The sequence below is a fragment of the Acinetobacter higginsii genome, from assembly GCF_000369845.1.
In the GTDB taxonomy this organism is placed as follows: domain Bacteria; phylum Pseudomonadota; class Gammaproteobacteria; order Pseudomonadales; family Moraxellaceae; genus Acinetobacter; species Acinetobacter higginsii.
In genome coordinates, this window is record NZ_KB850211.1 from 629,731 (window position 1) to 745,073 (window position 115,343).

The 115,343-nt window shown below is 40.3% G+C and carries 114 protein-coding genes, 2 pseudogenes and 2 CRISPR repeat arrays (1 of these 118 running past the window's edge); of the genes and pseudogenes, 79 read left to right on the forward strand and 37 right to left on the reverse strand.

Annotation, left to right across the window (positions count from 1 at the left end):
* Position 1 precedes the first annotated feature (1 nt).
* A CRISPR array of direct repeats spans positions 2 to 451; the repeat unit is 28 nt; unit sequence TTTCTAAATGACGTATGCCGTCATGAAC.
* Positions 452 to 528: 77 nt separating this feature from the next.
* Positions 529 to 1,156: direct repeats of the CRISPR family, unit length 28 nt; unit sequence TTTCTAAATGACGTATGCCGTCATGAAC.
* A 291-nt stretch (positions 1,157 to 1,447) separates the two neighbouring features.
* From F885_RS16985 to F885_RS16960, 6 genes are all read left to right on the forward strand, one after another.
* Positions 1,448 to 2,176 carry a HesA/MoeB/ThiF family protein gene (locus F885_RS16985; protein ID WP_277607221.1) on the forward strand — a complete coding sequence of 243 codons (729 nt, stop codon included), beginning with the start codon at positions 1,448 to 1,450 and terminating at the stop codon, positions 2,174 to 2,176.
* Positions 2,177 to 2,232: 56 nt separating this feature from the next.
* Positions 2,233 to 3,531: an ABC1 kinase family protein gene (locus F885_RS16980; protein WP_004806458.1), complete on the forward strand. Its 1,299-nt coding sequence runs from the start codon at positions 2,233 to 2,235 to the stop codon at positions 3,529 to 3,531.
* Positions 3,532 to 3,557: 26 nt separating this feature from the next.
* Positions 3,558 to 3,938, forward strand: coding sequence for a dihydroneopterin aldolase (gene folB / locus F885_RS16975; RefSeq protein ID WP_005313266.1), 381 nt, complete (start codon positions 3,558 to 3,560; stop codon positions 3,936 to 3,938).
* Complete coding sequence (locus F885_RS16970) at positions 3,895 to 4,329, forward strand: 2-amino-4-hydroxy-6-hydroxymethyldihydropteridine diphosphokinase (RefSeq protein ID WP_005313268.1); 435 nt, start codon at positions 3,895 to 3,897, stop codon at positions 4,327 to 4,329. Before folB ends, F885_RS16970 begins: the two co-directional genes overlap by 44 nt.
* A gap of 40 nt (positions 4,330 to 4,369) precedes the next feature.
* Positions 4,370 to 4,921, forward strand: coding sequence for a DUF2799 domain-containing protein (locus tag F885_RS16965; RefSeq protein ID WP_005313269.1), 552 nt, complete (start codon positions 4,370 to 4,372; stop codon positions 4,919 to 4,921).
* Positions 4,922 to 5,062: 141 nt separating this feature from the next.
* Complete coding sequence (locus F885_RS16960; protein WP_005313271.1) at positions 5,063 to 5,521, forward strand: hypothetical protein; 459 nt, start codon at positions 5,063 to 5,065, stop codon at positions 5,519 to 5,521.
* Positions 5,522 to 5,579: 58 nt separating this feature from the next.
* On the opposite strand, the gene coq7 is transcribed toward F885_RS16960, so the two are convergent.
* Together coq7 and F885_RS16950 are read right to left on the reverse strand one after the other, a co-directional pair.
* Positions 5,580 to 6,215, reverse strand: coding sequence for a 2-polyprenyl-3-methyl-6-methoxy-1,4-benzoquinone monooxygenase (gene coq7 / locus F885_RS16955; protein ID WP_005313273.1), 636 nt, complete (start codon positions 6,213 to 6,215; stop codon positions 5,580 to 5,582).
* A gap of 3 nt (positions 6,216 to 6,218) precedes the next feature.
* Positions 6,219 to 7,538: an MFS transporter gene (locus F885_RS16950; protein WP_032858926.1), complete on the reverse strand. Its 1,320-nt coding sequence runs from the start codon at positions 7,536 to 7,538 to the stop codon at positions 6,219 to 6,221.
* A 162-nt stretch (positions 7,539 to 7,700) separates the two neighbouring features.
* Here F885_RS16950 and F885_RS16945 point away from each other — a divergent pair, with 162 nt between their 5' ends.
* The 7 genes from F885_RS16945 (at position 7,701) to F885_RS16915 (ending at position 20,377) form a co-directional block, all read left to right on the forward strand.
* Positions 7,701 to 10,415, forward strand: coding sequence for an autotransporter assembly complex protein TamA (locus F885_RS16945; protein WP_005313277.1), 2,715 nt, complete (start codon positions 7,701 to 7,703; stop codon positions 10,413 to 10,415).
* 48 nt (positions 10,416 to 10,463) lie between these two features.
* The gene (locus F885_RS16940; protein WP_005313280.1) at positions 10,464 to 14,969 is read left to right on the forward strand and encodes a translocation/assembly module TamB domain-containing protein; all 4,506 of its coding nucleotides are present in this window, start codon (positions 10,464 to 10,466) and stop codon (positions 14,967 to 14,969) included.
* A gap of 255 nt (positions 14,970 to 15,224) precedes the next feature.
* On the forward strand, positions 15,225 to 15,710 hold the full coding sequence (locus F885_RS16935; RefSeq protein ID WP_005313283.1) for a DUF4124 domain-containing protein: 486 nt from the start codon (positions 15,225 to 15,227) through the stop codon (positions 15,708 to 15,710).
* Between the two features lie 102 nt (positions 15,711 to 15,812).
* Positions 15,813 to 16,172, forward strand: coding sequence for a hypothetical protein (locus F885_RS16930; protein ID WP_005204329.1), 360 nt, complete (start codon positions 15,813 to 15,815; stop codon positions 16,170 to 16,172).
* 259 nt (positions 16,173 to 16,431) lie between these two features.
* On the forward strand, positions 16,432 to 19,071 hold the full coding sequence (locus F885_RS16925) for a bifunctional aconitate hydratase 2/2-methylisocitrate dehydratase (protein ID WP_005187778.1): 2,640 nt from the start codon (positions 16,432 to 16,434) through the stop codon (positions 19,069 to 19,071).
* Positions 19,072 to 19,131: 60 nt separating this feature from the next.
* A complete protein-coding gene (locus tag F885_RS16920) occupies positions 19,132 to 20,154 on the forward strand; it encodes a hypothetical protein (RefSeq protein WP_005313286.1) in 1,023 nt (340 codons plus the stop codon).
* A 1-nt stretch (position 20,155) separates the two neighbouring features.
* Entirely contained in the window at positions 20,156 to 20,377 is a 222-nt protein-coding gene (locus tag F885_RS16915; protein WP_005313289.1) for a hypothetical protein, read from the forward strand.
* Between the two features lie 110 nt (positions 20,378 to 20,487).
* Here the strand turns inward: F885_RS16915 and F885_RS16910 are convergent.
* The 3 genes and pseudogenes from F885_RS16910 to F885_RS16895 form a co-directional block, all read right to left on the reverse strand.
* A pseudogene (locus F885_RS16910) lies at positions 20,488 to 21,186 on the reverse strand (anion permease); the annotation flags it as partial.
* A 60-nt stretch (positions 21,187 to 21,246) separates the two neighbouring features.
* A protein-coding gene (locus F885_RS20485; RefSeq protein WP_085944219.1) for an IS3 family transposase occupies positions 21,247 to 22,391 on the reverse strand; the annotation gives its coding sequence in 2 pieces (ribosomal slippage) (positions 21,247 to 22,127 and positions 22,127 to 22,391; 1,146 coding nt in all).
* A 77-nt stretch (positions 22,392 to 22,468) separates the two neighbouring features.
* Positions 22,469 to 23,230, reverse strand: a pseudogene (locus F885_RS16895) (DASS family sodium-coupled anion symporter); the annotation flags it as partial.
* Positions 23,231 to 23,500: 270 nt separating this feature from the next.
* Here F885_RS16895 and F885_RS16890 point away from each other — a divergent pair.
* The 6 genes from F885_RS16890 (at position 23,501) to F885_RS16865 (ending at position 29,101) form a co-directional block, all read left to right on the forward strand.
* Positions 23,501 to 24,484, forward strand: coding sequence for an ion transporter (locus F885_RS16890; RefSeq protein WP_005313300.1), 984 nt, complete (start codon positions 23,501 to 23,503; stop codon positions 24,482 to 24,484).
* 292 nt (positions 24,485 to 24,776) lie between these two features.
* Positions 24,777 to 25,733, forward strand: coding sequence for an ABC transporter permease (locus tag F885_RS16885; RefSeq protein ID WP_005313302.1), 957 nt, complete (start codon positions 24,777 to 24,779; stop codon positions 25,731 to 25,733).
* Complete coding sequence (locus tag F885_RS16880) at positions 25,723 to 26,679, forward strand: iron chelate uptake ABC transporter family permease subunit (protein WP_005313304.1); 957 nt, start codon at positions 25,723 to 25,725, stop codon at positions 26,677 to 26,679. The genes F885_RS16885 and F885_RS16880 overlap by 11 nt, the downstream gene beginning before the upstream one ends.
* Positions 26,670 to 27,434, forward strand: coding sequence for an iron ABC transporter ATP-binding protein (locus F885_RS16875; RefSeq protein ID WP_004806490.1), 765 nt, complete (start codon positions 26,670 to 26,672; stop codon positions 27,432 to 27,434). The genes F885_RS16880 and F885_RS16875 overlap by 10 nt, the downstream gene beginning before the upstream one ends.
* A 9-nt stretch (positions 27,435 to 27,443) precedes the next feature.
* Positions 27,444 to 28,397: a siderophore ABC transporter substrate-binding protein gene (locus tag F885_RS16870; protein WP_004806492.1), complete on the forward strand. Its 954-nt coding sequence runs from the start codon at positions 27,444 to 27,446 to the stop codon at positions 28,395 to 28,397.
* A 95-nt stretch (positions 28,398 to 28,492) separates the two neighbouring features.
* The gene (locus F885_RS16865) at positions 28,493 to 29,101 is read left to right on the forward strand and encodes a DUF2238 domain-containing protein (protein ID WP_005313311.1); all 609 of its coding nucleotides are present in this window, start codon (positions 28,493 to 28,495) and stop codon (positions 29,099 to 29,101) included.
* Between the two features lie 23 nt (positions 29,102 to 29,124).
* Here F885_RS16865 and F885_RS16860 read toward each other — a convergent pair whose 3' ends face one another.
* Positions 29,125 to 30,345, reverse strand: a complete 1,221-nt coding sequence (locus F885_RS16860) for an MFS transporter (protein WP_005313312.1) — start codon at positions 30,343 to 30,345, stop codon at positions 29,125 to 29,127.
* A gap of 197 nt (positions 30,346 to 30,542) precedes the next feature.
* Here F885_RS16860 and F885_RS16855 point away from each other — a divergent pair, with 197 nt between their 5' ends.
* On the forward strand, positions 30,543 to 31,334 hold the full coding sequence (locus F885_RS16855; RefSeq protein WP_005313315.1) for a DUF4198 domain-containing protein: 792 nt from the start codon (positions 30,543 to 30,545) through the stop codon (positions 31,332 to 31,334).
* Positions 31,335 to 31,385: 51 nt separating this feature from the next.
* On the opposite strand, the gene F885_RS16850 is transcribed toward F885_RS16855, so the two are convergent.
* Entirely contained in the window at positions 31,386 to 32,081 is a 696-nt protein-coding gene (locus F885_RS16850) for an epoxyqueuosine reductase QueH (RefSeq protein WP_005204312.1), read from the reverse strand.
* Positions 32,082 to 32,323: 242 nt separating this feature from the next.
* Between F885_RS16850 and F885_RS16845 the strand changes: the two genes are divergently transcribed.
* Entirely contained in the window at positions 32,324 to 33,244 is a 921-nt protein-coding gene (locus F885_RS16845; RefSeq protein ID WP_171068183.1) for a LysR family transcriptional regulator, read from the forward strand.
* 85 nt (positions 33,245 to 33,329) lie between these two features.
* Here the strand turns inward: F885_RS16845 and F885_RS16840 are convergent, their stop codons facing one another.
* Entirely contained in the window at positions 33,330 to 33,785 is a 456-nt protein-coding gene (locus F885_RS16840; protein WP_005204306.1) for a DUF441 domain-containing protein, read from the reverse strand.
* 181 nt (positions 33,786 to 33,966) lie between these two features.
* Entirely contained in the window at positions 33,967 to 34,821 is an 855-nt protein-coding gene (locus F885_RS16835; protein WP_005313320.1) for a hypothetical protein, read from the reverse strand.
* A gap of 449 nt (positions 34,822 to 35,270) precedes the next feature.
* On the opposite strand from F885_RS16835, the gene F885_RS16830 reads away from it, so the two are divergent.
* Positions 35,271 to 35,831 carry a TetR/AcrR family transcriptional regulator gene (locus F885_RS16830; RefSeq protein ID WP_004806520.1) on the forward strand — a complete coding sequence of 187 codons (561 nt, stop codon included), beginning with the start codon at positions 35,271 to 35,273 and terminating at the stop codon, positions 35,829 to 35,831.
* Between the two features lie 138 nt (positions 35,832 to 35,969).
* Here F885_RS16830 and F885_RS16825 read toward each other — a convergent pair whose 3' ends face one another.
* Positions 35,970 to 36,749, reverse strand: a complete 780-nt coding sequence (locus tag F885_RS16825; RefSeq protein ID WP_004806522.1) for a ferredoxin--NADP reductase — start codon at positions 36,747 to 36,749, stop codon at positions 35,970 to 35,972.
* A gap of 118 nt (positions 36,750 to 36,867) precedes the next feature.
* On the opposite strand from F885_RS16825, the gene tsaA reads away from it, so the two are divergent.
* The 5 genes from tsaA (at position 36,868) to F885_RS16800 (ending at position 41,960) form a co-directional block, all read left to right on the forward strand.
* On the forward strand, positions 36,868 to 37,581 hold the full coding sequence (tsaA, locus tag F885_RS16820) for a tRNA (N6-threonylcarbamoyladenosine(37)-N6)-methyltransferase TrmO (protein WP_005313323.1): 714 nt from the start codon (positions 36,868 to 36,870) through the stop codon (positions 37,579 to 37,581).
* A 47-nt stretch (positions 37,582 to 37,628) separates the two neighbouring features.
* Positions 37,629 to 39,407 carry a type IV pilus assembly ATPase TfpB gene (locus F885_RS16815; RefSeq protein ID WP_032858997.1) on the forward strand — a complete coding sequence of 593 codons (1,779 nt, stop codon included), beginning with the start codon at positions 37,629 to 37,631 and terminating at the stop codon, positions 39,405 to 39,407.
* A gap of 88 nt (positions 39,408 to 39,495) precedes the next feature.
* Positions 39,496 to 39,861 carry a NirD/YgiW/YdeI family stress tolerance protein gene (locus F885_RS16810; RefSeq protein WP_005313330.1) on the forward strand — a complete coding sequence of 122 codons (366 nt, stop codon included), beginning with the start codon at positions 39,496 to 39,498 and terminating at the stop codon, positions 39,859 to 39,861.
* 100 nt (positions 39,862 to 39,961) lie between these two features.
* On the forward strand, positions 39,962 to 40,621 hold the full coding sequence (locus tag F885_RS16805) for a response regulator transcription factor (protein WP_005313334.1): 660 nt from the start codon (positions 39,962 to 39,964) through the stop codon (positions 40,619 to 40,621).
* A 4-nt stretch (positions 40,622 to 40,625) separates the two neighbouring features.
* On the forward strand, positions 40,626 to 41,960 hold the full coding sequence (locus F885_RS16800; RefSeq protein ID WP_005313340.1) for a sensor histidine kinase: 1,335 nt from the start codon (positions 40,626 to 40,628) through the stop codon (positions 41,958 to 41,960).
* A gap of 96 nt (positions 41,961 to 42,056) precedes the next feature.
* Here the strand turns inward: F885_RS16800 and hemP are convergent, their stop codons facing one another.
* Positions 42,057 to 42,227 (reverse strand): hemin uptake protein HemP, encoded by a 171-nt coding sequence (gene hemP, locus F885_RS16795; protein ID WP_004653932.1) that lies wholly within the window; start codon positions 42,225 to 42,227, stop codon positions 42,057 to 42,059.
* A gap of 177 nt (positions 42,228 to 42,404) precedes the next feature.
* On the opposite strand from hemP, the gene F885_RS16790 reads away from it, so the two are divergent.
* The gene (locus F885_RS16790) at positions 42,405 to 43,316 is read left to right on the forward strand and encodes an NUDIX domain-containing protein (protein WP_005313343.1); all 912 of its coding nucleotides are present in this window, start codon (positions 42,405 to 42,407) and stop codon (positions 43,314 to 43,316) included.
* Between the two features lie 2 nt (positions 43,317 to 43,318).
* On the opposite strand, the gene F885_RS16785 is transcribed toward F885_RS16790, so the two are convergent.
* Both F885_RS16785 and mrcB read right to left on the reverse strand, forming a co-directional pair.
* Entirely contained in the window at positions 43,319 to 43,876 is a 558-nt protein-coding gene (locus F885_RS16785; protein WP_005204291.1) for a tetratricopeptide repeat protein, read from the reverse strand.
* 20 nt (positions 43,877 to 43,896) lie between these two features.
* A complete protein-coding gene (mrcB, locus tag F885_RS16780; protein ID WP_005204288.1) occupies positions 43,897 to 46,308 on the reverse strand; it encodes a penicillin-binding protein 1B in 2,412 nt (803 codons plus the stop codon).
* 234 nt (positions 46,309 to 46,542) lie between these two features.
* On the opposite strand from mrcB, the gene F885_RS16775 reads away from it, so the two are divergent.
* The 3 genes from F885_RS16775 (at position 46,543) to F885_RS0120035 (ending at position 48,189) form a co-directional block, all read left to right on the forward strand.
* Positions 46,543 to 47,451, forward strand: a complete 909-nt coding sequence (locus F885_RS16775) for an NAD(+) kinase (protein ID WP_032858932.1) — start codon at positions 46,543 to 46,545, stop codon at positions 47,449 to 47,451.
* Positions 47,448 to 47,720: a YeaC family protein gene (locus tag F885_RS16770; RefSeq protein WP_005313347.1), complete on the forward strand. Its 273-nt coding sequence runs from the start codon at positions 47,448 to 47,450 to the stop codon at positions 47,718 to 47,720. The genes F885_RS16775 and F885_RS16770 overlap by 4 nt, the downstream gene beginning before the upstream one ends.
* 61 nt (positions 47,721 to 47,781) lie before the next feature.
* On the forward strand, positions 47,782 to 48,189 hold the full coding sequence (locus F885_RS0120035) for a hypothetical protein (RefSeq protein ID WP_032859000.1): 408 nt from the start codon (positions 47,782 to 47,784) through the stop codon (positions 48,187 to 48,189).
* A gap of 38 nt (positions 48,190 to 48,227) precedes the next feature.
* On the opposite strand, the gene F885_RS16765 is transcribed toward F885_RS0120035, so the two are convergent.
* Positions 48,228 to 49,223 carry a glycosyl transferase family protein gene (locus F885_RS16765; RefSeq protein ID WP_005313353.1) on the reverse strand — a complete coding sequence of 332 codons (996 nt, stop codon included), beginning with the start codon at positions 49,221 to 49,223 and terminating at the stop codon, positions 48,228 to 48,230.
* Positions 49,224 to 49,470: 247 nt separating this feature from the next.
* Between F885_RS16765 and F885_RS16760 the strand changes: the two genes are divergently transcribed.
* Positions 49,471 to 50,616: an acyl-CoA dehydrogenase family protein gene (locus tag F885_RS16760; RefSeq protein WP_005313355.1), complete on the forward strand. Its 1,146-nt coding sequence runs from the start codon at positions 49,471 to 49,473 to the stop codon at positions 50,614 to 50,616.
* 54 nt (positions 50,617 to 50,670) lie between these two features.
* Here F885_RS16760 and F885_RS16755 read toward each other — a convergent pair whose 3' ends face one another.
* Positions 50,671 to 51,294 (reverse strand): hypothetical protein, encoded by a 624-nt coding sequence (locus tag F885_RS16755; protein WP_005313358.1) that lies wholly within the window; start codon positions 51,292 to 51,294, stop codon positions 50,671 to 50,673.
* Between the two features lie 116 nt (positions 51,295 to 51,410).
* A complete protein-coding gene (locus tag F885_RS16750; RefSeq protein WP_005313361.1) occupies positions 51,411 to 52,346 on the reverse strand; it encodes an alpha/beta hydrolase in 936 nt (311 codons plus the stop codon).
* A 191-nt stretch (positions 52,347 to 52,537) separates the two neighbouring features.
* On the opposite strand from F885_RS16750, the gene pheA reads away from it, so the two are divergent.
* The 4 genes from pheA to F885_RS16730 all read left to right on the forward strand — a co-directional run bounded on the left by pheA (position 52,538) and on the right by F885_RS16730 (position 58,211).
* The gene (gene pheA / locus F885_RS16745) at positions 52,538 to 53,647 is read left to right on the forward strand and encodes a prephenate dehydratase (protein WP_004653917.1); all 1,110 of its coding nucleotides are present in this window, start codon (positions 52,538 to 52,540) and stop codon (positions 53,645 to 53,647) included.
* A 75-nt stretch (positions 53,648 to 53,722) separates the two neighbouring features.
* A complete protein-coding gene (locus F885_RS16740; protein ID WP_005313363.1) occupies positions 53,723 to 55,972 on the forward strand; it encodes a bifunctional prephenate dehydrogenase/3-phosphoshikimate 1-carboxyvinyltransferase in 2,250 nt (749 codons plus the stop codon).
* Between the two features lie 291 nt (positions 55,973 to 56,263).
* Entirely contained in the window at positions 56,264 to 56,647 is a 384-nt protein-coding gene (locus tag F885_RS16735; protein ID WP_004653914.1) for a hypothetical protein, read from the forward strand.
* 103 nt (positions 56,648 to 56,750) lie between these two features.
* A complete protein-coding gene (locus F885_RS16730) occupies positions 56,751 to 58,211 on the forward strand; it encodes an aminoacyl-histidine dipeptidase (RefSeq protein ID WP_005313367.1) in 1,461 nt (486 codons plus the stop codon).
* A gap of 18 nt (positions 58,212 to 58,229) precedes the next feature.
* Here the strand turns inward: F885_RS16730 and rtcA are convergent, their stop codons facing one another.
* The 4 genes from rtcA to F885_RS16710 all read right to left on the reverse strand — a co-directional run bounded on the left by rtcA (position 58,230) and on the right by F885_RS16710 (position 62,065).
* Positions 58,230 to 59,291, reverse strand: coding sequence for an RNA 3'-terminal phosphate cyclase (gene rtcA, locus F885_RS16725; RefSeq protein WP_005313369.1), 1,062 nt, complete (start codon positions 59,289 to 59,291; stop codon positions 58,230 to 58,232).
* A 258-nt stretch (positions 59,292 to 59,549) separates the two neighbouring features.
* On the reverse strand, positions 59,550 to 60,008 hold the full coding sequence (locus F885_RS16720; RefSeq protein WP_005313373.1) for a DIP1984 family protein: 459 nt from the start codon (positions 60,006 to 60,008) through the stop codon (positions 59,550 to 59,552).
* Between the two features lie 27 nt (positions 60,009 to 60,035).
* Complete coding sequence (locus F885_RS16715; RefSeq protein WP_225761706.1) at positions 60,036 to 60,767, reverse strand: hypothetical protein; 732 nt, start codon at positions 60,765 to 60,767, stop codon at positions 60,036 to 60,038.
* Positions 60,768 to 60,796: 29 nt separating this feature from the next.
* The gene (locus F885_RS16710) at positions 60,797 to 62,065 is read right to left on the reverse strand and encodes an RtcB family protein (protein ID WP_005313378.1); all 1,269 of its coding nucleotides are present in this window, start codon (positions 62,063 to 62,065) and stop codon (positions 60,797 to 60,799) included.
* Positions 62,066 to 62,599: 534 nt separating this feature from the next.
* On the opposite strand from F885_RS16710, the gene F885_RS21150 reads away from it, so the two are divergent.
* A complete protein-coding gene (locus F885_RS21150) occupies positions 62,600 to 62,890 on the forward strand; it encodes a hypothetical protein (protein ID WP_005313381.1) in 291 nt (96 codons plus the stop codon).
* 905 nt (positions 62,891 to 63,795) lie between these two features.
* Here F885_RS21150 and F885_RS16700 read toward each other — a convergent pair.
* Together F885_RS16700 and F885_RS16695 are read right to left on the reverse strand one after the other, a co-directional pair.
* Positions 63,796 to 65,409: a TROVE domain-containing protein gene (locus F885_RS16700; RefSeq protein WP_005313384.1), complete on the reverse strand. Its 1,614-nt coding sequence runs from the start codon at positions 65,407 to 65,409 to the stop codon at positions 63,796 to 63,798.
* A 254-nt stretch (positions 65,410 to 65,663) separates the two neighbouring features.
* The gene (locus tag F885_RS16695) at positions 65,664 to 66,626 is read right to left on the reverse strand and encodes a ribonuclease Z (RefSeq protein ID WP_017401936.1); all 963 of its coding nucleotides are present in this window, start codon (positions 66,624 to 66,626) and stop codon (positions 65,664 to 65,666) included.
* A gap of 67 nt (positions 66,627 to 66,693) precedes the next feature.
* Between F885_RS16695 and rtcR the strand changes: the two genes are divergently transcribed.
* The gene (gene rtcR, locus F885_RS16690; protein WP_005313387.1) at positions 66,694 to 68,295 is read left to right on the forward strand and encodes an RNA repair transcriptional activator RtcR; all 1,602 of its coding nucleotides are present in this window, start codon (positions 66,694 to 66,696) and stop codon (positions 68,293 to 68,295) included.
* Here rtcR and F885_RS16685 read toward each other — a convergent pair whose 3' ends face one another.
* Both F885_RS16685 and F885_RS16680 read right to left on the reverse strand, forming a co-directional pair.
* Positions 68,296 to 69,366 (reverse strand): DUF2157 domain-containing protein, encoded by a 1,071-nt coding sequence (locus F885_RS16685; RefSeq protein WP_005313389.1) that lies wholly within the window; start codon positions 69,364 to 69,366, stop codon positions 68,296 to 68,298.
* 93 nt (positions 69,367 to 69,459) lie between these two features.
* Entirely contained in the window at positions 69,460 to 70,089 is a 630-nt protein-coding gene (locus F885_RS16680; RefSeq protein ID WP_005313391.1) for an alpha/beta hydrolase, read from the reverse strand.
* A 124-nt stretch (positions 70,090 to 70,213) separates the two neighbouring features.
* Between F885_RS16680 and yaaA the strand changes: the two genes are divergently transcribed.
* The 4 genes from yaaA to F885_RS16660 are packed head-to-tail and all read left to right on the forward strand — an operon-like array spanning position 70,214 to position 72,393.
* Entirely contained in the window at positions 70,214 to 70,996 is a 783-nt protein-coding gene (gene yaaA, locus F885_RS16675) for a peroxide stress protein YaaA (protein WP_005313394.1), read from the forward strand.
* 21 nt (positions 70,997 to 71,017) lie between these two features.
* Entirely contained in the window at positions 71,018 to 71,281 is a 264-nt protein-coding gene (locus F885_RS16670) for a hypothetical protein (RefSeq protein WP_005313397.1), read from the forward strand.
* A gap of 9 nt (positions 71,282 to 71,290) precedes the next feature.
* Entirely contained in the window at positions 71,291 to 71,908 is a 618-nt protein-coding gene (locus tag F885_RS16665) for an HD domain-containing protein (RefSeq protein WP_005313400.1), read from the forward strand.
* A 29-nt stretch (positions 71,909 to 71,937) separates the two neighbouring features.
* Positions 71,938 to 72,393 (forward strand): NUDIX domain-containing protein, encoded by a 456-nt coding sequence (locus tag F885_RS16660; RefSeq protein WP_005313403.1) that lies wholly within the window; start codon positions 71,938 to 71,940, stop codon positions 72,391 to 72,393.
* A 58-nt stretch (positions 72,394 to 72,451) separates the two neighbouring features.
* Here the strand turns inward: F885_RS16660 and F885_RS16655 are convergent, their stop codons facing one another.
* From F885_RS16655 to F885_RS16635, 5 genes are all read right to left on the reverse strand, one after another.
* On the reverse strand, positions 72,452 to 73,237 hold the full coding sequence (locus tag F885_RS16655) for a thiazole synthase (protein ID WP_004806589.1): 786 nt from the start codon (positions 73,235 to 73,237) through the stop codon (positions 72,452 to 72,454).
* Between the two features lie 23 nt (positions 73,238 to 73,260).
* Positions 73,261 to 73,458, reverse strand: a complete 198-nt coding sequence (gene thiS / locus F885_RS16650; RefSeq protein ID WP_005313406.1) for a sulfur carrier protein ThiS — start codon at positions 73,456 to 73,458, stop codon at positions 73,261 to 73,263.
* A 9-nt stretch (positions 73,459 to 73,467) separates the two neighbouring features.
* Complete coding sequence (locus F885_RS16645; RefSeq protein WP_004806592.1) at positions 73,468 to 73,833, reverse strand: DUF423 domain-containing protein; 366 nt, start codon at positions 73,831 to 73,833, stop codon at positions 73,468 to 73,470.
* Positions 73,834 to 73,940: 107 nt separating this feature from the next.
* Positions 73,941 to 74,810, reverse strand: a complete 870-nt coding sequence (rpoH, locus tag F885_RS16640) for an RNA polymerase sigma factor RpoH (RefSeq protein ID WP_004653896.1) — start codon at positions 74,808 to 74,810, stop codon at positions 73,941 to 73,943.
* 131 nt (positions 74,811 to 74,941) lie between these two features.
* Positions 74,942 to 75,181, reverse strand: coding sequence for a sulfurtransferase TusA family protein (locus F885_RS16635; protein WP_004806594.1), 240 nt, complete (start codon positions 75,179 to 75,181; stop codon positions 74,942 to 74,944).
* 357 nt (positions 75,182 to 75,538) lie between these two features.
* Between F885_RS16635 and F885_RS16630 the strand changes: the two genes are divergently transcribed.
* From F885_RS16630 to fba, 3 genes are all read left to right on the forward strand, one after another.
* Positions 75,539 to 75,751, forward strand: a complete 213-nt coding sequence (locus tag F885_RS16630; RefSeq protein WP_004653893.1) for a cold-shock protein — start codon at positions 75,539 to 75,541, stop codon at positions 75,749 to 75,751.
* Positions 75,752 to 75,860: 109 nt separating this feature from the next.
* Positions 75,861 to 77,012: an ATP-dependent RNA helicase RhlB gene (gene rhlB / locus F885_RS16625; RefSeq protein WP_005204238.1), complete on the forward strand. Its 1,152-nt coding sequence runs from the start codon at positions 75,861 to 75,863 to the stop codon at positions 77,010 to 77,012.
* Positions 77,013 to 77,222: 210 nt separating this feature from the next.
* Complete coding sequence (gene fba, locus F885_RS16620) at positions 77,223 to 78,260, forward strand: class II fructose-bisphosphate aldolase (protein WP_004653891.1); 1,038 nt, start codon at positions 77,223 to 77,225, stop codon at positions 78,258 to 78,260.
* A gap of 107 nt (positions 78,261 to 78,367) precedes the next feature.
* On the opposite strand, the gene F885_RS16615 is transcribed toward fba, so the two are convergent.
* Together F885_RS16615 and F885_RS16610 are read right to left on the reverse strand one after the other, a co-directional pair.
* The gene (locus F885_RS16615; protein ID WP_005204235.1) at positions 78,368 to 79,681 is read right to left on the reverse strand and encodes a peptidylprolyl isomerase; all 1,314 of its coding nucleotides are present in this window, start codon (positions 79,679 to 79,681) and stop codon (positions 78,368 to 78,370) included.
* Positions 79,681 to 82,155, reverse strand: coding sequence for an LPS-assembly protein LptD (locus F885_RS16610; protein ID WP_005313411.1), 2,475 nt, complete (start codon positions 82,153 to 82,155; stop codon positions 79,681 to 79,683). Before F885_RS16610 ends, F885_RS16615 begins: the two co-directional genes overlap by 1 nt.
* 118 nt (positions 82,156 to 82,273) lie before the next feature.
* Between F885_RS16610 and F885_RS16605 the strand changes: the two genes are divergently transcribed.
* From F885_RS16605 to F885_RS16545, 13 genes are all read left to right on the forward strand, one after another.
* Positions 82,274 to 83,287, forward strand: coding sequence for an aminoglycoside phosphotransferase family protein (locus tag F885_RS16605; protein ID WP_005313414.1), 1,014 nt, complete (start codon positions 82,274 to 82,276; stop codon positions 83,285 to 83,287).
* Positions 83,287 to 83,976: an N-acetylmuramate alpha-1-phosphate uridylyltransferase MurU gene (murU, locus tag F885_RS16600; RefSeq protein WP_004806607.1), complete on the forward strand. Its 690-nt coding sequence runs from the start codon at positions 83,287 to 83,289 to the stop codon at positions 83,974 to 83,976. The genes F885_RS16605 and murU overlap by 1 nt, the downstream gene beginning before the upstream one ends.
* Positions 83,977 to 84,150: 174 nt before the next feature.
* A complete protein-coding gene (rsmG, locus tag F885_RS16595) occupies positions 84,151 to 84,786 on the forward strand; it encodes a 16S rRNA (guanine(527)-N(7))-methyltransferase RsmG (protein WP_004806608.1) in 636 nt (211 codons plus the stop codon).
* 18 nt (positions 84,787 to 84,804) lie between these two features.
* Complete coding sequence (locus tag F885_RS16590; protein ID WP_005204229.1) at positions 84,805 to 85,587, forward strand: ParA family protein; 783 nt, start codon at positions 84,805 to 84,807, stop codon at positions 85,585 to 85,587.
* On the forward strand, positions 85,584 to 86,471 hold the full coding sequence (locus tag F885_RS16585; RefSeq protein ID WP_005204226.1) for a ParB/RepB/Spo0J family partition protein: 888 nt from the start codon (positions 85,584 to 85,586) through the stop codon (positions 86,469 to 86,471). The genes F885_RS16590 and F885_RS16585 overlap by 4 nt, the downstream gene beginning before the upstream one ends.
* Before the next feature lie 96 nt (positions 86,472 to 86,567).
* Complete coding sequence (locus tag F885_RS16580; protein ID WP_005204224.1) at positions 86,568 to 87,197, forward strand: MotA/TolQ/ExbB proton channel family protein; 630 nt, start codon at positions 86,568 to 86,570, stop codon at positions 87,195 to 87,197.
* Positions 87,198 to 87,211: 14 nt separating this feature from the next.
* Positions 87,212 to 87,640, forward strand: coding sequence for an ExbD/TolR family protein (locus F885_RS16575; protein WP_004806616.1), 429 nt, complete (start codon positions 87,212 to 87,214; stop codon positions 87,638 to 87,640).
* Complete coding sequence (msbA, locus tag F885_RS16570) at positions 87,637 to 89,364, forward strand: lipid A export permease/ATP-binding protein MsbA (RefSeq protein WP_005204222.1); 1,728 nt, start codon at positions 87,637 to 87,639, stop codon at positions 89,362 to 89,364. Before F885_RS16575 ends, msbA begins: the two co-directional genes overlap by 4 nt.
* Before the next feature lie 2 nt (positions 89,365 to 89,366).
* Positions 89,367 to 90,374: a tetraacyldisaccharide 4'-kinase gene (gene lpxK, locus F885_RS16565; protein ID WP_005313420.1), complete on the forward strand. Its 1,008-nt coding sequence runs from the start codon at positions 89,367 to 89,369 to the stop codon at positions 90,372 to 90,374.
* A gap of 9 nt (positions 90,375 to 90,383) precedes the next feature.
* Positions 90,384 to 91,145, forward strand: coding sequence for a 3-deoxy-manno-octulosonate cytidylyltransferase (gene kdsB / locus F885_RS16560; RefSeq protein WP_005313424.1), 762 nt, complete (start codon positions 90,384 to 90,386; stop codon positions 91,143 to 91,145).
* Between the two features lie 2 nt (positions 91,146 to 91,147).
* On the forward strand, positions 91,148 to 92,131 hold the full coding sequence (locus tag F885_RS16555) for a DNA polymerase III, delta' subunit (protein ID WP_005313427.1): 984 nt from the start codon (positions 91,148 to 91,150) through the stop codon (positions 92,129 to 92,131).
* A 184-nt stretch (positions 92,132 to 92,315) separates the two neighbouring features.
* Entirely contained in the window at positions 92,316 to 92,621 is a 306-nt protein-coding gene (locus tag F885_RS16550) for a hypothetical protein (RefSeq protein ID WP_005313430.1), read from the forward strand.
* A 159-nt stretch (positions 92,622 to 92,780) separates the two neighbouring features.
* A complete protein-coding gene (locus F885_RS16545) occupies positions 92,781 to 93,290 on the forward strand; it encodes a lipoprotein (RefSeq protein WP_032811637.1) in 510 nt (169 codons plus the stop codon).
* A gap of 53 nt (positions 93,291 to 93,343) precedes the next feature.
* Here the strand turns inward: F885_RS16545 and F885_RS21155 are convergent, their stop codons facing one another.
* Positions 93,344 to 93,598, reverse strand: a complete 255-nt coding sequence (locus tag F885_RS21155) for a hypothetical protein (protein ID WP_005313434.1) — start codon at positions 93,596 to 93,598, stop codon at positions 93,344 to 93,346.
* A 596-nt stretch (positions 93,599 to 94,194) separates the two neighbouring features.
* Here F885_RS21155 and F885_RS16540 point away from each other — a divergent pair.
* The 16 genes from F885_RS16540 (at position 94,195) to F885_RS16465 (ending at position 105,843) form a co-directional block, all read left to right on the forward strand.
* Complete coding sequence (locus tag F885_RS16540) at positions 94,195 to 94,539, forward strand: PilZ domain-containing protein (RefSeq protein ID WP_004806631.1); 345 nt, start codon at positions 94,195 to 94,197, stop codon at positions 94,537 to 94,539.
* A 24-nt stretch (positions 94,540 to 94,563) separates the two neighbouring features.
* Positions 94,564 to 95,337 carry a TatD family hydrolase gene (locus tag F885_RS16535; protein ID WP_005204211.1) on the forward strand — a complete coding sequence of 258 codons (774 nt, stop codon included), beginning with the start codon at positions 94,564 to 94,566 and terminating at the stop codon, positions 95,335 to 95,337.
* A gap of 41 nt (positions 95,338 to 95,378) precedes the next feature.
* Positions 95,379 to 95,987: a TetR/AcrR family transcriptional regulator gene (locus tag F885_RS16530; RefSeq protein WP_017401929.1), complete on the forward strand. Its 609-nt coding sequence runs from the start codon at positions 95,379 to 95,381 to the stop codon at positions 95,985 to 95,987.
* Between the two features lie 11 nt (positions 95,988 to 95,998).
* Complete coding sequence (locus F885_RS16525) at positions 95,999 to 96,547, forward strand: pilus assembly FimT family protein (RefSeq protein WP_005313438.1); 549 nt, start codon at positions 95,999 to 96,001, stop codon at positions 96,545 to 96,547.
* Positions 96,548 to 96,785: 238 nt separating this feature from the next.
* Complete coding sequence (gspI, locus tag F885_RS20495; RefSeq protein ID WP_032858939.1) at positions 96,786 to 97,190, forward strand: type II secretion system minor pseudopilin GspI; 405 nt, start codon at positions 96,786 to 96,788, stop codon at positions 97,188 to 97,190.
* The gene (gene gspJ / locus F885_RS16515) at positions 97,187 to 97,912 is read left to right on the forward strand and encodes a type II secretion system minor pseudopilin GspJ (RefSeq protein ID WP_005313441.1); all 726 of its coding nucleotides are present in this window, start codon (positions 97,187 to 97,189) and stop codon (positions 97,910 to 97,912) included. The genes gspI and gspJ overlap by 4 nt, the downstream gene beginning before the upstream one ends.
* A 23-nt stretch (positions 97,913 to 97,935) precedes the next feature.
* Positions 97,936 to 98,910 (forward strand): type II secretion system minor pseudopilin GspK, encoded by a 975-nt coding sequence (gene gspK / locus F885_RS16510; RefSeq protein ID WP_005313444.1) that lies wholly within the window; start codon positions 97,936 to 97,938, stop codon positions 98,908 to 98,910.
* Positions 98,911 to 99,018: 108 nt separating this feature from the next.
* Positions 99,019 to 99,615, forward strand: coding sequence for a 6-pyruvoyl trahydropterin synthase family protein (locus F885_RS16505; RefSeq protein ID WP_005313447.1), 597 nt, complete (start codon positions 99,019 to 99,021; stop codon positions 99,613 to 99,615).
* A 44-nt stretch (positions 99,616 to 99,659) separates the two neighbouring features.
* Complete coding sequence (gene ung, locus F885_RS16500; protein ID WP_005313449.1) at positions 99,660 to 100,373, forward strand: uracil-DNA glycosylase; 714 nt, start codon at positions 99,660 to 99,662, stop codon at positions 100,371 to 100,373.
* The gene (locus F885_RS16495) at positions 100,370 to 101,494 is read left to right on the forward strand and encodes an enoyl-CoA hydratase/isomerase family protein (protein WP_171061051.1); all 1,125 of its coding nucleotides are present in this window, start codon (positions 100,370 to 100,372) and stop codon (positions 101,492 to 101,494) included. Before ung ends, F885_RS16495 begins: the two co-directional genes overlap by 4 nt.
* A gap of 5 nt (positions 101,495 to 101,499) precedes the next feature.
* Positions 101,500 to 102,009: a tRNA adenosine(34) deaminase TadA gene (gene tadA, locus F885_RS16490; RefSeq protein ID WP_005313452.1), complete on the forward strand. Its 510-nt coding sequence runs from the start codon at positions 101,500 to 101,502 to the stop codon at positions 102,007 to 102,009.
* Positions 102,010 to 102,075: 66 nt separating this feature from the next.
* Positions 102,076 to 102,516, forward strand: a complete 441-nt coding sequence (locus tag F885_RS16485; protein ID WP_005204193.1) for an SRPBCC family protein — start codon at positions 102,076 to 102,078, stop codon at positions 102,514 to 102,516.
* Between the two features lie 9 nt (positions 102,517 to 102,525).
* Positions 102,526 to 103,206, forward strand: a complete 681-nt coding sequence (gene cmk, locus F885_RS16480) for a (d)CMP kinase (protein ID WP_005313455.1) — start codon at positions 102,526 to 102,528, stop codon at positions 103,204 to 103,206.
* A 114-nt stretch (positions 103,207 to 103,320) separates the two neighbouring features.
* Positions 103,321 to 105,003: a 30S ribosomal protein S1 gene (rpsA, locus tag F885_RS16475; RefSeq protein ID WP_004806660.1), complete on the forward strand. Its 1,683-nt coding sequence runs from the start codon at positions 103,321 to 103,323 to the stop codon at positions 105,001 to 105,003.
* Between the two features lie 157 nt (positions 105,004 to 105,160).
* A complete protein-coding gene (locus F885_RS16470) occupies positions 105,161 to 105,463 on the forward strand; it encodes an integration host factor subunit beta (protein WP_004806663.1) in 303 nt (100 codons plus the stop codon).
* Positions 105,464 to 105,477: 14 nt separating this feature from the next.
* Positions 105,478 to 105,843: a lipopolysaccharide assembly protein LapA domain-containing protein gene (locus tag F885_RS16465; protein WP_004806665.1), complete on the forward strand. Its 366-nt coding sequence runs from the start codon at positions 105,478 to 105,480 to the stop codon at positions 105,841 to 105,843.
* An 83-nt stretch (positions 105,844 to 105,926) separates the two neighbouring features.
* Here the strand turns inward: F885_RS16465 and F885_RS16460 are convergent, their stop codons facing one another.
* A complete protein-coding gene (locus F885_RS16460) occupies positions 105,927 to 106,253 on the reverse strand; it encodes an AzlD domain-containing protein (RefSeq protein ID WP_005313458.1) in 327 nt (108 codons plus the stop codon).
* On the reverse strand, positions 106,250 to 106,906 hold the full coding sequence (locus F885_RS16455; RefSeq protein ID WP_017401926.1) for an AzlC family ABC transporter permease: 657 nt from the start codon (positions 106,904 to 106,906) through the stop codon (positions 106,250 to 106,252). Before F885_RS16455 ends, F885_RS16460 begins: the two co-directional genes overlap by 4 nt.
* A gap of 89 nt (positions 106,907 to 106,995) precedes the next feature.
* Here F885_RS16455 and F885_RS16450 point away from each other — a divergent pair, with 89 nt between their 5' ends.
* Entirely contained in the window at positions 106,996 to 107,544 is a 549-nt protein-coding gene (locus tag F885_RS16450) for a helix-turn-helix domain-containing protein (RefSeq protein ID WP_005188020.1), read from the forward strand.
* A gap of 113 nt (positions 107,545 to 107,657) precedes the next feature.
* A complete protein-coding gene (pyrF, locus tag F885_RS16445) occupies positions 107,658 to 108,338 on the forward strand; it encodes an orotidine-5'-phosphate decarboxylase (RefSeq protein ID WP_005313462.1) in 681 nt (226 codons plus the stop codon).
* A 12-nt stretch (positions 108,339 to 108,350) separates the two neighbouring features.
* Here pyrF and F885_RS16440 read toward each other — a convergent pair whose 3' ends face one another.
* Positions 108,351 to 109,268 carry a LysO family transporter gene (locus F885_RS16440; protein ID WP_005313464.1) on the reverse strand — a complete coding sequence of 306 codons (918 nt, stop codon included), beginning with the start codon at positions 109,266 to 109,268 and terminating at the stop codon, positions 108,351 to 108,353.
* Positions 109,269 to 109,508: 240 nt separating this feature from the next.
* On the opposite strand from F885_RS16440, the gene F885_RS16435 reads away from it, so the two are divergent.
* A complete protein-coding gene (locus F885_RS16435; RefSeq protein WP_005313467.1) occupies positions 109,509 to 110,078 on the forward strand; it encodes a TetR/AcrR family transcriptional regulator in 570 nt (189 codons plus the stop codon).
* A 28-nt stretch (positions 110,079 to 110,106) separates the two neighbouring features.
* Here the strand turns inward: F885_RS16435 and F885_RS16430 are convergent, their stop codons facing one another.
* Together F885_RS16430 and F885_RS16425 are read right to left on the reverse strand one after the other, a co-directional pair.
* Positions 110,107 to 111,333: a multidrug effflux MFS transporter gene (locus F885_RS16430; RefSeq protein ID WP_005313470.1), complete on the reverse strand. Its 1,227-nt coding sequence runs from the start codon at positions 111,331 to 111,333 to the stop codon at positions 110,107 to 110,109.
* Between the two features lie 200 nt (positions 111,334 to 111,533).
* Positions 111,534 to 113,048 carry a flavin-containing monooxygenase gene (locus F885_RS16425; protein ID WP_005313472.1) on the reverse strand — a complete coding sequence of 505 codons (1,515 nt, stop codon included), beginning with the start codon at positions 113,046 to 113,048 and terminating at the stop codon, positions 111,534 to 111,536.
* 155 nt (positions 113,049 to 113,203) lie between these two features.
* On the opposite strand from F885_RS16425, the gene F885_RS16420 reads away from it, so the two are divergent.
* Positions 113,204 to 114,223, forward strand: a complete 1,020-nt coding sequence (locus tag F885_RS16420; RefSeq protein WP_004806683.1) for an AraC family transcriptional regulator — start codon at positions 113,204 to 113,206, stop codon at positions 114,221 to 114,223.
* Positions 114,224 to 114,341: 118 nt separating this feature from the next.
* Positions 114,342 to 115,343: the 5' portion of a cell division protein ZapE gene (gene zapE / locus F885_RS16415; protein WP_005313475.1), read on the forward strand. It continues 144 nt past the right edge of the window; the window shows 1,002 of its 1,146 coding nt (coding positions 1-1,002); it begins with the start codon at positions 114,342 to 114,344; its stop codon lies off the right edge, out of view.

Genomic DNA, 115,343 nt, shown 5'->3' on the forward strand with positions numbered 1-115,343 from the left:
ATTTCTAAATGACGTATGCCGTCATGAACGTTTATGTTTCGCTTGGCTTCAGCGATGGTTCTTTCTAAATGACGTATGCCGTCATGAACTTGCACTTTTTCACTTAAATCAATGAGTTCAATTTCTAAATGACGTATGCCGTCATGAACACCAATCTCGAAACCCAAGACGGGGAAATTGATTTCTAAATGACGTATGCCGTCATGAACTGAAAGTCCGCTTGAATAGCGGCTTCACCCAAATTTCTAAATGACGTATGCCGTCATGAACAGTTATTTGTTGATGCAAGACAGCGCAGATAATTTCTAAATGACGTATGCCGTCATGAACGCGCTGACACTGCGATGATTGTATGTCCCAAATTTCTAAATGACGTATGCCGTCATGAACTGTTGTCCCTGCTCTTTCCGCGAAAGCCTCAATTTCTAAATGACGTATGCCGTCATGAACAAGGCGCTGGTTTGCGATTTAAGCCCCGTGTATTGCCGTCATGAACAGCTATCTGCCTTTTCATCACTTAACTCCACTTTTCTAAATGACGTATGCCGTCATGAACGCTTCTCACCATAAGCTTCTGCAATACGGATTTTTCTAAATGACGTATGCCGTCATGAACAGAATATAGGGTTACAGCTTGGTACTATTAATTTTCTAAATGACGTATGCCGTCATGAACTTTGCCCATGCACGAGCAGCTTCGACTGGATTTTTCTAAATGACGTATGCCGTCATGAACTGTCAGTAGTCACCCATATATCAAAAAGGGATTTTCTAAATGACGTATGCCGTCATGAACCTTCCCAGCCTTCTTGATTAAGCCAAGTCGATTTTCTAAATGACGTATGCCGTCATGAACCACCAACTACAGAAACAACAATACCATGAGGATTTCTAAATGACGTATGCCGTCATGAACTGAACGATCCTGATTTATTGCCTTCAACTGTTTTTCTAAATGACGTATGCCGTCATGAACCATTGCAGTCAATAATGATTGCTTGTTTAATTTTTCTAAATGACGTATGCCGTCATGAACAATTAAGTCTATTCAGGGTTGTGGAATTGCTTTTTCTAAATGACGTATGCCGTCATGAACACCAACTTGGCAAGGAAGCATGTGTCGTCCAATTTCTAAATGACGTATGCCGTCATGAACTATAAAATAATGAAAATAATATAAGCTAAAACATCAAGTTATATCCAAAAAGGCAGAAATACCCAAAGTTTTTAACTGATATAGTAACTTATTGATTTTATTAAGCTGTTAAAGAGTAAGAAAAATATTGGGGTAAAAATAGCTTTTTGTCAAAAGAAAACAATGTTCGTTCCAATTTATTACTTTCCTCAAATCCTACATCGACTTAAAATCAGCATTACCCTTGATGATAAAGAAGCAAGTCACGTGTCAGACCATTTAGAAAACGAATTTGAGCTAAGTAATGAGGAAATGCATCTCTATAGTCGTCAGATTTTATTAGATGGTTGGGATATCGAAGCACAAGAAAAACTCAAACTCGCCAATGTACTGATCATCGGAGCAGGCGGGATTGGTTGTACCAGTGCTGAACTGTTGGCACGTGCAGGTGTGGGCAAGATTACTATTGTCGATGCCGATACGATTGAGATAAGTAATCTACAAAGACAAATCGCATTTACAGCAAATGATTTGGGTCGGTATAAAGCCGAAATATTGGCCAAACATCTAAAAGAAATTAATTCGCATATACAGCTCAGTTATCAAAATATACGATTCGATGAAATGAATGCTGATGAACTTGTACAGCATCAAGATGTAGTCTTAGATGGCTGTGATAATTTTACCACTCGTTATCTAGTCAATGCGGTGTGTAAAAAGCATCAAGTCCCACTCATCAGTGCTTCAGCGATTGGTTTTGAAGGGCAGATGTTTATGGTGGAATCGGATTCAGCCTGTTATGAATGTTTGTTTCCGAAAGAAGATCATGCCAATGAAGGGCTACGCTGTGCAGAGTCAGGCGTATTGGCAACCACACCTGTAATGATAGCGTCATTACAAGCACATCACACTTTGCTGTTTTTAGGGCTTGGTCTGACGCCACTCAAGCAAAAATTATTACTTTGGAATGGCTTAAATCTATCGCAACGCATTCTTAAATTTGAAAAAGATGTAAATTGTCCAGTTTGTCAGGCAACTTGATCGGTAAATTGAGCAAAATTTGCTAAACTAATGCCATCTGTGAGGCAAGAAAGATTATGAAAAGAAATATTTTATTCGATGGATTACGATCTGTTGCACGTATTGGTGAAACAGTGGTGGTTGCAGCACAAGCAGGTGTGAAATATGCAACTGAAAAACCAAGCAACGCCAAACTTATGCGTGAGACCTTTGAGTCGCTTGGTTCGACTTATATCAAACTGGGGCAATTTATTGCCAGTACGCCGTCTTTATTTCCCCGCGAATATGTTCAGGAATTCCAAGGCTGTTTAGATCAAACCCCGACTTTACCATTTAGCTATATTCAAAAAGTATTGGCAGAAGAGTTTGAAGGCCGCAATCTCAATGAAATTTTCAGTTTTATTGATGAAAAACCTTTGGCTTCAGCCTCAATTGCACAAGTCCATGCCGCTCGATTAGTCACGGGCGAAGATGTGGTATTAAAAGTTCAAAAACCTGGTGTCGAAACCATTTTATATACCGACTTAAATGTAGTGCATTGGGCGACAAAACTTTTAGAAAAAGCTGTGCCAAAAATCAAGTTTGCATCGCTTTCTGAAATCGTGGATGAGATCAAAACACGTATGGTCCGTGAAGTTGATTTTATTGAAGAGGCTCAGAACCTAGATGACTTCATTCAGTACTTGAATGTGTCTGGCAACCAAGCGGCAACTGCACCAAAAGTTTATCACCAGTTTTCGACTCGCCGTGTGCTGACTATGCAGCGTTTATATGGTGTGTCATTGACTGACTTTGATGTGGTGAAACAATATGCCAAAGACCCGACGCAAGTATTGATTACTGCGATGAATACTTGGTTTGGCAGCTTAATGTTATGTAAGAGCTTCCATGCGGATTTACATGCAGGCAACCTGATGCTGCTGGAAGATGGTCGTATTGGCTTTATTGATTTCGGTATTGTTGGCCAGCTAAACCCTGAGGTATGGACAGCATGTATGGCGTTTATGGATGCTTTACAGCATACCAATTACAACGCAATGGCTGAAAACATGCTGAAAATGGGCATGACCCATCAGAAAATTGATACCCAAGTCTTGGCTGATGATTTAGAGCGTTTGTTTAGTGGCGTGTTATTGGCAGATCCGCAAGAAATTCTCAGTTCCAATCCAGCAGATTTGAATGACATCATGATGGATATGGTGGCTGTCGGTGAGCGTCACGGCATCAAATTCCCGCGTGACTTCGCCTTGTTATTTAAGCAAATGCTATATTTTGATCGTTTCATGCGTGTTCTCGCACCATATACCGATATTTATGCTGACCAACGTTTAAAAATGGTTCACAATATTGAACCTGCTTCGTTTTTAAAGCATTAATTTATTTATCGGTTCATTAGGTCATTATGGATGCCATTATAATTGAAGGGTTGAAGGTTGATACTGTGGTTGGCTGTTTCAATTGGGAACGCCAGATTATTCAACCTTTAATGCTAGATCTCACCATTCATAATGATCTATCACACGCTGCCCATTCGGATGAGCTAGAAGATACGCTCAACTATGCGCAGCTTTGTGAGCTTGCAGCCCAAGTTATACAAGAGGCGAAACCGAAACTGATTGAGCACGCTGCACAATTGGTACTTGAATGTCTATTTAGGACTTTCCCCTCGATCGAATCGATCAGTATCACCATTCGCAAACCCGCCATCATTGCACAAGCCAATGCAGTAGGAATTCGCCTTGAACGCAACAGAAACAATTTTTGCGCTCGCACTGGCGAGTAATGTCCAGCAGCAACAAAATTTCACTTTTGCCTATGAGCAGCTCGCAAGTTTGGGTACAGTGGAATTTTCTCCGATTTATGAAATTCCATGTCGAGACGGGATCGGGGCTGATTATTGGAATTCTGCTTGCCTATTAAAGAGTCGCCTTTGTGTCGATGAAGTAACAGAAATCCTTAAACAATTAGAAATGCAGTCTGGTCGAGTTCGCCCGTCACATCATATTAGTTTGGATATTGATGTGATTGCGTGGGGTGAAACTTTAGATCATATGCAATTTAATCCAAAAAAGTTACCATTGGCTTTGGATGTAAAAATTCCTTTATATGATTTATGGCAGCATGCAGATTTAGCCTATCTTCAAAGCATGCATTATCCTGTCATTACAATGTAATACTTTAATCAAGTAACACTATAATAATAGGAAGTTTTTTATGAAACTTATTTTGATTTTATCGACTTTAACGGTTTTACTTTCGGGTTGTGCGGCCATGAGTGTCGAGCAATGCAAAACAGCAAATTGGTTTAATGTGGGCGAAAGAGATGGCTCCGATGGGCATGAATCCCGTTTAGATAAATACTATTCTTCCTGTCAAAAAGCCAATATTGTGCCCAATCAAAAGCTATATGAACAAGGCTATCAAAAAGGTCTAGGCTATTATTGCCGACCCGAAATTATCTTTAGTGAAGCGCTCGAAGGTCGTGGCGATATTCGTGTTTGTCCAATCGAAAAACGTGAATCCTTGCGCAGTTACTACCAAGTTGCCAATGAATATTATCAAGCAGATTCAGAGTTTAATCGCTCCCAAAATGATATGAACCGTTATTTGAAAGAGCTAGAACGAAAAGATCTCTCAAGCAAAGTTCGGGATGATTATCAAAAACGTTTATATGATCTACGTATCAATAGTAGTTGGGTACAGTCACGTTATCATCAGGCTGTCAGAGATCTAGAACGCTTTAAGGCCGAACATGGTTTGTATTAAGCAGTGATGTTTGAGTGATGATTTAAAAATCCATGGCTAAGCCCATGGATTTTTTGTTTGTGACGAAACACATTTGAGTTACATACGCATGTATACAGGGATGTTTAAATAGATAACAAGCGAATAATGAAGGAATTATTTATGCAAGCCAAGTTACTTATTGCTCTAGGGATTATCCTCTGTGGCAGCATGAACTCAGCCTATGCAATTGATGCCAAATATAGACAACAATTAGAACAATCGGGTTGTACCCAAGTCAGTGAAGCACAGGGTTGTGATATTAGCAAAAGCAAAGAAGAAAATAGCAAGGCGGGATTTGTCGAACAAACGGTAGATGTACCAAATCCAAGTATATCTTCACAACAACCACAGTGGATTGCTGAAAGATCAGATGGCACAGCTTTGGCTGTGATTAAAATTGATCAACAGCAGCGGGTTTGGGTCAATGACACGCGTGTTATTGCAGTAAAGAAGAATGATCAGTTGAGTTTTAGACAAGGTAAAATCGACTACACGATTTTTACCGATTTGGACAAGCAGTCGCAAAGCTTTTGGAATGATCGTTATTCGACTGATAAAGGCAAAATTGTATTTCGCTAAGCTTGATTGAGTGCTGCAAAACAAAGGGAATTACCTCACAATAATTCCCTTGGATAACTTAAAGATAATAACTGGTTTTAGTCATGAGTTTTGAAATGGCAGTCATGGTAATCCGCACAGGTGCAGGTAAGTCCACACCACCTGCTTCTAAGGCGGTATCCCGATGATGCAATTCATCTTCATTCATCTGGACTAAAATTTTACGTGAACGTTCATCATGTGCAGGAAGTTGTTGGATATGTTCCTGTAGGTGCTGACTAACTTGACGTTCCGTTTCTGCCACAAAACCTAAGCTATATTTGTCGCCTGCAATGCCTGCAATCGCGCCCATACCATAAGATAGACCATACCAAATTGGATTTAACACACTGGTGTGACTATCTAATTCTTTTAAGCGATCTTCGCACCAAGCCAAATGGTCTTGTTCTTCAATCGCGGCTTGCTGCATTTCTTCACGGACATGCGGTAGTTTTGCTGTTAATGCCTGGCCGTGATAAAGCGCTTGAGCACAGACTTCACCACTATGATTAACTCGCATCAAGCCTGCAACATGACGGGCATCACTGACACAAAGTTGTGATGGTTCATCACTGGCGGGATTCGTCCGTTGTGCACTGGTCGCGCCTGGTACCAAACTACGTAAGGCTTGATCAAAAGAATGAATTACTTTATCCAGACCTGTGTAATGACGCATAGATTAATCCTCTAAAGTATTGGGAGCATTTTCCAATAAAGGTTTTAGGCGTTTTAATAACCAAAATGAAAAAATTGCACTTAAAACAGCGGTAATGGTAAATAAGATTTTAATATCAATTTTTAAAATGCTTAAGATTAAAATTGAGAAAATTGCGGAAGAGACCATAAATACAGCATTTAAAATATTATTTGCTGCGACAACTCGTGCTCGATGTGAGCGTGGTGAATAGGCCTGCATCATGGCATAGAGTGGCACAATATAAAATCCACCACTAATGCCCAGTAAAGTCACTGCCAACATCACATGATAATAGACTGCACCGAGCGTAAACATATCTTTTAAGCTGAGTAAGTCACCTGTACGCTCAGGTACAAAGGCTAGACTTGCTGCCAGATATAGCGCGAAAACGGTTAAACCAATTGCGCCATAGGGCACCATCTTAATATTAATGTCTGACCCACCAATTTTTCGGCAAAGTAAAGAACCGACACCAATACCGACCGAGAAAAAGGTGAGTAATAGGCTCACCACATTTTCCGAAGCATGCAGGTTTTGTTGAGTTAGTTGCGGAATCTGGGTTAGGTAGGTTGCGCCATAGAACCAATACCAAGAGTTACCCAACAAAATTACAAATACGACAGGGATGCTTTTGGCATATTTAATGGTTTGAAAACTGGTACGAATAAAGTTCCAGTCAATTTTTAAATCAGGTGCGGCGACTTTCTGTGGGAGAATAAATCGACTGCATAAATAGCCTAAGCAAGCAATTGTAACGACGGTGAGACTAATCCAGAGTAAATTACCTTCAGACGTGGCAATCACGGCACCACCTAAAATCATCCCCAGTAAAATCGCAATCGATGTACCTGACTGAAACAAGGCATTGCCTGACATGAGTTCTTGTGGTTTTAGTATTTCAGGCAAAATCGCATATTTGATTGGGCCAAAACAGGTGGAATGAGTGCCCATTAAAAACAAGGCAAACAGCAGTAACCACAAGTTTCCAAGCAGGAAGCCAGCAGTACCAATTAACATGATCACGATTTCTAATATTTTAATGAAGCGAATTAGTTGCGAGCGTTCGTATTTATCTGCAATTTGACCAGCAGTCGCTGAAAAGAAAAAGTAGGGCAAAATAAATAATAAGGCAGCTAAATTATTGAGGGTACTGACAGGGGCACTTTGTTGTTGAATCCAGCCATAGGTAATAACTAACAGCAGCGCTTGCTTATAAACATTATCATTAAGTGCGCCAAAGAACTGAGTGAAAAACATCGGGGCGAACCGACGCGAAGTCATTAAGTGCTCGTCTTGTTTCATCGTGTGTTCACTTCATTGTGATTTATAAAAAAATGTGACGAACTGTAAAAATGTGATGAAATGCATGTATGATACCTATGTCTGATTGGATGAAAAATCAAAGATTTGAAGTTATTTCACCCATCAAAAACGATAAATTAAAAAACAAATTTAGAGTTTTACATGCCATCTAAAACGAAGTTTAAACAGTCGACACTGGTTCATTCTATGCATTTAATTTTTAAAATGCAGGGTTTTCCTAAACTTATTTGTAGTGGTTTTTTAATTAGTTCTTGTATATCAGTTACTTATGCTCAAGAACAAAATTCAACTGTGCCTGAAAATCAGGCAGCTGAACAGACGGAACAACCGGTCGAATTGGCCGTTGCAGCGGCCGCGCCGATGGTTCCAGCAATCAATCTTGCTGATCAAGGGGTATTGCCAGGGCAAGACAGTTTGGCTGCATTAAAAGAACAAGAACAATCCACTAACCAAATTAACGAATTGAAACCGATTCAGTTGGATGACAATTTAGAAAATTTGCCTGTGATTCCAGTGGATCAGGGGATGGCAAATGAAATCTTCCGTGTTGCTGAAGATGCGAAAAATGAAGCACAAGCATATCGCGAAAATACGGCAAGAAATCCTGAACCTATCATTGCTGATGCATCACAGACGGAACTGACGGAAATCAAGCAAGCACCGCTGAATATTGACCAGTTGATGGGTGAGATCCAAGCAGACAGTAAAATCGTGGTTGAGGCCAATGAAACAGGTAAAACATTAGCTGATTTGCAACCTAAGTCTGATCAACCACAGGAAAAAGTTGGATTCTTTAAGCGAATTGTGAATCGTTTCCGCCCAGATAATTTACTCAATACGGACAAAATTCCACGTATTTCTGCAGATGTGACGGGTGCACCTGCGATTTTGGCACTGAATATCAAAGCCAAGCTATCTAGCTTCACTCAAGAATCCTTTGAAGATTTTAATGTTGCCTTACCGCAACTGCGTGCTTTGACCAATCAGGCAGCACAGGCAGTAGGTTATTACAATGCCACTTATACCTTTGTGAAAGAGAGTGAGAGCAAAGTTAAGGTGATTGTGGTTCCAAATGAACCCGTTAAAATTAAAGAACAAAATATTGAATTTACTGGTGCAGGCGCCAATACACCACAATTCCAAGTGATTCGCTTAATTCCAGAGCAAGATGTAGGCGATATTTTTAATCATGGTTCATATGAAGCAACCAAAACTAAAATTACCACGGTGGCTTCGGACAATGGTTATTTCGATGCTTTTTGGCGATTGCATGATGTCAAAATTAGTCAGCCTGAAAAAACAGCTGAGATTAATTTAAATTATGAAACAGGTGAGCGTTATAAATTAAAGCAAGTTGAGTATCGGATGAGTGATCCAAGCAAGCCGTTGCCACTCACTCAGAAGGTTTTAGATAGTTTGGCACCATGGAAAGAAGGTGATGATTATGCCTTCTGGCGTGTCAATGCATTGGCGAACAACTTAACCAACTCGCGTTATTTTAACTATACCTTGGTTGATACGATCAAGCCGGATGCCATTCAACCGCCTCTTGATTTACCACCTGACTTGCAAGCTTTGGTTGATCAGCAACGTGTGCAAGAATCACAATTGATGAGCAGTCAACAAAAAGCAGATATTGCGCGTGCAAAAATTACCTCTGCGCAAGAAGTGACGCAGGATGTCGTGGATGAATCGCAATTTTCAGGTGCTGAACCTGCACAACCTGCTTTGGCTCGTTCAATGCCAATGCCGCCTGTACATGATGATGACGATGAAGAACGTCAAAAACTCGAAGAGCAAGCACGGGTAGAACGCAAAATTCCTGTCGTGGTGACGCTGAATGCCGATCGTTTAAATAGTCTTGAAACCGGTATTGGTTATGGTACAGATACGGGGGCACGTATTCGTACTCAGTATCGTCGTGCCATTGTGAATAAATATGGGCATTCTTTCGATGCCAACGTTGAGGTTTCAGAAATCCGTCAATCGATTGATGGTCGTTATAGCATTCCGTATAAACATCCATTAAATGACTACTTTAACCTTGTCGGCGGTTATGAACGTGAAACCCGTGACGATATTGGTCCAGATGTCAACTTATTGGTTGAATCAGCGGTACTGGGTGGTGAGCGTGTAATTAAGAATCCATTGGGTGATTGGCAACATACTTTTGGTTTACGTTATCGTTTAGACCGCCTCACCAAAAAAGGTGATGTCAATGTTGATGAATTACCTGATGCTTTTAAAGTTTCAGGAATTGATTCTGAGCAAGAATCTTTGCTATTGGGTTATGAAGCATCAAAAACCAATACCAATACCCGTTTAAATCCAACCCGTGGATTTAAACAGACTTATAAAGTCGAATTGGGGACTGAATCTTTACTCTCCGATGCCAATATGGCAATTGTAAGTGCAGGTTGGCGCTTCATCTATTCCTTGGGTGAAAATGACAATCATCAATTTGTCGGTCGTGGCGATGCAAGTTATATTTTCACCGATGACTTTAATAAAGTTCCTTATAACTTGCGCTTCTTTACTGGTGGTGATCAGTCTTTGCGTGGTTTCGACTATAAGAGCTTATCACCTGAAGAAAACGGCTATAAGATAGGTGGTCAAGCCTTAGGGGTTGGCTCTATAGAATATAATTATCAATTTAAAGATGGCTGGCGTGCTGCTGTGTTCTCGGACTTCGGTAACGCTTATGACAAACAATTTAGCAACCCAACAGAATATAGTGTGGGTGTAGGTATCCGCTGGAGATCACCAATTGGACCAATTCGATTAGATATCGCATCTGGTATTTCTAATGATAACAATCCAATTCGATTGCATTTCTTTATTGGTCCACAGCTTTAAAACTTTTTAGCCCTGTGTTTGATCAGGGCAAACAATCTCGGGTTGATTATGACGGAAGTAGAACAGCAACTTACCCCTCCAACAAAACCAAGACCACCGCGGCGCATTGCTCGAAATGTTGTGCTGATTGTGCTGATCATTCTTTTATTATTGGTCAGCTCTTTGGTTGTGATGATGTCAACGGATAAGGGGAGCCGTTTTCTATTAGACCGTGTACTTCAAAGCCAGAAAACCATTAAATACGAATATGAAAGCGGTAATCTGCTTTCAGGCATTATCTTAAAAAATGTGTTGGTACGACTGGAAGGAATTGACGTTTCTTTAGACCGTGCGGATGTGTCTTTAGGGTGGAGAGCGATTCTTAAGAAAGAAGTACACCTTAGCCATGCTGATGTACGTAATCTAAAAATTCTCGATAAGAAACCACCATCAGGTAAACCGTTTGGATTTGATCCAATCAAACTTCCTTTTGTATTGCGCGTTGATGAAGCCAGCCTAGACCATTTGCAACTTCAAACCACAACATCTAAAGTCGATTTTAGCGATATTTATTTAAAAGATGCTTTATGGTCAGAAACCAAATTAAAGTTCGAAGACTCTCGCATGAAGATGGAGTATTTGGCCGTCCAAAATGCAACGGGAGAAATGGACTTTAGTGGAAAATATCCAATCAATGCCAAAGCAGACCTGATTATTCCATCACTCAAAAGCCTAGATATTGATGTCATTAAAGTTGCTGCCAGAGGTTCTTTAGATACCTTAAAAGTAGGGGTTGCAACACGTACCCCAGACCTGCTCACAGGTTGGGCGGTCGTCCATCCAGTTCGTGATCATGTACCGATGAATGGTGAGTTGTTCTTTAAAAACTATCATTTGCCATTACTCAAAGATCAAAAGCTGTTTGCTAAGGACGGTATTGCGAAATTTAATGGGGATATCCAAAAACTGATTTTAAGGTTGGATACAGATCTAAAAGGCGAGCAAGTGCCGGAGGGTCAATATACAGCACAGATGGATACTGATTTAACTCACCAATTGAATATCCGTGAGTTTAATGGCCAGTTGATGGGTGGTGTGGTCAGCTTACTGGGTTTTGTAAACTGGCATGATCATGTGTCTTGGGATGTTAAAGGTCGCTTAGAGCGCTTAGACCCGAAAGACAAAACCGTACCGCAAATTGCACAAGATTTCTTGCCACCAAACTTGGATGCGAATTTAAGTTCTACAGGTTCAATGGAAAAAGGCTTGGTGCTGAACGCACAACTTGCATTTGATAAATTTGAAACTTGGGCGGTTAAGCTAGACCAAACGGAAGAAAAAGATAATAAAGCACAACCAATGTTGCTGGATGTTTCATGGAAAGGGATTGATCGTGCTATGCCATATATTGGCTGGCTCAGTAGTGAAGAAGGTCATACTAACCTGACCTTAAAAGAAGGCCAGCAAGACATCTATCTCACAACAACGATTCGTCCTCATGAACAAGCTTTGTTACCAACAGGAAAATATGATGCGCGTTTAGATGTAAAAGGCGATCTATTAGATGTGGAAAGCTTCCGTTATGAGGCGGAAAAAGGCAGCTTGTCGGGACAGGCCAAAGTTAAGTTGCCTACCGAAAAGCAACAGCTTTCATGGCAAGCTCAGCTTAAAGCTCAGGATTTTAATCCGCAAACAGTTGCCGCTGCTGCACCGATTAACTTATTAAATGGTGAAATAAAAGCAACGGGTTTTGCCAAACCGAATCAACAAATTATTCAGCTTGAACAGATTGATTTAACAGGGCAATTACCACAAGATAATAAAACAGAAACCATTGCCCTAAAAGGGAAAAGTACGGCTGCCTTGATTTTTAATGATGAAAAAGCAGGTGGCGGCTTTAAAAGTTTTGCCGTGGATTATAATGGCTCTTTAAATGCATTAAACCAAGGTAACGGCGTATTAAAAATCAAGGTTGCAGGGACACCTGATTACATCAAGATCAATGAACTTAATCATGATGGTGTGGCAGGCAAAATCTTTGCAACGGGTGCAGTCAATCTCAAAGATAAATTAGGTTGGGATATAGATGCCTCGCTAGTACGTTTTAAACCACAATATTTTGTATCAAGCGTCAAAGGTGAAGTTTCTGGGCGAGTTAAAACACTTGGTGTTTGGTCGGATAAACTGAAACGTATTGATATCCGTCAGCTCAATCTTGCAGGCTTCCTGAATAATAAACCGATTCGTGGTCGTGGTAATCTGAGTTTATTGCTTGATTCGAATCAACAAGGTTTCTTGCCACAACAATTCGAAGCCAATGACTTATTTTTTGCCTATGCACAGAACCAGTTGCAAGCCACAGGCAATGCGCAAAACTTACGCATTAAGTTGAATGCGCCTGCTTTATATGAGCTTTACCCGGGCTTACGTGGTCGCGCATACGGTAGCTTAAATGTACAGTCGCAGCCACGCTTAAAAGCAACGGCAAATATGATGGTTGATAACTTTGCTTTTAATGATCTGGTGACGATTCGTTCATTAAAAGTGCAAGGTGAATTACCGACTTCTGAAACCACACCTACTCAGCTGACTGCAACTTTAGACCGTTTGCGTAATGGTAATCGTGAAATCGAACATGCAACCGTGAATCTAGCGGGAACGCGCAAGGCACATGTGTTGAAGGTGGAGAGTAAAAACCGTCAATCGAATTTCTATTTACAACTGGCAGGTGGTTTCAATCCAAAGAACGACTGGTTAGGCCAATTGCAAAAAGGTAATTTTACTTCACGTAATATCAGTTTGGTACAAAACCAAAGTGCGCCGATTATCTATACCACGGCACAACAGGAATTGTATGTCGGTCAGCATTGCTGGCAGAGTTCGAGCAGCCAGTTATGTCTGGATCAGCCTGCACGTCTTAGCAAAGCCAAAGGCAGCTTCTCCTTCATTACCAAAAATCTGGATTTAAAAGATTTTACCGCATTTATGCCTGAAGGTTTGGCGGTCACAGGTCAATTGAATGGTTATGCCAAAGCATCTTGGGCTCAGGGAACTCATCCGAAATTGGATGCGCGTTTAGTTACCCAGAAAGGTGAAATCGGATTGGCGGCAGATGATCCACAAGATCCTGCTACAACGGTCACTTATGATGAATTGAGTCTGATTGCGAAAAGTATCAGCGAAGGTTTGTTATTACGTGTCGATATGAAAACACCAGACATTGGTACAGGTTATGCTAATGTAATTGTTAATCCGTACCAAGCCAATATGCCAATGCGCGGTGAAGTTGCATTTAATGATGTGCAGTTGAAAGTCTTTAAGCCGTTTATTAAAGACGTACGTTCAATGTCAGGGACTTTGGCTTTGGCTGGTAAAATGAATGGAACCTTGACTCAACCTGAGTTTGTCGGTGAGATGCGCTTGAAAAATGGTGCAATTTCGATGATCTCTCTACCTGTCAATTTGAGCAATATCCAGCTTTATTCTTCGATCCGTCAGCAATCTGCCAGTATTGATGGCGCATTTAATAGTGGTCAGGGTGTTGGGCGTTTGAAGGGTAATTTTGATTGGAAGAATGACCCACATTTAAATCTGACCCTGAAAGGCGACAACCTATTGGTACGCCAAGCACCGATGATCACGGCGATTGTAGAACCTGATTTAAGCTTGGATGTTTATCCTTTTGATCAGAGATTAAGCCTGAAAGGGAAAATTGATGTGCCACGTGCACGTATTTCGATGCCAGAAAGTTCTGCAACGGTGGTGAACTTGTCACCTGATGTGCGTGTGGTTCAACAAGGCCAAGACTTGCTGGCGACTTTAAAAGCGGCTAAACCGTGGGATATCCGTGCCGATATGACTGTGACTTTAGGCAACCAAGTTATTTTCCAAGGTTTTGAAAGTACCATTCCATTGGTCGGTCGTTTGCACTTATCGCAACGTGGTTTAGAAACTGCCATGCGTGCCAATGGTGCGATTGGTGTCAGTCAAAAAGTGAAGATTGAAGCCTATGGTCAAAGTCTTGATTTGAATCGAGCGATTGCACGTTTCAATGGGCCATTGGCCAACCCGACGTTGGATATTGATGCCAATAAACCGGTTCAAGGTAGTATGGTCGGCGTGCGTGTCACAGGTACAGCCACTGTGCCGAATATTCAGATTTATAACGATGCAGGTTTGTCTGAGCAAGAAGCCTTGAATGCCTTACTCACAGGTCGTATTAATGAAGGTAACAGTGGTTTAAGTAATACTGAAGGCTTTAAGTCTGACGTAAATAACACCATTGCTGCTGCGGGTATCAGTATGGGCTTAGGCGGTACGCGTGCCTTGACCAACCAGATTGGTCGTACCTTTGGTTTGAGTGGTTTGGCGTTGGATGCACAGGGTACAGGTGATGATACGCAGGTGAGTCTGACAGGCTATATCACGCCAGATCTGTTTATTCGTTATGGTATTGGTGTATTTACCCCAGTGAATAAATTGACCTTGCGTTATCAGATGAACCGTCGTTTATATCTGGAAGCAAGTCAGTCTTTAGAGCGTGCAATTGACGTATTCTATAACTGGAGATTCTAAGCCGACTCTAAGCTTGGTTTAGCATCAGAAAGAGGAATTATTTCGATGAAATAGTTCCTCTTTTTTATGGTTGTAACATTACTTGAACCTCCCCAAAAACCATTCACATAAAAATTAATGAGGACAGATGTGTTAATGGTCTGGGGAGATTTTTAAACAGATTTCATAATGAATGATTTTAGAAAATAAAAATGTGATAGAATTGATATAAGTTATTGAAAATTAATGATTTATGACATTTTTTGGAGAAAATAAATGAAATCTGTCACTTTTGGTCAGCTTTGGGCAGTGCTTGGCTTAGTGCTCCTCAGTTCGACACTCCAAGTCAATGCCAAGGAATACTATAAGTGGGTCGATGCCAAAGGCGTCACCACCTATTCAGCAACGCCACAACCTGTACAAAGACAAGAACCTCAACTCGATCCTGTTAAAAAGAATAGCAATACTCCAATCGTTCAACAGGCAAATGTACAAACTGGAACGGCACCGAAAGAGCCAAAAATCACAACAGTGACTGCAACTACAGCAACAACACCAAACAAGCCAGTAACTGCAACCACGACAGCCACAAGTAATCTTACTGCGACAAGTGACGTACTTATCCCTGTCAAAAACTGCAATGGGGTCAGATGTTGGGATACGAAAGGTAAGTCCTATAATCTCGTCGCAGGAACGACATATCTCTCTGCCAATGGAGGAAAATGTCAAAAGTTAGGCAATAACATGCGTTGTAGCAAATGATTTGTATGTTTTTATTACGGAAAGCATTGTTTTAAAGGCTTCCTTTTGCAAAATAAACAAGTTTCAGTATGATGTGTGCATCAAATTAGCCGCAGTATGATGATGAAAAAAGTTTTGTTTATTGCAATAGGTTTAGTTTTGGCTGGTTGTGCTGAGAAAAAGCCGTTAACCCCTGAAGAACAATGGCATGGCTATTGTGTCAGTGTGGGTAACGCTGCACGTTCGATTACACTAGATCGTCAAAATGGAATTGAGCAAAAACAAGCAACGGAATATGCGGCAAAGATTGAAGATGAGACCACACGTAAGTTTATCTTTAAAATTTTGGACACAGTTTATGCACTTCCTGCCGATCAACTGAAAAAAGATCCAGAAGCATTACGTGAGAATTTAAAGAAACAGTTTATGGAAGAATGCTTGGTTACCCCACATGACAAGCTGCCTAACTATAAACTTTTTTAATGTGTATATAAAAAAGACAACACCGTTTGTCTTTTTTTATGGGTGTAATTTATTGTTTTATTAGACTTTAACCTAAGACCAAAGCGGTATTTCCAAGGGATGAACATTTCGCTATAAAATAATGGGCATCACGTAGAAATACGGTAGTTGCATTAACATTTAACGCGAAGTCTAGTAAAATTTTGCTGTCCACATTACTTGTAAAGCTTGTAGCAAGCTGGAACTTACAAGTAATTTTTTAAAAAAGAGGAATAACACTGTGCTAGAAGCTTACCGCCAACACGTTGAAGAACGTGCCGCACTCGGAGTCCCACCGAAGCCGCTTGATGATGCTCAAACTGCTGAACTCGTAGCCTTATTAAAAAATCCACCAGCAGGTGAAGAAGCTTATTTAGTAGATTTACTAGAAAATCGTGTTCCAGCAGGTGTTGACCAAGCTGCATATGTAAAAGCTGCTTTCTTAGCTGCTGTTGCAAAAGGCGAAGCAACCTCTCCACTCGTATCTAAAGAACGTGCAGTTTACTTACTAGGTACAATGCTTGGTGGTTATAACGTAGCACCACTTGTTGAACTTCTAGACAATGCTGAGCTTGCTGAATTAGCGGCTGAAGCGTTAAAGAAAACACTTCTTGTATTTGATGCATTCCATGATGTAGCTGACAAAGCAAAAGCAGGCAATGCTGCTGCTAAAGCAGTATTACAATCTTGGGCTGATGCAGAATGGTTCACAAGCCGTGCTGACGTTCCAGAAGAAATCAAAATCACTGTGTTCAAAGTAACAGGTGAGACCAATACGGATGACTTGTCTCCAGCTCAAGACGCTTGGAGCCGTCCAGACATCCCATTACATGCAAACGCAATGTTGAAAAACGAGCGTGACGGTATTAACCCTGAAAAACCAGGTGAAGTTGGTCCATTAAACCAAATCAAAGAATTGATCGCGAAAGGCAACCAAGTTGCTTACGTAGGTGACGTTGTTGGTACAGGTTCTTCTCGTAAATCTGCAACTAACTCTGTACTTTGGTTCTTCGGTGACGAACTTCCACACATTCCAAACAAAAAAGATGGTGGTGTGTGCTTAGGTTCTAAAATCGCGCCAATTTTCTTCAATACAATGGAAGATGCAGGTGCATTACCTGTAGAAATCGACGTTGCCAACATGAACATGGGCGACGAAGTTGTATTGAAAATTGATCACGCTGCTGCAAAAGTAACTGCATTCAAAGACGGTGCACAAATTGCAGAAGCTGAGCTTAAAACGCCTGTACTTTTAGACGAAGTCCGTGCTGGTGGTCGTATTAACTTGATCATCGGTCGTGGTTTGACAACGAAAGCACGTGAAGAATTAGGTCTTGCACCTTCTACATTGTTCCGTACACCAGTACAACCTGCTGACACTGGCAAAGGCTTCACGCAAGCTCAGAAGATGGTTGGTCGTGCATGTGGTTTAGCAGAAGGCCAAGGTATCCGTCCGGGTACTTACTGTGAACCTAAGATGACCACTGTTGGTTCTCAAGATACAACAGGTCCAATGACGCGTGATGAGTTAAAAGACTTGGCGTGCTTGGGCTTCTCAGCTGACTTAGTGATGCAGTCTTTCTGCCACACTGCAGCGTATCCAAAACCAGTTGACGTAACAACTCACCATACATTACCTGACTTCATCATGAACCGTGGTGGTGTATCTTTACGTCCAGGTGACGGTATTATCCACTCTTGGTTAAACCGTATGTTACTTCCAGATACTGTTGGTACTGGTGGTGACTCACATACACGTTTCCCAATCGGTATTTCATTCCCAGCGGGTTCTGGTCTTGTTGCGTTCGCAGCTGCAACTGGCGTAATGCCACTTGATATGCCTGAGTCTGTACTGGTTAAGTTCAAAGGTAAAATGCAGCCTGGTATCACTTTACGTGACCTTGTACATGCAATTCCTTACTACGCGATTCAAGCGGGTGACTTAACTGTAGAGAAGAAAGGTAAGAAAAACATCTTCTCTGGTCGTATCCTTGAGATCGATTTATCAGAAATGGAAAATGACTTGACTGTTGAGCAAGCATTTGAACTTTCTGACGCATCTGCTGAGCGTTCAGCTGCTGGCTGTTCAATCACACTCTCTGAAGAGAAAGTTGCTGAATACCTACGTTCTAACATCACCATGTTGAAGTGGATGATTGCAGAAGGTTATGGCGATGCGCGTACAATGGCGCGTCGTGCTGAAAACATGCAGAAGTGGTTAGATAACCCAAGCTTGTTGAAAGCAGATGCTGATGCAGAATACTTAAAAGTTTATGAAATCGATCTTGCTGACATCAAAGAACCAATTCTTTGCTGCCCGAATGATCCAGATGACGCGAAACTTCTTTCTGACGTTCAAGGCGACAAAATTGATGAAGTATTCATCGGTTCTTGTATGACGAATATCGGTCACTTCCGTGCAGCGGGTCAGTTACTTGACAAAGTACCTGGTGGTTCATTGTCTACTCGTTTATGGTTGGCTCCACCAACACGTATGGACGAGCATCAATTGATGGAAGAAGGCTTGTATAACATCTATGGCCGTGCTGGTGCGCGTACAGAGATGCCAGGCTGTTCATTGTGTATGGGTAACCAAGCACGTGTAGCACCGAACACAACATGTGTATCGACTTCTACTCGTAACTTCCCGAACCGTTTAGGTCAAGGTGCAAACGTTTACTTGGCGTCTGCTGAGCTTGCATCTGTAGCTGCGGTTCTTGGTAAATTACCAAGCCCAGAAGAATATCAACAGTACGCGTCACAAATCGACAGCGCTTCTGCTGACATCTACAAATACTTGAACTTCGACAAGATGAGCGAATATACAAAAGAAGCTGATCAAGTTGATACCAAGAAAATCCAGGCTGCTCAATTGACCTAATCGATTGTTTTTGCTAAAAATAAGGGCTGAGTAATCAGCCCTTATTTTTTAAGATTTCAAATGGTGAAAAAAATTAATAAAGTAAAGTTTTTAGATAATCAAAAATCAAAAGTTGCTATGTCATCTAGAAGGTTTTTATTTAATTATGTTGGTAATTCAGATATATGGAGTGATGGGTTTCATGTTGATTATATGAGTGGGGGGGGAAGTGGAATACTTTTAAAGTATAAAAGTAAATTTTTTATTTTAACTGCTTATCATGTAATTAAAGAAATAATTGAAAATCCATTACAAAATACCTCACCTTTTTGGATTAGATCTAAAGAAAAAATTGTAGAAAGTATGAGTGATTTTTTAATGCCAAAAAAGGTTTGGTTTATTGGTGAGTTAATTCCTGAAGTAGAAGGTTGGCAAGATTATACGGATGTAGTTTTTATTGAATTATTTAATCCTCATGAAGATTTTGAACCAGATAATTACGTTGATATAACACAAAAAGAAGAGTGTACTGAAATTTTATCTTCAAAAAAAATTTTTGAAGGTCAATTTTTAGCTGCTTCAGGTTATCCATTAGAAGCTAATTTATTTGAATTTGACGTAGTCCCAGAGGGTTTTTCTCATGCAACTAACTTACAGCGTCATCATGATATTGGAGTGTGTTTTTTCGATGAATATGGGCACCCATATATAGATTATGAAAAGTGTGCAGATATATTTAATGGAAAAACTTATGATCATAATGGAATGAGCGGTGGCACTATATATAACTTTGAAGCTAATAGTAAAGCAAGATTAGTAGGTATGGTATTAAGTGGTAATAATAAAATAATTAGATTTATTCCAATATCGAAAATTTTATCTCAAATACGTAACTATGATAAAGCAAGTTTTATAGTTTTAGATTATGAAGAGGCTGTTCTAAAAGGATATTTAGAAAAATCTGGAGTATATTGTGTAGAAACAATGCAGACATGTCTGGATAAAATGTTAAGTGTGAATGGGGATTATGATTCATATAAAGATTGGCTTAAAAATAGAAAATTGAAAAAATCCGCATTCTCACTGGAAAAGGAAGGGGCGTAAAATGCCCAAACAATCCCGCTTCTTATGTATTGGTGGATTTCTTAATGGTTCTGCTGTGAAAGACCAAGGTGAAAGTTTTATCTGTGTTGAAAATGGCAAACAAGTAAGCTACTACAAAAAGGAAATTTTCCATCAAGACTCGTGGCATCAAGATTACTATGTTTGCGAAACGACAACAGAGCAACAAGCACGAAATTGGGTCTATGATATCAAACCTGATTAATGAAACTGATATAATTTTATTCGCTGTGTAGGTTTATAATTCTAGTACCCTTCAAATTAGTTATATGAAAAAGCCCCTTCTGTAAGGGGCTTTTTTTAAACTAAATTATCCTACCAATAACCCAACACTTTCCACCAAAGTCCACCAATCACCACAAAGATAATGATATTGACGATACTCATGACAAAGCCAGCTTTCCACCATTCACCCAGAGTGGTGTAACCCGAACCAAATACCACAGGCGATGTACCTGTTGCATAATGGGTTAATGTCATCATAATGCTTGATGCTGCTGCCATCATTAAGGCAAACAACATCGGTGGTGCGCCCAATGCCAGTCCAGCCGTATAGAACGCAGCAAACATGGCAGTGATATGTGCCGTGGTACTGGCAAACATATAATGTGCATACAAATAGGCAAGCATTAATAATAAACAGGCAGGCATCCAGCTGAGACCTAAATGACCAATCCCAGTTTCTAGCACACCTGAGAACCATGTGATTAAACCGAGCTTATTTAAATAAGTCGCCATCATCACCAAAGCTGCGAACCAAGTGATGGTATCCCACGCGCTTTTTTGCGTCAGGATATCTTCCCAAGTTAGTACGCCCGTAATTAGCAGCAAGCCCAAACCAATAAAGGCAGTCGTGGTGGGATCAACTGCCCAAGCTGAGCCAAAAATCATGGCAGGGATACCTGCCCATAACAGCAGTAAAATACCAAATACACCCAGCATAATGATTTCATTTTTGCTGACGGGGCCCATTTCTTTTAACTTGGTTTTGGCAAACTGAGCCGCATTCGGAGAGAGGTGGTCCCACATGTTTGAACAACTAAAAGCTTATTTATAAGTGATACTCTGCTCTAGTTAAGCTACCTTATTTTGTTGTGGTAGCTGGTCATAGTAAAACTCATCTGGAGTCATTTTGTCCAGACTCGAATGAGGTCGTTTCAAATTATAAAATTCAAAATATGCGTTTAATTGCTTCTTCGCATCCAAAACATTGCTGTAGGCTTTGAGATACACCTCTTCATATTTAACGCTCCGCCATAATCGTTCAACCATCACATTATCAACCCATCGACCTTTACCATCCATGCTGATTTGGATGTCATTTGATTTCAATACATCAATAAATGCATCACTGGTAAACTGACTGCCTTGGTCTGTATTAAATATTTCAGGTCGACCATATTTTTCAATAGCTTCATTTAATGTTTCTATGCAAAATGTAACCTCCATACTAATCGATACTCTATGCGCAAGTACCTTGCGGCTATGCCAATCAATCACAGCACATAAATAAACAAAGCCTTTTGCCATAGGGATATACGTTATATCCGTAGACCACACTTGATTACTGCGCTGAATAGCCAATCCTTTGAGCAGATATGGATATTTGCGGTGAGCTTGATTAGCCTGGCTTAAATTTGGTTTGCAATATAACGCATTAATGCCCATTTTCTTCATTAAAGTACGTGTATGACGTCGTCCTATATGATGTCCTTGACGATTCAACAAATCACGCATCATACGGCTACCTGCAAAAGGGTATTGCATATGTAACTCATCCATACACCGCATCAGCTTCAGATCTGATGCACTCACAGGTTTTGGGCGATAGTAATAACAACCACGGGAGACTTTCAGCAGCTGAGCTTGCTTAGATACTGAAATCTGAAGTGAGTCATCGATTAACTTTTGTGGTTGAAGCGGCCCAGTTTCTTCAACACACCTTCTAAAAAATCAATTTCTAATGCCTGCTCACCGATTTTTGCATGTAGTTTTTTTAGATCGATGGGTGGTTCTGTTGGAGCTTTTGATTGATCGAAAGCTTGCGAGGAAGCTGAAATCAGTTGATTTTTCCAGTCGATAATTTGGTTTTGATGAACATCAAATTCAGCACTCAATTCAGCAAGTGTTTTTTCTGCTTTAATCGCAGCAAGTGCTACCTTAGCTTTAAAATCATTTGAATGATTTCTTCTTGGTCTACGTGCCATAAAATACTCCATATATTGATGTTTATAACATCATTTGGGGAGCAAAATATCACTTATAAGTGTTGTTCAAATTTCCTGATCCACCTCTGAGTTTCTTTGACTTCAGGTGGATACATCCAGTACATAATCAACGGCATGATGATTAAGGCAATCAAACCGGGGAATAACATCGCCAGTGCCCATGTACTCCAACTCAATGAAATCTGGCTATTGGTTGCTTTAGCCACCAGATCAACCACCAAAGGGTTAGGGGCGGTTGCGGTAATAAACATGGCAGAAGTAATCGGGTTGGCTTGGTAATTCACCAAAGCTAAGTATTTCCCCATACGACCTTCGGTGCCTTTGGCAGGATCAGAGTCATAACTGGTGGAAATTGCACGAACAATCGGGTGAATAATCCCGCCACCACGTGCAGTATTACTTGGAGTGACAGGCGCAAGAATCAGCTCAGACAGCACCATGCTATAACCGATACCAATGGTTTTCTTGCCCCAAACTGCGATAAATAAATAGCCTAAGCGTGCACCGAGTCCAGTTTTTTGCAAACCTTTAGAAATCATGATTGAAATACCAATCAACCAAATCAGTGGATTGGCAAAACTGCTGAGCGCATCTTGAATGGCGCCGCTTGGACTATCGTTGGTAACACCTGTCACGGCGACCAAAGTAATGGCAATAATCGCAATCGCACCAATCGGCATGGCTTTACCAATAATGGCAGCAATCACACCGACAAACATCGCCAGTAAATGCCATGCATCAGGATCAACGCCAGCAGGTACAGGAATCACGAACCAGATCAGTAATGCAATAAATAAAGAGATCAGCGTCGGGAGAGCTTTAAATCCCATGTAAATTCCCCTTGTTGTCACGGGTTTAATAAAATTTATAGTTCTTTATGAATGAATCGTTAAAGAAAATAACCACTAAGCTTTTATTATCGTTGACGCGAGCGCCAAACTGCAAAGAAAATTTTGTTGAAACCGCGTTATATAGGGCAATGAGTTGGCGAATGATTTTGTTTAATTCGAGAAAAATAGGGCATTCACTTAAAATCTCTTATTAAATATGAAAGCATCATGCTACATTTTCAGCTTGCTTGATCAAACAATAAGTATGGTATGACTCAATTTTCATGGCAGCAATTAAGACGCTTTGTTTATGACAATTTGCACAATGATGACTATAAAAGTACGGTAAGTACCTGCGTAAACTATCTATTGATTGCTTTGATTATTGGCAACGTTGCTGCAGTTCTGTTGGAGTCCGTCAACGAATTTTATCAACTGTATAAGCCTTATTTCGATATCTTTGAAAATCTCTCGATCATGATTTTTAGTGGTGAATATCTGCTTAGGCTCTGGAGTATTGTTGAGGAAGAGCCACAAGAGGCTGCGTGGAAACAACGAGTTCGCTGGATGAAAAGTGGCGGGGCAATTATCGACTTATTGGCGATTTTACCTGCTTATCTCAATTTCATTGTTCCGATCGATTTACGTTTCTTGCGGGTCTTACGTTTGGTTCGCTTACTCAAGCTAACCCGTTATTTTGTTTCCCTGCAAATTTTATTGCGCGTGATTCAACGCGAAAAAGGCTCATTCCAAGCGGTCATTTTTATCTTGGTGATTATGATCGTGATGACGGCATCCGCGATTTATGTGGTGGAAAATAAAGCCCAGCCTGAGGCGTTTAGTTCAATACCACAATCGATGTGGTGGGCAGTGGTCACCTTAACCACAGTTGGTTATGGCGATGTAACACCAGTAACTAACTTGGGGCGGATACTCGGTGCATTCATTACCATTCTTGGCGTCGGTATTGCTGCTTTACCTGCGGGTATTTTGGCTTCTGGCCTTGCCAATGAATTAAATATGCGTAATCAGCGACTGGAGCAAGAGTTTAGGGAAGTACTTCAGGCCAAAGGTTTGGATCTGCTGCATGATCAAGTGGAAATTGAACGGATTCGCAAAAAGGTCGGTTTACCCAAAGAGCAGACCCATGAAATTATTATGCAACTGGTCAGAGAAAAGCTGCTTGAAGATCAGGAGCAGGAAAAGAAACTGTGCCGTTACTGCCCACATTGTGGTGAAAAGCTTCCTGAATAATTTGAAATTTATTATAAAAATGTAGCCTAAGGCTTCAGTATAAATTGGTAATGCTTAGCCATTTATTCGGATGAGGCGACACTCAATTTAGCTCTAAAGCTCAGCAGCACTGGGATTTAGAGCTTTTCTATTTAAAATTAAAAGTTCAGTTCATTAAGCGTTACTTCACGCAGATACTATTTCATTTAAAAAAGTTAACAATAATCTTTATCATTTGTGATAGTTTCTTGTTTAATGTTTTGTAATTTTTAAGCTTATTTTAAGTTTACGCAACTGATGAAGTTCTCCCAACATGATTAAGCGGCGTTATCTAATTTTATTATTGCTTCCACTGGCATTGATTTCCTTATTTGTCGGTGTAGGCGAGATGAGTCTTGCCGGTTTGTGGGCAGGCAATCCACAGGATTGGCAATTGTTCTGGACCAGTCGTTTGCCGCGTCTTATGGCAATTGTTGTGGCTGGTGCGGGCCTGAGTGTCTGTGGCTTGATTATGCAATCCCTTAGTCGCAACCGTTTCGTTTCTCCAACCACTGCTGGTTTGTATGACTGTGCCCGTTTAGGTGTACTGGTTTCGATTATCTTGCTACCGAGTGCTTCAATTTTTGTAAAAACAGGTTTTGCCATAACTGTGACACTGATCGGGGCAATGGCCTTTATGAGCATTCTGGCAACCCTCAAGCATCGGGATACCGTCTTTGTTCCACTGGTGGGGATGATTTTTGGCAGTATCATCTCGGCCTTTACCACATTTATCGCCTTGCAAATGGATTTATTGCAGAACTTGGCAGGCTGGTTACAAGGTGACTTTTCCACCATTTTAAATGGTCAATATGAGCTGATTTATCTCAGTGTTCCTGTTTTGATTCTGATTTATCTCTTTGCCAATCGTTTTGTCTTGGCAGGCTTGGGACAGGATTTTGCCACCAATCTTGGACTGAATTATAAACAGACCTTATTTTTGGGCTTGTTATTGGTCTCGGTGATTACCGGTGTGGTGATTGTGACCGTGGGTGCGATTCCGTTTCTTGGGCTGATTGTACCGAATTTGGTCAGCTTATATCTAGGCGACAATATCCGCCGAACCTTATCACATACCGCACTCCTGGGTGCTTTGCTAGTTCTGCTGTGTGATGTCTTTGGCAGGGTGGTGATCTATCCCTATGAGGTGTCGGTGAGTCTAATTATGGGCATCGTTGGTAGTGTGATTTTCCTGTGGTTATTGCTCAGGAGATACCGCTATGCCACATAAAACCAAGCTAATTGTTGTAGCCTTTTTAGTCATCCTCAGCATTGCCTTGTATTTGGGGTGGGGCTTAGGTGTGACATGGCAATATGCACTCGGTCTGCGTTTAAAAACTGTTGCCGCAATCATTGTCGCAGGCGTTGCTGTAGGTGTGTCGACCTTGGTGTTTCATACCATTGTCAATAATCGGGTCGTGACACCACAAGCTTTAGGGCTAGATAAATTATATGAATTGTCTAAGACGGCAATTATTTACTTCTTTGGTGCCACGACCTTATTGTCACTTAACTTTGTGACAGACTATCTGATCAGTCTGCTGTTAATGGTGACTTTTGCCTTACTGCTGTATCGGTTTATTTTCCAAAAAGTTGCACAGCAAAATATTTACTTCTTGCTGTTAGTGGGACTGATCTGCTCAACCTTATTTGACAACATGACAACCTTCTTTCAGGTCTTACTTGATCCTGATGAATTTCAGATTGCAGCCTATGCCGGTTTTGCCAGTTTTAATGTGGTGAAAATGGAAACGGTGGGACTGTCTTTACTGACCATTGTGCCGATTCTGCTTTACAGTCTAAAACACTACCACAAGCTCGATGTGATGGCCTTGGGACGAGATCATGCTCTGAACTTAGGTCTGGATTATGACAAGACCAGTCGTTTGCTTCTCATCCTTGTGGTGCTGGCACTTGCTTCTGCGACAGCCTTGGCAGGCCCGATGATGTTCCTTGGCTTGCTGGTCCTTAACATTACCCTCGAGCTGTTCAAGACCCATCAACATCACATCTTATTAGTCGGCATTATTTTGGTCAGCATCCTGTGTCTGATGATTGGGCAATTCATCGTATTACATCTATTGAATCTTAAAACCACGCTCAGTGTGATCATTAATTTTGTCGGTGGAATTTATTTCTTCTGGATATTACTGAAGGAAAATAAAAAATGGCAATAGAGCTAAAGAATTTAAGCAAAAGCTATCAGCAACAGCAGGTGGTACAAGAGCTTTCACTCAGTATTGCCAAAGGTCAGTTTACGGCTTTTATTGGCCCGAATGGCGCGGGAAAAAGTACCGTGCTTTCGATTATGAGCCGTCTAATCGAGGCTGATCAAGGACAAGTTTTGCTGGATGGACAGGATCTACGCCAAATGAAAAGTGCCGAGATTGCAAAAAAACTGGCCATCTTAAAACAGTCCAACCACACCGAGTTAAGACTGAGTATTGAAGATTTGGTGGCATTTGGTCGCTTTCCCTATTCACAAGGACGCTTAACCGCAGAAGATCGTGAGGTGATTAACCGTTCCATTGCTTATATGGATTTAGAAGCATTACGCCATCGCCAACTGAGTGAGCTGTCAGGTGGTCAACGTCAGCGCGCTTATATCGCCATGATTCTGGCACAAGACACTGATTATATTTTGCTGGACGAACCTTTGAATAATCTGGATATGAAGCACTCTTCACAGATTATGAAGGTGTTAAAAGATCTGGCTGAAAATCATGGAAAATCCATCATTGTGGTAATTCATGACATCAATTTTGCCTCGGTCTATGCCGATCACATCATTGCCATGAAAGAAGGGCAACTGGTCTACCAAGGTCATCCACAGCAGATGATGGATGAACGTATTCTCAATGATATTTTTGATTTTCATATCCCGATTCAACAGGTTCAACAGCACAAATTAGGTTTGTATTTTATTAGTTAGGAGTTCGTTATGCTTTTCAAAAAAACATTGCCAGTCATGATGCTGAGTGTGGTCTTGGCTGCATGTGGTAATTCCGAAGCACCTTCTGCAAAACAGGATGTAAATGCTACTGCGACACAGGATAGTTTGAGCTTTAGCAGCAAGGCTGGTCAGATCACGATTCCTGCAAACTTGTCTCGTATTGCGGTACTGGATACCAATGCCCTAAATACCATTCATGCCTTGGGTGCGAGTGATAAAGTGGTGGCCTTACCCAAAGGCACGCCCTTACCGAAAGTACTGCAAGATTTTAATGATGGGAAGTATCTGGATATTGGAACAGCCAAAGAGCCCAATCTGGAAAAAATTGCAGCCAGTCAGCCTGAACTGATTCTCATGAGTGGCCGTATGGAAAATTTGATGGACCAGATTAAACAGATTGCGCCAACTTATTTTGTTGATGTGGATTACAACGATCAGTTTAATTCCTTTAAACAGCAAACCCTAAATATCGCTGAAATGGTGGGTAAAAAGCCAGAAGCAGAGCAACAGTTGCAAACTTTAGAAAAAGACATTAACGCATTAAAAACCAAGACTAAGGGTAAAACAGCATTAGTAATCTTGGTCAATAACAGCAAAATTGCAGCGTATGGTCCAGGCTCACGTTTCGGTAATATCCATGATCTATATGGTTTTACTCCTGCAGATCCTTCAATCAAAGTGGGCTTGCATGGTATGGCGGTGTCGCATGAATTTATCGCTCAGAAAAATCCAGATTATCTATTCGTGATTGACCGCGGTGCTGCAATTACTGAAAATCAGCAAGGTGCAAAACAAGTGTTGAATAATAAGATTATCAACCAAACTAAAGCCGCGCAAAATGGCAATATTGTTTATCTAGATTCAAGTAACTGGTATTTAATGAACAATGGTTTGGATGGCATGAAGGCGATGCTGAAAGAAGTGGCAGATGCCGTGAAATAAAAATTTAATCTGCTAATTTTATAACAAAAACCCGAAGGACTTCCTTTGGGTTTTTTATATGATGGGATTTAATAAATCACTACTTTTATAACATCATGCGTATTTCTTTATTGTATTTGGGTACGGCGATTTTAGCCATTTTGCTGCTGATTTCCGGAATTCAGCCTTTTGATCGAACCACGTGGTGGCTTGAAGTGATACCTGTATTGATTGTGGTCCCGTTATTATTTGCGACTTATAAAGCTTTTCCACTCACTCCTCTATTATATGGACTGATTTTCTTGCATGCCATTGTGCTGATTGTGGGCGGGGCATATAGCTATGCGCGTGTGCCGTTGGGTTTTGAAATGGCACAATGGTTTGGTTTAGAACGTAATCCTTATGACAAAATTGGACATTTTATGCAGGGCTTTGTCCCTGCCATAGCTGCGCGTGAAATCCTGATCCGCAACCATATTTTAAGCAAAGGCAAAATGCTCAGTTTCATTGTGATCTGTATTGTATTGGCCATCAGTGCCAGCTATGAATTGATTGAATGGGCGGCTGCATTGTCTTTGGGGCAAGGGGCAGAAGAGTTTTTGGGGACACAAGGGGATGAGTGGGATACACAGTCAGATATGTTTTTTGCCTTGATTGGGTCGATCACAGCCTTATTGTTATTCTCTCGATGGCATGATCGACAAATAGCAGAGTTAATGTCGTAATTTTTACAGTAATGAATCTGCCATTAAGACACGGCAGATTCATTTTTTTGTGAATATTTGGCGTACGCTAGCGCAATCAATAGAATCGCTAGACCACCTAAACTTAATACAAAACCCACCCAAATCGGTGCTAACCAGCCCATATTATGACTGAGGACCCAACCACCCAAGAAAGCACCGAGCGCATTGGCTAAGTTGAAAGCTGAGTGATTTAATGACGCAGCCAAAGTTTGTGCATCACCTGCAATATCCATCAAATGAGTTTGTAAGGCACCACCAAGACCGATCACGGTAAAGCCGATCAAGAATAGGGCCGCAATCGCAGTATAGAGATGAGACATCATAAAGCTGGCAGCGACAAAAGCGAGTGCTGAACTGATCAAGATGCCAATAATGGTTTTAAACAGATTTTTATCTGCCAACCAGCCAGCAACCAGACCACCAATCACCATACCTACACCCCAAATTGCAAGGGCCACAGGCACCACACGAATATCGGCATGGGTATATTCGGTTAGAATCGGTGAAACATAACTATACACCGAGAACATGCCACCAAAGCCAATTGCACCAACGGCAAGGGTCAGCCACATATTGATATTTTTTAAACCCGCCAACTCGGCTTTGATACTGGCCGTTTTCTGCAATGGAATATTGGGAACAAATAGACTGACACCAATCAGGGTAATAAACGCAATCACCGCAGAAAACTCAAAACCTGATTTCCAGCCAAATTGTTGACCCAACCATGTGGCAATCGGCACGCCAATGACATTAGCAATCGTTAAACCCATCATGACTTGTGCAATCGCTGTGGCACGGCGTTGTTTGCCTGCCAGTTCAGCCGCAACCAATGCCGCTACGCCAAAGTAAGCACCGTGTGGAAATCCTGCAATAAAGCGAGACAGTAGCATGGCTTCAGGTGTAGTGGCAAAAGCGGTTGCTGCATTGGCCAAGCCATAAAAAAGCATCAAGCTAAGCAATAGTGTCTTACGGGGTACTTTTGCGCCTAAGATCGCAATAATCGGTGCACCCACCATGACACCGAGTGCATAGGCGCTGATGAAATAGCCTGCATGTGGCACACTGACATTTAAATCGGTGGCAATTTCTTGAATCAATCCCATTGCCACAAATTCAGTAGTACCAATACAGAAACTACCCACTGCAAGGGAGAAAATAACCAGGAATAAGGAATAGTTGGGTGAGGGAGATGAGTGCAAGGGAGAGCTTGACGAGGACATAATATCTCGAGTCTAAAAGTACCGCCGTATTATATTCGACTCGCTTTGGGAAAGGTGAAATAGAACACAATTTTTATCTCAATTGGTTTGGGGGCGGTACTATATAAAAACACAATAATTGAATGATAATTATTTTCATTTGTGTATAATGCAAAGCAGAAATTTTTAGCTGAATTTTTATAAAGGGTGGGAAAAGAGTGAAAAAATTATTAATTAGTCCATTGTTGCTTGTTTCAGTTTATAGCTTTGCTCATGAGCCCTATGTTGCGCCGCTTGCTTATACAACAGAACAAACCCAAGTCGCAATTATCTCGGGTTATGCAGAAGAAGCTTTACAAAGTGAATATGCATTAAAAAATGCGAAGTTTGAAATTACCGCACCGAATAATACGAAAACCACAATTGAGCCAGATTCTAAGCTCAGTTCGGCAACTGTATTTGATTTGAAATTGCCTGAAGCAGGGACTTATACGGTCAAAACCAGTGCCAGTTATCCGTTGAAATATGTACAAGATCAAAAAGAATGGAAAATGTTCTTTGATATGCCCGCAGACAAAGCACCTGCTAAAGCTGAGCGTGATTTTGTCATTCCTTCAGATTTAAAAGCGAAAAAATTTACACCTGTTGAAATTACCCGTGAATGGACATTTTTGACTTATGTGTCTAAAGAGAAGAATACGCCAGTGCAAGTAAGCACAGCACCGATTCAAGTTGAATTTTTAACCCATCCAAGTGAGCTAAAGGCCAATCAAACGGTGAAAATTAAAGTATCGAAAGCCAATCAAGCTTTGGCCAATGCCAATGTGGCCATTCGTGCCAAAGGTGCAACCGATAAGCAAGGCATTAGCTTGAAGACAGCCGCAGATGGCAGTGCTGATTTAGTTTTTGCTAAAGCAGGCGAGTACCTGATTGAGGTCAGCGAAGCAGTTGATGCGAAGCAAAAGCCAAGCAATCAGTTCTATAGCATTATCAGTGTTGCTGTAAATTAAGAAGCGGAAAGGCTAATTCATCTGAATTAGCCTTTTATTTTGATGTCAATTTTATTGATTTGACTCATCATCCATCGCATTACTATAAAATTTAACGCCCAATTTAATGCGATCACGACCATTGCTCATACGCCAGCGATTGCTATCTCTGAGTGAATAGACACAGCCACAATATTCTTGTTGATAGAACTCTTCACGTTTGCTGATCTCCAGCATACGGACTGCGCCGCCATGTTTTCGCCAATTATAATCCCAATATTGGATATCTGGATAATGCGCCGCTGCACGCAGGCCACAGTCATTAATTTGCTGCATATTCTTCCAACGTGAAATGCCTAGTGAACTGCTGATCAGACTAAAGCCATGTTCATAGGCATATAGTGCGGTACGTTCAAAGCGCATATCAAAACACATGGTACAGCGAATGCCTTTCTCAGGCTCATTTTCCATACCTTTGGCACGGGCAAACCAGTTATCCGTGTCATAGTCACAATCGATAAACGGAATATTATGCTTTTCGGCAAAGCGAATATTTTCCTCTTTGCGGATTAGGTATTCTTTGACTGGATGAATATTCGGATTATAGAAAAAAATTGAAAAGTCGATGCCAGACTCAATCAAGGTTTCCATCACTTCACCTGAACATGGTGCACAGCATGAATGCAGCAACAGTTTGTCGTGTCCTTCAGGTAGGCTGAGTGTTTGGCGTTCAAGCGTCTTTTGACTTGGATGAGGCATCGTCGGCATGGTCTGCAAAAGTGAATTGTTTATTGTAAAAGCTTTAAACGTCTGTGGAGCTCTAATTCCATGAAATGTTCTCAGTTCATGCTGAAAATTTTTTAATACCAAAAGCACCAGTGTATCAATTGCAATTGGTGTGCTGAGTTTTTAAACGCCCGTGAACGGGTAAATAATGAAATAAAAGTCATGTTGAGACAAACTAATTAATATCATGTTAAGATGAATTAAATTCAATAATGGTAGTGGTCGTGTTAGAACTCCGTCATTTAAAAACGTTAATTGCTTTAAGAGAGCACGGTTCATTGGTATCTGCAGCGACAGATTTATGTCTTACGCCATCGGCAATCTCACATCAATTAAAAGAATTGGATCACTGGTATGGGGTGGAAGTGGTTAACCGTCGTAGCCGTCCTGTGAGTTTTTCCAATGTGGGTGAACGTTTACTGAAACTTGCAGATGATGTACTGCCACAGGTGCAAATTGCACAAACCGATATTACCCGTATTGTGCATGGGCAAACGGGACGAATTATTTTCTCATCGGAATGCCATAGCTGTTTTGATTGGCTCATGCCATTACTCAATCAATATCGCCTGCAATATCCAGATGTGGACCTAGACTTTGCAGCAGGCTTTGAGTCTAATCCGCACGAGTTATTGCAAAATGCGGAATTTGATTTATTGATTACCGCTGACCCGATTGCATTAAAAGGGATTGAGTACTTTCCGATCTTTGAATATGAATCTCGTTTAGTGCTTTCCAACACTCATCCCTTGGCGCGTGCTGAACAGGTTTCAGTCGAAGATTTGGCAGAAGAAACTTTAATTACCTATCCCGTCGATAAGCATCGTCTTGATATCATGGCGCACTTGTTTATCCCTGCCAATATTCAACCCAAACATATTCGTACTACTGATCTTACTCAGATGCTGATTCAATTGGTTGCCAGTGGGCGTGGTATTGCAGCTTTGCCTGATTGGGTGGTGAATGAGTATGAGCAAAAAGGTTGGGTAGTAAGCCGTCGTTTAACCTGTGTTTCACCACAAGGATTGAGACGTACCTTATATGCTGGTTATCGAACAGAAGATAAGGAAAAAAACTATTTTGAGGGCTTTATTAAGCAACTTGAAAAGTTTTCTAAGATGCGAACGGTTTATTACGAGCAATAATTGAGTTTTGATTGCAATTTAAAGGGTAGAGGGAAATAGCCTTCTACCTTTTAGCAATAAGATAATGCATGCAAGCATTCAATATTTAAGACTTGCCAATGAGAAGAGATAAGATTCCTGCGGCAATCAATGGACCTACAGGAACACCGCGTAATAGCGCAACGCCTGCAACCGTTCCAATCAGAAGTCCTGCAACTACATCGGGTTGATTACTCATCAGTTTGACACCGCGTCCACCGAGCCACGCCACTAATAACCCAACTGCAATCGCAGCCAATGATTTAATACTGATAAATGATTTTAGAATGCTTTCACCGCTGATTTTGCCGCTTGCGATCGGTGCAAGGACACCAATGGTCAGGATAATAATGCCAATATTCAAACCATGATTTTGAATATAGGGGAAAAACTGATTTAGAGGAGTCAGTTTAACTAAGATCAGGCATGCTGCTGCGACTGTGACTGCCGTGTTTTGACTAAAGATACCGCAACCCAATAAAACAAGCAGAACCAATAAGTTGACATCAAATTGTGAAAACATGCGCGAAACGTTTGCGGGAAAGAAAGTTGAATTATATCGTAAATTGTAGGTTAACTTCGGTTAAATTCATTTTAACAGTAGAGGCGATGGCCTTTTCACTCATACGTTTGTAGATTCTCCAAAGTATTAAAAAGCCATCTTTCAACTAAAAGTTGAAGATGGCTTCCTTGTGTGAAAGAGATTAAGCCAGTTTTTTGAATGCTCCATAATAGGCAATTTGCTCATCCCAGAACTGTTCCCATAAATCGCAATATTCAAGGCAAATTTGGCGGATCGATGCATATTCAGATTCAACACAGGCCTGTGCCAATACGAACCATAAATCGTCTTCATGATCATCATCAGCCGCTTCCGCTGAGGCATCATGTGAAACACCATGAACATAGTAATAACCGCTATTAACATCAAAGCCGATAGCGTTGGTTGCTTGACGCAATGCAGGACTAAATAAAATGACTTCCTCTTCCGCGACTGCTAACAGGGCAGAAACGGCTTGATAGCTATGAAATGAGTTTTCCAGATAATTGCGAACACGTTGTGAAATAAGAGAAGGTTGATAGTCATTCCGTTCTGCTTGACTGAGTTCAAAGTCATTTAACACATCTTCAAATAGTGGGTAGTGGGCATACTCAGGATTGCCTGAATAGTAACCTTCTTCGTCTAAACCAGGACGGAAACCAAATTCATCCAGAATATTAAGATTAAGTAAAAAACGAGGGAACATTTTTGAACCAGAGAGTAAGCGCGGTTCTAACTGTTTGGTTTGAAATTGAGCCATTAATAAAGCATCAGTAAATACTTGTACGATGGCATGGCGATATTCTAAATGAATGTGTTTTAAGGTTTCTTTATCAATTACACCATCATTTAAAAGTTGAATAGCTGGATGGCGTGAAACAGGGTGATTTGAAATTTCTGCACGTAGTTGTTTCAGAAAGTTCAGGTTCTTGTTCCATTGTTCTGCAGAAATACTATTCTTCATTCCTTCAATAGCTTTCTGTCTTGGGTCGTTAAAGTTTTCAAATTTTTTTGGCATAGTCTTGTACTCGATGAATTAATAATATTATTGCTTTTCCAATTATTTAGTTAGATTTTGTTTGGTTGCTTATGAATATAACTATTAGTTCAACCAAAGAACTTTTTATTGGATGATTTAAATATAAAATGAATTTTTTGTGAAATCAATTTATTAAGTCGGCTAAAAAATAGCAAGAAAGTTTATGAATTAACTTAACTGTAAGTAAACAGTGAAGTGTTTCACGGAAAAAACAAATATTTTAAAAATAGAAAGATTTTTTTACAAATGATCTTGTATGTAGACTGATTTTTACATACCCTATAAAAGGAACAATAAAGAAAATACGACTTTTCTATTAATGCTCTTAAAATAACATAAACATACATAGTGGCCAGAATTTTCCAGCATGTAAACTATGTCTAAATAATGCATTAAGTTTTTTGATAGAATTCTACAAGGATAATAAAATGTCAAAAAAAGAAGATATTATTGCAACGGCTCTAGACCTTTTTAACCGTCATAACTACAGCTCTGTGGGTGTGGATCGAATTATTAGTGAGTCGGGTGTTGCTAAGATGACGTTCTACAAATACTTTCCTTCCAAAGAGAACTTGATCGAAGAGTGCTTGTCTCGAAGGAATAAAAGTATTCAGGCGGCCATTGAACATGAAATTAGCTTAATCGAAGCAGATGATTATTTGGGGAAAATCAAGGCAGTCTATTTTTGGCATTTATCTTGGTTCAATTCCGATGATTTTCATGGTTGTATGTTTCAAAAAGCTTCTTTAGAAATTCTACAACAATATCCCTCTATTATTGGGCCAATTGTCGAATATCGAGAGTGGTTAATGGCTTTGGTTGAAGATTTATTTGAAAAGGCTAAAGTATTTCAACCTCATGTGCTTACTGCAATGTATATTAATATTTTAGATGGCATGACGGCTTATGCAAAAGTGAATAAGGATCATGCTCAAATCGAAGAGTGTTGGTATTATATTGAGCGTTTGATTCATTTAGAGGCGGCTTAATTAATTATTTTGTTTAGTTTTTTTTAATGACGGTTTTATGAAAATTAATATAAATAAAAAATTAAGCTTAATTTAACTCATGTTTAAAAAAGAAAAACCGAGGTTAATACCTCGGTTTTCTAGATTATTGATTGAAATTTATTTTTCAACAAATGCACGTTCGATGACATAATCACCCATCACGCCCATGCGTGGTGATTCAACTAAACCATGTTCATCAAGCAGTGCTGCAACATCTTTAAGGAAGGCAGGGCTACCACACAACATGGCACGGTCAGTTTCACGGTTAAAACGTGGTAAACCTATTTTTTCAAATAGTTCGCCAGATTCAATTGCAGTCGTTACACGACCTTGAGTATGGAACGGTTCACGTGTCACCGTTGGGTAATATACCAATTTGTCTTTAATCCCTAATTCTTCAAAGAACTCGTGGTTTGGTAGTTCATTTAAGATTAGATCTTGGTAAGCAAGTTCGGATACATAACGTGTACCGTGAACCATAATTACTTTTTCAAACTTTTCGTAAGTTTCAGGATCACGAAGCAGGGAAAGGAATGGAGCAAGGCCAGTACCAGAAGATAAAAGGTATAAATTTTTACCTGGTAATAAATCGTCGTGTACTAAAGTGCCTGTAGGCTTTTTAGAAATCAGGATCTCGTCGCCCACTTGTACTTTTTGTAAGATAGAAGTTAATGGACCGTCTTGTACTTTAATAGAGAAGAATTCGAGTTCTTCTTCATAATTCGCACTCGCGATCGAATAAGCACGCATTAAAGGCTTACCATTCACTTCAAGGCCGATCATCACAAACTGACCATTTTTAAAACGTAAGCTGGTGTCGCGTGTAGTTTTAAAACTGAAAAGCGTGTCATTCCAGTGGTGAACATGAGTAATGCGTTCAACGTTAAAAGCAGCCATTAAAGGTCTCGATCACAGTTAAAAGAAACAGATGGCTATTCTAATCTAAAATCATTCTCGATAAACTGAATATATTTAATTGTGTTTATAAGAAAAAGTGATGAGCAACTCAGTAGTCATGCCGATCATTGGCCATATGCATTCGCCTTATCGTGAGAAGTTTGGTATTCCACGACAGCCAAATCTCGTACAAGTCGAGTCCTATATAGAGATGGCGGAGCCTTATAACGATATTCTGGCTTTTGAAGGTATCGAAGATTTTAGTCATTTGTGGCTGTTATGGCAGTTCCATGAAAACAAAAATCAAGATAACTCTTTGAATCAAATGTCTAAATTTCGTCCACAAGTGCGGCCGCCACGACTCGGTGGTAATCAAAAAATAGGTGTTTTTGCCACGCGTAGTATGTATCGTCCATCCCCAATGGGCTTGTCTGTGGTACGTTTTTTACGTGTTGAAAAGCAGGCTAAGTCAGTTCGCCTGTATGTTATGGGCAGTGATCTACTGCATGGTACACCGATCTTAGACATCAAACCGTATATCCAATATTCGGATGCGATTGCAGATTCACAGAGTGGTTATGCGCAAGAAGAGCCAATCCGTAAAACAGTGCTTTGGACGGAAACTGCACAGTCACAACAGCAACAGTTATTAAAGCAGAGGATTTTGGATAAAAAGATATTCGATGAATTGGAACAAGTGTTATCTTTAGATCCACGGCCTGCGTATCAAGATGATGCGGAACGGGTCTATGGTATGTGTTTTTCAGAATTGAATATTCGTTTTACAGTGGATGATCGGAGTGTCACAGTTGTCACTGTAGAGCAAAGCTAAAAACTTTAAAAAAATAATTGAGTCATATATTTGGGGAACTGACGGTGATACAAGCACAGGCAAAATTTGCAAACTTTTCGTTTACGATTGACGTGACGTGGTGTTTAGAGCAACTACTGAAAGATGGTCGTATAACTGAACGGGATAAGTTACTCATCCAAACCACGCATCGTCAAAAAGATCAGTTGAAATGGCATCCGTTACAGTGGATTGCCAATTTTAATTTAAAAGATCAACTTAATCTGGGTTCTACGCTAGCACTCAATCGTTTGTGCCAGTGGCTGGCTGAAAAAGCAGATGTTCCTCTCTTTGTGATTGACCCACTGAAAGCCGATGTAGCTGCTTTAACCAGTGTGATGTCACAAGAATTTGCGGTAAGAAACCATATTTTAGCGGTGGAAGTGCATGCGGATCGGATTCTCATTGGAACAGATCAACCCTTTACCACTGAATGGCTCACCAACTTGGAGCGGAGTTTAGCACCAAAGAAAATTGAGAAAGTGCTGCTCAATCCAGAACAACTGCAACGTTATCTGGTTGAATATTATCAAGTCAGTCGGGCGGTCAGTTCATCGCAAAATGCCAGTATTTATGATCGGGAAAATAAAGGTGTTGAGGCATTATTACAATTGGGCGATACCCAAAACCCAGATGCCAATGATCAGCATATTGTGAAGCTGGTGGATTGGGTGCTGCAATTCGCATTCGAGCAAGGCGCCAGTGATATCCATTTAGAGCCAAGGAAAGATAAAGGCAAGGTGCGTTTCCGTATTGATGGCGTCTTGCACACGATCTATAACATGCCTGCCAATACACTCACTGCAGTGATTTCGCGTATTAAAATCTTGGGTCGTATGAATGTGGCTGAGAAGCGAAAACCGCAAGATGGGCGCTTAAAAACGCGTACACCGAAAGGGCAAGAAACAGAATTGCGTCTTTCTACCTTACCGACCGCCTTTGGCGAAAAGTTGGTGATGCGTATCTTTGACCCAGAAGTGTTGGTCCGTAGTTTCCAGCAATTGGGTTTTGAAGGGCATTTGTTGCAGAGCTGGCAGCAACTGACACAACATAGTCATGGCATCATTTTGGTAACAGGCCCAACAGGTTCAGGTAAAACCACCACACTGTATTCATCGTTAAAACAACTGGCAACCGAACAGGTCAATGTTTGTACCATTGAAGATCCGATTGAAATGCTGGAACCAAGTTTTAACCAAATGCAGGTCAATCCAAACATTGAATTAGGCTTTGCAGATGGGGTTCGTGCCTTAATGCGTCAAGACCCTGACATTATCATGGTCGGTGAGATTCGTGATCACGATACTGCAAATATGGCGATACAAGCGGCATTAACAGGGCATTTGGTGCTTTCTACTTTACATACCAACGATGCGCCGTCGAGTTTGACGCGTTTACATGATCTTGGAATCCAACCGTTCCTTACCGCAGCAACAATTTTAGGGGTATTAGCACAACGTTTGGTGCGTCGTCTTTGTCCGCATTGCAAACAGCAAACCGCCATCAATGAGCAAGAATGGGAACATCTCACTTTTGACTATATGATGGATATGCCGACTACAATGTATAAGGCTGTAGGATGCGAGGTGTGTCGTCAGACCGGTTATAAAGGCCGCGTTGGCATTTATGAATTCATGCCAGTGAGTTTGGAGTCAAAGTCGTTGATCAGTGCAAATTGCACACTCAATGATTTAAGAGCACAGGCCAAAAAAGAAGGGATTGAGCCCTTGCGTATTGCAGGGGCACGTAAAGTCCTTGAAGGGGTAACCACTTTGGAAGAAGTTTTACGCGTGGTGCCTCTGAGTTAAACAGAAAATTTGAATCTTCAGATTCACCTCATCTTCATTTGTTTTAATGCCTACATCGAAACGAAGAAGCCACAATGAGGGTATCAAGATGAACGTTTTTTCTAAAGTTGCAGTGATTACGGGTTTGGTTGGTGTGACAACTTTTGCAGTTGCAAATACAGGTGCAGTGAATCAGCAGGCGCTGGCACCAACTCAAATCACTACCGTTAAGCAAGCATTGACGATGAAAGATGACACACCAGTGCAATTAAAAGGTTATGTGGTGAAAGCAACAGGTGATGAGAAATATCAGTTTAGCGATCAAACAGGCTCAATCACCGTCGATATTGATGATGACTTATGGCAAGGTAAAGCTGTATCGGCAAAAACACCTGTGACATTGATTGGTGAAATTGATATTGATTATAAACCTGCCAAGCGTGTTGAGGTTGATGTAGATCAAGTTCAATTCTAAGCAATCGGATCATCCCAAAAGACCACATGACAATCATGTGGTTTTTTGCTTATGCTTTATTCTCATAAAAATGTTATAGATCAAGAGAGAGGATTATTTTATGCGAATTTTATTGGCTGAAGATGATGCCTCTCAGGCAGAGAGTATTAAAGACTGGTTAGAGATGGATGGTTATAGTATTGATTGGGTTGAACGTGGTGATCATGCCATCTTGGCGGTCGAACAGCATCAATATGATTGCATCTTACTGGATCGGGGCTTACCACAGGCCACAGGGGATGACATTCTGAAAGCGATTCGCCGTCAGGACAGCAAAACTCCGGTTATTTTTATTACGGCCAAAGATCATATTCATGATCGGGTCGAAGGTTTAGACCTTGGTGCTAATGATTATTTGGTGAAGCCATTTAATTTAGAGGAATTATCGGCACGGGTCCGTTCACAATTACGCCAGCATCAAGCCCAAGCAGGGCTGTATCTAAATTTTTCCGATTTACAGCTAGACCCACAAGCCAAAACACTGAGCAAAGCAGGACAGGCCATTAATCTGACCGCAAAGGAATTTCAGATTTTGCATAAACTCATGCAAAAGCCCGATCATATTTTGACACGGGAACAATTGGAAGAATCCTTATATGCATGGGGGGATGAAATTGAAAGTAATGCCATTGAAGTGTTTATTTATCAGATTCGGAAGAAAATTGGCGGGCAATATATTAAAACCATTCGTGGTTTAGGCTATCGCATGCATCAGGAATAACAGCATGAAAGTGGTGTCTTTACAAAGCAAACTGGTTAAAACCTCTTTAATCAGCTCCGTCGTTGCAGGATGTGTGGCACTGCTTTTATTCGCGATCATTTCTGCTTACCAAACCATGCAAGTACAAGACGAAATCATGGATGAGATTTCAGATATGCTGCTTATCGCGGATTTAACTACCCCCTCTGGGCAGCAAATTGATGAGCTCAGTGATCAGTTTGATATTCAATATCGCTTAAGCAATCAACAGCAAGTACTCACCCAGTCAGAAGACTTTCAACTCGACCAACAGTATTACAGCTTGATTGATGCAGCACATGGCGACTACGGTTTGATTTGGCAGAAAGGTCAGTTATGGCGAAGTTATGCGGGTGAAGATGAAAATTCGCATATGCAAGTGTTGATATTGCAACCTTTGGAAGAACGTTTCCAAGATTTGCTGCATAACTTTGTGGGATATGCGCTGGTCTTAATGTTGGTGTGGTTAATGCAGTGGATCATGCTGCATTTTCTGATCAAGCGCCAATTTAACGTAATTCATCAATTATCAAAGCAAATCTCGGCCAAGAATGCGGATGATCTTAGTCCTGTTCAAGCGGGTGAGGTGGAGTTAAAAGAACTACAACCGATGTTGGGTCAGCTTAATCGCTTATTACAGCGCTTAGACCAGTCCCTACAGTCTGAACAACGTTTTACCGCGGATGCCTCGCATGAGTTACGTTCTCCTTTGTCTGCGATTCAGATGCGTTTGCAGTTATTGCAGCGTAAATATCCAGAACGCGCAGTTGACTTTAGCCAAATGCAGCAGGATGTGAGTCGAGGTATTCAAATTTTAGAGAATTTATTGTTATTGGCACGTTTAGACCCAGAGCACACGGATAATTTGCCCAAGACTTATCTTTCGATGCAGGAGAGTGTTGAAGAGGCAATACAGGCACTTCACTTATTTGCCAAGGAAAAGCATATTCAATTGCATTGGCAGGCTGCAGCAGATCTGCAGGGGCAGATTCTTGCCAATCAGCAGTTGATCTTTACCTGTGTTCGAAACCTTGTGGACAATGCCATTCGATACACGCCAGAACATGGACAAGTCTATATCTCTTTACAGCAACAGCAGCAATATTTGGCTTTGATTGTAGAAAATGAAGGCCAAGGGATGGATACAGAAAATTTAGCACGTTTGGGTGAACGTTTTTATCGGGCTTTGGGAAGCAAAACACAAGGCTCTGGTTTGGGTTTATCGATTTGCAGCAAAATTGTCGAGTTACATCAAGGTAAAATTCAGTTTGAACAGTCCCAATATGGTGGTCTGAAGGTCAGCATCCTGCTTAAACGTTAAGTTGGGTTGGGGTTGAGATCAAACGCATTAAAAAAGCAGTATGCGCTGACATACTGCTATTCCCACGTTTTTTGTTATTGTCCGATTATTATTATATTACTTCGTTAAAATCAGGCGATTATTACGGGTTAAACGTAAGCGATATTCCTCACCAGCATGCATGATGCGGATTTCGCGACCTAAGGCAAAAAGGTTGTTTGAATGCAACATTGGCAATGATTGAGCTGCATCGGTACTACGAGTAAATAGGCTGAATGGTGCGTTCATTTGTTATGCTCCGTGGTGTGTTTTTTAATGTTTTAAATGATAATCATTATCGAATAGACCTGTCAACGGAAATTTTAAGAATTTACAAAATCATCTATTAATTTTATTTTTTGACATGGGAATGCCGCGTGGAATTCCTTAGAATGAATCTGAAAAGATGAGAGATTTTAAACGGTTATGACAAAGGCTACAGTTGATGTTGCGATCGCAATTTTATTACACAAAACTAAAGTTTTAGTGGGTTGGCGACAAGCAAACCAACATCAGGGTAACAAACATGAATTTCCTGGCGGAAAAGTCGAACCAGGGGAAAGCCCTGAGCAGGCTTGTCGTCGAGAAATTTATGAAGAAGTTGGCATTGGTTTAAAAGAGTGGCATGCTTTTGATGTGATCCGACATGAATATGAAGACATCATTGTCAATTTACACTTATTCCATGCTTATGTACCTGATGAGTTACTTAATCTTATTCATCAACCATGGGCTTGGTATAACCGTGATCAATTGATTGATCTCAATTTCCCGAAAGCAAATGCCGCAATTCTGCAACGTTTGAGTTGGCCACATCTGATTAAGATTAGTGATCAAATCGACGCTTTGCCTCAACAACAGGTGCTATTGTATTGGCGTATACAAACGGATGATATTCAGCAAATTGAGCAACAGCTTGACGCTTTGAAGGTTGATCAATTGAGAAAACTCATTATCAATCTTGATCTGTGGCAAAAATTGAATGTAGAGCTGCAAAACAAGATACAGACCATTCATTTAAAGCAATCGCAGCTGATGAGTTTAAGCAAAGGTGGTTTGATTGTAGGGAAGCGCTTTATTGCTGCTTGTCACGATGCCGTGTCTTTACAACACGCTCAGCAGATTGGGTGTGATGCCGTGCTTTTGAGTCCTGTACATGCCACAGAGACGCATCCAGAAACGAAAGTATTGGGGTGGGATCGTTTTCAGGAATTGGCACAGAATAGTGATATTCCTGTATTTGCTTTAGGTGGGCTTGCACCGGCAGATTTAGAACAAGCCCAAAAACATCATGCTTATGGGCTTGCTGGAATTCGACAGTTTAGTTCAATTGATTAAGCTTAAAGTGTCTGAATGGTTCTACGTGCTTCTTGGGCCTTAATGGTATGACCGCGTGCTTCGCTCGCTTTCAGGATGATAAACCAAAGCTGTTTCTTCATAGCGTTACTTTGCGCATAACTTAAGCCACGACGTGCCAATGCTTCGGCATTGGCATATTCTTTGCGCTGATCGGCAATCATGGCCAAATACAAATAAGTTTCCGTTGCTTGTGGTGCAATGCGTTGTGCTTGTAGGGCATAACGTTCAGCTTCAGCAAGTTGTTGCTGCTTATAAGCCACTTGTGTTTTCTGCATTAAAGTCTTAAATGCAGGCAACTGGCTACCATCATTAAACTTCTGCTGAACCTTTTGTTGCGGAACAACAACGGGAACACTTTGACGTTTAATTTCTTTCTGTTCATAAGGTGTAATTTTTACACCAGAAGAAGGTTGGGTGACCTTCTTCTTTTGCGAGCTACTCGTTGGTGGCTGATTTGCAGGTTTGGTAGTTTTCTCTGGTGCAGTTGTACAACCTGCGAGTAGCAGCACACCAAGTAGAACCGTGGTTTTATTCATCATGTCCAATCATCCTTGTAAACTTAATTGTCACTGTTACCGTTATAGCTGCCGCTAGAAATAACGCGTGTTGGAGTGTGATTGGATAAATCTGTATCCATTTGAGTTTCACTTTCGCGAATATAGTTGCTTATACCGTCATTATGATCATCTGTAGGTGTTGCATCGTTCGGAATATAAGTTGGTTCTACTTCGTAGTGAGATTGACCGCATAAGGTTGCACGACGTGGTACGGTCTGACGCAGTAATGGAATATACATCGCACCATCACAGCCTTGAGCAGATAAATCACCGCTGGCACTATCAATCCATTGCCATTGAACATTATCGGTTTGGCGCAGATTGACAGGTTCTTGACGGAGCTGTTTCATCACATTGATCCACACAGGCAATGCACCTGATGAACCGGTTAAGCCAGTGACTTTATTGTCATCCAGACCTAACCAGACAACTGCAACATGATTGCCAGAATAACCTGCGAACCATGAGTCTCTGGTGTCATTTGTAGTTCCAGATTTACCTGCTAAATTCAGTGATTCTGGTAGGCTGTTATATGCAGAACGACCCGTACCAGAACGCATCACTTGCTGTAAACCATAGTTAATAATGTATGCAGCTGCTGGGTCGATGGTTTGTTGTACATTCAAGCCATAACGTTCCAGTAAATGGCCTTTGGCATCGACTACGGTACGAATTGAACGTGGTGGGTATTTAAAGCCACCTGTCGCAAAATTACCGTAAATGCTCAATACTTCCATTGGTGACATATTTACAGCACCAAGGTAAATCGAAGGGTAGGCAGGGATATCAGAACTTACCCCGAACTGTTTGAGCTTATTGCTGAATGCAGATAAACCAAATTCATTGGCTAAGCGTACAGTAGAAAGGTTGTATGAATTTGCTAATGCTTGTTGCATTGGCACAACACCATGTTCACCACCACTGTAGTTCTTCGGTGTCCAGCTCTTATCACCATCAATCGGAATATTGACTGCACTGTCTTCAATTGGGCTTGCCCATGTATAACGCCCAGATTCGATTGCATTTAAATAAATAATTGGTTTGAGTAATGAACCCACTTGGCGCTTAGCATCTAAGGCACGGTTAAAGCCTGTAAAGTCTTGAGTGGAACCCACAGCTGCAACCAATTCACCATTTTCAGGATGAGCAACCAATACTGCACCTTGTAAGTTTTTCAAACGGGCAGGGTTGGCTTTGGCTAAACGATCGACAGTGCTCTTAAATGCATTTTGGACTTGGGTCTGTGCAATTGGATCAAGTGTGGTAAAGATTCTTAAGCCTTGATTGGTAATATCACTTTCTTGGTATTCAGTACGAAGTTGACGACGCACAATATCCAAGAAATCTGGGAATTTTGCAGGACCTAAAGTTGGTTTACTCACCACGTTTAATGGACGTGCAATTTCATCTTGGTATTCAGCTTCTGTTAAATAGCCCATCACTTTCATGTTGTTTAACACAACATCACGGCGCTTTTTCGCAGATTCAGGATTACGCCAAGGATTATATAAAGAAGGGCCTTGAACCAGACCAACCAAGTAGGCTTGCTGTGAGATATTCAGCTCACGTAGAGGTAAGCCAAAATAAAACTGTGATGCTAGACCATAGCCATTAATCGAATAGCTACCATTTTGGCCTAAATTCACTTCATTTAAATAGGCTTCAAGAATCTCATCTTTGCTGTAATGTAATTCAATCAATATAGCCATCAATGCTTCATTGACTTTACGTTTCAGCGTTTTCTCTGGTGATAGATAGAAATTCTTGACCAACTGCTGCGTTAAAGTTGAACCACCTTGACGGCGACCACCTGTGGCATTACTGACCAAGGCACGTGCTGTACCACGGATCGAAATACCATGATGATGATAGAAATTACGATCTTCTGTTGAAATTAGTGCTTCAATCAGAGTTTTTGGCACTTTATTTAGTTTGATTAGAACGCGGTCTTCATTGTGCTGTGGATAGATTCCACCAATCAATAAAGGCTCTAAACGAGCGACACCTGTACTCGAAGGTTTGGTTGAACGGATTTCACTCACCTGACCATCAGCGAAAGCAAGTTCTAGCACTTGCTCAGGTTCATTACTATCGCCATAGTCAAAACCGCGGGTATGTACATACATCTGGTTGCCTTGTACTACATAGCTACCAGACTTGTCATAATTCGCTGTGTTTTTGTAACCCAGTAATTTTAACTCTTGGGTAAAATTCTCTTGAGTAATCGGTGCACTAGAATAGATTTCTAATGGGCGAGCAAACACCTTGGCAGGGATGTCCCAACGCTGACCTTCAAACTTGTCACGAATAATATTATCCAAGCGGATCAGATAGATACTAAAAGCAACAAAGACACCTATCACTAACATTGAGAAAATGAGTGCTAGAAAACCAATACCACGTTCAAACTTCATAGATTTGCGTTAAAACCAAAACAATGTCGGTAATGATGCGATAGCTTATTGTCATTTTGCAATCATAAAACTGTGAATAAATAGCAACATGCAATAAAAACTTTAAGAATGCGTTGACATTAAACGTATAAAAAAACAACGGATAGACATTTTTATACTTTTTAATCAATCATCAACGCAACATTGGTTGTTAATGATATGATAGTCAGTAATCGCGACGGAGCTAAATTATTCGTGCAAATTTCACATAAATCCTTTCGAAATATTGGTCTAATTGGACGACCAGACAAGTATTCTGTAGTAGAAACGTTATGTTTAATTCATGATCATTTGATCACTTTAGGTTTAAACCCCGTTTTTGATCAGGAAACAGCCAAACTGGTGCCTTATAGTTATGGGCAGACAGTGAGCCGAAATTTACTTGGGGAAGTGGTTGATTTAGTTGTAGTTGTAGGGGGTGATGGTTCACTTTTACATGCTGCACGTGCATTGGTTCGACATAATACGCCTGTAATTGGAATTAACCGCGGTCGACTGGGCTTTTTAACAGATATTAAGCCAGCAGAAGCGATATTTAAACTTGATCAGGTGCTACAAGGTCAATTTCAGCTAGATCGCCGTTTCTTGTTGGAAATGGAAGTTCGTACCAATGGTGAAACGATTTATGATGCAATTGCATTGAATGATGTGGTTTTACACTCTGGGAAATCGGTTCATATGATCGATTTTGAACTGAATATTGATGGACAATATGTCTATCGTCAGCACAGTGATGGCTTGATTGTTTCAACGCCAACAGGTTCAACCGCATATTCACTGTCAGGTGGCGGGCCAATCTTACATCCGAGTATGGATGCGATCGCCTTAGTGCCGATGCATCCACATACGTTGTCGTCACGACCGATCGTGGTGGGTGGTCACAGTGAAGTTAAAATTACCATTCGTGAAAACCGTGTTTTGCCGATGGTCAGTGCCGATGGTCAACATAGTGTTGCATTAAATGTCGGTGACACGGTGCATATTCGCAAACATCCGTTTAAACTAAGCTTATTACATCCACCTGGTTATGACTTCTATATGGCATGTCGTACCAAATTGGGGTGGAATCAAGATTTTGAATCTTTTCAACAGGATGACTCATGAATATTGAACAAATGCTCGCTATTTTAAATCCTGAAATTGTTGAGCGTCTTCGTACTGCTGTTGAAATTGGTAAATGGCCAAATGGTATTGCATTAACCAAAGAACAGCGTGAAATCTGTATGCAGGCGGTGTATGCATGGGAAATGGAACATTTACCAAAAGAGCAGCGTAGCGGTTATATCGATCGCGGTACTAAAGAAGACGGTGAGGAGTGTGATGATGACCACCATCACAACGAACCAGAATTCAAACCGATTCGTTTTGTTTAATTTAAGAAGCTCAGTGATTACTGGGCTTTTTTTATGTTTACAAAATATAATAAAGAATCTTATGAAACATTTAAAATCTGTTTATGCACTATTATCTCTTATATTTTTTAGTGATGCTGTATTGGCTAAACAACCCATTGAATGTTTACTCAAGGTGAAGGTCGTTGCCAACCAGAAATACACTTCTCCCCAAACCGAATATACAAGTATAAAGAACGATGGTTATCCCATGTTATTGATTGGGATTCAGGTGATGGAGTCGCAATCAATACGAAGCTCCCAAAAGGTCAAAGCGCATCATGCATATTGTAAGGCACTTATAGGTCAACAACGAGATGCTTATCTTTCGGGTCCTTACGATCCTAACAAGATTACAATCAAAATAGGTGATCACCTGAAGCTAAGAAATATTCATTCTTCAGGTCGGGAATATCCGTTTTGGCCAGATTTTTATTATATTGAAACTTAAAACCAAGGCTATCCGATATAACCTGGTCATTCGTATAATCAGAAACGACTCTTCCACAATTCTTTCGCTTTTTCCATTGCATCATCATAGCTATTGACTACACCCATGGTATACAACGCGATTCCCATCGTTTCGACGATTGCCAATTCGCCATATTCATGCGTATGTTCGCCCAACCAAACCGCTTTAAACACAGCTAAATCAAGCTCTTCTTCAATCGGACTACGGTCAGGGGTTAACTTTGGTAGTTCGTGTTCGTACAATTCACCATTTTTAATGCCACAAATTAACGTTTTGGCATCAGGATTACGTTCAAACTCACCACCTTCACCTTTAATCACTGCACTGTTTTGATAACCCAAGCGGAACGCCGTTTGTTGATGTGAGGTTCGATAAGCAGGGTGGAAGATCGCTTGTAAGGTTGCTTTGGCATTAAATGGATTAATCAAGCGTGCCAAGGTGTGAATTGGAGAGCGGAGTCCCATCACATTTCTTAGCGAGATCAATTCACTTAGAATTGGCGAGATGGCTTCAAGAGGAAGGTAGGCAAAGTTGTGTTGTTGCAGTTGCTCACGAACCTCCTGTTGATTTTGACAAATTGAATAGCCTAAATATTGTAAAACTTGTTCGGTATAAACGCGGTTAATGGTATGACCTGATGCACCATGCATCACAATCTTGTAACCATGATGTGCTAAAGTCAGTGCTGCCAATAAGAACCATGGATAGTGCTTACGCTTGCCTGCATAAGAAGACCAGTCAAGATCGACATCAAGTGGCTGAAAGTTGAGTTGATCACGCGTAGCTTGGACAAATCCTGCCAGTTCATCGACAGATTCTTCTTTAACACGGAGTAGCATTAAGAATGCACCCAACTGCACATCCAAGACTTCATCTTTTAAAATCATGCTAAAGGCTTGATAGGCTTCTTCATAACTAAGTGAACGGGAACCTGTTTTGCCTTTACCTAAAATACGCACATATTGAGCAAAAGGATGTTCAGCGGTTTTATAGATATTACGTTTTGTGTTCATGGTCGTATTGAAGGTTGTCACAAAGAATAAAATGAATATGACATAAAACTGAGCTGTGTAGCATAAAAAAACCAACAAGCTGTTTAATCAATAAGCAACTGTTGTCTAAAGATAGACGATGCAAACAAAATTATTGACCGAATCAGTCTAGTGATTTGATGTAAACGGGACATGACATCCCATCTAAAAGTTATTAGCATGGCTGCGAACAAATTTTTAAGAACAATGAAAGCGAAAGGAAATAATGATGTTAGCTTACGATTCAGATTTGGAACTCTTCCGCGATAACTTTAAACGCTTTATGAGCGAGCAGATTGCACCGCATTATGAGCAATGGGAACGTGAAGGCATCATGCCACGTTCTGTATGGAACGCTTTGGGCGACAATGGATTCTTGTGTGTCGATGTCCCAGAAGAATACGGTGGTTATGGTGTGCCAACCCATTATTCATTGATGTTGGTTGAAGAGTCTGCACGTGCGGGCTACTGTGCATTATCAACCGCGATTTCATGTCACTCTGAAATTGCAGCACCGTATATCCAACACATTGCAACAGAAGAACAAAAACAGTATTGGTTGCCAAAAATGGTATCAGGTGAAGTAGTTGGTGCCATTGGTATGACTGAACCGGGTGCTGGCTCAGATTTACAGGCGATGCGTACCAGTGCCATCCTGCAAGATGATCATTATGTATTAAATGGCTCAAAAACCTTTATCTCAAATGGTCAGCATGCGGATCTTGTGGTTCTTGCAGTAAAAACTGATCCACAAGCACGTGCGAAAGGTGTGTCACTCATGTTAGTGGATACACATTTAGAGGGCTTTAAAAAGGGCACTAACCTCGACAAAATCGGTTTGCATTCACAAGATACTTCAGAGCTGTTCTTTGATAATGTCAAAGTACCGAAAGATCAATTGTTGGGTCAAGCAGGGCAAGGTTTTGCTTACTTGATGCAGGAGCTTCCGCGTGAACGTACCGCGATTGCTTCAACTGCATTGGGTGCAATCCGTGGTGCAATTGATTTAGCAACAGCATATGTAAAAGAACGCCAAGCCTTTGGTCAGGCAATTTCACAATTCCAAAATACACGTTTTGTATTGGCGCAAGCAAAGATTGATGAGTTGGCAACAGCCGCTTTCTATAATCAAAACGTGGCTTTATATAATGAAGGAAAACTGGATGTAGAAACGGCCGCAGCCTTGAAGAGCTTTAGTACTGATATGCAAATGAAAGTGGCTGATAACTTGCTGCAATTATTTGGTGGCTACGGCTATATGACTGAATATCCAATTTCACGCTTCTTTGTGGATGCGCGCATTCAACGTATTTATGGCGGAACCAACGAAATCATGAAAGAAATCGTGGCGCGTGGCATTATCGGTAAAGCTTAATTCGCATTTATCTCGTCAAACAGCCTGCTTTCGAGCAGGCTGTTTTTGTTTTCATTATTTGCTCGATTGATGAAGAACAGGATAGTTTTGCTGTTTAGGCAATTGCTGTAAGGTTTGATTGATCTTGCGTAGAAACTCATCGGCTTCATCTTGCCGAAAAATATCTTCCGTATATTCACTGCGTTGTTGAAAGCGGCCACAGCCTCGTATTTGCATATTAGATGGATTAAAGGTCCAATCATTGGTGTTTTTTAGGTAAATGCTTAAATCACTTTCACAACTTTTCCATAAATTTAAGAATGCATCCGATTGTTCTGACTTAAATCCTTTTGCAGGGTAAACCGTAAAGCCCTTCATTGCGGGATCGGCATATTGAATAAACCGCTCAACGGGCATACCTCCCCAAAGGATTGCAGTATTTTCAGGTAAGGCGATGCCTGTTAAGTTTTGTTCTTTTAATGCATGAGTTTGCTGATGGGTCTGTCTAAAGTGTTGTGATTGATAAATCAATTTGGTTTGAGGGGGGATAGGAATTCCTCGAGCCTGACTGTTCATTGGAGTGATAAAGTAAGGCGAGCGATCGGTGCCATTGCAACCTGCAATTATAGGACAGCCACCACATGCCGTTAAACCGATATTGATTAGACTCAATAAACCTAAGCCGAAAATCTTATTCATTGTATTTACTGTTGTTATGAGATCTTCTTGCAGTATAACCAATCTATTCTGTAGAAAAGTTCAAATTTAAGCGGAACAAATAGCCCGCTTAAATTTAGCTATGTTTATTCAGTACTTTATGGTGTTGGTTCATCAAATAGATTTGAACAACTTTGTGGCTGACAACCCGCCAACATAATCGCTTTCGGTAAGCTGACATACATATTAGTCAAATGCTGTTCAGCAGGATGTCGATAATTCCAGAACAAGAAATGCTTTGAACGTTGCTGATTAAAGTTTTGATAGAAGTTATTCTGCTTCTGCAAGGATTCAGCGTCTGGTGTTGGACTTCGACCATGTTCATGTGTACCCACTGTGGTCATCAGCATGATATCTTGAGTTTTATTTTGATTCTTTAACCAATCTGCCTGCCGATTGAGCAATGCATAATTATCAAACCAGAGTGAAGGGCTGGCAGCAATATAACGTTGGAACATTTGTGGTTGGCTAAAGAAAGTATGTAAAACAAACAGTCCGCCAAAGGAGTGTCCAAATAAACTTTGTTGCTGTGAATTGACTTTAATTTTGGTTTGAATCGCAGGCTTTAGTTCTTTCTCAATAAATTGAATGAATTGGTCTGCGCCACCATAAGTGTACTTGGCTTGTTTTTGAAATTCAGCCGATGCTTTAGGTGTATAGTCTAAAGCACGCTTTTCTACATCAAAACTGTTTTGCTGTGGGTAGCCGATTGCAACAATGGCGACTGGACTCAAACCTAAACGATTGGCACCACCACCCACTGATTTAGCGATATTGGCAGCACTATCAAATGCGGCATTGCCATCCAATACATACAGAACTGGAAAACCTTCACTTGGGACTTCACCAGCAGGAACAGAGATCTGAATCAAATAATCATGTTTTGTATATTTGGATGCGATTACAAAGCTTTGTTGAATATTGGTTTGTGGTTTAAGAGGCGCTTTATTTGAACTCGAGATCGTCGGTTGAGCAAAAGCCAATGGTGTTACTATGAGCAGAGAAAAAGTCAAAATACCAAGTGGTTTAAACATAATTTATTCGCAAGCATTGAAATTTTGCTAGCAATATATAATGAAAATCATTATCAATAAAGTTCGGTAATAAAAAGAGTTAAAACTCAGCGTGTTTAATAGCTTAAAGTGTTGTTATACTAGCTCGGATAATCAATTCACAGATGAATTGTAATCCATTCTTATAGATGATTTTGCTGAGGCTGCATTCAATGGTAAACGATGGACAAAACACATCGAATTCACTTAATTTAGAACAAATTCGTAACGATATTGATAGTGTTGATCAACAAATCCAAGAGTTACTCAACCGCCGTGCGACGCTTGCAGAAGCGGTAGCCAAAGCGAAATTTGCATCCGAAGAGAATCCGCTGTTTTATCGCCCAGAACGTGAAGCTCAAGTGCTACGTAAAGTCATGGAGCGTAATCAGGGACCTTTGTCTGATGCAACCATGGCACGTTTGTTCCGTGAAATTATGTCTGCATGTTTGGCGCTTGAAGCACCACAAAGCATTGCATTTCTCGGACCTGAAGGGACTTATACCCATTCGGCTGTCCTAAAGCATTTTGGTAAAGATGCTGTTGTGCGTCCATTACCAACCATTGACGAAGTATTCCGTGAAGTTGAAGCGAGCAGTGCACATTACGGTGTGGTTCCAGTGGAGAACTCATCAGAAGGGATTGTCAACCATACATTGGATTGCTTTAAATCATCGACTGTCAATGTGATTGGTGAAGTTGAACTTCGTATTCATCATCAGTTCCTTGTGTCTGAAAATACGCGCAAAGACAGCATTAAACAGATTTATGCGCATCAGCAAACTTTGGCACAATGCCGTAAGTGGTTAGATGCACATTATCCTGGGGTAGAGCGTGTTGCACTAAACTCAAATGCGGAAGCGGCACGCCGTATCCGTAACGAATGGCATTCAGCTGCGATTGCATCTGATATTGCGGCAAGCATGTACAACCTTGAGATTTTACATAGCAATATTGAAGATAATCCTGAAAATACCACACGTTTCCTTGTGATTGGTCGTGAGAAAATTCCTCAAAGCGGTAATGATAAAACCTCTTTATTGATCTCTGCACATGATCGTGCCGGTGCTTTATTGGAAATTCTTGCGCCGTTTGCCAAGCATCAGATCAGCTTGACCAGTATTGAAACACGTCCAGCATTGCCTGAGAAATGGGCTTATGTGTTCTTTATCGATTTGGAAGGACATATCGGTCAGGAAAATGTTGCAGCGGCATTGGAAGAAATCCGTCCAATGGTGAAAGAGTTACGTGTACTCGGTTCGTATCCAATCGCTGTTTTATAATCCCGTTTTATCGAATGGATAGATGACTTCGGTATCTATCCATATCAATGTCGTCTCATTAGGCAAATATGTTTTATGTCTCAACCATTATTTAAGAAAGTTGCATTTATTGGGCTTGGACTGATTGGGTCGAGTCTTGCTCGTGTGATTGTGGCAGAACAACTTGCATCTCAAATTGTAGCTTCAACACGCTCAAAAAAAACATTAGAAGATGCTAAGGCACTTGGCCTTATTCAACACGGTTATGCAACGCCAGAAGAAGCAGTTCAGGATGCCGATTTAATTGTTTTAGCATTGCCTGTGCGTGCGACACAAAAAGTGCTGGAACAGATCAAGCCTTATCTTGCAGACAACGTCATTATTACCGATGTGGGCAGTACCAAAGGTAATGTGGTTGAAGCTGCTAAAGCTGTATTTGGTGAAGATTTACCTGTCGGTTTTGTACCAGGGCATCCGATTGCTGGGGCAGAACATACAGGCGTACATGCAGGTAAAGTTGATTTATTCGTCAATCATAAAGTGATTTTGACACCTCTTCCAACCAGTGCTGATTGGGCGGTTGAAAAACTGATTCAACTTTGGTCTGCTGCAAAAGCAGAAGTGATTTGTATGGATGTCACCAAACACGATGAAGTATTGGCACATACCAGCCATTTACCGCATTTGATGGCATTCAATCTGGTCGAGCAACTGGCAAATCGTGAAGATAATTTAGATATTTTTCGCTATGCTGCAGGAGGTTTTCGTGACTTCTCGCGTATTGCCGCCAGTGACCCACAGATGTGGCATGATATTTTCTTTGCCAATAAAACCGCAATTTTAAATGCTGTTGATGGCTTTGAACAGCAATTGTCCGTTTTAAAGAAATTGATTGAACAGGAAGATTCACACGCGTTGATGGGGCTGCTCGGGCATGCTCAAGCAGCACGTCAGCACTTTAACCATATGTTGGCCAAAAAACCTTTGATGGAGAAAAACAAGGTGACACAGCAATTTACCATTTTACCGGGAAAGAAAACGTTTACAGGTAAATTCACCGTACCGGGTGACAAATCTGTGTCACATCGCTCAATCATGTTTGGTGCGATTGCAGAAGGCACAACACATGTAACAGGCTTCTTGGAAGGTGAAGATGCACTCGCAACTTTACAGGCTTTCCGTGATATGGGTGTGAGCATCGAAGGACCGAAGAATGGTGAAGTCACTATTCATGGTGTGGGTATGCAAGGCTTAAAAGCGCCAGCAAGCGCTTTGTATATGGGTAACTCAGGGACTAGTATGCGTCTGCTGTCAGGCATGTTGTCTGCGCAGAAGTTCGATTCAGTGATGACGGGTGATGCGTCATTGTCTAAACGTCCAATGGAGCGTATTGCGAAACCACTTCGTGAAATGGGTGCTCAAATCCAAACCACTGGTGAGAAAGGCACACCTCCAGTCAGCATTACAGGTAGCCAAGCATTAAAAGGCATTCAATATGACTTACCAATGGCGTCTGCTCAGGTGAAATCAGGCATTTTATTGGCGGGTTTATGGGCTGCGGGTGAAACTTCAGTGACTGAGCCAGAACCAACCCGTGATCATACCGAGCGTATGTTACGTGCTTTTGGTTATGATGTGAAAACCGAAGGCAATAAAATCTCGCTTATCGGTGGTGGCAAATTAGTCGGTACCGATATTCAAGTACCTTCGGATATTTCCTCAGCGGCATTCTTTATGGTCGGTGCTGCAATTACCGAAGGTGCCGATGTGATCCTTGAAGCGGTTGGCATCAATCCAACGCGTACAGGTGTCATTGAAATTCTTAAGCAAATGGGTGCTGATCTAACTGTAGAAAATGAACGTATTGCAGGTGGTGAACCCATTGCAGATATTCATATCAAAGGTTCTAGAACGCTGAAAGGCATTCATATGCCAGAAGACCAAGTGCCATTAGCAATTGATGAATTCCCAGCATTATTCATTGCGGCGGCTTGTGCAGAAGGTCAAACGGTTCTGACAGGTGCGGCTGAGCTGCGTGTTAAAGAATCTGACCGTATTCAAGTGATGGCAGATGGTTTGAAAACCATGGGCATTGACTGTACTCCAACTGACGATGGCATCATCATTGAAGGTAAGGGCAAGTCTGGTGACTGGTCAGCCATTTTCTCTGGTGGTGAAATTGAATCACACCATGACCACCGTATTGCCATGAGTTTCAGTATGGCAGGTTTACGTACTTCAGGTAATATCACCATTCATGGTACAGAAACTGTGGCAACTAGTTTCCCAACCTTCACCGAACTTGCAAATATAGCAGGTTTGGATTTACAGGTTGTGAATCCATAAGCTGATCTGAAAAGGCAGTATTTAGCTTGATTAATTAAGTTAAATGCTGCTTTTTTTATAAGCATATTCATAAAAACAATTGGCTAAACATAAGGCGAAAACGCTTAAATAATAAAAATGCTGAGTTTGTAGATGTACATATCTAATCGGGTCTAAATTTATCAATTTAGCAATAGAACTAAGACAATCAGCTAATCTATTAAAGACAATTGTATATATAATAATTCTTACCGTTCGCGTCGGATTTACTCTGTGATCCAGAGTTAAAAACATAAAAATAGAGGGAATAGCATGAAAACGTTGCAATTTATAGCAGATTGCCCAAAACATGGGGTGGTTGATCATCCACCGAATGAGTGCTATATCACGCAAGAGTACGTGGCTGCATTGCTGTATAAACAATTAGAACAATATGGTTTTGATGCACAACATATTCGTCATGAGCATGAAAAGATTGAAGTGCGTATCGACAATCATCAATTACCGCTTTCAATCTTATGTTCGCAACAAGACACAGAAGGACATATTCTTTGTGAAATCTCAGCCAATCCACAGCAAGAACAAGCTTGGTTTGAGCGTATTGAGACACAAAGTATTATCCGCCAATTGGCTCAGGCTGTTGAAAATAGCTTAAAAGCGGAACATAGTTTTTCCCAATTTGTATGGAAAAGCTAAGTCAATTTTGCGCATAAAATCTTAATTGAAGTGATTTAACATCATTGCCGTTTGGGTGTATGGTGTATATTGATTTAAACGCTTTATTTGAGAGTATAGGTGCATGATACAGGTCGATTTTTCTAAGTTATCACCCCAAGCAGTTTGGCAGCATTTTGAGACCTTATGTACGATTCCTCGACCATCCAAGCATGAACAACAACTCAGACAACATTTAAAAGATTGGGCGGAACAGCGCAACCTAGAAACTTATGTCGATGACATTGGTAATTTAATTATTCGAAAAGCTGCTACAGCAGGTAAAGAACAGGTTGCAGGTGTGATTTTGCAGGGACACTTAGATATGGTGACTCAGGCAAATCGTAGTACGCAACATGATTTCTTTAAAGATCCCATTCAACCTGTATTAAAAGACGGCTGGTTAATCGCTGAAAATACCACACTAGGTGCAGACAATGGTATTGGAGTTGCGCTGGCACTGGCGGTATTAGAATCCAGTGATATCGCACATGGGCCGATTGAAGTTCTGCTAACCATTGATGAAGAAGCAGGAATGAGTGGCGCTCGTTTGCTTGAATCAGGCGTGTTAACTGGACAGTGGTTATTTAATATTGATACCGAAGAATGGGGCGAGCTGTATCTTGGCTGCGCAGGCAGTATTGATCTGGAAGTGCAGCAATCACCTGAATATGAACCAGCATCTGAAAATTTGATTTATGTAGATTTGCTGGTATCGGGTTTAAAAGGCGGTCACTCTGGAGTGGATATTCATCTGGGTCGGGGTAATGCCAATGTCATTCTAGCCAATTTCCTTAATGACTATTTGACACGATCCAATGGTCGACTGGTAGAGTTTGTCGGTGGAACAGCACGCAATGCCATCCCGCGTGAAGCTGTGGCAACCATTGCCATTGAAACTGAAAAATTGGCTGGTCTAGAAAAAGCAGTTTCGGCAACACAAGCTGAGTGGCAGAAAAAATTACAGGGTATTGATGATCAGCTACAGATCAGCGTACAGCAAAATGCTAATCCGATAAATGAAGTTATGACATTGCAGCAGCAACAAGCTTGGTTGAAGGCATTTGCAACGTGTCCATACGGCATAGCAGAGTGGAGTAGTGCTTTACCCGATGTAGTTGAGACCTCGAATAATATTGGTGTGGTCAAACTAACTAAAGACGAAGCCAAAACTTTGATTATGGTTCGTTCAATGGTGAACCAAGAAGCGGTAGGCTTTGCACAAAACATTCAACAACACTTTGCTAATTTCCAGATTCAATCTGAATTAACACCGTTGGTCTCAGGTTGGACACCGAATCCAGATTCAGCTGCATTGAAATGCCTACAACAAGCTTATCAGTCTGCATTTAAAATTAAACCGAATTTGAAAGTAATTCATGCGGGTTTGGAGTGCGGCATTATTGCGGAGCATTATCCTGATTTACAGATGGTATCGTTTGGCCCAGATATTCAGGGTGCACATGCACCAGGTGAACGCGTTAAAGTGGATACCGTAGAAAAATGCTGGAAGTTATTGGTGACGGCGTTAGAGTCTGTTAAATAAATTTCATAAAAAAGAAGCTCATGAATGGGCTTCTTTTACTTTAACATTGACCTGAAATAGGTTTTTGTCTAGTTCGATAAACTCAATCTTGCAATCAATAAATTTTTCAATCATGTCAGCCTGTGTACGGGTATGTTCGCTAATACATTGTGCCGCAAATTCACCACCTTGACCTAATGCCAAAGGTAATAACAACTGATCCGCTAAATATTCATCCACCGCCGCTTGAGAAGCAATATATTGCTTCACCTGTTCGGCCAAATGATTGGCAATTTGCTCTGCACTTTTTCGCATTTCACCTAAAGCAGTAAATAGCTGAATGTGCTGCGTGTATGCAACTTTGACATACATCGTATTGCCTTGACTGATCCCATTTAAATGGAATTGCTGTTGAGTATCTAAATTCAGTCTTTTATTTAAAGTCGCTAATTCCCGCTGTGCAATTTGTGCTTCTTCGGAAAGGTTTAATACTGCTGCAAAAGCCTCAGTGCTTTGCAAACTACCACGATCTAATAAATTTAGCTTGTTTCGATGTTGCCAAGGCTGAATCTTGATTTGAAGTTCACCAGCACCAATCGGGAAGAAGCCTGCTTTGTTTAACTTAAACTCGACCTCTATTCCAAGTTTTTCTAATGTTGGTAAAAAGCAATGCTCGATAAAATCTGCCGTTGGTGCAAGTGGATTATGAGTACCCCCAGAAATCGTGAGATCACTGGCTTCATTTTGCAATAACAAAGCAGGTAACAGGGTTTGTAAAACCAGTGTTGTGCTTCCTGCCGAACCAATCTGGAATTGGTATTTTCCACTTTGTACATGCTGTGGTGCGAAGTACAAACGCTGGCTATGGAGCTCAGCACCTTCCACATAGGCTTGGCTGATGTGTTGAGATGCCTGTACACAGACCAAATGCTGGCGCATTAAGCCTGGTTTTTTGCGTCCAGCTCGAATGTTGATTAATTCAAATGCTTGACCTGTAATCATCGAAAGGGCAAGAGCGGTTCTTAAAATTTGTCCGCCACCTTCACCTTGTGAACCATCAATTTGGATGGTTGCTGGCATATTTGCCAAAGCTTTATTCACTTCTATTTTCCTTATTTTCTAATTAAATGAACATACTGTCAGTACATGGTAATGCTAAGTAACGCGTGACTTTGCTTTCGGCAAAGGTTTACTAGGTACATGGTGCTGAGCCTAATAAGTGAAGATTGATGCACGGCTCACATGCTGCCATAGCCGCCTGAATTATTTTCAATCCCTCAGATCGGAGTAATGCAGGATCTTGTACTCGCCCAGTATGTCCAAACTGTAATTGTGAATTCAATTCACAAAATCTATTGTCTATTCGACTAAATCAATCTGCCAATTGGCAGCCTGAATTTTGATATTTAAATCACGTAATCTCGCGCTGATATCATCGGCTTGTTTTTGCAAGCTAGAAACAGGGATAACTTTTTGCCATTTAATCTCACGTGAGCTATAACGATCAGGTTCACGATGAGTATTGGCGATCGCATCAACGAGAATCTTATGCTGTTCAGCATAACTATCACGCAAGCTTAGTAGGGACAGCAGAATTTTTCCATCTTCCAACTTGGCTTGCGCATTGGTCAAATGAATACGACAAATCAACTGATTACTTTCTTGGGTTAAAGCAAATACCTGTTTGATTAGTTCATTTGGATCTTCACTCGGTTCATCACCATCTTGCACCAATACATTGGCGTTGATCCGTTGTTTTAATGAAGCGAGCTTTTTTTGTTGATCGCTTCGCAGTAAAAGTGCTTCTGCGAGTTTCATTTTATTTACCTTTATTTCCATTTCTCTTTAATAAAGATGATAAGAGGCGGAATTGATTGTTTCTATTTGCTGTGGAGTTAAACTATTCTGTTCAAGTGCATATAGAAATTGATCTAATATGATATTTTGATGCTCTGAATTTTTAATCCAAACATACATGATTTGTTTTAGCTTGTGATCCGCAAAACTATTGTTGTAGATACCTTTGTAGAACCAATAATTGAGCATATTTGCTAAATTGATTAATGCTGAATAGTGAGTTAATAAAAGAACCCACTCATCAAGTAATGGTTGAATATCTAAGCCTGCTAGATGAAACATAGTAATGTATTCATCTAAGCTATAATTTTCATCGAAATATATTGCTTTATATTGGAAGAAAGCCAAAGCAAATTTCTGCATAAATTGGATTTCTTTCGTTTTCCAAGCGTTCTCTAAATTAAAATAACATTTGTTTAAAATAATTTCTGTGCTATGACTAAGGTTTTCGCCTTGAATCAGTAATTCCAATATTTTAGGTAGCAAATGTTTAATTTGTTGTGCTAATGCAAATTTATCCATACTTTCAGCAGCATCAAGATATTCATAAATCAATCGGCAATTAAGCTGTGCCACTGGTAGACGTTTTAATAATTCACCATCAGCGGTTTGTAAGCAGCAAGTACCATGACAAACCTCGAATTGATCCCCCATTAAATATGAGGAAAATAGTTGATAAGCCTCTGTAATTAAATTTTTTAAATCAGTTAGAGTAGTCATTTTATTTTCCTCAACCTCATGGATCATATTTAACCCTTAACACAAACCACTTGTCTTAATGTATACACCACTTCAACCAAATCCTGTTGTGCTTTCATCACATCTTCAATCGGTTTATAAGCTGATGGAATCTCATCAATCACAGCAGCATCTTTACGGCATTCCACACCTTCAGTCTGCGCAATCTGATCTTCCACGGTAAAACGTCGTTTTGCTTCAGCGCGGCTCATTACGCGTCCTGCACCATGCGAACATGAACAGAACGATTCCTGATTTCCAAGCCCGCGAACAATAAAGGACTTGGCACCCATTGACCCTGGGATAATTCCATATTCCCCCAAACGTGCACGAACAGCGCCTTTGCGGGTCACCATCACTTCTTCGCCGTAATGTTCTTCCTTTTCTACGTAATTATGGTGGCAATTTACGGCTTCTAATCGTGCTTGGAACGGCTTGGGAATAATCGTTGCTAAGGCTTTAATGGCAGATTGCATCATGATTTCACGATTCTTCATCGCGAAACGTTGTGCCCAACCTACAGCAAACCAGTAATCATCAAAATGTTCAGTTCCTTCAACTAAATACGCCAAGTCTTTGTTGGGTAAGTTAATAAAGTGTTTTTGCATATCTTTTCGCGCCAGTTCGATAAAATGATTACCGATGGCATTACCCACACCACGAGAACCTGAGTGCAACATAATCCAAACATGATCATGTTCATCCAAACAAATTTCTATGAAGTGATTTCCTGTACCTAGTGTTCCTAGCTGTTTTCGATTGTTGGTGTTTTTTAGGCGAGGGTGTTTGGCACAGATGAACTCAAAATCTGCAACTAAATCTGCCCAAGCTTGGTCTACCATTTCAGGTGGTGTTTCCCAAGAACCTTTATCTCTTCCACGTTTGGTCATTCCATGTGGAATTAAACGTTCAAGTTCAGTACGCAAAGCATGTAAATTATCTGGTAAATCAGAAGCGGTTAGGCTGGTACGAGTCGCCATCATTCCACACCCAATATCGACACCTACGGCAGCAGGGATAATTGCACCTTTGGTTGGAATCACGCTTCCGATGGTTGCACCTAAGCCAAAGTGAACGTCTGGCATCACAGCCATCCATTTATAAATAAAGGGCATTTGGGCAGTTTGCAGCAATTGTTGTTTTGAGTTGTCGTCAACAAGTACACCATTGGTCCACATTTTTACTGGCATACTCGTTTCATCTTTTAGAACTTGATAAGCACGTTGTTGCTGTTCTTGTTCAGATTGAGCTTGTTGGTTGATTTGTTCAACGACAGACATTTTCATTTTCCTTTCAAAACCTGCCTGCCAAGCGTTTGCAGGCAGGTGATATTCACAAGATCCCAATGATGTTGTGTGCTTATACTATTGCAGTGACCGTGCCAACTTTTTAAAAATCGACCCATGTAATGTTAATATTTTGATAATTAATAAAAATAAGATTTTAATTGTATTGAGTTGAGATGTGTTGGTTTTCTTTCTGCATGGAATTTATATTTAATTAGATATAAAAATATCTTAAAAGATATTTTTTAATTTTCATATATTTGCTTTTCCAAGCAAATTTTAGCTCGCTTGCAATTTTTAATTATCAGGTATTGTTGAGTGCAGGGTTGAAGAAAGAAATCCTGATTTCTATTTGATAGCCAGCTTTGTCTTTTCTCATGGGTGTTTCATATTGCTGCTTTAGCAAATAGATGGGGCGCTGTTTGATATTTTTCAGATGAAAATCTGTTGTTTAATCTGCATGTAAGTATGTCTTTGTTTAAGGTCATGCTATAAACATAACAAAACATAAATAAATTGCTAAATCTTATGGATCTTTTTCGTTATCTACTTACGATTATTTTATTTGTTGCAGGGGTATTTTGTCTTGTGCAGTTCTTGTTGCAAGATTTTACTCTTATGCTTCTCGCACTAAGTTTAGTTTGTTTTTTGTTTGCTTATTGGGTGAAACCGAAACGAGAGGGGTATCATCGTCGAAATGATGTTTGGGATTGGTTCGATTTGATTGATACTTCTATTGAAGTGGTGTATCGAATTATTACTTTACCATTTCGCCTATTACGAAGAATATTTGATTTCTTTTCGCCTGATATTCCATAAAGAGGGTGAATCTCAATCAACAAGGAGGATAAACACTTTTTCCTTAGCTGTCTTATCTATGAAAATAGATATACAACTACGCACGATTTTGCTATGTAGTGCTTATCGCATTTGATTGAGATTAAAGATGATCATCACAACAAAAATAATGAGACTTTCCTTAAAAAGGATTAGAGATTTGAACTCTATGCTTTCGCATTCGCCATGTAGTCCCATTGGCATTTGTGATGAAGCGACATAAACAAAATTATCTAAGACTTAAATCATATGCCTTAATTTAGACGACTGCATACACTGTAGATGCAGGTGAGAGTGGTTACTCACATTTATGGGGTAGGATGTAGTCCTAAAAGCATTTTATGCCGTACCACAAAAAATATGCAAACAATTAATCGCCAAGACAACTCTTCCACTGCGTTTCCCTTTCCGCCATTGATCGAGGTCGATCAAGATGGACTCGAACCATCAAGTTATTGCTAACGGTGAATCCCTTATTGTAGTCCTGACTGCATTTTGCATAGGCCAGTAAACAAAAATGATAAGACCTTTTATACATGGCTCTATCCAATTGAGCTACAAACTGATTTTCATCAATTTGAAGGGACTTGAACCCTCAACAAATGTAGTCCTATTTGCATTTTACTGGTTGGTTGTAATAACGAGGTGTAATGAAACGTTTTATCTACAGGATGTAGTTCTATCTGTATTTATTACAACCATTCCTTGCACAACAATAATGATGAAACATCGAGCCAGCTTTCACTGAGCTATCTTGGAAGGATAGTGATGTAGTTCCATCTGCATTTGTGCAATTTTTATTATAGGGTAACAAATTGAATTTAGAAACAAAAACATTGGAAAGATGTAGTTCCTAAAGCATTTACCCTATTTACAGACCTGACGAATCAAGTCGGTAATTTGCTTTGTTCAATTTTATTGATCCAGTGATCAGCGTGCATTTTACCCTGCGAAAATAAATCAATCAGCGTAAATACATGGTCACTAAAACCACCAATATTCATCACATCAGTACGTTCAGGTACTTGAGTGTGCGTATATGGCTGTAAATCTACGCAGACCAATTTTGCTTCTGGACAGCGTTGTTTTAAAATATCCCATTCATACAACATGCCTGTTTTATGGCGTGTGCGTAACTGGTCAGCCCAAGACTCATTGTCTGAAAAATAAATCATCAAATCGACAGGTGTCTGATCTCGATTGAGTCGATTTAATGGAATGCTACAATCCGTTCCACCGCCACCAAGCGCAGCAAATTGTTTGGCGACTTCAAAAATAGAGCGTGTTTTACCACCTGTAAAAACCTGTTTTAATCGACCAAATAAGCTTGTTTGATCAGATTCATTTTCCGCAATATTCAATGAATGAAGTTGTGTATCAAACGGCGTAATTTGAATGTCAGGATTTACTTGCTTTAACGCACAAGCAAATAACGATGCCACATCGACACAACGTAAAGTTGATGTTGCGCCTTTACGATAGCCTGTCACGGGGCTTGCCATTGAACCTGAGACATCAATCGCAACAACCACGCGACCAGTGAGGCGAGGCACATTTTGCAAAGCGGCTTGCATCACCTGTTCCAAAGATTGCCGTACAACTTGAGGGACAGCATCATCCAATGCCGACCAAGTTGTCATTAATTGATAGGGCAAAACTCGGCTTTTGCGAATCATATCCTGATCTTGTAATTTATTTGCAATGATTTCATCCATGCCTTCGATTTGAAATACACCATGACGAGCAAAAGTATTCAAGTTCATTCTTAACATCTGCCAACCTCCGTTTTTAGCAATCTCAGCCCATTGTTGTGCTGAAAGCTGTAAATTGGTGAGAAGTTGCATTGGCAAGTCAGGAACATCATGGCTTAAACCTTGACGGAATTTTTCTAAGGCTTGAACTTTGGCAGGCAACTGCTCAAGCTCGTATTTTTTACCGAGCACATAAGCAAAGAACGCTTCCTGAGTTGCATCTTTAGGTTTTGGATGAGTCATTTTTAATACATCTGCTAAAGAAGGTTGATTGCCAATATTGGCTGCCAACAATTGATTTTCATTGGCATTGATCAACCATTGATTGATCATTTTCTTTGGCAAGCTGCCCAAAGATTTGCGTTGTATTACCCCTGAACGCATGATTTGTACAAAATTACGTAACTGTTTGCCATTATCAATCACCAATGGAAATACTGCTTTAAATAAGCTTTGATCACGTTGTGATAAAATTGCCAATAATAAAACTGGCATGTCTTTCATGTGGCTATTTTGGCGAGTGTAAACTGCCGTTTTAGCAATAAATTCTGCATCAATATCTTGTGTTAGTACCAATATCTGATCCAATTGCATTTGTGCGGTTTGATAAAAGGTATGATTCAACGTGCCTGTTGCAGCAAGCTGAGCTAAGGCTTGACGGTGATTTAATTGAAATGCACGACCGCCAGCTTCATTACTGATCAATTGTTTTTTAGTTGCCTGAGAGGCAAAAATTGTCTGGTTTACCATGACCCATCCTCTATAAAATTCAAGTTGTTGTTTCTTGGGTGTGTTATTGCAGAGAGTGTGCCAATATTCTTGTTTTTGTTTTAAATTTTTATAAGATATTGATAATTATTGAAAATAAAATAATTAATATTTTTTGTTGGAAAAAGTTAGTAGATTTTAATATGTAAAATATATCTAAATAGATATGAAAGTATTAAAAAAGATATATGATCTATCCTTGGATTTTATTGATAGATCATATATCAGGTGATCTATTAGGATTTATCGATTTTTGAAAGCCGACCTGTCTCGTCTAAGCTAAATTGATCAAAATCATGAGCCAAGTAGAAGTTGCCTTTATAGAAATTTCTAACTTCTTCCGCAATCACTTGCTGTCCAGCACTGTCTTGATGGCGTGGGCTAAAGTGTGTCAGGATCAGATTGCTTAGACCTTGTTGTTGAGCAAATTCTGCAACCATCTTTGCCGAACTATGCATGGGGCCTGAACCCACTTTATCTAAAATGGCTTGGGTGTAGGTGCTTTCATGAATCAATAGCTGGGCATCTTGGCAAGCTTGTGCCAATAACTCAGGACGATCATTATCTCCACCGACAATCGCATGTGCACGTTGCGTTTGAATTTGAATAAAATCAACCGCTTTTAAGGTTTGCTCATTTAACTGGACGTCTAAGCCTTGCTGTAAATCGCCCCAAACTTTGCCTTTTGCTACGCCGAGTTGAATTAAGGCCTGTGTATCTAATTTCTTTTGGATATATTGCGCAATAATACTAAATGCAAAACTGGGTACACGATGACTGAGTGGGTGGGCTTGAATCGAAAGTTCATCTGTTATTTGTAGTATTTGAGTGGCTTCATTCACATCAATAAAATTAAGCGGGTAGGGTAAATGCAGATCGGTCAGCTGAGCTGTGGCTTTAATCCATTGTTGAATTTCTTCTGGAGCAATAATGGTTAAAGGTGCTGTGCGTGCATTCATACCAGCACTGGCCAATAAGCCGACTAATCCATAACAATGATCACCATGTATATGGGTAATACAGATGGCAACTAAGCTTTGTAATGAAAGTTTGGCCTGTTGAATGCGATGCTGTGTACCTTCACCTGCATCAACCAATATCCAGTCTTTATTCTTGCTGTTGCGGATTGCTAGGGCAGAAACGTTGCGTGTGAGCGTGGGTACACCAGAAGATGTGCCTAAAAAAGTAAAATGAAGCATATTGTTGGAATTTTTCATCGAATTGCGTATTGTATATAATAGACATATATAAAATATTATAGAAATTATGGCGAATGCAAAAAAAACTGTTGTAATTGGTTTTGTGGGTTCTACCTTGGATCAAGGAAAGCGTCCTGACCGTTGGCAACGCTGGCGTCCGACCTTGAGCCTTCTGATGCATGAAGATCTGATTGTAGATGAATTGGTGCTATTACATGATCGACAACATCATAATCTAGTCAAATTTATTGCTGAAGATGCTCAGGATGTGTCGCCATTGACCACAGTATCGGGGCAGCGAGTGAGTATCCGTGATCCTTGGGATTTTGCTGAGGTTTATGGTGCGCTATATGACTTTGTGAAAAGTTATCCTTTTGATACTGAAAAAAATAACTATCTTTTACATATCACTACAGGCACACACGTTGCTCAAATCTGTTGGTATCTACTGGTCGATACCAATTATTTACCTGCCAAATTGATTCAAAGTGCGCCAAATCAACAGAAAACACCAGAAGGTGAATATCGCATTATTGATCTGGATTTATCTCGCTATGATGTCCTCAAGCAGCGTTTTGAAGATGAGCAACAACAAAACTGGCAACAGTTAAAAGCCAATATTTCAACCTATAATGATGAATTTAATCAACTGATTACCGAGGTTGAGTTGGTGGCGACACGCTCTAGTGCGCCGATTTTGATTATGGGGGCGACAGGTGTAGGTAAATCGCATTTAGCCAAACAAATTTTTCAATTAAAGAAAGACAAGTTTCATCTAAGTGGGCGTTTTATTGATGTGAACTGTGCGACGCTTCGTGGTGATAGTGCCATGTCGAGTTTGTTTGGGCATATCAAAGGGGCTTTTACAGGGGCAGCGGCTTCAAGAGCAGGCTTATTAAAAAGTGCTGATCAGGGGATTCTGTTTTTGGATGAAATTGGCGAGCTTGGGTTAGATGAGCAAGCGATGTTGCTTAAGGCACTTGAAGATAAATCCTTTTTTCCAGTCGGAAGTGATAAAGAGGTTCAGGCCGATTTTCAATTGATCGCAGGGACAAATAAAGATTTAAGAACTGAAGTGCAAGCAGGGCGTTTCCGTGAGGACTTATGGGCACGATTGAATACATGGACTTTCTTTTTACCCAATCTTAAAGATCGAATCGAAGATATTGCCCCCAATATTGAGTTCGAGTTGCAACGTTTTGCGGCGAACCATCAACGACAATTACGTTTTCAACGTGATGCACTTGATGTGTATTTGAAATTTGCCAAGTCGAAGGAAGCATCATGGCAGGGAAATTTTCGTGATTTGACTGCGAGTGTGACACGGCTGGCGACATTATCCAGTGGTGAGTTGATCCGTTCAGAAACGGTGGAAAAAGAGATTCAGCGTTTAAAGCAACTGTGGTCGATTCAAACCACAGAAAACCAATCTAAAGATATCGATATTCTCCTCAAATATTTAGATCAAACCCAGTTGAGCCAGATCGATGAGTTTGATCAGATTCAGCTGCGTGGCGTACTTCAAGTTTGTGAACATGCCAAATCGATGGCTGATGCTGGACGCCAACTGTTTGCTGCTTCACGCCAGCAACGTAACACCACCAATGACAGCGACCGGGTCAAAAAGTATTTGGCTCGGTTTGGCTTAAGTTGGGGTGACTTTCAATAATCATTCAGCTGGATGATCCTTCTTTATTTGGGATTGGCTGGGTAGAAACTCTAAGTTCCAAAGTTTCTCGGCATGTCGGCCAATCCACCAGAAAGATGCAGCGAGCAAGATAAAGAAAATGGCTTTGTGCATGCCATTCCAAAAGAACTCAAAATACTTGGTGTAGAGGTTAATAAATAAGAAGGTGATACCAAAACCACGTGAGGTGGTATCATCATGTTTTAAACCATAGACAATTGCGATGATGGCAATAAATGCGAATAGTACACCCCAATGTAACAGCTCATATTGCTTGACGCTATACCAACTCCCTAAGTCACCATAATTGCCAAAGATTGAGAGAATCCATAGGGCAATAAATAGGTACAGAAGGCCCATAACATAGGTTGAATGGGCAAATTCCTTAAAATGCACATAGCGTTTAAACAGCAGACTTAAGCCAATCAATACACCGCCAAATAAGACAAAGCGTAGGGGGAAGTTCATCCCAAGATAATAGGCACCCCAACCTGACATATAGCCAGTTTCCGTCCCAAACCATGAGCCGAGTGAAAGTAAGGAAAATACCCAAATCAGTCTGGAAGGAAACCAGAAGGCAAGTGCGGCATAAATAATAGTAGACAGCAGAAATAACAAGGAGAAATGCCCACTACCAGTATCAATCGCTTGGCCGAAATAGGCGACAGACGCTGCGGTAGACAGCACGCCTGCAAAAATAATCGCTTCATTGCTAAATTGATGTAAGGGTTTGGTCTTGCGTCGACGATAGGCAAAGCCATAAAAAGCTGCAGCAACCGCAGCAAAAATCAGACAAGGAATGATTTTGGAGTCAATAAAGAGTTTTTCGATCAGTTCCATCAAGAACTTATCTGCAGTAATAGCAGCAACCGCAATCACGGCACAAATCATGGAAATCCAGAATGAATATTTTGCCAGTCGCTCCCAATCAAAAGGTCGAATCGAAAAGCTTTGATTTAGCTCATTGGCCACATCAGGCGTAATCGTGCCTTGTTGTTGCCAATGTTCAATGGTTTGCTTTAAAAAAAGTCCCTGTTTTTTATTTAATTTCATTATAAAAGAACCCAAATACCTGTATATCTATACTGATATAACAGACATTGGGTTCAAAACACGTATATTTTTCTTAGTAATTTGTTGTTAAGTCTACAGTTTTAAAAAGCGAGCAATCACTTGGCGTAACTGTTTTAGATAACCGGTAAAGAAATGATTGGCGCCTGGCAGAATCGTGATCGGGTGTTTTTGTGGCTTTGCCCACGCGATCATATCTGAGAGCAGGGTAATATCATCTTGTTCACCATGAACAAATAAGATATCGCCGTCAATTGCAGGAGTTGTGTAGTGGCGTAAATCAACCACCGAACCTGTAGGTAAGCCACATAATACCAATTGCTTTGGACGTAATTCATCGCTGAGTTGTGCTTGGCATTTTGCCAGAACATGAGAACCAAAACTGAAACCGCCTGCATAGAAGGTAAGTCCTGCATGTTTTGCACGGGCATATTCAATCACAGCCATAATATCATCGGTTTCGCCATGCCCTTGGTCGTGTTTACCTTCACTGCCAGCTAAACCACGGAAGCTAGGACGGTACACCACACACCCCATTTCATTAAAAATCTGAGCCAGTAAGACAGGGACTTTATGATGCGGTGTACCACCTTGCAAAGGATGTGGATGGCAGACGACAGCAAAACCTGTGATTTCACCTTGGGGCTGATCAACAAACATTTCGATTTGACCAACAGGACCTTGGATGAATAATTGCTCAGACATAAGATACGCAATGGATAATGGAAGAATCCACTATTTTACCGATAAAACTGAACGAGAACACGAATTGGCATTAAAAATTATCAACTGTTATAGTTTCACCAAGATAAATTTATTTTGATTGATTATGCTTGCTTTAATTTCTCCTGCTAAAACACTCGATTACACCACAGCACTTCCTACAGATACACATACCCAACCACGTTTGTTGGCGCAATCACAACAATTGATTGATGTTTGTCGCAAGCTTTCTGCGACAGAAATTGCATCGTTGATGACCGTGAGTGAAAAAATTGCCAATTTAAATGTAGAGCGTTTCCGTGACTGGAATGCAGATTTTGATTTTTCCAATGCACGTCAAGCTTTGTTTGCATTTAAAGGTGATGTGTACACGGGTTTAGATGCTTATCACTTAAAAGACCAAGATATTGATTTTGCCCAACAGCATTTACGTATGCTGTCTGGTCTTTATGGTTTATTACGTCCATTAGATTTAATCATGCCGTACCGTTTGGAAATGGGCACTAAATTAAAAAATAGCCGCGGCCATAATCTATATGAATTCTGGGGCAGTATTATCACAGATCAAATTAACCAAGATTTAGCTGAAATTGATGCAAAAGTGTTGGTAAATTTGGCCTCTGACGAATATTATAAATCTGTGAATGAAAAGAAAATTCAGGCAGAAATTATCAAGCCTGTATTCTTGGATCAAAAGAACGGAAAATATAAAGTCATCAGTTTCTATGCGAAAAAAGCGCGTGGTCTGATGGTAAGATACTTGATTGAGAATAAATTAAGCCAAGTAGAACAATTAAAAGCATTTGATAGTGAAGGGTATTACTTTGATGCTGAAAGTTCATCGAATAAAGAATTGGTCTTTAAGCGAGATGAACAGCACGCAGCTTAGGTTTGCCTTGGGCAGGGTGGGATGTTAACCAAAGAACATTTATTAAAACACGCGATATCGTCTGATCAAGTTTGTGTCAAAGGACACCTGACCGAACCTCGAAGTTACGGGGTGTATGCATTGCCGCTTGATCGAGACGGTACTAGACGATTCCGATTTGGTAATCATCCTATGCGCCAACAGGAACTAAAACATGAGTTTGGTTCCTGTACCTTGTATCAGCTTTTTCTAGAGCGTAAAGATGCTGAATCATTGGCAAAGTGGCTGAATAAAGAAATCCAATGAGGATGAGCAATGCCGCAATATTTAAGCGTATTAGAAAAATCATGGTTTGAGCTGCATCAGCATTATCATTTTTCAGAGCCACAGAAAGTTTTTAATAAGTTGATTGCTGCCTACAGTGAAAAGCAGCGGGCTTATCATACGCTGCAACATTTGTATGAATGTCTAGTTCTAGTTGACTCGATTCGAGCTGATTTAATTGATGCACATGCAGTTGAGTTAGCACTTTGGTTTCATGATGCGGTCTATAATCCACAAGCAAAAGATAACGAGCTGAAAAGTGCAGAGCTATTTGAACAGTATTTGGCTCAAGATTTATCAATTGATATTGTTCAGAAGATAAAGCAGTGGATTATTGCCACGCAAAAGCACGAGTCGACTAATGAGTTGGATTTGCAGTTTCTACTGGATATTGATTTGGCGATTCTAGCTTCTTCATCAGAGCGTTTCGAAGAATATGAACAGCAGATTAAGCAGGAATATGCTTGGGTAGATCCAGATGTTTATGCGATTAAGAGAAAAGAAGTTCTAGCGCATTTTTATCAGACAGAATCACTGTATCAAACCGAATATTTTCAACAGAGTTTGGAGCCAAGAGCGAAAGAGAATTTAAAAAATATAATAGAATAAATGATTGAGATTCATGCGTTGAGTTATAAGTGAAAGATTTAACATTAGACATTGCAGAGGGAAAACTGAATATTCGTGTGGCTGCTTGGATAGAACATGAAGATCAGATTTTGGTTTCTACATTTCCAGATGGAAGCATCTCTTTGGTCGGAGGGCGATTAAAGTTTTCGGAAACGACCCTAGAGGGGATCCAACGAGAAGTGTTTGAAGAAACAGGAGAGTATTTTAATTCACCTGTACTTTTTGCGATTGTTGAGAATTTCTTCTATGATCCCGTTGTAGGGCGTCATTTTCACGAATTTCTTTATATTTATAAAGGCAGTATTCAAACGAAAGCTTGTTATCTTGATGATGCGGCTGAAGCCCAAGTAATTTCATGGATGCCAAAGCACGAGATCAAACGGCTAAAGCCAGATGTTTTACATGACCTTGCTTTACGATCATCTGAACATGTTATTCATCTTGTTAATCTAGAATCAAGATAAATTGTAATTGCATTAAAAAAGGGAGCTAAAAAGCTCCCTTTAATTAATCGTTCTTTTCTTATTTAAAGAAATACCCAGTCTCAGGTGAGCTTGCATTCGCCATACGCTTACGTGGCATACGACCCGCTAAGAATGCTTCACGACCCGCTTCAACCGCTTTTTTCATGGCAGAAGCCATCAAAATTGGATTTTGTGCCGCTGCAATCGCCGTATTCATTAATACGCCGTCACAACCGAGTTCCATTGCAATCGCCGCATCACTGGCTGTACCCACACCAGCATCAACCAATACAGGAACTTTAGCATTTTCTTTGATGATGGAAATGGTATGTGGATTCAAAATACCAAGGCCAGAACCAATCAAACTACCCAAAGGCATGATCGCAACACAGCCCATACTTTCAAGTTCTTGAGCAACAATGGGGTCATCCGAGGTATAGACCATGATTTCAAAGCCATCATCAATCAGGGTTTGTGCTGCTTTCAGTGTTGCAGTGATATTTGGGTATAAGGTTTTTTCATCACCAAGTACTTCTAACTTCACCAAATTGTGACCATCAAGCAGTTCACGTGCCAGCATACAGGTACGAATCGCGCTATCTGCATCAAAACAACCTGCTGTATTCGGCAGAATCGTGTATTTTTCTGGTGGAATCACTGAAAGCAAATTCGGCTGATCGGCATGCTGACCAATGTTTACACGACGAATTGCGACTGTGACAATTTCAGCGCCACTGGCTTGAATAGCTAAATCAGTTTCATTGAGATCTTTATATTTACCAGTTCCGACCAATAAACGAGATTGGAAAGTACGTGAACCAACAATTAAAGGGGAATCTTGCATGGGCTTACTCCATTTTTAGCCGATTAGCCGCCACCAACAGCTTGAATAATTTCAATACGATCTTCAGGAGCAATTGTCGTTTGCTCAAGTTTGCTTTTCGGAATAATCTGTTGGTTCTTCTCTACAGCAAAGCGTTTGCCTTCTAAGGCTAAATTCTGAATCAATTGCTGTAGGTTTTCACAAGGCGTGTCTGTTGACTCGCCATTTAAATAGATGTGCATGATCAATCCTTATTTCGCATGCTTGATTGCTTGCCATGCGAGTAACAGCCAGCCCGCTATCATAAAAGCACCGCCAATCGGTGTAATCGCACCTAAAATGCGAGGTAGGCCGAGCGCCATAATGTACAACGAACCGCAGAAAAAGATGATACCAATTTGGATCAAAATAAAAGGAATTTTTATTGGAAATGTTGCTGTGGTTTTATGCAGGACGCCTAAGATAAGCAATCCAATCGCATGATAGAAAAAGTATTGAGTTGCTGTACCCCACCAAGTAAGTTGTTCTGGGGTTGCAAAAGATTTGAGTCCATGAGCACCAAAAGCACCCAACATAACTGCAAGCGCAAGGTTAAGCGCCGAGATAGCTATCCACATAATGATAATGGAACTGGAAATTTGATGAACAAAGTTAACATATTCGGGTGCTTAAACAAAGCCAGATAAAACAAAAGGGCATTAAAGCCCTTGTGTTTGATTTGATTTTAACTTGCAGACATGGCAGTTTTGATTTTTTCCATTGCATTCTTTTCTAGCTGGCGAATACGTTCTGCAGAAACATTATATTCTGCAGCCAGTTCATGCAAGGTTGATTTGTCATCATCTAACCAGCGACGTTGTAAAATATTCCGTGAGCGATCGTCAAGCTGATCCATTGCCTCATGCAAGGCCGTAGTGCTTTGCTCTTCGTAGTCTTCTTCTTCAACTAATCGAGCAGGATCGTAACGATTATCTTCGAGATACAGTGCAGGAGCGGTATGTGGTGTATCGTCATCATCATCGCCCTGAGCTTCAAAAGCAGCATCGTAAGCAGTTAAGCGACCTTCCATTTCGAGCACTTGCTCTGGTGTGACATTCAAATCATTGGCAATCGATTTCGCTTCTTCCAAAGTGAGTCGTTTGCTTGATTTTTTAAGACTGCGTAAGTTAAAGAATAATTTACGTTGTGCCTTGGTCGTTGCGATTTTGACAATACGCCAGTTACGAATCACATATTCATGGATTTCGGCTTTAATCCAGTGCACTGCAAAAGAAACTAAGCGAACACCCATATTTGGATCGAAGCGTTTTACCGCTTTCATTAATCCAAGGTTACCTTCTTGAATGAGATCACCTTGTGGCAATCCGTAACCTGCATAACTACGTGCAATATGGACAACAAAGCGTAGGTGTGACATTACCAATAGTTTGGCAGCATCGAGGTCTTGGTCATAATAATAACGCTCAGCAAGTTCTTTTTCCTGCTCGGCCGTTAGAATTGGAATTTGATTGACAGTACTGATATATGCACCAAGGTTTACGCCTGGCGCAGACAATGACAGGGGCATCAATTGATTGCTGCTGTCAGTAGTCATGGAGTCTCCTTATAGGATGGTATTTAAGTCAACAATTTCATCTTAATGCGAATGTTCTTCATCACTAAGGAAATTTGAGTATAAAAATGTAAAGTTATCTAGTTTATCTTTAGCTAGAGTTTAGCAAAGAATCACGTAGATTCAATTAAATAGTGAAATTCACGATCTGAAATTTTCTGAGTTAAACATTGAAGTTGCTGAATTTGGCAATATCGTGTTACATCAATTTCACTATGTGGATCAGAAGATTTCAATAGATATTGTTGTATGCCGTTGGCTTTCTTTAAGGCACGCTTCAACATCAATAGTGGCATTGGGCAAGGTTGCCCTAAAGCATCAATAATGATGGGTGTGTTGGATGTGTTGGTCATATACGATTAAATCACTTCATTCAAAATTATCTTAACAAATTTTTGCGTAATTTTTGAGAGAAAAATTTCATTAAAAAAACAGCTAAATTATTGAAAAAAACAGATAGAAACATCGGAAATAACTAAAAATAATTCTATTAATTGTGATAAACCCATGATAAGCTCGATGCGTTTTAGAAAGTTGTTTAATGCAAATTAATTGTTTTAAACTCTATAACAAATGGATGTAACCGGAAATTGTTGATAGTTTTACAGAATGATTACAAGCTTTAAAATTATAAATATTTTAAAACCTTGTTGGCTCTGCTGTTTGCAACACCGGAAGGTCCTTATCTTTCAATATCTGAGGATTGACTTATGACAGCTCGTGAACAAGGCGTAGTAAAGTGGTTTAACGACACTAAAGGCTTTGGTTTTATTCAGCGTAATGGTGGTGATGACGTATTTGTTCATTTTCGCGCAATTATGGGTGATGGCCACCGTTCTTTACGTGACGGCCAACGCGTAGAATTCAGTGTTGTTCAAGGACAAAAAGGTTTCCAGGCTGAAAACGTTCAGCCTTTAGACTAATTTGTTGCCTTAACGCAATAAAAAACGCCCCAATCTTATTGGGGCGTTTTTATTTTTTATGGTTTATAATAATGACTTTCTTTTGGTCGTTGATGGTTCGAGAGCATATATGACATCTGGTTTTGAAACCTTAAATTTACATCCGCAGTTGAAGAAAGCGATTGATGCTTTGGGTTTTACACAAATGACCCCAATTCAGCAAAAGGTTTTAAAATATACATTAGCAGGGCATGATGCTATTGGTCGAGCACAAACAGGCACAGGAAAAACAGCTGCCTTTTTGGTTAGTGTGATCAATGATCTACTCAATAATCCAGTTCAAGAGCAACGATTCCGTGGTGAGCCACGTGCGTTAATTCTAGCGCCGACACGAGAGTTGGCATTACAGATTGAAAGTGATGCGCAAGCATTAACCAAGTTTTCAAATCTACATCTTGTGACCTTATTGGGCGGCGTAGATTTTGAAAAACAAAAGAAAATGTTGGATCGAAACTTTGTTGATATCATTGTTGCAACACCAGGACGTTTGATCGATTTTGTGGAGCAAAAAGAAGTTTGGTTGGATAAAATTGAATTTCTGGTGATTGATGAAGCAGATCGTTTGTTGGATATGGGCTTTATTCCATCGGTTAAACGAATTGTTCGTTATTCACCATTTAAAGAGCAGCGTCAAACTTTAATGTTCTCTGCAACATTTAGCTATGATGTTCTTAATTTGGCACGTCAATGGTTGTTCGAGCCTGTAACGGTAGAAATTGAACCTGAGCAAAAAACCAATAACGACGTTGAGCAACGTGTGTATGTCGTTGCTAAACAAGATAAATACAAGTTATTGCAAGATATTTTGCGTGAAGAGCCAATTGATAAAGTCATGATCTTTGCAAATCGTCGAGATCAGGTACGCCGTTTGTATGACCATTTGAAACGTGATGGTTATAAAGTTGGTATGTTATCTGGTGAAATTGCACAAGATAAGCGTTTAAAAATGCTAGACCAATTCAAACAAGGTAAGAACAATATTATGATCGCAACTGATGTTGCTGGTCGCGGTATTCATGTGGATGGTGTTTCGCATGTGATTAACTTTACTTTGCCTGAACAGTCTGATGACTATGTACATCGTATTGGTCGTACAGGGCGTGCTGGCGCGCAGGGTGTGAGTATCAGTTTCCTGTCGGAAGATGATGCATTCTATTTGCCAGAAATTGAAAAAGCGATTGGTAAAAAATTACCATTAACGCGTTTAGAGGGTTATTGCTAAGTCTTGATCCATTTTATTGGATGTATTTAAGCGCAATATCTTTTAAGCAAAAGGCCAAATCATACTGTGATTTGGCCTTTTTGATTATTTAGTCAGAATAACAACTCAAATTACACAAAAGATTAAAGATTTTTTTATAATTACTGTGATTATTTGCTGAATTGAAATAGATCAGCATGTAGAATATGGCGCATTACCTGGGAGGATATTATGGCTCTAATTTCAATGCGCCAGCTCTTGGATCACGCTGCAGAACATAACTACGGCGTACCAGCGTTTAACGTAAACAATTTAGAACAAATGCGCGCAATCATGCTCGCTGCAGATGCAACGAATTCACCTGTTATCGTGCAAGCTTCGGCTGGTGCGCGTAAATATGCGGGTGCACCATTCTTACGTCATCTTATTTTAGCTGCGATTGAAGAGTGGCCACATATTCCAGTGGTAATGCATCAAGATCATGGTACAAGTCCTGATGTTTGCCAACGTTCAATCCAATTGGGTTTTAGCTCAGTGATGATGGATGGTTCATTGGGTGCGGACGGTAAAACGCCTACAACCTATGATTACAATGTTGATGTAACTCGTCGTGTTGTAGCGATGGCACATGCGTGTGGCGTTTCAGTTGAAGGTGAGATTGGTTGCTTGGGTAGCCTTGAAACTGGTATGGCGGGTGAAGAAGATGGTGTGGGCGCAGAAGGCGTACTTGACCACTCTCAGCTGTTAACTTCAGTTGAAGAAGCAACTCAGTTTGTTGCGGATACCAATGTTGATGCTTTGGCGATTGCTGTCGGTACTTCGCACGGTGCGTACAAGTTTACACGTCCACCTACAGGCGATATCTTGGCTATTGATCGCATTAAAGAAATTCATGCTGCGTTACCAAATACGCATCTTGTAATGCATGGTTCAAGCTCAGTACCGCAAGAGTGGTTGGCGGTGATTAACCAGTATGGTGGCGATATTAAAGAAACTTATGGTGTACCTGTAGATCAGCTTGTAGAAGCGATTAAGCACGGTGTACGAAAGATTAATATTGATACCGATTTACGTTTGGCTTCTACTGGCGCAATGCGTCGTATGATGGCTGAAAAACCAAGTGAATTTGACCCGCGTAAATTCTTTGGTGAAACAGTTGAAGCAATGAAGCAAATCTGTGTGGATCGTTATAATTCATTTGGTACATCTGGTAATGCAGATAAGATTCGTCCAATTTCTTTAGAGAAAATGGTTGATCGTTACAAATAATCAATTTGTAATATGGAAAAATAGCGGCAATTGCCGCTATTTTTTTAATTGATTAATTTTTTAAATAAAAAATGCCAGCGAATTGCTGGCATTTTTATTCTGCATATTTATTTTTGCTGTGCTTTTGAGTCTAAGCTTGCATCTTTGATTTCAACGTAGGCATTCGCACGAAGTTCACGCATCCAGCTATCAACTTCGGTATCGAACTGACGTTCACCTAAGATCTGGCGTGCCATACGTTCCTGAACTTCTTTGGTCATATCCTGTTCACGAGTATCCATGACTTGTAAAATATGCCAGCCGAATTGACTTTGGAATGGCTTGCTGATTTGCCCAACAGGTGTTTCTTTCATCACCTTTTCAAATTCAGGTACCATTACGCCTGGACTTACCCAACCTAAGCTACCACCATCCCGTGCTGAACCTGTGTCATTTGAGTAGGTTGCAGCAAGTGTTGCGAAATCTTCACCCGCCTTAGCACGGTTGTATAGGCTATCGATCATTTGCTTAGCGCGATCTATGCTTACAACTTCAGAGGGTTGGATCAGGATATGGCGTGTCTGGTATTGAGAGACTAGTGCTTTTTGTTCGTTTTGCTTACGTTCAAGTAGCTTTAATACATGCACACCATCACGAACATTGATTAACTCGGTGGTTTGTCCAACTTGAAGTGGGGCAATACGTGCTGAGAGTTCCGTTGGGATTTCTGATAATGAGCGGAAACCCATGTCAGCACCATCGACTTTCACTGAAGTTGTTGATAGCTTAGAGCTAATCGATTTGGTGTCATCACTTGTTGTGAGAGATTGTTTTACCTGTTGCGCGACTTGCTGTACTTCATTGTTATTTTCACCCGAAATGCGCATGTGAATTACATGGACTTGAGTACCTAGCGCAGCTTGACCTTCTGGTGATTTAAGGAAGTTTTCAACATCATGATCACTGATTTTAATACGTGACATCACTTGTTGCTGACGTAAACGACCAATGGCTAAATCTTCTGCGACACGGTTGCGCAAGTTTTCATATGTACCCGGTGCAATTGCATCTAACTTTTGTTGAAATGCTTCAAGAGTATTTGCACCTGATTGATTTGCGACTTTTAGTACGGCAGCATTTAAGCTCTTTTCATCAGGCTTAATGCCATAACGCTTCACTTGCTCTAATTGAGCTTGGCGAATGATGAGTTGATCAAGCACTTGCATTTGTAAATACTGTTGTGGAGGAACAGTTTTGTTTTGTGCTTTCAACTGGTGTTCTGTTTCAGCAATCCCTTGTTCTAAATCACTTTTTAGAATGACACTACTATCTACAATGGCAACAACCTCATCCGTAGGCTGTGCAAAGCTTTGCATTGATGAAGAAATTAGGGCAGCGAGAACAGTTGCTTTAAAGATATGTTGAAAAGGTTTTATCTTCATTAACGTTGTGTCCAAGATTGATTAATTTTGTTGAAACCTAAAACTCTGTTTTCTAGGAGAGAAGCAAGCTTATTGTTTAAAGCACCGAGACCTTTTAGGGTGAATTCAGCCATAACAGCATTCTTTTTACGAACGCCTGGGGTGTTTGGATCATCCAGATCATTGTAGTAAGAACGACCATAAACTGAGACAGCCCAACAACATGACTCGTAATTTACACCAAGTAAATATTCACGCATCACATTATTATCAATGTCGTATTGAGCATGACCCATAATACGCCAATTGTCTTTTACAGGTTGTATAAAGGATGCAACAACTTGGTCATAAGAATCTTGTCGATCTGGGATATCTTTACGGTAAAAATAGCCTAAGTTGTAAAGATTACCTTTGTCACCCGTATAGTAAGCTTGGAAATCGCGCTGTGCATTTTCGCCATTCGACATCCATGCAGAGTTAGAGCTAATGGTAACGTTCTGATTCAGTTGGCTGGATAAGCTAATGATGGGACCGGTACGTGTTTGGGTGTCAAATTCATCGAGTTTTTCATTTAGACTGACACGACGGTCACTAAAGTAATAACTTTGACCAATGCTTGCTTTAATGCGCTCTAGGCCTTCAGTATCCAGCAAGCTATAAGTCACACCGAGCGACAAGAAGTTATTGTCATCTAGACGGTCATGCCCATAGAAGCGATATGGGTTGAACAACTGATCATAGTTGATCGACGCTGTAGTCGAATCAAAGTTTGGATGATCATCTTGATTCTTATAAGGTGAGTACGCATAAAAAGCACGAGGAGAAATACTTTGTAAATATTTACCTTCTTTCTCGAACGTTAAGCCTGTGGCAAGAGTGAATTGGGGAACAACAACTGATTTCTCTAAATCATCAGAAGCGGACAGTCCACGGCCTTCTTTTGAGTCTTGATCGTAGAAGGTGTTAATACTGCGTACAGAGACTTCTGGGACGACATAGAACCAAGAAGGGGTTAAATAGTTGTAACGAACTGCAAACTGGTTGTAAATACGCGTACCACTTGACTCTAGTGCAGATCCATCATCTACAGACTTTTTGAAATAAGCGGTATCGTTATTAAACTCGTATTGTAGACCTTGTGGATCACCGGTCACGTAGTTTAGTAAGAATTGTGGAAGTCGAGCGTATGGTCTATCGACATCTTTAATGGTTTTGTCTAAGGTTTGGAAATCTTCAACCTTTAACTGAGCTTTAAGACCTGGAATTCCATTTTGGTAATTCAGTTCCCAAGCACGACGTAAGTTTAGATCGGTTCGTGCGTTCGGATTATTATTGAAGTCTGCGAAGTAATCTTTATCTGATGCGTAGTTATATTCTAAATTGGTCGACCATTGATTATCGATTTTCCAATTATGAACAAAATGAAGGTCATCACGTGCTTCGCCGCCATATTGATCATCTTTGGCGATATAGCCCCCCCAAATACGACCCGCACCAAAGTTTTCGGTCATATAGCGGAAGTCAGCATCTAATTTCGGGCCACGTTTGCTCATGTAGATCGGGGTGAGTGTGAGATCATAGTTTGGCGCAAGATTGAGATAAACAGGCGTGATTAGCTGCGCACCACCATCATTGCTATAGCCAAAATTTGGACTCAATAAACCCGTAGTGCGTCGGTCATCAATCGGAAAGTTGAAATATGGAACTGCAAGTATAGGTACATCTTTGACATAAAGCTTGGTGCCGCGGGTTACACCGCGACCTGTATCTTGGTTTAGCTCAATTTCTTTGGCCTGAATTTTCCATGCAGGTTTTTGCTCGGGGGGACAAGCGGTATAGCTCGCGTCCTTAAAAATGACTAAATTCTGATTTTCCCGTTTTATTTGACTGGCATGGCCATGCGCATGCTGTTGTTCAGAGATATAGAAACTATTGTTTAAATCACCAGTTTGGGTTTTTAAATTATAGTTAATCGCATCACTTTGGGTAAGTAATCCTGATTGAGCAACTTGAACACGACCTTCGGCATTGGCAAATGTTTGTGTCGAATCAATTGTAACTTGATCGGCACGAATGGTTCGGCCTTCTTGATCAATGACTACATTGCCTTGTAAAACAGAATCACCTGTCGGGTTGTAATGTCCATAATCAGCGGTGAGCACAGAAGTGGTCGTATTTGCATTACCAGCTTTTGTTTCAGGGTTGATTGGGGTGACCCAAGTCCCTTGGCAAAATGAAGAGCTTAAATAACGATTGTCACGTAATTGCGCTTCTGGTGCAGATTTATCTACATAATATTGCTGGAAAAAACTTTCCCCAGGATAACTTTCTTGGTTTTGCTGTTCTTGATTCTGTCGAATGGCAGCTTTGAGCTGTTTATTGTCAAGCGTAGAGACAGCATCAGCTTGCGCCGCGAAACCTGATTGAATCGAGCCACCGCACAAGAGTGTCAAAATAGCTGTTGCTAAAGGATTAAATTTAAACTGATGTTTCATTGTCTCATTAACCAATACGCTAATTCACAATTAATTATTGTCGCATCATAGAGAAAAAGTTGATAAGTGGCTACACTTAAGCTTTCAAAATCTCAGCTAGTTTTAGATTTTATTGCAAATGAATACACAACGTGAACAATTGATACAAACTTGGCTTCAAGCCACTCTCCAATCTGATCAATTTGAGATCAATTTTTTAGCAGGAGATGCAAGCTTTCGCCGCTATGCGCGAATTACGATACAAAACAAAACATATATGCTCATGGATGCGCCTCCTGAAAAAGAAGATTGTGCGCCATTTGTCAGCATTGATGAGTTTTTTGATAAAAATGGTGTGCGAGTTCCACATATCGTTGCGAAAGACTTAACCTTGGGTTTATTACTGCTTGAGGATTTTGGTGATGTTGTTTTATCAACATTACTCAATGATCAAACAGTTGATCAATACTATGCACAAAGTTTTAAGCAGTTGATTGAATTACAGCAGATCAATGGTAATGCACAATTACCTGCGTATTCTTATGAAAAGTTAATGACGGAAATGCGTTTGTTGACAGACTGGATGTTGCCATCATTAAACATTCAACCGACAGAGCAGCAGTTGGAAACGATTGAGCAGGCATTTGATTTCCTTGCGATTGAGGCGACTAATCAACCGCAAGTGATTGTACATCGTGACTTCCATAGTCGTAATTTGATGAAAATCGAAGATGAGCAAGAGCTTGGTGTAATTGACTTCCAAGATGCAGTGATCGGTGCTGATACGTACGATCTCATCTCGATTACGCGTGATGCTTATGTGCAGTGGAATGCTGAGCGTGTCTATGAATGGTTTGAAGTGTTCTATAACTTATTGCCGGCAGCAGCGAAAGAAAATCGTAGTTTTGAGCAGTTCAAACGAGATGCTGATCTGATGGCGATCCAACGTCATTTGAAAATCTTGGGTATCTTTGTGCGTCTATTTGAACGTGATGGCAAATCAGGTTATTTAAAAGATTTACCGCGCGTGATGTGGTATTTGCTTGAAGAAAGCCAAGGTTATGATGAACTGAATGACTTTATGCAGTTCATTCGTGACATCGTGATGCCGAAGTTTATTGAAAAATATGGTCACTACGAGGTTGCAGCATAATGAAAGCAATGATTCTTGCTGCAGGTCTTGGTAATCGTATGCGACCATTAACCTTGCATACGCCAAAACCTTTACTGGAAGTCGGTGGGAAGCCACTGATTGTTTGGCATATTGAGAAGTTGCAAAAAATCGGCGTCACCGAGATTGTCATTAATACTGCTTGGTTGGGTGAAAAACTTGCTGCTGCTTTAGGTGATGGCTCTCAATTTGGTGTAACTATTTTATGGTCACACGAAGGTGAAGGCTTGGAAACAGCAGGCGGCATTATTAATGCGTTACCATTGTTGGGTGATGAACCTTTTATTTTGGTCAATGGTGATGTCTGGACCACAATGGATTTTTCTTCATTGTTGAATGTTCAGCTTGAAGATAAGCAAGCGCATTTAGTCTTGGTTGAAAATCCACCTCAGCACTTAAAAGGTGACTTTATCCTAGCGAATGATTTAGCTTACACTTTTGAGCAAGAGCAATTGGGTGAAGCCTTAACTTATAGTGGTGTGGCTGTTTTTGCACCACAGATGTTTGCAGGTTTGGAAAATGGCAAACGACCTTTAGCACCATTATTGAAACAAGCCATGCAGCAGCAGCAAGTTTCAGCTGAAAAGTTGCAAGGAATTTGGGTGGATGTTGGTACACCTGAGCGTTTAGAGCAGCTTGATCAACAAATCAAGCAGGGCGCGTTTGCATAATAAAAAATGCTTTGTCTATCTGTGATTTGCATAAGAAAAGACAAAAACTTAAAGGATTGTGCAGTTTATCATGCTTGTAAATGATTAACTGCATAATCGTTCAACAAGTCCTGCTGTGCCTTGTATCAGAAATCGGTATACTGCACAGCAAGTTTATCGAGATGTCGCACTGTTATGCATCCTTTTTTTCAAGAATTAAAGCAAGGTAGCCAAGCTTTAGGTCTTAACCTAAGTGAAGAAGCCCTAACACTCTTATTGAAATATCAAGATGCGCTAGTGCTATGGAATAAGGCATACAATTTAACGGCAATTCGCGAGCCGAAAGAAATGCTGGTTAAACATTTATTAGATAGTTTAAGTATCTTAAATGATTTGCCCCAAGGCCGTTTGTTAGATGTGGGTACGGGCGGTGGTATGCCGGGCATGATCATTGCATTATGCCAACCAGAACGTTCTTGTGTACTATTAGATTCGAATGGGAAAAAGATTCGTTTCCTGAAGCAATTTATTGCAGACTTAAAACTGAAAAATGTAATTGCAGTCCAAACTCGTGTTGAAAATGAAGACAGCATTGGAGAACTTGGTCAGTTTGATGTCATTACAAGTCGAGCATTTGCTTCATTGACCGATTTTGTAGATGCAGCACAACCATATATGCATGAACAAAGTATCATTGCTGCAATGAAAGGCTTAATCCCAGAGGATGAAGTTGAGCAGATGAAAGATCAGTATTCATGTAAGATCATTGAACTGCGTGTGCCAAGATTGGATGAACAGCGTCATTTACTTTTACTTCAACGTATTCAATAAAAAATATTAAGGGTAGTCATGGCTCAAATTATTGCGATTGCAAACCAAAAAGGTGGTGTGGGAAAAACCACGACAGCAGTCAATCTTGCTGCCTCTTTGGCGATCTTGAAAAAACGTGTCTTGTTGGTCGATATGGACTCACAAGGGAATGCCACCATGGGGTCTGGTATTCAAAAGAATGATTTACTTTATTCAGTCACAGATGTGTTATTGGGTGAAGTGCCGATTGAAACGGCGATTCAAAAAGCTGAAGTGGGTTATAAGGTTTTAGGTGCAAACCGTGAACTTGCGGGTGTAGAACTTGCCATTGCAGAACAGGAAGGGCGAGAGTTCATTCTTAAAAATGCACTGCAAGAAGTTGATTCTGCATTTGATTATATTATTGTCGATTGTGCACCAAGCTTAAGCCTGATCACGGTGAATGCCTTGGCTGCCGTAAATGGTGTGATTATTCCAATGCAATGTGAATACTATGCTTTGGAAGGTTTGGCTGATCTTACACAGACCATTGATCGTATACAAAAAGCCCTTAATCCAAACTTGGAAATCGTTGGGGTATTACGTACCATGTATGATGCTCGTAATGCGTTGACCCGCGATGTGTCTGCTGAATTAGAGCAATATTTTGGTAAAAAGTTATATGAAACGGTCATTCCTCGAAATATCCGTCTAGCAGAAGCGCCAGCCCATGGTTTACCTGTGATTTATTTCGAGAAAAGTTCCAAAGGTGCGATTGCATATTTGAACTTAGCCGCAGAAATGTTGAAGAAAAGTAAAGTGAAAAAAGGAAGTGCTGTATGAGCATCAAAAAACGCGGATTGGCTAAAGGTCGTGGTTTAGATGCGCTATTGGGTTCAATTCAAAAAGAGAAATTGCAACTTGAAGCACAAGCCTTGGATCATGGTCAACTCAAGCAAATTGATGTCAATTTATTGAAACGTGGTGAATACCAACCACGTCGTTTTATCCAAGAACAAGATTTACAAGAGCTTGCAGCATCAATTGAAAAACATGGTGTGATGCAACCGATTGTGATCCGTCCTGTGGATGATGAGCAACATCCTTACGAAATTATTGCGGGCGAACGTCGCTGGCGTGCTGCCCAATTAGCAGGTTTGACTGAAATTCCTGCGATTGTGCGTGACTTAAATGATCAAGTCGCAATTGCCTTGGCTCTAATTGAAAACATTCAACGTCAAGATTTAAACCCGATTGATCAAGCAGTCGCTTTACAGCGCTTTCATGATGAATTTGGTTTAAGTCATCAAGAAATTGCAGATACGGTGGGTAAGGCGCGTACAACAGTGAGTAATCTGTTGCGCTTGTTGAGCTTAGCTGATCCGATTAAAGACCTAATACAACAAGGTCAGATTGATATGGGACATGCCCGTGCAATTCTGACTTTGAAGCCCAAAGATCAAATTGCAGTTGCGCAAATCGTGATTGAAAAAGGTTTGTCAGTACGTCAGACTGAACAGTTAGTTCGTGAGTGGAGTGAACCAAAGCCTGAAAAGGAAAAGGCCCAAATTTCTCCAGATATTGAACAATTGACTCAGAAACTTTCAGAGCGTTTCGGAGCAAATGTGAAAATTGACCATAACCAAAAAGGTAAAGGGAAAATGGTCATTCATTACCACTCATTGGATGAGTTGGATGGAATCCTCAATATTTGTTTACCTAACTAATATTAAGGGTGGATTTGTTAGTCGCTTTCGAGGTTATTGAGTGATTAATGAATCCGAATCTATCCTTTTATAGTTTAAATATTATTGGGGAATAATATGTGGGAACTTGTGAAAGCGGGTGGTTGGTTAATGCTGCCCCTCATTCTCTCATCAATTTTTACGGTTGCGATTACACTTGAACGATATATTCGTTTAAAACGGTCACAAGTTTTGCCGCAGGCGTTGCTTGTTAATGGTTCGGATGTTGAATCGGTGATTGCTCGTTTACAACAAGATGATGCAGCAAAAAGCCCACTAGGTCGTATTTTAAAAGCGGGTTATGAACATCAAGATCAAGGCGAACAGTTTGCGCGTGCTCAGATGGAAGCAACGGCTTCACAAGAAATCAGTCATCTCGAAAAAAATATCAATTTCTTAGGCACTCTGAGTGCAATTGCACCTTTATTAGGCTTGCTTGGAACGGTCCTCGGGATTATTGAATCATTTTTGGTGATTGATGTTGGCTCTGCTGGTAATGCTAGTATGATGATGCCCGGTATTTCTAAAGCCTTGATTACAACCGCTGTCGGGATGTTGATTGCGATTCCTGCAATGATTGCTTATCGCTATTTCCAGCGAGTTGTGCATGAATATATTGCTGAATTAGAGCAACAATCGACTTTGTTTCATGCTGCGCTTTTTTATAAAAAAACAGCACATGTCCAAGAACACCGTCGTGCAAGCTAAGCCGAGGTGCTCGTATGAAGTTTAAGCGCTCTCAAGTTGAAGATATTCATATCAATTTGACACCAATGATTGACTGTATGTTATTTATTTTGGTGTTTTTATTATTATCGACGACATTTAGTCAACAAAGTCGTATCAACCTGACATTGCCAGATGCGCAGGGTGTTCCACCTAAACAATTCGATCACAAAATTGAAATCATGGTAGACTCCACAGGGCACTATTCTGTGAATGGTCAAGCGTTATCAAGTAAAGATATTGCGGATTTAAGCACGGCAATTAAGCAGGTTGCACAAGATCGTCGTGATTTTATGTTTATTATTGCGGCTGATGCCAAAGCTGCGCATCAAGACGTAATTCGTGTGATGGATGTTGCAGGTCAACTCGGTTTTGTTAACGTCAATATCAGCACTAAAGTTCCAACGAGAGGTTTTACTGAGTGAATCAGGATTTTAAGGTATATGTCCGTTTAATATCGTATTTAAAATCTTATTGGGGCGTTGCCTTATTAGTCTTACTTGGCTTTGGAATCAACGCGGCGACGGAGGTTTCTGTCGCAAAGTTGCTGAAATACATTATTGATGCCATCCAAGAAGGCAGTCGTACAAACTTAGATTGGTTTCCAGCACTGATTGTTTTACTGATGTTTTTCCGTGGTGTTGGTCTATTCCTTGGTGGATATTTTTCCGCTGTTATTTCGCGTAGTTTGGTGTTTAGTATCCGTCAGGAAGTCTATGCAAAATTGTTAAGACTCCCAGCGCAATACTATCTTGATAACAGTGCGGGTCATATCAGTGCCAAGTTGATGTATAACGTAGAGCAGTTAACAGCTGCTTCTTCTGAATCTTTGCAGACCCTGATCAAAGATGGTTTGATTGTTATTGGTCTATTAAGCTATCTGCTTTATACCAACTGGCGTTTAACCCTTTGTATCGTGGTTTTCATGCCATTTATTGGGGTATTGGTCAGAATCGCATCGAAGAAAATGCGGAAACTTTCGATCCAAGTCCAAAATACCATGGGTGATGTGAACCATGTGGTTCAAGAAACCATTACCGCTAACTCGGTTGTGAAGAGTTTTACGGGTGAGGCGTTTGAACAAAAACGTTTTTATAAGTCCTCAGAAGAAAACTTACGCCGTGGTTTGAAAATGGTGGTGGTACAAAATATTAACAGCCCAATTATTCAGCTGTTATTATCAATGGCGATGGCAATCATTCTTTGGTTAGCGTTGCGTCCGCAAGTATTTGGAGATACCTCAGCGGGTGAGTTTATTTCATTCATTACCGCAGCAGGCTTGATTTCTAAGCCAGTGAAGAACCTGACTGATATCAATGAAAAACTACAACGTGGTTTGGCAGCAGCACATTCAGTCTTCGAATTATTGGATATGCCTGAAGAAGTCAATAATGGTCAACTTAAGCCTGCATTGAAAGGGAATATTCAATTTGATCATGCTAACCTGCGTTATGATGATGGCACCCATGCGATTAAAGACTTCTCTTTGGATATTAAGGCGGGTCAAACTGTTGCACTGGTTGGACGTTCGGGGGCTGGGAAAACCTCATTGGTCAACATGCTGCCACGCTTTCAAGAGTTAAGCGAAGGGCAAATCTATTTTGATGGTATTCCTGTTCAAGAGATTGAGCTAGCTTATTTGCGCTCACAAATTGCAACCGTGAATCAGCAAGTGGTGTTATTCAACCGTTCAGTACGCGATAACATTGCTTATGGTCAGTTACAAGACTCAAGTGATGAGCAAGTGATTGCCGCTGCTAAAGCTGCTTATGCGCATGACTTTATTATGAACTTGCCTCAAGGTTATGACACGATTCTAGGTGCCCAAGGCTTAAACCTATCAGGTGGCCAGCGTCAACGTATTGCGATTGCGAGAGCAATTTTAAAAGACTCTCCAATTTTAATTTTAGATGAAGCGACCAGTGCTTTGGATAACGAATCTGAATACTTCATCCAACAGGCATTTGATGAAGCTATGCAAGGTCGTACCACCATCGTGATTGCCCACCGCTTATCTACAGTTGAAAATGCAGATGTCATTGTGGTGATGGATAAAGGTCAGATTATTGAGCAAGGTACCCATGCGGAGCTACTGGCAAAACATGGCATGTACTATCAGCTTCATCAACGCAATTTTGAGGAAAACTAAGTATGTCGATGGCGCAACGAATACAGGATGCTTGGAATGAACAAGCTTCGTGGTTGGTGGTGTTGCGCCCACTGTCTTGGTTATACCGATTTGGTTTTTGTGCTAACCAAGCCTTGTATAAACACGGAATTAAACCCGTTTATACAGCACCCGTACCTGTCATGGTGATTGGTAATATTACGGTTGGTGGGAGTGGTAAAACACCATTGTTGATTCAGCTGGTCAAATATTTACAGCAACAGCAGATTCGGGTGGGTGTGATTAGTCGAGGTTATGGCGGCGAAGGTCCATTTCCGCTTTTGGTGACTCAACAATCTGAGCCCGATGCGGCAGGTGACGAACCTTGTCTTATTGTCCAATCTACCAAAGTGCCAATGGCGGTTGGGCCGAATCGACAAGCTTCGATCGAATTGTTACTCGAAAATGAGCAACTGGATCTCATTATTAGTGATGATGGTTTGCAACATTGGGCTCTGGCACGTCAGCTTGAATGGATTGTACTCGATCAAAATCGAGGTTTAGGTAATGAAAAATTATTACCAGAAGGTTATCTACGTGAGCCTAAATCACGCTTAAATGGTAGTACTGTCATTGAGCATAGCAAAACCGCACAAGCACAAAGAAGTATGCATTTGGCGGTTGGCCAGCCATACCTTTTAAATACAAATGTTGAAGTGGATTGGTTTGATGCCACTCAATATTTTAATGCGGTTGTTGGTATTGGCTTTCCACAACGTTTTTATCACACCTTAAATACGATAGGCGTGCAGCAATATCAGGCGCATGAGTTCCCAGATCATCATGATTATGAAATTGATGATTTAAGCTTCGACAACCAAGAAGCCATTATCACCACTGAAAAAGATGCCGTAAAGTTTAAAACCTTATTAAAGCAACATCCTGAATTTAACACGCCGATTTGGGTGGTTCCTGTTGAGGCCGTTTTATCATCCGATTGTTATGACTTGCTGAAACAGCAGTTACAACACGTCGGTATTCAATTTTCTTAGAGAGCGACCATGAAACATATTGTCATTCCAGCTCGTTTTGCTAGTTCTCGTTTACCAGCAAAACCTTTATTACACATTCATGGTCGTCCAATGATTTTGCGTGTGGTTGACCAAGCCAAAAAAGTTGCTGGTTTTGATGATCTGTGTGTGGCTACGGATGACGAGCGCATCGCAGAGGTATGTCGAGCGGAAGGGATTGATGTGGTGATGACCCGTGCAGAACATCCTTCAGGCACCGACCGTTTAAGCGAAGTTGCACGTCGGAAAGGATGGTCACAAGATGATATTATTGTCAACGTACAAGGCGATGAGCCCTTGTTGCCTGCACAATTGGTTCAGCAGGTGAGTCAGCTTTTAGTTGAAAATCCGCAATGTTCAATGTCTACGTTGTGTGAACCAATCCATCAGTTGGATGAGTTTCAGCGAGATAGTATAGTTAAAGTGGTGATGAGTAAGCGTAATGAGGCGCTGTATTTTAGCCGAGCAACCATTCCGTATGATCGTGATGCTGCGAAACAGGCTGAACCAACATTGCATGATCAAGCTTTTCGTCATTTAGGTCTATATGCCTATCGTGTGAAATTACTACAAGATTATGTCACTTGGGAACAAGGTCATCTCGAAAAGTTGGAAAGTTTAGAGCAACTCCGTGTGCTCGAAAACGGTCACCGTATTGCTATTGCTGTGGCAGAAGCCAACTTACCGCCAGGGGTTGATACTCAGGCAGATTTAGACCGTCTAAATACTTTGCCTTTGAGTGCATTTGAATAATTATGGTCGATACTCAAGCTACAGTGATTTATCCTTGGCATGCTCAGACATGGGAACTATTAACAACTCGGTTCCCTGAACTTGGGCATGGTCTTTTATTTTATGGAAAGAAAGGTTGTGCCAAGAAAGAGTTTGCAGAGCGTTTTGTGGCTTGGGTGCTGTGTTTAAATAAGCAAGCACAACGGGCATGTGGTGAATGTACCAGTTGTCAGTGGTTGAAGTCTGATACGCATCCAAACTATGTGCATATCACCACAGATGAAGACAATAAAAAGCAAAATGCAAAGATTAAAATTGAAAAAATTCGAGACCTACTTCCGTTTGTTCAGCAAACAGGAGAAGGTTGGCGGGTAGTGGTTATTGAGCCTGCCGAAGCACTGAATACTGCCTCAGCCAATGCACTGCTCAAGACCTTGGAAGAGCCTGGTGAGAAGGTTGTATTGATCTTGCTTGCAGATCATTACTTAAAACTTCCTGCAACCATTCGAAGTCGATTACAGCACTTCGCTTTAGATCGCTTGACGATTCAGGATGCACAAACATTTGTGCAGCAGCAAATTCCAGAAATCTCGAATGAACAAATCTCATTATTGTTGAGTCTTGCTAATGATATGCCTTTGACTGCTATTGAGATTGAAAAGAGTGAGTGGTTACAGAAGCGTGCATTATTCTTGAGTGATTGGTTTAAATTAGTTGCTGAAAAAAATATGCCTTTAAACTATTCAAATAAGTGGTCTAAAGAATTAAATTTCTCTGAATTGATCACCATGTTTGAATATCTTTTAGGGGATCTGATTAGTTTAAAATTGAATCAATCATTAAAAAATAATGATTTGGACTTTAAATCACTAGCCGAATTCTATAGTTTAGAGGCACTTTTTACTATTTATTCGGACTTACAGCAAAAAAAGTTAATGATTGAACAAAATGTACAAACCCAACTGGTATTGGATGAGTTGTTTATTCAATTGATGAATGTTGCTTAAGTAAATTTTAAAAATATTTTAATTAAATTTATAGACTTAACCCTCTGGAAAAATCAGGAGGGTGGGTTTTTATCATGTTTATGTAAAGTTTGTATATAAATTGTTCGAGGCTCTTCAAACCTTATTAAAAGTATATAAAATGTGAGTTACTTCACAATAATATTAAAAAATAAGGAATATAGAGATGAAAATAACATTTATCGCGATTGCTTTATCATTTGCAATGATACCTAATATTGCAATGGCTGAACCGAAATTTGTATCCAATATTAATGGCTCCTCATTTGCGATTAATGCTTCAAATGCAGGTTCTCAAGCATATGAATGTGTCTATAGCTATTCTTTCAATCATGCCAAAGGTCTGGTAGCGAGTCAGTTCACTGGTAAGTTTTATATTGAAGCTGGGGTGAGTAATATTTCCGTGATTTCAAGAAATACAGACCAAATGATTAGCACATTGGATTTTGATTATAAATGTACTGAAAAATAGTCATGCATATATTGAATACTCAGTAAAAAAACCGCTTGGAAGAGCGGTTTTTTTTATGGGAAAAATTTATATTACGCTTGATGTTAAAAATTCACATATATAAATAAATATGTTATTTTTTCACATGGCGTTTTGCTAGGTATGCTAGGGAATTTAGATATGCACATAAAAACACTTTTGGTCGCTTTAAGCTTTTTGTCATTGAGTGCTTGTCAGACATTGGATTCAGCAATGTCTGCAACGGATGGAATTTTAAATAAAACTGGAGATATCCTGAGTGGGGACTTTCGTGGTTTAGGCCCCGCAAAGAAAGCAACACTTTCTGAAATCTGGAGAGATTGGCAACAAAATGAAATTACTGCAAAGCGGAAATGGGATGCTCAACGTCTTGAAGTACCGGGAATCATTACCCGCATTACTAAAACAGGTGAAGTGATTTCTCAAAACCAAATCGCAATTATTTTTAAAGATCCAAGTAATAGTAAGTGTAAAGGGCAAGGCTTGACTCGCGATGATTTAAAAGTAAATACAGACAAAATTAGCAATCTAAAAGTTGGCGATCGAATTACCGTGACGGGTGTGCTTGGTACCACCGAATCGAAATGGGCGACACAAGGTGAATGTTGGTTCTCATTTGATAAAGCCGAGATCGTAAAAGCCACAAAGTAATATTTTGATCGAGATAGTAAGCAAGTCTTACTATCTTTATCGATCTGACGTATTTATGGGTTTAACGTGTTGTTATCATCTTCACTTTTTGCAGAAATGGGCGTGTGATAAACCAGTTTTAATTGGTTGTTGTTGAGGAGGTAGAATTTTTTAGCATAGATATCTTTTCCATTCATTTGAACGGAACCATGGGTGATCAATAATAAGCTATTGGGTTGGATATCAATTAATTTTTCTCCAGTTTCACCACCGAATACTTCGAGAATTTTTCCTGTTCTCTTGCTGATTAAAGTGAGGCTGAAACACATAGCACCACAACCCCAACCAACCGCGACATATTCTCCAGCTATTCTCCAGCATAGTCAGGTTTTTGTTTCAGTCCTTCTGATCATCGTGTTCTAAACAAACGAGCATCAGCATCACTCGTGTCTAATTTTGCAGTGGGTCCTGTATAGATTTGCACTGGATAGTCGGTGAATTTAGGTTGTTTGTTCAAAGTCTTCGCATAGAGCACGGACGGGCTTAATAGATAAGCACTACACAAGATGATTAGACTTATCCTTTTCACTCTAAACTCCTTTGGATCTGCCTTTTTATGTTTTAATCGATTAGGTTTAGTCAGTTTTTATGAATTGTCATCTAGTTTTAAACAATCCTTTCTAGAATGCATGGCTTGTTTAAATAAAGCGCAGATTGATTGCTTTGTTCAGGTTTTATTTAAACATTATTTGTTGTTTGTTCGATTGTTTTCTATAATCAAGTCATAAATCGAGTATAGATTTTTTATTAGACGGTCACCAATGAGAATTCTCTAAAATTATATATGGTTATTAATATTTTTAGATTTATCAATGGTATAAAATTATTAACGTTTTGATGAATTCGTTTTTGACAGGGGAATGTTATGCAACCACAAATGATGGGCGGAATTATACAGGTCAATATTCCAGATAAAACCACATTGCAATCCAGCTATATGCCTTTTGTTGTGGGTGGTGGTTTGTTCGTACCGACGAAACAAGCCGTTAAAATGGGACAAGAGGTGTTTGTATTGGCAACCTTGCCAGAGCAATCACAAAAGATTCCTTTGACTGGAAAAGTGATCTGGATTTCGCATAAACAGACGCATTTTAAACCACAAGGCTTTGCGATCCAACTTGTGGGGGAAAAAGGTGTGTATTATAAAAACGAAGCTGAAAAATTATTGGCGGGTATGAAAGGCTTGGATCGTCCAAGCTATACGATGTAGTTGTAAAGAGAATAGGAAGAACGAGTGTTTGTTGATACGCATTGCCATTTAACCATGTTAGATCTCAGTCCTTATCAAGGGGATTTGGATCAAGCACTTGAACAAGCACGACTTGCAGGTGTTTCCAAGTTCATGGGGATTTCAGTTGATCTTGATGATCATGTTAAATTGGCTGAAATTGCTGCTCGCCATCAGGATGTAGGCTATTCAGTGGGTGTGCACCCTTGTGAAGACGAGCATATTATGGCACGTGCAACAACGGATTATCTGGTGCAACTCGCTCAGTCAGACAAAGTCTGGGCCTTAGGAGAAACGGGTTTAGATTATTACCACAGTACTGATTTTGTTGCTGAGCAAAAACGTTGTTTTGCACGTCATATTGAAGCATCGAAAATTGTTAAAAAGCCTGTGGTGGTGCATACCCGAGCAGCGAAACACGATACGGTAGATATCATTCGGTCAGAACAATCTACACATGGCATCTTGCATTGTTTTACTGAAGACTGGGAAACCGCAAAGGCTGTATTAGATTGCGGCTATTATATTTCCTTTTCAGGTATTGTCTCTTTTAAAAATGCGCAAGACTTACGTGATGTTGCGAAGCAGGTACCACTTGATCGTTTGCTTATCGAAACAGATAGCCCTTATTTAGCGCCTGTGCCATATCGTGGTAAAACCAATGAACCGAAATACGTTCCTTTTGTAGCAAAAGCATTAAGTGATGTATATGATAAATCGGTTGAAGAGATTGGCATGATTACAACACAAAATTTTGAGAATCTCTTAAATTTGAAATAAACGGTTTTTGATGTACTAGGAAAGAGAGTTATTACGTGAAAATGGATCGTCAGGCTCAGTTTAGAGCACGAGAAGTATTAATTTTTCAAATCGCGGAGCAACTCCTATTAGAAAATGGCGAAGCTGGTATGACGCTGGATGCCTTGGCAGCTGAGCTGGATCTTGCCAAAGGTACGCTATATAAGCATTTTCAAAGTAAAGATGAATTGTATATGCTGCTCATTATCCGTAATGAGCGTATGTTATTGGAAATGATTCAGGATACGGAAAAGGCTTTCCCTGAACATTTAGCATTCTTTATGCTGCATCATTTACATCACCCAGAACGTACAGCATTATTTCACCAAATTGAAGAACGTCTTTCGACAACGGGCCAGGGCATTCAATTGCTTTTTAGTGAGTTGTATAAAGTACGCCGACAGCGCTTACGTATCATTATTCGTATGACTGAAAGTTATTTATTGGGTATCAATAGCACGATGACCACACGTGATTATCTCGCATCAATTTGGTCGTTAACATACGGTGCAGCGGTTATATTGAATTCGAGTTTCTATCAACGCTATTTAGGTTCTCGAGATACCTTACGCGTTGCCTATATTGAGCAGGCTTTAGCATTACCTAAGCTACTCGAACCTGTTCTCCCATAGTTGAAACAATAATGAGATCGCCACTGCATTCGCAAAAAGCCTTTACCCTGATTGAGATCATGGTGGTGATTGTCATTATGACAATCATGGCATCTCTGGTGGTGTTAAATATTGGTGGGGTCGATCAACGCCGAGCCATGCAAGCCAGAGAAATGTTTATTCTTGATCTTAAAAAAATAAATAAAGAAGCAACAGATCAGGCCAAAGTTTTTGCTCTAAATACTCAGAATGCCACAGATGTTGCACCGTTTAGCTATAACTTGTTTGAATACCATGATCAAAGTCGTGAGCAGATTCAGCAGGCAGACCGTACTTGGCAACTGTATAAAGAATTTAAAACTCGCCAATTACCCGATCATGTGTCTTTCAGTATTCAAAGTTTGGACACAGCGACTTATAACAAAGCAAAACATGAAGACTTGTTGGGGGGGAGAGCTCCTCAATTGATTTGGTTTGGGAATGGTGAAGTGAAACCAGTTCGAATTCAGTTCTACTATGAGCAAAAACCGATTGGCCATGAGTTGCAGTTAGATCACTTGGGTAAAATTGATGAAAGTTAGATATTGGGGAAATCGCGCTTCATCGTGTACTCGAAGCATAGCTTTCGGTCTTGCAGCAGGGAAACCTCATACCTCAAGCAAAGCTTCTCAGTCTTCTTGCGAAGCTACGCTTCTCAGGGAGAAACGTTGTTTCACTCATCCTGCAACTCGAAGCATAGCTTCTCGCCTTGCGACACGATCGAGCCTTGCTCGATTTAATCATGTTCACGTCGAGCATAGCTCTCCGTCTTGCGCTCGGGTGAAACGTTGTTTCACTAACCCTCGCTCAGGATTTACCTTGCTCGAAGTGATGGTGGCCTTGGCAATCTTTGCTGTAGCAGCCATTGCCTTAACTAAAGTTGCCATGCAATACACTCAGTCGACATCGAATGCGATTTTGCGTACCAAAGCGCAATTTGTGGGGATGAATGAGGTTGCATCGATGGAAATCAATCAAGAGTGGCTAGAGGGAACACAATCCAAGCAAGTGACTTCTCAAGGTGAAACCTGGCAAATTGATAAAAAGGCCCAATCGACGATCAGTCCGAAAATCCAACGTATCGAGTTGCAAGTCAGCTTATTTAATAATGAACAAGGTAAGGTCGAGGCGGGTATTACCAATCTTGTGTTCTTTAACTATCCTGCAAAGGCGAGAACACAATGAAATATAATGCTGAGCATCGCTTTTCGCCTCACTCTGGCTTTACCTTGGTTGAGTTGTTGGTTGCAATTGCGATTTTTGCCGTGCTTTCGATGCTGGGGTGGAAGGTCTTTGATTATCTATTAAAAGTAAAAGATCGTAATGCTGAGCATGAAATGCATCTATTTGCTTTGCAAGATGCATATCAACAAGTGTTAAGAGATAGCTTGCAGATTATTCCATTGACAGCAAATGATGGAAGGCAGTTGCAAGCAGCTATTGTATTGAATGATCAAAGTTTTTCATTTAGTAAGGCAGGTGTTTCTGATCCATTGAAGCAGGGACTATCACCTTATGAGCGTATTGAATATCGCTATGATTCTGTACAGAAGAAAGTGTATCGATTGAAATACTCAAATCTCAATATCCCGAATCGTGTGCAACCGATCTCAAGTACATTGTTGGAAAATGTAGATCAGTTTAAAGTGCTGGTTTTGAACCCGCAAGAATTGACACAGTGGCCTGAGAATAGTGACCCGAGCAATATTACTGAACTTAAAAAATTACCGCTAGGCATAAAAATACAGTTAACTGTTGCAGGTACGGACTATGAATGGATCTATAGTTTATTGAATACACAGGCATATTTACAGTCGATAGGAAATTCAAGCGGTATGGGTGGGGGCGCAAATTCACCTAATAATAAAGATGGATCTAATTCACCAGATCGTACTGGATCTTCATAAAAATGAGCAAGAGGCGATATCCAGTGATTAAAAAAGCTCAAAGTTATGGGGTTGGCCAACGTGGCATTGCATTATTAACCATTTTGGTCATGGTCGCTTTAGCAACGATTTTGGCAGCGACCATTGCCAAACGCCAGACCAATACCTCTGAAAATACTGGGTATTTGATGCGCCAAGATCAATCTTTATTGTATGCAAAAAGTGCTGAAGCTTTTTTTTCTGAGTTACTTATTCAAGACAGCGATAATGGCGGCACGATTGATCATTTACAGGAGAACTGGGCCAAACCTATGCCACCATTCCCAGTCGAGGATGGTTCTGTTTCTGGGCGCTTATTGGATGAATCCGGGAAATTTAATCTTAATAATTTAGTTAAGGCAGATGGTAGTCAAGTTGATGATTCGGCTCGACGTTGGTTTGAAAAATTGTTGCAGCGAGTTGGTTTACCCGCTGAACTTAGTCAAGCTGTGATTGACTGGCAAGATGTTAATGATGAGACAACAGGTGCAATGGGCGCTGAGAGTAATTATTATCAAGGTTTAGATCCTGCATATTTAGCGCCGAATACGAAGTTTCATAGTGTGGATGAACTGAAACTGGTGAAGGGGTTTGAAGGTAAAAACTACGATTTAATTAAACCCTATGTCACAGCACTGCCCGAACAGACCAAAGTAAATATGAATACAGCACCAGCATTATTGCTCGCCAGTATTGATCCGAAAGTTGATGTTAAGGCGGTAGAGCAGGAACTGAAAACCAAACAAGCCAATTTGACTTATTTCAATAATGTTGAAGATTTATGGAAGTTAAGTGTTTTTTCTGGAATAGATGAGCAAAGCAAAACTGATGCTGCGACTTTCCTTGACAGTAAATCAAGTTATTTCACTGCTCAAGTTGAAGTTGTTTTAAGCGAACGGAAAAGGCAGTTTACCAGCTCATTAGCACGAAAAGACAAGCAAGTATTTGTTTATTCTAGAAGTCTTTCGCCATTTGAGTAGTATTCTTTATTGAGTTATCAAATGGTGACAAGATTTAAAATCAATCCCAATGCTTGTTTTTTTGCTTTATAATAAAATTCGTTTGCAGATAAAAGATTAGCTTGGTGCATGTTAATTCGTAAATTGTTTAAGTTTGAAAATGCTCATATTGTACGTAACTGTACATCGGACCGTTGTAAGCGTTCGATTCATGGGCATAGCTATAAAGTTGAATTATTATTAAAAGCGTCAAAGTTAGATCATGGGCAAATGGTCTATGACTTCGGTCTGTTAAAAGGCGTCATCAAAGAGTTGTATGATAGTTTTGATCATGCAATTTGTTTTTGGCAGAAAGATGATCCTGCTTATATTGATGCATGTAAAACATTTAGCGCGCGTTGGATTGCGTTACCTGTTTCCCCATCGGCTGAACAGTTTTCTCGTATTTTCTTTTATCTTGCTCAGCAGGTATTGAACTCGACCACCACTCAAAATGGTGAGGGTGATGTTGAGGTTTATTCTGTTATTGTGCATGAAACGGATACAGGTTACGCACAGAGTTTTCAAGAAGATATCGACAATGAGCAAATGGGTGTATTAAATTTGGATCAAATTGTATTTTCAGAGCAAGTACAAGCTGAATGGAGTGATGTTCAGATGTATGAAAATCTGAAAAAAGGAATCAAATTCCAAAACCCAAACGTAGAATTACAAGTTAATATTTGAGTGTGTTTTCACTCCGGTGAGTGAATTTATTTCAAGGAATGTGGATGCAATTTACTGAACAGCAACAGGACAAACTAAGTAAAGTTCAGTTGGATGAGTCTTGGAAAATCTCACTTTCAGAGTTTCTATTGAGTCAAAAAATGGATAATTTGAGGGAGTTTTTGCAACAAGAAAAACTTGCAGAAAAAACCATTTATCCACCAAGTAAACAAATTTTTAATGCGCTGAATACGACACCACTTGGTGGCGTCAAAGTGGTGATTTTAGGGCAAGACCCGTATCATGGTCCAAACCAAGCCAATGGTTTGAGCTTTTCGGTACAAAAAGGGATTGCATTACCACCGTCCTTGCGTAATATTTTTCATGAATTACATACGGACTTGGCAGTACCAGTTTCACGACATGGCGACTTAAGTAAATGGGCGGTACAAGGCGTACTTTTACTGAACAGTGTACTCACGGTAGAAGCAGGACAACCGACTTCACATCAAAAACAAGGATGGGAAGAGTTCACGGATAGCGTAATTGATGTATTAAATAAACAACGTGAACATATCGTGTTTATTTTGTGGGGTGCCTACGCACAGCGCAAAGGTCAACGTATTGATCGTAATAAACATCTAGTACTAAGTGCAGCGCATCCATCACCACTAGCAGCGAATCGTGGTGGTTTTTTTGGCTGTAAAGTATTTTCAAAAACAAATCATTACTTGAAACAACATGGCATTGAGCCTATAGACTGGCAATTGGACGCATAATGACTTCTCCTGATTTAAATAGCTATCACCCAGATTTAGTTATTGAACACGCAAAAAATGGTTGGCGAATCATTCGTCTGAATCGACCTAAATCGTTGCACGCTTTAGATGAATCAATCGTAAGTGCGCTGCTTCAAGTGTTTGAAGATTTTCATGTCGATGAGACGGTTAAAGCGATTTGGTTTGACTCAACCACACCAAAAGCATTTTGTGCGGGCGGTGATGTTCGCAAGTTACGTCAATTGGTGATTAATCAGGAAGTGGATGCTGCGAATCAATTCTTCCAGCAGGAATATGCACTTGATTTACTGTTGCATAACTATGCTAAACCAATCGTGGTTTGGGGAGAGGGTTATGTGATGGGTGGTGGGCTTGGTCTATTTATGGCTGCACCATTTCGCTTAGTTACGCCTTATTCACGTTTGGCCATGCCAGAAATCAATATCGGCTTATACCCTGATGTTGGTGCAAGCCGCTTCTTGGCTGATCGTGGGCAAATTGGTTTGTTTACCGGCTTGACGGGTTCAATTATGACGGCAGCGGGTGCATTTAGCATCGGTTGGGCGACCCATATCTGCGAAGCGCAACGTGATAATATGCTTCAAAAAGTACTCAGTGTGGATTGGAATCATTACCCTGCCGGCGCATTTAGAGCGATTGACGATACCTTAAATAGTTTGCATCGCCCTGTGGCGTCTGGGCCACTACAAAACTCGATTGATGTAATTCATAGCGTATGTCGCGGTCAAAGCTTTGAATATGATTATCAGTCGATTATTGGTTTAAGTGATGCAAGTAGTGACTGGTTGCGTCAAGCCAGTGAAAACTTACAGAAAGGCTCGCCAAGCACGGCTGCAATCACATGGTTGTTATGGCAGTGGGGCAAGCAAGGGCATGCATGGGATGAAGTGTTTGCATTAGAAGCACAGATTTCTGATTGGAAAATTCGCCACCCAGATTTTGTCGAAGGGGTTCGTGCGCGTCTGGTTGATAAAGACTTATCTCCAGAATGGCAGGCAACTGAGCAACTCAGCTTGAAAGGTATCTTGGGAGATTGTCCTCCTGTGACTAATATCGAAAGCTGGAATGCTTTATTAAAGCAATACGGTGTCATTGCCTGATTGTTATGAGTTCTGAAAAATTTAATGATGAATATTGGATGCAGCTTGCCTATGAGCAGGCTGCATTAGCAGCAGCCCAGGGTGAAATACCTGTCGGAGCAATTCTGGTCAGCAAGGGGCAGGTAATCGGTGCTGGATATAATGCGCCAATTAAATTGTCGGATCCAACAGCACATGCTGAAATACAAGCGTTGCGTGCAGCTTGTCAGTCTTTAAATAACTATCGCTTGCCCGAAGATACAACACTTTATGTGACGCTTGAACCTTGTACCATGTGTGTGGGTGCATTAATTCATGCACGGATACAGCGTGTAGTTTTTGCTACGACCGAACCAAAAGCAGGTTCATTGGTGAGTGCTAGACAATTGCTTGATAGTGGCTATTACAATCATAAGTTTGTCTTTGAACAAGGTTGCTTACAAGAACAATGTTCATTGCAATTGAGTGATTTTTTTAAAAAAAGAAGAAATGAAAAGAAGAAAATCCGTTCGTCAAAAACGTCCTTAAATGATTAAAAATGTCTTATGAGTTGTGGCAAACTAAGCCTCCGATGATTTTGGGTTACATCAAAAGGCGAACTTATGCGTAATGCAATCACCATAGAAAAAGAATTTAATGCACCGATTTCCGAAGTTTTTGACTTACTGTCAAAACATGCCACTTATAACAAGGCATTTGCACCTTTACAGGTTGTTCGCGTAAAGGATTCTGCTGATCCAGAACGTCCTGATGGTGTAGGTTCGATTCGCCGTATGGGCTTTGGAGCGATTAAGCCTTTACAAGAAGAAATCACTTTGTTGGAAGAAAATAAGCGTATTGAGTATAAGTTGATTAATAATCCTTTGGTGAAGCATCACTTGGGGCAAATTGATTTTAAAGAAATTACACCTTTTATAACTTTAGTAACTTATAAGATTGAATTTACAGCAAAAGCACCTTTAGTCAGTAAATTAGTTCTTGCACAACTTAAAGCAGCGATTACACTAGGGTTCTCAAAATTAGCCAAATCAGTTGCTTCATAAGAGATGGGAATGACAGTTCATATTATTACGATAGATGGTCCAAGCGGTTCGGGCAAAGGCACATTGGCTGCTAAAATTGCAGCACATTATCATTTTAATTTATTAGATTCTGGTGCTTTATATCGTTTACTCGGACTGTCATTGTTTCAGCGAGGCTTGCTGGATCAAATTGGTGCGAACTTAGATCAATGCGTTGAGTATGCGACTCATTTGGATATTGAATTTAAAACGACTGAAGCAGCGACACTTGTTTTTTTGGAGGGTGCAGATGTCACTAACACTATTCGAACGGAACAAGTGGGTGAGTATGCCTCTAAAGTTGCAACTGTACCTGAATTAAGAAAGGCTTTATTCTCGCGCCAACGTGCATTTATTCAAGCACCGGGATTGGTTGCAGATGGTCGTGACATGGCAACTTCTATTTTTCCAGAAGCCCAAGCGAAAATTTATTTAACTGCTTCAGCTGAGTCTCGGGCGGAGCGACGCGTAAAACAGTTGCAGGGCATGGGCCTTGATGCTAAAATAAGCGACATTTTATCTAACATACAAGCTAGAGATAAGCGAGATATGGAGCGCACAGTTGCTCCGCTCAAACCAGCAGATGATGCGTATATCATTGATAGTTCTACAATAGGCATCGATGAAGTGTTTCAGTTAATGGTTGACTATATCAATAGCTGTATAAAATAGATACACAATTTTTTATCAGTTGAAGCATTGCTTGATCAGATTTTTTGGACAATGTAACAACTTAACTAAACCGGCCTTGTCTGATCCAAGACCGCGGACTTTATCAGGTATATCATGACCGAATCTTTTGCAGCCCTCTTTGAAGAAAGTGAATTAAACCTCAACGTTGAAAAGGGTGCAGTCATCCAAGGTACTGTTGTTAGTATCGATTCTGACTGGGTTACTGTTGACACTGGCCTTAAATCTGAAGGCGTAGTTGACCGTGCTGAATTTTTAAATGAACAACGTGAACTTGAAGTTCAAGTTGGCGATACTGTTGACGTAGTTGTTGAAGCGCTTGACAACGGTATGGGTCAAACAGTTTTATCACGTGAAAAAGCGAAACGTGCTGAAACTTGGACTAAACTTGAGAAAATCTTTGAAGACGGCGAAATCGTTACTGGTGTTATCTCTGGTAAGGTTAAAGGCGGTTTCACTGTTGACATCGGTCCTGTACGTGCATTCTTACCAGGTTCTTTAGTTGACACTCGTCCTATCCGTGACACGACTCACCTTGAAGGTAAAGAGTTAGAGTTCAAAGTAATCAAACTTGATGCTAAACGTAACAACGTTGTTGTATCTCGTCGTGCAGTTATGGAAGCTGAATCTTCAGCTGACCGTGAAGCATTACTTGCTCAACTTGAAGAAGGTCAAACAGTTACAGGTACAATCAAGAACCTTACTGATTACGGCGCGTTCGTTGATCTTGGCGGTATTGATGGTCTTCTACATATTACAGATATGGCTTGGAAGCGTATCAAGCACCCTTCAGAAGTTGTTGAAGTTGGTCAAGAAGTTACTGTTAAAGTACTTAAATTTGACCGCGAGCGTAACCGCGTATCTTTAGGCCTTAAGCAATTAGGCGAAGATCCATGGTTAGCGATCATGAGCCGTTACCCTAAAGGTTCTATCGTTAAAGCACGTGTAACTAACTTAACTGACTACGGTTGCTTCGCTGAAATCGCTGAAGGCGTTGAAGGCTTAGTACACGTTTCAGAAATGGACCACACAAACAAAAACATCCACCCATCTAAAGTTGTTCAGATCGGTGACGAAGTTGATGTTATGGTTCTTGAAGTTGACGAAGAACGTCGTCGTATTTCATTGGGTATCAAACAAACTCGTGCTAACCCATGGGAAGAGTTTGCTAAAGCAAATGAAAAAGGCGAAAAAGTTTCTGGTACGATCAAGTCAATCACTGACTTCGGTATCTTCATCGGTTTATCTGGTGGTATCGACGGTTTAGTACATTTATCTGACATTTCTTGGAACGAACAAGGCGAAGAAGCTATCCGTCGTTACAAGAAAGGTGACACAGTTGAAGCAGTTATCTTATCTGTAGACGCTGAAGGTAACCGTATCAGCCTTGGTATCAAGCAATTAAACAGCGATCCATTCAATGATTTCTTAGCTGCGAACGAGCGCGGTGCTTTAGTTAAAGGTACTGTAACTGCTGTTGATGCTAAAGGTGCTACAGTTAAATTAGCTGATGACATCGAAGCAACGCTTAAAGCTTCTGAAATCAACCGTGACCGCGTTGAAGATGCAACTAAATTCTTAGAAGTTGGTCAAGAAGTTGAAGCGAAGATCATCAACGTTGATCGCAAATCTCGCTCTATCAACTTGTCTATCAAAGCGAAAGACGAAGCTGAAGAGAAAGAAGCTGTGAACAATGCTCGCCAAGCTGCTGCGACTCAAACTGCAGAAAGCAATGGTCCTAAGACTATTGGTGACTTAATTAAAGCTCAAATGAAGTAATTTGTTAAAAAGTACGTTTCTTGTAACTGAGACGTACTTTTTTATACAAAAATACTGCAAACGGTAGCGTAGTAATCATGTACTGCGCTACCGTTTTGTATTTAAACAGGTTATTATTAAAAACATTGAAAAGTAGCAATAATTAAAGAGGTCATCAATGACTACTGAAGCACTTAATAAATCTGATTTAATTGAACGGATTGCACTTAAAAACCCACACTTGGCTGAGCCTCTAGTTGAAGATGCAGTTAAGATTATGATTGATCAAATGATTGAAGCGCTTTCAAGCGGCGATCGTATTGAAATCCGTGGTTTTGGTAGTTTTGCATTGCATCACCGTGAGCCACGTTTAGGTCGTAATCCTAAAACAGGTCGATCTGTAGATGTTGCAGCCAAAGCGGTCCCACACTTTAAACCTGGTAAAGCACTTCGTGATGCAGTAAACGAATCTGCTGAATAAGAATTGAGGTGTTTATGCGTTATGTCTTAATTGCATTACTCGTTGCCATTTTTGGTTATTCACTCGCTTTGGTTCTTCAGAACCCAGCTGAGTTACAAGTGGATTTATTATTTACTCAAGTCCCAGCCATGCGTTTAGGTCTTCTCCTTTTATTGACGCTTGCATTGGGTATTGTGGTGGGTTTATTACTGGGCGTTCAAGTTTTCCGAGTCTTCCAGACCAGTTGGGAAATTAAGCGGCTTCGTAAAGATATTGACTATCTTCGAAAAGAGCAGATCCAACTTGCACAACAAGCTGCCGCAGACGCTGCTGCAAGTGTAAGACATGAAAAAACAGTGTTGGACATTAATCCTGAGAGTCAAACGCGTACGCCACTGTAATTAAAAATATTTATAGGGTTGCAAAGTCTGAAGATTTTAGAACCCTATTAAATGGCCCTTTATTGGATTTAAAGGGCCATTTTTTATGGAAAACCTAAATATCTTAAAGTGGCAGTAATCAGCATGGCCGCAAGAATAACCATGATCAGTGAATATTTCTTCCAAGCAAAGATAAGAGCTACGGCAACGCCCACGATCTTACTGATTCCACTAAAATGAGCCTCAGAAAAAAGTGTATTGAATACGGCCAAGGTAAACAGTAGTACACAAGCAGAGTCTGCCAGTAGTTGTTTATGATGTTCTTTAAAGGTCCTGCGATTGGCTAGATAAAAACCTGAGTAGCGAATTAAATAGGTACCAAGGGCAAGCACAACAATTCCAACAAAGATATAACTTTCACTATATTTCATTTTGACTTACCTTTTAACAGTAGACCTAACATGGAAACGAGCACTGGTAAGCCTGTTGGTAGTAAGGGAATTGATGCTACGGATAATGTGCTACCTAAAAATACACGGTGTCGTGTAGTTTTATTCTTTAGCATAGGTAAGATTAATGCGAAAAGAATGGCAGGAAATGCAGCATCTATACCAAATACATAAATATCAGGAATATTTTTACTGAGTATATAGCCAATAAAAACACCAATTGGCCAGAGAATAGCAATCCCTAATCCGCACATCCAATAGGCTTTTTGTTTGGCTTGATCTTCTTGTTGGCTTAGTCCAAACATGACGCTTTCATCATTCATGATATGGCAGGCAATAAACCGATAAGCATTCTTTTCAATAAATGTTGCAACGGATAAACCAAATGGCAGATGGCGTAGGTTGATCAATATACCGGTCAATGCCGCAAAAATAGGATTGGTGCCAGTTGCAATCATACCAATGAATGTAAATTCTGCAGCGCCTGCGAGGACTGTGAGTGATAACAGCAAAGGAATCCACATCGGTACATCGAAGCTTGCAGCTACTGAGCCCAAGGAAATGCCCACAATTCCTGTTGCAACTGAAATCAGTACAATGGCTTTGATTAGATTAAATTGTTCTTTATCTTGCATCATTGGTTTCTATATCAAACGAACGTACGATATAATAGATTAATTTTATACTGTTCGTCAAAACGAACGTTCGTTTTTTATGGTGTTATATGAGTTTGCCAATTGAAATTGTCGCCAAAGGCTTACAACGAGAAAGACAGAAGTCTGGATTATCTTTAGCAGAAGTGGCTCGCCGAGCAGGGATTGCGAAATCGACATTGTCTCAATTGGAGGCCGCTCAAGGTAATCCAAGTCTGGAGACTTTATGGGCCTTATGTGTTGCTTTAGATATTCCATTTGCGAAATTGATGGAATCAAATATTGCGCAAACTCAAGTGATTCGTTTTGGTGAGGGGCCGTCAGTCAGTTCTGAAATCGCGCATTATCAAGCAATCTTATTGGCCAATTGCCCAACAGGCGCTAGACGGGATGTATATATATTAACGACACAACCCGGTGAGCCACGTTGCAGTCAGCCACACCCGATTGGGAGTGTTGAGCATATTATTATTATGAAAGGACGAGCAAAAGTGGGGTTGGTCGCGGAACCTATTTTGTTGAATGAAGGGGATTATATTTGTTATCCCGCTGATCAAGCGCATATCTTTGAAGCTCTGGAAGTGGATACTAGAGCGATCTTGATATCGGAGCAAAGATAAAGATCATTTCATCATTTTAAAAAAGCTTTTTTGTATTATGATGACTTTCTTGCTTTGTTCATTCTACTAATCACTTTATAATTAGCCGATTTTTATGTGATGGAACTAGATTCGTGAGTATTATTGTTGCCCTAGACGCAAAAAGCCAATATGACGCCTTAACAATTGTAGATCAGCTTGATCCGTCACTTTGTCGTGTCAAAGTAGGCAAAGAGCTTTTTACTCATGAAGGCCCATCAATCGTAAAAAATTTACAAGATAAAGGCTTTGAAGTTTTTCTTGATTTAAAATTTCACGATATTCCGAACACGACTGCTCAAGCGGTGTGTGCTGCCGCGGATCTTGGTGTGTGGATGGTGAATGTGCATGCATCGGGTGGCCGTAAAATGATGGAAACCTGTGTAGAGCGCCTTAAAGCGGGTAATTATTCAACTCAATTGATCGCAGTCACAGTTTTGACTTCAATGGGCCGTGAAGACTTACGTGATCTAGGTTTGGATATAGAACCTGTCGATCATGTAAAGCGTTTAGCAAAACTTACTCAAGACAGCGGATTAGATGGTGTCGTGTGTTCAGCACAAGAAGCCAAGATCCTTCGTGAACTATTAGGACAAGAGTTTGCATTGGTCACACCGGGGATTCGTCCTGAGGGTTCAAATGCAGATGACCAAAAACGTATCGTAACGCCAAAGCAAGCAATGCAAGACGGATCAACGCATTTAGTCATTGGCCGCCCAATTACCAAGGCTGAGAATCCAACTGAGATGCTGAAATCAATCTTGGCTTCAATCTGATAAAGTACGATTTTAAAACTTCATACTTAGAAATAAGCTAATTAAGAGTGGTGCGAGAAGTGACAGGATCAATCCACTCATCATGGCATGTGGGACATAATGTGTGCCACATGATTGTTTGACCATTGCAAGAGTCACATCCATTGACGTTGCACCGGCACTGGAAATCGCAGAGCGTGGAAAACGCCAGCCAAGACAATACATCAATAAAATGGCAAAAATTTCTCTAAACAAATCTGTTAATAAAGCAATCCCACCCAGTTTGGCTGAGTGTAATTCAGTAAATAAAATCCCTGACATGGAATACCAACCATAACCTTGGGCTAAGGCCATTACTTCGTTCAGGTTGTAATGGTTGGATAAAATAAAGTAATTAAAAATAGCAGCTAAGCAGGAGCCGACAAAAGCCGCGATGGGTACAAGTAGAATTCTCCAACTCAACCAGCTACGATCAAACTGAGTGAAGGCCAGTTCGATCCCGATCAAAAAAATAAAGATCAGTAATAAATACCAACTATTAAAGCTGATCGCTAAACCTGCGCTATTGACCACGACACCGAATAGAATACCAACACCCAAAGCCAAAAATGCTTTGGCGATATTCTTGAGTGCATTGAGAAACAGGTGTAAGGAAATCTTTCCTTGAATACTTTGACGATCAATCAGTTTGTAGGTGATCAAGCAAATAAAAAATGAACCAATCGAGGTGGTAAATGCAATCAGTAATGCTGGTGGTAGAATGGCAGCAGGATTTTGAACGTGATTTAAGGCTTGAGTCAGTTCAAATGCCACACTAATCAGTAAAATATAAGAAAAATAGGGCAGTATTTTAAATACGAATTGTTTAATTGTTTGTGATAAATGTGGCCCAACAAAATAGCCTAAGCTAATGCAAACAAAAATCTGGAAGATTAAAACAAGAGAAGTCATACAATCAAAGCGTTTATAGTGCTGATTTATTATGCAGGGAAATCTGATACTTGAATAGATTTATATATCATTTGATATAGAAAGTTTTGAAGATAAACGGATATCAATAAACTTGGGGGCTGCTGGGTAGATGATTATGTTGTCACTTAAATAGATGGCATATAAATACAATGTCTTATTCAGCTATGAATATCCTATTGGCTGAAATATACTTTTAGCAGTAAAAGAGGTGGATGATTTGTGACAGCAGCTAAGATTCAAAAAGTAGCATTAGAACGTTTTGCAAAACAAGGTTTTGCAGCAACATCGTTAAATGAAATTGCGACTGATGTTGGGATAAAAAAACCTTCAATTTATGCGCATTTTAAGAATAAAGATGAATTGTATCTCAGTCTGATTCCAATCATGATTGATGAAGAATTGGGACATGCGAAGGTTGTGTTGCAAGGCGGAGAAAAAATTCAGCAGCAATTACATGCTTATTTTATGAGTATCGAGCAGCGTTTTGATGCCTCTTATGGGGTTCAGTTCTGGATGAATGCTTTAATCAGTCCGCCTGTACATTTATATGATCAGGTGATTGAGCCAATGCATGTTTTTATGGCTGAATTGGAAAATGTATTTTTACAAGCCATTCAACACTCTATTTTAATAGAAAATAAGCATCAACTGGATAGTGTTGCTCTGGCTCGTGTATGCATGAGCTTTGTCGATGCCTTACAAAGTGAATTGATCTATGGTGGGCGAGAGAAGTTTCACCTCAGATTGGATGCGATCTTAAAAGCATTAAATATTCTGATCAGCGCCTAAGTTTAGACACTGATCAAGTGTAATTTCTTTATTCTGTTTCTACTCTAGCAAATGAGTCGCGCTGTTCTAGCGCAGCATAAAGACATAAGCCCAGAGCGATAGCACCACAAATAAACAAGCTGCTTGGAAGTAGGCCGATATTGATGTCTATTAAGCTCACAACAAAACCGATTAGTGCTGCTAAAGCATATTGTAGTAAGCCCATTAATGAGGATGCAGCCCCCGTTAAATGTTGCGGGCTTTGCTGCATGGTTAAAGCCGTTAAATTGCCAAAAATGAATCCAGTCGACCAGATACTTAATCCTAAAAGTACAATGTATTGCCATAAACTTAAGTCATAAAAATATAGGCTGAGCATCAAAATAAAACTAGAACCGCTGAATAAGCACATACCGATGACGAGCAATTGTTGAGCCGACCAACGTTTGAGTAACAGGATTGAGGTTTGTCCTAGAATAATTAAGCCAATGGCATTCGCTGCAAATAATGTACTAAAACTTTCATTATGAATATGGTAGTGCTGAATAAAAATAAAAGGCGATTGGCTGAGGTAAACAAAGAAAGCACCTAAGATAAACCCACCAGCAAGCGTATAACTGATAAAGCTTTTATTCAGACAAAGTGTTTGATAGCTATTTTTGATCGCAGTGAATTGCAATGCTTGTCGATATTGAGGTTTCAATGTCTCTGGAATGGCTTGATTTCCCCATAACCACAGGATGGAACCAAGCACTGCCAATGTATAGAAAATTAAGTGCCAAGAGCCGATGCGTAAGATCAAGCTACCCAATAAGGGGGCAAGAATCGGTACAATCATCATGACTTGCATCAAAATAGAAAAATTCTTGGCACTGGTTTTAGCATCGCATACATCAGAAATAATTGCTCTTGGAACGACCAGACCTGCTGATGCACCTATTGCTTGTAAGAAACGTGCAGCCAGTAACCACTCAATCGTTGGTGCAACGGCTGCCAGTATTGATCCTAAGATAAAAACAGCAATTCCGATCAGTAATGGATTACGGCGACCAAAGCGATCAAGCAATGGACCATAGATACCTTGACCAATAGCGAGTCCAATCAGAAATACTGAGAGCGTGAGTTGTATATGGCCTGGCGTTGTCGCATAACTTTCTGCAAGCAGTGGAAATGCTGGCAAATAAATATCGATTGCCAATGCATCCAAGGCGGTAAAAAGGGAGAGCAACAGCAACAAAGACCAACTGATCTTTGTGACGGGAGGAGCAGCGTTCATGTTTTGTGTACTCTTTCCAGGGGAACAATATTTATTTTAACTACCTAACGATAGGTAGTTAAAATATTAGCATGATTCTTTAGGTCTTGCATAGAGAAAAACAGGGGGATTTAAATCAGATCCATAAAGCGTTGCAATAAAAAAGCACCTTTAAGTTTTAAAGGTGCTCTTGATATTTGGAAGAATTCCGCTATTACTGCTTAAGCAGCATGGTTTTTTGAATTAATCACTGTGCTGATAAAATTATAATCAGCAACATTCACTTTACGTGTCTCTAGCCAATATCTCCATGTATAGGTTGGCCATAAAGAAAAGTTTTTACCGTCAGCGGCTTGATACCAGCTGCTACAGCCACCTGCTTGCCAAACTGTACCTTTGAGCTGATCTTGAACACGTTGATTGAACTGGTCTTGAACTTCGTGCTTGATCTCAACTGCTTGTGTATCTGTTTTATCAACGGTTTGAATCAATTGTAGAATATAGTTGACCTGAGACTCGATCATGAAAATCACAGAATTATGTCCAAGAATCGTATTTGGTCCAAGTAACTGGAACAAATTTGGGAAGTTCTTGGTGCTCACACCATAATAGCTTTCCGCACCATCTTTCCATGCTTGCTTAAGCTCTATGCCGTTACGGCCAACGCAATTGAAATGCTTTAAGTAAATGCGTGGATCAGTAATAAAGCCAGTACCATAAATCAAGCAATCAATTTGACGTTCTTTACCATCTTTAGTGATGATACCGTTCTCTGTAATTTCCTGGATGGCATCTGTCACTAATTCAACATTTTTACGGTTGAAGGTTGGGAAGTACTTATTTGAAATAAGAATACGTTTACAGCCCATGACAAAATCTGGTGTCAATTTTTTCGCAAGCGCTTTATCTTTCACTTGATAGCGAATAAAGGCTTCAGCAAGTTTTTGACCATATTTCATAATCTGTGGTTGTACGATTGGTACAACACGCGATTCATTGGTCCAATAGAGACGGGTACGGTGAATCTGGCGATAAATATTCGACGCCTTAAATAAGCGCTTACTTAGCTGAGAATATTTACGCTCATCACGTGGAATGACCCAAGCTGCGGTGCGCTGGAACACATAAAGTTGTTTCACTTCAGCTGCAATTTCAGGAATATATTGAATCGCGCTGCCACCAGTACCGATTGAAACGACTGCTTTGCCGCTTAGATCGTAATTGTGATCCCATTGCGAAGAATGGAACACTTTACCTTTAAATTTCTCAATGCCTTTGATATGGGGAATTTGTGGCACGTGTAAGGGACCAGACGCAAAGATGACAAATTGAGCCTCAAGAGTTGTCTGGTCTTTAAAATCTAGCGTCCACACATTGCGGTTTTCGTCAAATTCAGCATTGGTTACCTCGTGATTGAATTTGCAATAATCTCGAAGTCGGTATTGTTCAGTAATATTTTGAATATAATCAAAAATTTCATCTGCCTCAGCATAGCGTTTTGACCAGTCTGTTTTGGGTGCAAATGAAAGGGAATACATATGTGATTGAACGTCACACGCTGCGCCAGGATATTGGTTTTCTCGCCATGTACCGCCAACATCATTGGTTTTTTCTAAAATTACAAAATCATTGATTTGACTTTGTAATAGTCGAATAGCCATCGCTAAGCCACCAAAGCCCGCACCAATAATTGCAACTTTTGTTTTTTGAATCGCATTTTTGGTTACATCACGCATAGTCTACGTCCTACACAGCTAAATTTTGTGCAAGTTTAACGGTTTTGACGAGATTAAATATGATTGTATAGACGTAAAACTTGATCATTTCGGCAATTCATTTGCACAACGTTTTATAGTAAAACATTAAAGTTTTGAGAACTGCATTCGGACTTATGAAGAGATCTATCCTCGGATTGATGTATTTGATTCAGGGCATGCGTCATGTCGGAATTGACGTGGATGCGCGTTTAGCCAATATGGGAATACAGGCCGATGCTTTAGATCCTAGTTCAATTATTCCAGATGAGATTGAATGGGATATTTTGCAGCATATTAGTCAGGATATTTCACCTGAACAAGGTTTATTTATCGGTCAGCATTATGCGTTAGCGGGTTATGGGCCTTTCCTGATGCTATTGGTTACTAGTGATACCTTGCATAAGGCACTATTAAATGGGGTTCAGTATCAGCAACTGACTCATCTTTTTGGTTCATTGCAGTTAAAAATAGAAGATGACTTAATCTATTTACTGTATCGACCGATTGATTTAAGTATGCATTTAGGTCAATTGAGAGCGCAATGTGAAATCTCGGGCACTTATAAGTTTTTACAAGATATCTTTAAGATGATGGGACTTGAAGTCCCTCAAATTCAAATTGAACTGCCATTTCATCGACCTAAAGATTTAACACTGCTTGCAGCATATCAAGATTACTATGGGCAAGATGTCAAATTTGGATGTGCGCAAGCTGCTTTTATTTTAGAAAATACACAAATTTTAAACACAAAAATTCCGTCTGCCGATATTTTGACGTATCGCATTTATGAAGAAAAATGCCTACAGGATATTCAACATTTAGAAAAAACTGCCAGTCTCAAATTGACGGTGGTTGAGTATGTTGAGGATTATCTAGAAATGCAAAATGGGGTGATTCCAAGTATGGCGGAAACGGCGTGTGCATTGGATATTCCTGAGCGTACTTTGCGGCATCAATTGCAGCAAATGCAGACCAGCTATAAAGAAATTCGTGAAAGATTAATCAAACAGAAGGCAATAAAGTTTATTGAAAATAGTTCATATTCAATCGAACAGGTGGCCGAAATGTTGGGTTATTCTGAGCCTGCAGCATTTAATCATGCCTTTAAAAGATGGTTTGGACTGAGCCCTCGTCAATATAATCGAAATCATTAAATGATTAAAAATGGTACATTATGATGTTTAAACTCTATGATAATTAAGCCTAAAATCTAATGTCATTGAACGGAATGTTCGATATAATTTTCACCAATTAAAATTGCAATAACACCTTATGTCAAATTCTAAACCAGACTCACATAGCACTGCATTTATCCCAACATCACCTGCCGAGCGTTATGCTCAAGCAATTGAGTCAGGACAATTCATGCCAGATGAAGCACAAGCTCAGGCTGTGCAAGAGTTAGATCGAGTATGGAAAGAGTTACACACTCGCTATAAGGCTTCAAAGAAAGCATTTCGACGTTTCCGTCGTCAGACTTATCCTAAAGGCGTTTATATGTGGGGTGGTGTAGGTCGTGGAAAAACGTGGCTAATGGATCAGTTCTATGAATCTGTACCATTTCGCCGTAAAACACGTATGCATTTCCATCATTTTATGCAACATGTACATAAAGAGTTGAATAAACTTTCTGGCCAACGTAACCCTTTAGATTTGGTTGCTGATCAAATTTATAAGAATGCCGTTGTCATTTGTTTTGACGAATTTTTCGTATCGAATGTAACCGATGCCATGATCTTAAGTGATCTGTTCCAAAAGCTGTTTGAGCGTGGAATAACATTGGTTGCAACGTCAAACATTGCACCAGATGGTCTATACAAAAATGGAATTCATCGTGATCGTTTTATTCCGACGATTGAGTTGGTGAAGAAGAACTGTAGTGTTCTGAATGTTGACGCTGGGGTGGATTATCGTTTGCGCGTATTAAAGCAGGCGCAATTGTTCAAATATCCATTAACCGATGATGCTCAAGCGTGGTTATCTGGTCGTTTTAAAGCTTTGACCCAGACACAGGCGCAATCTAATTCTCCAATCATGATCAATAATCGTGTGGTAGAAACTTTAGGCCATACTGAAGATGTATTGTGGTGTGAATTTTCAGAGTTATGCTTTAAACCACGTAGCCCAGCCGACTTTATTGAAATCGCGAATATCTACAATACGGTTTTGGTCAGCAATGTTCCACATTTGACCGATTTCCTGTCAGAAGGAACACGCCGCTTTATTTACTTGGTCGATGAGTTCTATGACCGTGGTGTAAAACTGATTCTTACC

Coding starts and splice junctions, on each gene's coding strand:
- F885_RS16550 (WP_005313430.1), top strand. CDS start 92,316: ATGAAAATAACATTTATCGCGATTGCTTTATCATTTGCAATGATACCT.
- F885_RS16585 (WP_005204226.1), top strand. CDS start 85,584: ATGAGCATCAAAAAACGCGGATTGGCTAAAGGTCGTGGTTTAGATGCG.
- F885_RS16825 (WP_004806522.1), bottom strand. CDS start 36,749: ATGGCTGCTTTTAACGTTGAACGCATTACTCATGTTCACCACTGGAAT.
- tadA (WP_005313452.1), top strand. CDS start 101,500: ATGAGTTCTGAAAAATTTAATGATGAATATTGGATGCAGCTTGCCTAT.
- F885_RS16630 (WP_004653893.1), top strand. CDS start 75,539: ATGACAGCTCGTGAACAAGGCGTAGTAAAGTGGTTTAACGACACTAAA.
- F885_RS16740 (WP_005313363.1), top strand. CDS start 53,723: ATGTCTCAACCATTATTTAAGAAAGTTGCATTTATTGGGCTTGGACTG.
- F885_RS16470 (WP_004806663.1), top strand. CDS start 105,161: ATGACTACTGAAGCACTTAATAAATCTGATTTAATTGAACGGATTGCA.
- F885_RS16920 (WP_005313286.1), top strand. CDS start 19,132: ATGGTGAAAAAAATTAATAAAGTAAAGTTTTTAGATAATCAAAAATCA.
- F885_RS16765 (WP_005313353.1), bottom strand. CDS start 49,223: ATGAACACAAAACGTAATATCTATAAAACCGCTGAACATCCTTTTGCT.
- F885_RS16525 (WP_005313438.1), top strand. CDS start 95,999: ATGAGATCGCCACTGCATTCGCAAAAAGCCTTTACCCTGATTGAGATC.
- lpxK (WP_005313420.1), top strand. CDS start 89,367: ATGTCGATGGCGCAACGAATACAGGATGCTTGGAATGAACAAGCTTCG.
- F885_RS16850 (WP_005204312.1), bottom strand. CDS start 32,081: ATGCCGACGATGCCTCATCCAAGTCAAAAGACGCTTGAACGCCAAACA.
- F885_RS16835 (WP_005313320.1), bottom strand. CDS start 34,821: ATGCCAAAAAAATTTGAAAACTTTAACGACCCAAGACAGAAAGCTATT.
- F885_RS16805 (WP_005313334.1), top strand. CDS start 39,962: ATGCGAATTTTATTGGCTGAAGATGATGCCTCTCAGGCAGAGAGTATT.
- F885_RS16750 (WP_005313361.1), bottom strand. CDS start 52,346: ATGTTTAAACCACTTGGTATTTTGACTTTTTCTCTGCTCATAGTAACA.
- F885_RS16485 (WP_005204193.1), top strand. CDS start 102,076: ATGCGTAATGCAATCACCATAGAAAAAGAATTTAATGCACCGATTTCC.
- F885_RS16555 (WP_005313427.1), top strand. CDS start 91,148: ATGGTCGATACTCAAGCTACAGTGATTTATCCTTGGCATGCTCAGACA.
- fba (WP_004653891.1), top strand. CDS start 77,223: ATGGCTCTAATTTCAATGCGCCAGCTCTTGGATCACGCTGCAGAACAT.
- coq7 (WP_005313273.1), bottom strand. CDS start 6,215: ATGCGTCATTACACAGGTCTGGATAAAGTAATTCATTCTTTTGATCAA.
- F885_RS16645 (WP_004806592.1), bottom strand. CDS start 73,833: ATGTGGATAGCTATCTCGGCGCTTAACCTTGCGCTTGCAGTTATGTTG.
- F885_RS16865 (WP_005313311.1), top strand. CDS start 28,493: ATGCGTATTTCTTTATTGTATTTGGGTACGGCGATTTTAGCCATTTTG.
- F885_RS16885 (WP_005313302.1), top strand. CDS start 24,777: ATGATTAAGCGGCGTTATCTAATTTTATTATTGCTTCCACTGGCATTG.
- F885_RS16580 (WP_005204224.1), top strand. CDS start 86,568: ATGTGGGAACTTGTGAAAGCGGGTGGTTGGTTAATGCTGCCCCTCATT.
- F885_RS16965 (WP_005313269.1), top strand. CDS start 4,370: ATGAAACTTATTTTGATTTTATCGACTTTAACGGTTTTACTTTCGGGT.
- F885_RS21155 (WP_005313434.1), bottom strand. CDS start 93,598: ATGTGTTTCAGCCTCACTTTAATCAGCAAGAGAACAGGAAAAATTCTC.
- F885_RS16940 (WP_005313280.1), top strand. CDS start 10,464: ATGACGGAAGTAGAACAGCAACTTACCCCTCCAACAAAACCAAGACCA.
- F885_RS16880 (WP_005313304.1), top strand. CDS start 25,723: ATGCCACATAAAACCAAGCTAATTGTTGTAGCCTTTTTAGTCATCCTC.
- F885_RS16870 (WP_004806492.1), top strand. CDS start 27,444: ATGCTTTTCAAAAAAACATTGCCAGTCATGATGCTGAGTGTGGTCTTG.
- pheA (WP_004653917.1), top strand. CDS start 52,538: ATGGTAAACGATGGACAAAACACATCGAATTCACTTAATTTAGAACAA.
- F885_RS21150 (WP_005313381.1), top strand. CDS start 62,600: ATGGATCTTTTTCGTTATCTACTTACGATTATTTTATTTGTTGCAGGG.
- F885_RS16720 (WP_005313373.1), bottom strand. CDS start 60,008: ATGAAACTCGCAGAAGCACTTTTACTGCGAAGCGATCAACAAAAAAAG.
- F885_RS16860 (WP_005313312.1), bottom strand. CDS start 30,345: ATGTCCTCGTCAAGCTCTCCCTTGCACTCATCTCCCTCACCCAACTAT.
- F885_RS0120035 (WP_032859000.1), top strand. CDS start 47,782: ATGAAACATTTAAAATCTGTTTATGCACTATTATCTCTTATATTTTTT.
- F885_RS16450 (WP_005188020.1), top strand. CDS start 106,996: ATGAGTTTGCCAATTGAAATTGTCGCCAAAGGCTTACAACGAGAAAGA.
- F885_RS16875 (WP_004806490.1), top strand. CDS start 26,670: ATGGCAATAGAGCTAAAGAATTTAAGCAAAAGCTATCAGCAACAGCAG.
- F885_RS16980 (WP_004806458.1), top strand. CDS start 2,233: ATGAAAAGAAATATTTTATTCGATGGATTACGATCTGTTGCACGTATT.
- folB (WP_005313266.1), top strand. CDS start 3,558: ATGGATGCCATTATAATTGAAGGGTTGAAGGTTGATACTGTGGTTGGC.
- F885_RS16670 (WP_005313397.1), top strand. CDS start 71,018: ATGTTAACCAAAGAACATTTATTAAAACACGCGATATCGTCTGATCAA.
- F885_RS16935 (WP_005313283.1), top strand. CDS start 15,225: ATGAAATCTGTCACTTTTGGTCAGCTTTGGGCAGTGCTTGGCTTAGTG.
- F885_RS16760 (WP_005313355.1), top strand. CDS start 49,471: ATGTTAGCTTACGATTCAGATTTGGAACTCTTCCGCGATAACTTTAAA.
- F885_RS16605 (WP_005313414.1), top strand. CDS start 82,274: ATGAATACACAACGTGAACAATTGATACAAACTTGGCTTCAAGCCACT.
- F885_RS16455 (WP_017401926.1), bottom strand. CDS start 106,906: ATGCAAGATAAAGAACAATTTAATCTAATCAAAGCCATTGTACTGATT.
- F885_RS16590 (WP_005204229.1), top strand. CDS start 84,805: ATGGCTCAAATTATTGCGATTGCAAACCAAAAAGGTGGTGTGGGAAAA.
- F885_RS16790 (WP_005313343.1), top strand. CDS start 42,405: ATGACAAAGGCTACAGTTGATGTTGCGATCGCAATTTTATTACACAAA.
- F885_RS16890 (WP_005313300.1), top strand. CDS start 23,501: ATGACTCAATTTTCATGGCAGCAATTAAGACGCTTTGTTTATGACAAT.
- rsmG (WP_004806608.1), top strand. CDS start 84,151: ATGCATCCTTTTTTTCAAGAATTAAAGCAAGGTAGCCAAGCTTTAGGT.
- F885_RS16505 (WP_005313447.1), top strand. CDS start 99,019: ATGTTAATTCGTAAATTGTTTAAGTTTGAAAATGCTCATATTGTACGT.
- yaaA (WP_005313394.1), top strand. CDS start 70,214: ATGCTTGCTTTAATTTCTCCTGCTAAAACACTCGATTACACCACAGCA.
- F885_RS16615 (WP_005204235.1), bottom strand. CDS start 79,681: ATGAAGATAAAACCTTTTCAACATATCTTTAAAGCAACTGTTCTCGCT.
- F885_RS16680 (WP_005313391.1), bottom strand. CDS start 70,089: ATGTCTGAGCAATTATTCATCCAAGGTCCTGTTGGTCAAATCGAAATG.
- F885_RS16665 (WP_005313400.1), top strand. CDS start 71,291: ATGCCGCAATATTTAAGCGTATTAGAAAAATCATGGTTTGAGCTGCAT.
- murU (WP_004806607.1), top strand. CDS start 83,287: ATGAAAGCAATGATTCTTGCTGCAGGTCTTGGTAATCGTATGCGACCA.
- F885_RS16770 (WP_005313347.1), top strand. CDS start 47,448: ATGAATATTGAACAAATGCTCGCTATTTTAAATCCTGAAATTGTTGAG.
- F885_RS16430 (WP_005313470.1), bottom strand. CDS start 111,333: ATGAACGCTGCTCCTCCCGTCACAAAGATCAGTTGGTCTTTGTTGCTG.
- F885_RS16545 (WP_032811637.1), top strand. CDS start 92,781: ATGCACATAAAAACACTTTTGGTCGCTTTAAGCTTTTTGTCATTGAGT.
- F885_RS16960 (WP_005313271.1), top strand. CDS start 5,063: ATGCAAGCCAAGTTACTTATTGCTCTAGGGATTATCCTCTGTGGCAGC.
- F885_RS16685 (WP_005313389.1), bottom strand. CDS start 69,366: ATGAAATTAAATAAAAAACAGGGACTTTTTTTAAAGCAAACCATTGAA.
- F885_RS16460 (WP_005313458.1), bottom strand. CDS start 106,253: ATGAAATATAGTGAAAGTTATATCTTTGTTGGAATTGTTGTGCTTGCC.
- kdsB (WP_005313424.1), top strand. CDS start 90,384: ATGAAACATATTGTCATTCCAGCTCGTTTTGCTAGTTCTCGTTTACCA.
- F885_RS16440 (WP_005313464.1), bottom strand. CDS start 109,268: ATGACTTCTCTTGTTTTAATCTTCCAGATTTTTGTTTGCATTAGCTTA.
- rtcR (WP_005313387.1), top strand. CDS start 66,694: ATGGCGAATGCAAAAAAAACTGTTGTAATTGGTTTTGTGGGTTCTACC.
- F885_RS16915 (WP_005313289.1), top strand. CDS start 20,156: ATGCCCAAACAATCCCGCTTCTTATGTATTGGTGGATTTCTTAATGGT.
- F885_RS16715 (WP_225761706.1), bottom strand. CDS start 60,767: ATGACTACTCTAACTGATTTAAAAAATTTAATTACAGAGGCTTATCAA.
- cmk (WP_005313455.1), top strand. CDS start 102,526: ATGACAGTTCATATTATTACGATAGATGGTCCAAGCGGTTCGGGCAAA.
- F885_RS16540 (WP_004806631.1), top strand. CDS start 94,195: ATGCAACCACAAATGATGGGCGGAATTATACAGGTCAATATTCCAGAT.
- F885_RS16785 (WP_005204291.1), bottom strand. CDS start 43,876: ATGATGAATAAAACCACGGTTCTACTTGGTGTGCTGCTACTCGCAGGT.
- F885_RS16985 (WP_277607221.1), top strand. CDS start 1,448: ATGCATCTCTATAGTCGTCAGATTTTATTAGATGGTTGGGATATCGAA.
- rpsA (WP_004806660.1), top strand. CDS start 103,321: ATGACCGAATCTTTTGCAGCCCTCTTTGAAGAAAGTGAATTAAACCTC.
- F885_RS16465 (WP_004806665.1), top strand. CDS start 105,478: ATGCGTTATGTCTTAATTGCATTACTCGTTGCCATTTTTGGTTATTCA.
- F885_RS16945 (WP_005313277.1), top strand. CDS start 7,701: ATGCCATCTAAAACGAAGTTTAAACAGTCGACACTGGTTCATTCTATG.
- F885_RS16830 (WP_004806520.1), top strand. CDS start 35,271: ATGTCAAAAAAAGAAGATATTATTGCAACGGCTCTAGACCTTTTTAAC.
- mrcB (WP_005204288.1), bottom strand. CDS start 46,308: ATGAAGTTTGAACGTGGTATTGGTTTTCTAGCACTCATTTTCTCAATG.
- thiS (WP_005313406.1), bottom strand. CDS start 73,458: ATGCACATCTATTTAAATGGCGAGTCAACAGACACGCCTTGTGAAAAC.
- F885_RS16800 (WP_005313340.1), top strand. CDS start 40,626: ATGAAAGTGGTGTCTTTACAAAGCAAACTGGTTAAAACCTCTTTAATC.
- F885_RS16700 (WP_005313384.1), bottom strand. CDS start 65,409: ATGGTAAACCAGACAATTTTTGCCTCTCAGGCAACTAAAAAACAATTG.
- hemP (WP_004653932.1), bottom strand. CDS start 42,227: ATGAACGCACCATTCAGCCTATTTACTCGTAGTACCGATGCAGCTCAA.
- F885_RS16930 (WP_005204329.1), top strand. CDS start 15,813: ATGAAAAAAGTTTTGTTTATTGCAATAGGTTTAGTTTTGGCTGGTTGT.
- F885_RS16530 (WP_017401929.1), top strand. CDS start 95,379: ATGGATCGTCAGGCTCAGTTTAGAGCACGAGAAGTATTAATTTTTCAA.
- F885_RS16710 (WP_005313378.1), bottom strand. CDS start 62,065: ATGTCTGTCGTTGAACAAATCAACCAACAAGCTCAATCTGAACAAGAA.
- F885_RS16425 (WP_005313472.1), bottom strand. CDS start 113,048: ATGCGTGATGTAACCAAAAATGCGATTCAAAAAACAAAAGTTGCAATT.
- gspJ (WP_005313441.1), top strand. CDS start 97,187: ATGAAATATAATGCTGAGCATCGCTTTTCGCCTCACTCTGGCTTTACC.
- ung (WP_005313449.1), top strand. CDS start 99,660: ATGCAATTTACTGAACAGCAACAGGACAAACTAAGTAAAGTTCAGTTG.
- F885_RS16810 (WP_005313330.1), top strand. CDS start 39,496: ATGAACGTTTTTTCTAAAGTTGCAGTGATTACGGGTTTGGTTGGTGTG.
- rhlB (WP_005204238.1), top strand. CDS start 75,861: ATGACATCTGGTTTTGAAACCTTAAATTTACATCCGCAGTTGAAGAAA.
- rpoH (WP_004653896.1), bottom strand. CDS start 74,810: ATGACTACTGACAGCAGCAATCAATTGATGCCCCTGTCATTGTCTGCG.
- F885_RS16735 (WP_004653914.1), top strand. CDS start 56,264: ATGAAAACGTTGCAATTTATAGCAGATTGCCCAAAACATGGGGTGGTT.
- F885_RS16755 (WP_005313358.1), bottom strand. CDS start 51,294: ATGAATAAGATTTTCGGCTTAGGTTTATTGAGTCTAATCAATATCGGT.
- F885_RS16840 (WP_005204306.1), bottom strand. CDS start 33,785: ATGTTTTCACAATTTGATGTCAACTTATTGGTTCTGCTTGTTTTATTG.
- F885_RS16730 (WP_005313367.1), top strand. CDS start 56,751: ATGATACAGGTCGATTTTTCTAAGTTATCACCCCAAGCAGTTTGGCAG.
- F885_RS16950 (WP_032858926.1), bottom strand. CDS start 7,538: ATGAAACAAGACGAGCACTTAATGACTTCGCGTCGGTTCGCCCCGATG.
- F885_RS16575 (WP_004806616.1), top strand. CDS start 87,212: ATGAAGTTTAAGCGCTCTCAAGTTGAAGATATTCATATCAATTTGACA.
- F885_RS16420 (WP_004806683.1), top strand. CDS start 113,204: ATGAAGAGATCTATCCTCGGATTGATGTATTTGATTCAGGGCATGCGT.
- tsaA (WP_005313323.1), top strand. CDS start 36,868: ATGCCGATCATTGGCCATATGCATTCGCCTTATCGTGAGAAGTTTGGT.
- F885_RS16610 (WP_005313411.1), bottom strand. CDS start 82,155: ATGAAACATCAGTTTAAATTTAATCCTTTAGCAACAGCTATTTTGACA.
- F885_RS16695 (WP_017401936.1), bottom strand. CDS start 66,626: ATGCTTCATTTTACTTTTTTAGGCACATCTTCTGGTGTACCCACGCTC.
- F885_RS16635 (WP_004806594.1), bottom strand. CDS start 75,181: ATGACCAACACATCCAACACACCCATCATTATTGATGCTTTAGGGCAA.
- F885_RS16655 (WP_004806589.1), bottom strand. CDS start 73,237: ATGCAAGATTCCCCTTTAATTGTTGGTTCACGTACTTTCCAATCTCGT.